We start from the raw sequence: 98,528 nt of genomic DNA on the forward strand, positions 1-98,528 counted from the left end.
GAACCGGGCCGGAGTGCGGGCATGCCGAGCCTAAGCGAGGCACCGAGTGGTGGGGCAAAGACCTTTTGGTTACTTTTGGGGCGTTTGCCAAAAGTGACCCGCTGTAAGAGCGGAACCATAAGCGGCCGTTACCCAAATAACGGATATGTACTCAATCACCCCCCAAACGCATCCCTGAGAAACCCCGGCGCGATATACCGCTGATAATGCGCCTCGGACAAAATAAAAAACTCCCGATCAATCGCATCCCGCAACTCAGGCAACCCCCAATCCCGAAACTCCGGCATCAATACCATCCCGTAAGCCTCAAGATTGCTGATCACCCGCGCCCCCCGAGCAATCAACTGATACGCCCAGCAGTACTCCGACTGATGCGGCACAAACCGAATCTTGCGCTGCTCCAGCTGCCCCCGCAGCATTTTAGGGTCAAACACCTCAAGCTTCCCGGCCATCACCTGCACCAACAACTGCTCCAGCCGCAGCCAAACCGCACGTTTTTCTTCCTCGTTATACCCGTTCCACTGAATCACCTCATGGTGAAACCGCTTGCACCCCCGGCACACAAGATCGCCGTAAACCGTGGAGCACAGGCCTACGCAGGGGGTCTTGATGGTTTGGTTAGACATGGTCGACAACGCACAAATCAGCGAAACAGTTGCACATGTTAGCCCTTTGTCTAAGGTTGATCACCCTGCAAACTTGGCGCGGCAACTTACGTTTAGAATTTTTTTGCCGTAGAATCATCCGGCCTTGTAAGGCGCCAATAATCCGTTGGAAGCTGTTTTCAAAGCGTCACGAGCACAGTCGTTCCTAAAGAACGGTGTTGGCGATGGTTATTTACCCGGTAAATAGCCAGCGCCAACCCTCATCAGCTCCGTTCTGCAGGCGTAAAACTTTGAAAGCAGCTTCTGTGAGGATTGCCGGCAGCGCTGGCTCTACGGCCCAAAAAGCCCCTGAGCGCATGCGTGCCGTGCATTTCTGGATGAGCGTCCCGTGGGACCACTGATGAGGGTAATAACTGTGCTTGAAGCCTACCGCAAACATATCGAAGAGCGTGCAGCCCTGGGTATCGTTCCCCAGCCGCTTAACGCCGAACAAACCGCAGGCCTGGTCGAGCTGCTGAAAAATCCCCCGGCTGGCGAAGAAGAATTCCTCGTTGACCTGATCACCAACCGCATTCCACCAGGCGTTGACGAAGCTGCCTACGTCAAGGCCGGTTTCCTGTCTGCCCTGGCCAAGGGCGAAGCCACTTCTCCCCTGATCGACAAGAAACGCGCTGTTGAACTGCTCGGCACCATGCAAGGCGGCTACAACATCGTGACCCTGGTCGAGCTGCTGGACGACGCCACCCTGGCCCCCGTCGCTGCCGCCCAACTCAAGCACACCCTGCTGATGTTCGATGCTTTCCACGACGTCGCGGAAAAAGCCAGGAACGGCAACGAACACGCCAAAGCCGTGATCCAGTCCTGGGCCGACGGCGAGTGGTTCAAGAACCGCCCGACCCTGGCCGACAAGATCAGCCTGCGCGTGTTCAAGGTCACCGGCGAAACCAACACCGACGACCTGTCCCCTGCCCCGGACGCCTGGTCCCGTCCTGACATCCCGCTGCACGCCCTGGCCATGCTGAAAATGGCCCGTGAAGGCATCGTGCCGGATGAGCAAGGCAAGACCGGCCCGATGAAGCAGATCGAAGAAATGCGCGGCCAGGGCTTCCCGATCGCCTACGTCGGTGACGTGGTCGGTACCGGTTCGTCGCGTAAATCGGCCACCAACTCGGTACTGTGGTTCTTCGGCGACGACGTGCCTTACGTGCCGAACAAGCGCGCTGGCGGCTTCTGCTTCGGCAGCAAGATCGCTCCAATCTTCTACAACACCATGGAAGATGCCGGCGCACTGCCAATCGAGTTCGACGTTACCAACATGAACATGGGCGACGTGATCGACCTGTACCCGCATGCTGGCAAAGTCACCAAGCACAACAGCGATGAAGTCCTGACCACCTTCGAAATGAAGACTCCGGTCCTGTTGGATGAAGTCCGTGCCGGCGGTCGTATCCCGCTGATCATCGGCCGTGGCCTGACCGAAAAGGCTCGCGCCGAGCTGGGTCTGCCACCTTCGACCCTGTTCAAGCTGCCGGAAGCCCCGGCTGAAAGCGACAAGGGCTACACCCTGGCGCAGAAAATGGTCGGCAAGGCCTGCGGCGTGGCTGGCGTTCGTCCAGGCACCTACTGCGAACCGAAGATGACCACCGTCGGCTCCCAGGACACCACCGGTCCCATGACCCGTGACGAACTGAAAGACCTGGCGTGCCTGGGCTTCTCCACCGATCTGGTAATGCAGTCGTTCTGCCATACCGCGGCCTATCCAAAGCCGATCGACGTGACCACCCACCACACCCTGCCTGACTTCATCATGACCCGTGGCGGCGTATCGCTGCGTCCGGGCGACGGCATCATCCACAGCTGGCTGAACCGCATGCTACTGCCGGACACCGTCGGTACCGGTGGTGACTCCCACACCCGTTTCCCGATGGGCATTTCGTTCCCGGCCGGTTCCGGCCTGGTAGCGTTCGCCGCCGCCACCGGCGTCATGCCGCTGGACATGCCGGAATCGATCCTGGTGCGCTTCAAAGGTGAAATGCAACCTGGTATCACCCTGCGTGACCTGGTTCACGCCATTCCTTACTACGCGATCCAGGCTGGCCTGCTGACCGTAGAGAAGAAAGGCAAGAAGAACGCTTTCTCCGGCCGTATCCTGGAAATCGAAGGCCTGGACAACCTGAGCATCGAACAAGCCTTCGAGCTGTCCGACGCCTCGGCTGAACGTTCGGCTGCCGGTTGCACCATCAAGCTGTCGAAAGAATCCATCACCGAGTACCTGAACTCCAACATCACCCTGCTGCGCTGGATGATCGGTGAAGGCTACGGCGATGCGCGTACCCTGGAACGTCGTGCCCAAGCGATGGAAGCCTGGGTTGCCAACCCTGAGCTGATGGTTGCCGATGCTGACGCCGAATACGCTGAAATCATCGAGATCGACCTGGCCGACATCAAGGAGCCTGTGCTCTGCGCGCCAAACGATCCGGACGACGCCCGTCTGCTGTCCAGCGTTGCTGGCGAGAAGATCGACGAAGTGTTCATCGGTTCGTGCATGACCAACATCGGTCACTTCCGCGCTGCCGGTAAACTGCTGGATCAGGTCAAGGGTCAGCTGCCAACCCGTCTGTGGCTGTCGCCGCCGACCAAGATGGACGCTCACCAACTGACCGAAGAAGGCTACTACGGCATCTACGGCAAGGCTGGCGCGCGCATGGAAATGCCGGGCTGCTCGCTGTGCATGGGTAACCAGGCACGTGTAGAGCCGAACTCGACAGTTGTATCGACGTCGACCCGTAACTTCCCGAACCGTCTGGGTGACGGCGCAAACGTCTACCTGGCTTCGGCCGAGCTGGCGTCGGTGGCTTCCATCCTGGGTCGCCTGCCGACCGTCGAGGAGTACATGGAATACGCCGCGAAGATCAACACCATGGCCAGCGACGTGTATCGCTACCTGAGTTTTGACCAGATCGCCGAGTTCCGTGAAATTGCTGCAAGCGCCAACATCCCTGTGGTTCAAGCCTAAGGTTTTGTTGCTGTAAACGAACGCCGCGTATCGTCAGATGCGCGGCGTTTTTTTATGCGCCTCGATTGAGGCCCAGACCTTGTCCTGCGCCTGGGTGCACGGCGTGCCTTCCGGGTGCGCCTGGATCGTGGCGATCACCGCGCGTAACTCGGCCTTGCTCTGGTCCATTCGGGCTTGAAGCTCTTCTATCTGCGCAATCCTGCGCTCAAGCCTCAAGATGATATCGGCGCGTTTCGCCTCGCTCGGCGAATCGTCGGGCATCAGCGCCTTCAACTCCTGCAAGCTGAAACCGGCGCGCTGAGCGCCCTGGATCAATTGCAGCGTCTGCAACGTCTGCATGGGATAACGGCGATAGCCATTACCTTGTCGCTCGACCTGGATCAGCCCCTGGGCTTCGTAAAAACGAATCTTCGAGGCTGCCAAGCCGCTGCGTTCCGCCAGTTCACCAATATTCATCGCCAACCCCATTGACCTTAAAGTGACCTTTAAGCTTAGCCTGAGCGCTCCCAATGTGAGGAGTCAAGCATGTCGCCCTTTGAAGCGTTGCAATTGCCCAACGGCCAGCTCATCAGTAACCGCATCGCCAAGGCGGCGATGGAAGAGAACATGGCGGATGCGAACCAGGCGCCTTCCGAGGCCCTGATGCGCTTGTATCAAGCCTGGTCCGACGGCGAGCCCGGCCTGATCCTGACCGGCAACGTGATGATTGATCGCCGTGCCATGACCGGCCCCGGCGGCGTGGTGCTGGAAGACGAACGTCACCTGGACAAGTTTCGCCAATGGGCCGCGATTGGCCGGGCCAAGGGCGCGCAGTTCTGGGTACAGCTCAACCACCCGGGTCGTCAGACCATGGCCAACCTCGGCCAGCAGGCCCTGGCACCTTCGGCGGTGGCCCTCGATCTCGGCGGCTTTTCGAAGATGTTCGCCCAACCCAAGGCCATGACCGAGGACGATATCCAGGACGTCATCTCGCGCTTCGCCACCAGCGCGCGTCTCGCCGAAAAAGCCGGTTTCAGCGGTGCGCAGATCCATGCGGCCCACGGCTACCTACTCAGCCAGTTTCTCTCGCCCTTGAGCAACCAGCGCACAGACCGCTGGGGCGGCAGCGTTGAAAACCGCGCTCGGCTGTTGCTGGAGGTGATCAAAGCCGTGCGCGCCGCCGTGAGCGCGGATTTCTGCGTGGCGGTGAAACTCAATTCCGCCGACTTCCAGCGCGGTGGCTTCGACGCCGCCGACGCCCATGCCGTGGTCGAGCAGCTCAACCCGCTGGCCATCGACCTGCTGGAACTGTCCGGCGGCAGCTACGAAGCCCCGGCCATGCAAGGCGAGGCTCGCGACGGACGCACCCTGGCCCGCGAAGCCTATTTCATCGAGATGGCCAGCGACTTGGCGAAAGTCGCCAACATGCCGGTGATGGTCACCGGCGGCATCCGGCGCTTGCCGATCGTGCAGCAAGTCCTGGACAGCGGCATCGCCATGGCCGGGATCGCCACTGCCCTGACCCTGGAGCCGCACCTGATCAAGCAATGGCGCGCCGGCCGTGATCTCAACCCGCAATTGCCGCCGATCCGCTGGAAGCGCAAACCCCTGGCCAGCCTGGCGAACATGGCAGTGGTGCGTTATCAGCTTCGCCGCCTGAGCCGTGGCCGCCAGCCGAAACCCGGGGTGACGCCGCTGCTGGCGTTGATAAAAGACCAACTGTTTATCGCCCGCCGCACTCGGCAATATCGCGCTGCGATGACCAATTCTTCACATTGAGCGGGGAGCATTCAGCGCCATGGAACTGTCCTTAACTGATCAGCAGCTTTTTACCCTCACTGACGATTGGAGTTCTTCATGGCGAAAATCACCCTGGCCCAGCAATTGGCGACCACCCTTGAACAGGCGGGCATCAAGCGCATCTGGGGCCTGACCGGCGACAGCCTCAACGGCCTGACCGACTCCCTGCGCACCATGGACAGCATCGAGTGGATGCATGTGCGCCACGAAGAAGTGGCCGCGTTTGCCGCCGGTGCCGAAGCCGCCGCCACCGGCGAACTGACCGTATGCGCCGGCAGCTGCGGCCCCGGCAACCTGCACTTGATCAATGGCCTGTTCGATTGCCATCGCAACCACGTGCCGGTGCTGGCCATTGCCGCACAGATCCCCTCCTCCGAGATCGGCCTGAACTACTTCCAGGAAACCCATCCCCAGGAACTGTTCAAGGAGTGCAGCCACTTTATCGAGCTGGTGACCAATCCCGAGCAGATGCCTCACGTGCTGCACCGTGCCATGCGCTCGGCGATCCTCAATCGCGGCGTTGCGGTGGTGGTGATTCCCGGGGATGTGTCACTGTTGGAAGTAGAAGATAAATTCAAACCGTGGCCGGCCCTGCTGGCACCGCGCACGTTGCCGGCGGAACAGGACCTGCAACGCCTCACCGACATCCTCGAACACAGCGGCAAAGTCACCCTGCTGTGTGGCAGCGGCTGTGCCGGCGCCCACGATGAGGTGGTGGCCCTGGCCGACGCCCTCGGCGCGCCCGTGGTGCATGCCCTGCGCGGCAAGGAACATGTGGAGTGGGACAACCCGTTCGACGTCGGCATGACCGGCCTGATCGGCTTCAGCTCCGGCTACCACGCCATGCTCAACTGCGACACGCTGATCATGCTCGGCACCGATTTCCCGTATCGCCAGTTCTACCCGACCGACGCGAAGATCATCCAGGTCGACCGCAACCCGCAGGCACTGGGCCGGCGTGCCACGCTGGACCTGGGCATTGCAGCTGACGTCAGCGAGACCATCCAGGCGCTGCTGCCGCGCCTGACCCGCAAGACGGACCGCAGCTTCCTCGAAACCTCGCTCAAGCATTATGACAAAGCCCGCCAAGGGCTGGATGACCTGGCGGAACCGTCAAAGGCCGGCAGGCCAATTCACCCGCAATACGTTGCGCGCCTGCTCAGCGAACTGGCGGACGACGACGCAATCTTCACCGCCGACGTTGGCTCGCCGACAGTCTGGGCGGCGCGTTACTTGAAAATGAACGGCAAGCGCCGGTTGATCGGCTCGTTCAACCATGGCTCGATGGCCAACGCCATGCCCCAGGCCATCGGTGCGCAAGCCGCGTTTCCCGGGCGCCAAGTGATTTCGATGTCTGGCGACGGTGGCTTTACCATGCTGATGGGGGACTTCATCAGCCTGGCGCAGTTGAACCTGCCGGTGAAACTGGTGGTGTTCAACAACTCTTCTTTGGGCTTCGTCGCCATGGAGATGAAAGCGGCGGGCTACCTGGATACCGGCACCGAGCTGAAAAACCCGGACTTTGCCGCCATGTCCAACGCCATGGGCATCCTCGGTATTCGCGTAGAGCAGTCCGAAGACCTGGAACCGGCCCTGCGCCGCGCCCTGGCCCACGACGGCCCGGTGCTGGTGGACGTGGTCACCGCCACCCAGGAACTGGTGATGCCGCCGAGCATCAAGCTGGAGCAGGCCAAGGGCTTCAGCCTGTACATGCTCAAGGCGGTGATGAGCGGACGCGGTGATGAGGTGATCGAGTTGGCGAAAACCAACTGGCTGCGTTAATAGCGCCGTAGTGGCCGACCACGCGGCCTGACCGCAGACAAAAAAGACCCCGCTTAAATAGCGGGGTCTTTTTTCGCACGGCTGATCAGCCGTGCTGTTTTTCCACCCACTTGCCATAGGCGTCGATAAACGCCTGCAAAAACGGCTTGGTCTTTTCCGAGACCTTGCCCGACTCATCGAACACGCTGCCCGCACCGCCCAGGTAGGCTTCCGGCTGCTGCATGCACGGCACATCGAGAAACACCAGCGACTGGCGCAAATGGTGATTGGCCCCAAAACCGCCGATGGCGCCGGGAGACACACTGATCACCGCACCCGGCTTGCCGCTGAAGACACTCTGGCCATAAGGACGTGAACCGACGTCAATCGCATTCTTCAATACACCCGGCACGGAGCGGTTGTATTCGGGGGTCACAAACAACACCGCGTCGGATGAACGCACGTGTTGACGGAAAGTACTGTAGGCTGCCGGCGGTGCAGCACCGTCGATGTCCTCGTTGTAGAGCGGCAAATCGCCAATTTCGACAATGTTCAACTTGAGGTTGGCGGGCGCCAACTCGGCCAGTGCCAGGGCGACCTTGCGGTTGATCGACTCTTTTCTCAAGCTGCCGACCAGTACGGCAATCGTGTAGACCTTGCTCATTGGGGTTTCCCGATTTCTGACTTAAGGAGTTTGTAGTTATAGAGCCTGCGCGACGCTATCACCAGCGCGTTTTTGCAATCCCCAGGGACGTTTACACCGCAGATGGATTTGTAAGTAATGTCTGAAAAAGTCAACGAATAGTATTTTTTTTCAATAGGTAAACTACCCCGCTCTCCTACGGTCTACAGAACCGCAAATCGAGTGTTTATCTCCAGAGGTTCTAAACAGATGGCAGCAGTACTTGTCGGACAGTTCCATGCCAGAGACGCGGAAGGTCGCGTTTATTCGGTGCATGAGTTCCAGGAATCCAACCCGCCCCTCGACGGCCTGGCTGGCTCGGCGCCCACCACCACCTACAAGCTGGCCATTGGCGACCGCGTAGAAAAACTGGATGGCGATGAGTTCAGGCTGATTCAGTCGGGCACTATCATCACCCGCGAATCCGCCACGATCCACGCTTCATAAGACGTTATTCCCCATAGGCGATATCAACATTATCGCCGACGCCTCCCAGTGTCCGGTCCTTGCCGAACGAGAACAGATCAAAGTTGGTTTTGGCCTGGCTGGGAGGATAGTGGTACTGATAGGCCACGCCCCAAGGGTCCGTCAGCATGTCCTGATCCTTGAGATAGGGGCCCCGCCACTTCCCTTCTCCCGCTGGCTGAACCGTCAACACCGCCAGCCCCTCGTCGTCGGTAGGATAACGCCCTACATCTTGATGAAAACGCTCGACTGCCTTGCCCAGCTCTTTCAACTGGACCTTGGCCGTGGCGATTTCCGACTGAGTCACGTCGCCGAAGATCCGCGGCCCCACCGCAACCGCCAACACACCGACCACCAGCACCACCACCAGCAGGTCCCACAACGAAAACCCGCGCGTGTCTGTTTTACCGAGCATCGATAAGGCTCCCCCGTGGATCCTCTGGTTGATACGCCCTTTGTATGACCTGCTGGTTGCAGGCGCCAAGGGACTTGATCGTGCAAGTCTAGTTGGGGCGCTGCCGTGGCGGGTCTTTTTTCCACGCCCGGGCCTGAGCCATTGAATCCACGTCGCGCTGAACATAGACTCCGGCCATGCGTTTACGTCATATCGAAGTCATTCAAGCGATTTTACAGACCGGACACCTCGGCACCGCCGCCGAATGGTTGCAACTGCCCGTGGCCGATGTGGACGCAACCCTCAAGGATGCCGAGCTGCAATTGGGCTTCATGCTGTTCGCCAGTGTGCGCGGACGCTTGCAGGCCACCCGGGAAACCCTTGAGCTGCAGGCCGAAATCGCCCACCTCTATGCAGCCCTTGAGCCGGTGCAACGCCTGGCCAGCAGCCTGAAGCACCACCATGCCCCGCCCTTGCGCGCACTGTGCACCCCGCCGCTGGCCAATCAACTGCTGCCCCAGGCGATCGCCGTGCTGCGCCGACGTTTCCAAGACACGCCGTGCAACCTCTCCAGCCATTCCACCCGGGACATCGTCAAAAGCCTGCTGCTGCACGAAGCCGACCTCGGCCTGAGCCTGCACGACCCGGAACACCCGCAAATCCACAGCCAACCGCTGGCCCATGGCAAGCTGCAATTGCTCGCGCCCCATGGCTGGCTGAAGCCGCGGCAGAAATACATTGCGCTACAGGAGTTGGCCGGGCAGTCGATGATCGGCCTTGAAGGCCAGGACCCGCTGAGCCGCCTGCTGGACAGCAAGCTGCAAGCCCTGCGCCCGCTGCCGGTGGTGCAAACGCGGGTGCAGACGTATCAGATGATGCGCAGCATGGTAGAAGCCGGGGAAGGCCTGGCGATTGTCGACCCGTTCACCGCCAGCGGAGCACGGGAAGCCGGGCTGGATGCGTGCCCGTTGTCACCGCCGATTGTGGTGACCTTGTATGCGTTGACCCTGAAGGGCAGCGAGCCATCGCCCGCCTTGAATGCGCTGCTGGAGATTGTCACCGAGAAGGCTGAAAACCTGCTGACAAGCACATTGCCGTGAATGTGGGAGTTGCCGGGCCTTGGCGAGGCTGCGAAGGCGGCGGCACTGTCGATAAAGAGGTTGCCTGACCTACCGCTATCGCGGCCTCGCTGGGGCTCGACGGCTCCCACAGGGGATCGGGGGAAGTCTGGGAGCTGTGTGTTCGGTCGCAAGTACTTGGGTTGCTCAAATCGAATGTGGGAGCTGTCGAGCTTCAGCGAGGCTGCGAAGGCGGCGGCACTGTCGATAAAGAGGTTGCCTGATACACCGCTATCGCGGCCTCGCTGGGGCTCGACGGCTCCCACAGGGGGTCGGGGGGAAGTCTGGGAGTTGTGTGTTCGGTCGCAAGTACTCGGCTTGCGCAAATCGAATGTGGGAGCTGTCGAGCTTTAGCGAGGCTGCGAAGGCGGCGGCACAGTCGATAAAGAGGTTGCCTGACACACCGCCATCGCGGCCTCGCTGGGGCTCGACGGCTCCTACAGTTGATCGGTGCAGCTCAGACTGCTTCCAATTCTGTCTTGAACAACCGATACCAGAAAATCGCCACTTCGCGCGTCTGCGGATCAATCCCACGATAGCGCAGGTGGTCGATCCCGCCCATCACATACCCGCAGCGCTCATACAGCCGGCAGGCACCGAGGTTGTTGTTCTGGGTCTCCAGCATCATCCCCGGCAGGTTCTTCTTGCGGCTCCAGAACTGCGCCACGTCCAGCAACGCCTTGGCCACCCCGTGGCGCCGCGCGGGCAAGACCACCGCCAGCTCATCCACATGGGCAAAGCCGTTCCAGTTGGTGCTGACCACGATATGCCCCACGGGCCGGTCATCGAGGTAGGCCATGAACACCGCACTGTCGGCCGCGTCACGGAAGCTGGCGAATTCCTCGGGATCGATGCCGTAGCATTTGCGGTACGGCACGATACGCTCCACCGCCCACTGGTCGACGCGCTTGCCCATTTCCGGCTTGCCGTAGGCGTTGACTTCAAAGCTGAAGTCGTTCCCCCACACGTAGGCGTCAAATCCTTCGTCAGCCACCCGGACACTGAGGCCCGGGTACTTCGGGTTCATTACAGCTTGCATAAACATCCTTAACCCTTGATGCAGTCGACGGTGTAACAACGACCACTGCCGTCATCTTCGTGTTGCAGTCCATGAACATCGGCAACAAAGCCGGGGAAACTGCTATCGAACGTCCTGGCAAACGCCAGGTAATCAATGATCGAGCGAGTCGATTCGGTAAAGCGCTCACCCGGCATGATCAACGGAATGCCCGGCGGGTAAGGCACCAGCATGACCGCTGCGACCCGACCTGGCAAAGCGTCGATGGACACCGCCTCGACTTCGCCCTTGACCAACAGGTCGTAGGCGTCGGCCGGTTTCATCGCGATTTCCGGCAGTACCGTGTACATCCGCTTCAGGTGCTTGGCCGTGGCATTGCTGCGGTAACAGCTGTGCAACTGGTCGCACAGATCCTTCAAACCCAATCCCTGATACCGCACCGGGCCCTGCTGAAACACCGATGGCAAACAGACAGCAAGGCTCACGTTGGCGTCATAACTGCGCTTGAATTCCAGCAGTTCGGTGAGCAGGGTACTCCACTTGCCTTTGGTGATGCCCATGGAAAACAGCACGAGGAACGAATACAGCCCGGTCTTTTCCACCACCAGCCCACGTTCCCAGAGGAATTTACTGACCACCGCAGCGGGAATTCCGCACTCGCTCAAAGCCCCGCCGGCATTCAGGCCAGGCATCACCAGGGTGACTTTTATCGGGTCCAGCAGCACGTAGTCTTCGGCGATATCGCCAAAGCCATGCCAGTCGGCCTGGGGTTGCAGCAGCCAGTCCGCCGTCACCACCCGGTCAATGCCCGCCACCAGCGGCGGCTGCCAGATGGAAAACCACCAGTCTTCAGCGGCGATGTGCTGGCGCAGGTTGGCCAGGGCACGTCGGAAGCTCAGGGCTTCGTCAAACATCTCTTGCAGCAACGACCGCCCCGCCGGCCCTTCCATCATTGCGGACGCCACATCCAGGGAGGCGATGATGCTGTACTGCGGCGAGGTGGAAATATGCATCATGAACGCTTCGTTGAAGCGGTCGCGGTCCAGCTTGCGCACGCCGCCATCCTGCACATGGATCATCGACGCTTGGCTGAACGCCGCCAGCAACTTGTGCGTGGAGTGCGTGGTGAACACCAGCGGGCTGTCGGCCGTGCGCGAAGTGCCCATGCCATAGCGCCCGGCGAAAAACTCATGAAACGCCGCGTAGGCGTACCACGCCTCGTCAAAGTGCAGCACCTCGACACTGTTGCCCAGTTGCTGCTTGATCAGCTCGGCGTTGTAGCACAGGCCGTCGTAGGTGGAATTGGTGACCACCGCCAGCTTGACCCTGGCCGGTCGGCCTCGGGTCAGCGGGCTGGCCTCGATCTTGGCGCGGATCGACTCGGGGCTGAACTCGCTCAGGGGAATCGGCCCGATGATCCCCAGTTCATTGCGCTCCGGGCACAGGTACAGCGGGATGGCGCCGGTCATGATGATCGAATGCAACACCGACTTGTGACAGTTGCGGTCCACCAGCACCAGGTCATCCCGGCCCACCATCGAGTGCCAGACGATCTTGTTGGCGGTGGAGGTGCCATTGATCACGAAGTAGGTGTGATCGGCGCCGAAGTTGCGCGCTGCCCGCGCCTCGGCTTCGGCCAACGGGCCGGTGTGGTCCAGCAGCGAGCCGAGCTCCGGCACCGACACCGACAAGTCCGAACGCAGGGTATTTTCCCCGAAGAACTGATGAAACGCCTGCCCCACCGGGCTCTTGCGATAGGCCACGCCGCCGCCGTGACCGGGGGTGTGCCAGGAATAATTGGAATCCGCCGTGTGCTGCACCAGGGCCTTGAAGAATGGCGGCAACAGGCCATCAAGGTAGGCGCGAGCCGCACGGGCCACTTGCCGGGCAAGAAACGGCACGGTGTCTTCAAACAGATAAAGAATGCCCCGCAACTGGTTCAGCTCGCTCATGGCATCGGCCGGGGCGTTTTCCAGGGTGACCTGCTCACCGAGGGCGAAGATCGGCAGGTTTGGCGCCCGCACCCGCGCCAGGCGGATCAGCTCCACCATGTTTTGCATCAGATGGGTATTTTCCCCGGCGCCCTCGGCGGCAATCAGCATGCAGGCCAGGCCGTGATGGGTCGAAGCCACCAGGCGACCCTCGGCGTAGTCCACCGCCGAAAAGATACTGAAGCCCTCCTGCTCAAGCTCCCGGGCGATGCCCCGGACGCGGTCGCCGGCAACGGTGTCGGCCTTGATGTCGCGGTGTACGATCAGAACCGGGAACTTCAGGTCTTTGTACATGAGCGCTTGGCGTCCTGAGGGCTATGCCTTCAGGGTAGAAGCTCGGGGCCGATGTGGCGAATGAAGATGTTCAACCGGTGTTCATAAAGCGCCGTCGATGACCTCGCGCAACACCAGCGCCGCTTGCACCGCTTGCTGGCGAGTCGCCAGGTTGGTGAAGCCCATCAACAGACCTTGCTGACCACCGGGCTCGATACTCCAGCCCGACACGGCCTGTATCCCCAGCCCGGCACGTGCGGCGGCCGCAGCGACGGCCTGATCGCAGACGTCCACCCGCAGCCGCGCCAGCAGGTTGATCCCGCCGGACTGCTCATCCACCTGCAAAAGCGCCCCGCAATGACTGGCCAGTGCCTCCACCAGAAAGCCGCGCCGTGCGGTGTAGAGCTGGCGCATTTTTTTCAGGTGGCGGGTGAAATGGCCCTGGTCGAGAAAGTCCGCCGTGGTGGCTTGCAACAATTCGGCGCTGCGGTTTTGCAGCACGCCGGCGCTGGCCTCAAAGGCCGGGAGCAGCGCCCGAGGCACCACCAGATAACCCAGGCGCAGCCCCGGGAAGAGCATCTTGCTGAAACTGCCGGAGTAGATCACCCGGTCGGCCGTGTCCTGGCTCTTGAGCGCGGCCAGGGGCTGGCCCTTGTAGCGAAACTCGCTGTCGTAGTCGTCTTCCACCACCCAGCCGCCGTGGGCCTGTGCCCAATCGAGCAAGCGATGGCGCCGCGCAGCACTGAGGGCCACCCCCAGAGGGCTCTGGTGGGCCGGGGTGACAATCGCCAGCCGGGCGCCGGGCGCACGCCGTATGCCCTCCTCCACATCAAGCCCGTCGTGGTCCACCGGCACCGGGACCAACTGCGCCCCCAGGTGCAGCAGCAGTTGCCGCGCATGCAGGTAGCCCGGGTCTTCGAACCAGCATGGCTGGCCGGCCATCTGCAGCGCATCACACACCAGCGCGAGGCACGCCGAGTAACCGGCACACACGAACACCTGCTCCGGCGAACACTCCACGCCCCGGTACAGCGCCAGGTATTGCGCGATCGCCACACGCAGCGAGCGGGCGCCACGCACATCGCCCATGGCCAGGCTGTTCACATCGACTCGGCGCACTTGCCGGGTGACCAGCCGCGCCCACAGCTTGCGCGGAAAGCTGTCGAGCGCCGGCAAGCCCAACTGCAACAGGCGCGGGGCCGACGCCGGCGCCACGGGTTCGGGTTCAACCGGCAACGACTTGATCGAGCGCTGCGGCAGCGCCTCGGCCACCACTGTTCCCGCCTGGCCCCGCGCCAGGAAGAACCCTTCGCTCACCAGCAACTGGTAGGCCGTCTCCACCGTGCCCCGGGCCACCTTCAGTTCCTGGGCCAGGCTGCGCACCGACGGCACCCGCTCACCGGGGCGCAGTTGGCCCTGGTCGATGGCCTGGCGAAAGCGCCGGTAGATCTCCTGGTATTTGGGCAGTGACGACATCGTTATCCGGCTCACAGTGAATCAGCCCTGAAGTCTGATCTTGTCCCAACCCGCTTGTCCATTCTTGGCCCTATTGAGCCGGCGACCCGGCCGCCACACTGACGGCATCACTTCACGAAACAAGGAGCACCCCATGCAACACCGTCTCGACTACGCCCTGGCGGCGCCCGTCGGCTACAAGGCCCTTGGCTCGGTGCACAGCTACATCCACGGCTGCGGCCTGGAGAAGGAATTGATTGACCTGGTGTACCTGCGGGTCTCGCAACTCAACGGCTGCGCCTACTGCCTGGACTCACATTCGCGCGACCTGCTCAAACAGGGCGTGAGCCTGGAAAAGCTGATGCTGCTGGCCGCCTGGCGCGAAGCGTTGCCGTTGTTCAGCCCGCGTGAACGCGCCGCGTTAGCTTGGGCCGAGTCGGTCACCCAGGTCGCACAAACCGAGGTGCCGGACGAACACTATGCCGAGGCCAAGGCCCTCTTCGATGACAAGGAAATTGCCGACCTGACCCTGGCTATCGCCCTGATGAACGCCCTGAACCGCGTCGCCATCAGCTTTCGCAAAGTCCCTGCCGCCGTAAAAGCGCACATGGAGCACGGCAACCATGAATGACTCTGTTGAGTTTGTGCACATCGAAAGCGACGCCGACTGCCTGGCCTGCTTTGCCGTTATGCAGCAACTGCGGCCAAAGCTCGAAGACCCGCACGCCTTCGTCCAGCAGATTCAGCGCCAGCGCGAAACCGGCTACCGCCTGCTGGCCGCCCGGGAAAACGGCCAGGTGCTGGGCCTGGCCGGTTATCGCCTGACGGAAAACCTGCTGTATGGGCGCTTTATCTACGTCGATGACCTGGTGGTGGACGCCTCCCTGCAACGCCGACGCCTGGGTGCGCGCCTGCTGGACGAGGTACGCCAGCACACCCGCCGCCTGGGTTATCGCTACCTGGTGCTGGACACCGGCATGCACATGGCCCTGGCCCAACGCTTCTATTTTCGCCAGGGCCTGCTGCCACTGGGGATGCACTTTTCACAGGACCTCGACCAATGACCCGCGCCCTGCTACTGAGCTTCAGCCCCCACGGCAAGGCCGCCCAGACCTTCCGCCTGGCCCGCGCCCTGCTCCGCGAACAGGCACCCGAGGCCGAAGTGGTCGAACGCGACTACGGCGGCCAGGGCTTGCCGGCGCTGACTCGGGAATACGCCAACGCCCTGACCACGCCCGGCGGCTTGAGCGGCCCGGCAACCGAGCGCTCCGAGCAACTGATTGTCGAGCTGGAAGCCTGTGACCTGTTGATCATCTGCACCCCCGTGCACAATTTCACGGTGCCGGCGGCCCTCAAGTGCTGGATCGACCATGTGGTGCGCATCCACCGCAGTTTCACGGTGAATCCGCAGTTTGAGAAAGTCGGCTTGCTCAAGGACCGGCGCACCTTTGTACTGGTCAGCTCCGGCAGTTCGCGAAAAAACCGCGAGCCCGACTTCCTCACGCCCTACCTGCAGGCGATCCTTGGAACCGTGGGCATTCACGCGGTGGATTTCGTCTATCTGGGGGCCATGGTGCGTGGCGCAGCCGCCGTGCAGCGCAGCCTGGAACAGGCCCACACGCAGTTGGCCGAGGCATTTGACCGGCAAGCGGGCGCCCGGGCGGCAATCAGCGCTGGCGCGTAAAATTAATGGCGCTAGAATCAGCGCCATTTCTACGCCCGCCTCCCTGATACGAGCCACCCATGAGCTTTGATTTCGACACGATCCACTCCCGCCTCGGCACCGGCAGCACCAAGTGGAGTCGTTACCCGCAAGACGTTCTGCCGATGTGGATTGCCGACATGGACATCGCCGCACCACCGGCTGTGCTTCAGGCGCTGCACCAGCGCCTCGGTCAACAGATCCTCGGCTACAGCGTGGCCTGCGATGGCGTGCGCGAGGCGATCGTCGCCGACCTGTGGGCCAAGTACGCCTGGCGTGTACAGCCGGATGAGTTGCTGTTCCTGCCGGGGGTCGAGCCTGGTTTCAACATGGCGCTGCACGCATTTGTGCAGCCCGGCCAACCGGTGGTGTTGCAAACCCCCAACTATCGCCCGATCCGCCTGGCGCCCGGCCACTGGAACCTGCCGAAGATCGAAGTGCCATTTGAGCTGAGCGCCGAAGGCGAGTACCTCACGCCGTTGCCGGCAATGCGTGAAGCCCTCACCGGCGCCGGGGCGCTGCTGTTGAGCAACCCGCACAACCCGATGGGCAAGGTCTTCCCCCGTGAGGAACTGCTGGCCGTGGCCAGCGCCTGCCTGGACCAGGGTGCGCTGATCGTCTCCGATGAAATCCACGCCGAGCTGTGCTTTGACGGCCGCCGGCATATTCCCACCGCCAGCCTCAGCCCCGAGATTGCCCAGCGCACCATCACCCTGATGTCGGCGAGCAAGGCGTATAACGTCGCCGGGTTGAAGACCTGCTTCGCGGTGATCCAGAATCCCGAGATCCGCGAGCGCTTCAACCAAGCCCGCTGCGGCATGGTCGACAGCGTCAGCCCCCTGGGCCTGGAAGCCACGCGTGCGGCCTACAGCGACTGCGGCGACTGGCTGCAGGCGCTGGTGGCCTACCTGCAAGCCAACCGCGATTACCTGCTGAACGCCGTGCAAACCCGCCTGCCCGGCGTGGTCATGCATGCGCCTCAAGGCACCTACCTGGCCTGGCTGGATTGCAGCGCCCTGGGCCTGGACGACCCGCAACGGTTCTTCCTCGAACAGGCCAGGGTCGGCTTGAGCGCCGGGATTGAATTCGGCGATGACAGCCAGCAATTCGTGCGCCTGAACTTCGGCTGCCCACGGGCCATGCTGGAAGAAGGCATCGCCCGCCTGGAACGTAGCCTGCGTCACCGTTAAGGCGCAATTCACAACTTTTCGCAACGACCGCCGAACCCCTGCTGTTACTGTTTTTGCCGATTCGTCCCACCGGTAACAGCAGGAGTTCCATGGCATGACGACCCAGCCGCTCAACCGCTCGACCGACCCCAAAGCCCTTCCTCTCACACCGCCCAAGTCCGGCGCGGCGTTCCACGTGCTGCTCAAGAACAGCGCCAACAACAAGAAGGTGGAGGCCGGCGACAAAACCGCGCAAGGGCTCGCTGCCAGCAAGGAACAAGGCTATGAACTGGCCGCCAAGGACGCCGCACCGCCCACCACCCTGGGGGACTACAAGGCCATCGGCCCGGCGGACGAAGTCGGCCCCGGCCTGATCCGCTATGAAACCCAGGACGGCAAGAAAGTCATCGTCAGCGAAAAAGACAGCCCCGAGCTGTTCAAGCAAGTCAGCGCCGACTTCAAGGCACTCTCCGGCGTCAACGCCAGCGAAGCCGCCGGCTACCAGCGCCTGGGCGGCGACGCCACGGCCCCGGAAAAGCTCGGTGATTACAAATCCCTCGGCCCGCCCGACGAAACCGGCCCCGGCGTGATCCGCTACGAGACCCAGGACGGCAACAAGTTCGTCATCAGCCAGCGCGACAACCCCGAGGCCTTCCAGAAAGCCAAGGAAGCCTATGAAAGCTTCACCGGCCTGGGCAGCAGCGAAGACGCCGGCTATAAGCGCGCCAGCGACAACGAAGTGTGGCCGCCCTACGCCGGCACCACCGTCGGCCCCAAGGATGAAGTGGGCCCCGGCCTGATCCGCTTTGAAAGCAACGGTCAGAAAATGGTCGTGGCCCGCGACGACAATCCCAAGCTGTTCGACTACCTGGCAGGCCTGCACGAGGTCTACACCAACCCCGACAAAAAGGCCGCCGTAGAGTCCGCGCTCAACGACGGCTCGACCCTGGCAGACGCCAATACCAAGGCGCCGGAGCTGAACGACTACAAGGGCTTCGGCTGGATCGAAGGCCAGCAAGGCAATGTGCTGACCTATGAAACCCACGACGGCACCAAGGTCGTCGTATCGGCCGACGTCAGCCCGGAACTGTTCAAGAGCGTGGCCACCGCCCAGGACACCTGGAGCAAGATCCACTCCAGTGAAGACGCCGGCTACAAGCTGGCCGGGCCGAATGACTTCCTGAAGAACACCGAGATCACCTTCGGTTCTCCCGACGAGCTGGGGGACGGCCTGATCCGCTATGAAACCAGCGAAGGCAAGGTCATCGTCTCCAAGGAACTCAGCCCGCAGCTCTACGACGAAGTGGTTGCCAAGTGGGAAGCCTGGAGCGCCGGCACCGTCGACGAGACCCGCGCCAAGTACAACCTGCCGAGCAACGATGAGCTGGACGTGCTCAACCTCGACACCGGCGTGCATGCCGACAAGGACGACGACAAGTCGCCGACCCAGAGCGTCAGCGAACTGGCCACCACCGAACTGATCGACACCTACCGCGCCGGCGTCAAGGACGGCTCGATTCCCAAAGACGACCCACGGGCCAAACTGGTCCGTGCCCTGGAAGCCCAGGCCGCCTACCAGAACGGCCATGGCATCACCGGCTACGAAGAATCCAAGCGCCCGTTCAACACCACCTGGCGCGAGTTCGATGACAAGCAGACCGAGCTCACTTCCGCCGACATGCACGACATCATCGACGGCAAGGCGGTGCAGGAGCAGATCGGCGAGTTGTTCAAGGACCCGACGGTGCAGGCCGACTACAAGACCAAGATGGACGACGCCATCAGTCACCTGCCCAACAAGGACGAGATCAAGCAGAAGCTTCTCGACCTGACCAGCAACCCTGACTATGTGCTGTACCTCAAGGACCTGCAAAAACAGGGCAAGAGCCACGAAGCCCAGCAGGACCTGAGCAACACCCTGACCTCGCTGTCGCTGTTCGATCCGGAAGCCGCCACCAAGGCCGCGCAGAATATCCAGGCCGACGGCCTCACCACCGACCTCAACGAGATTCTCTCGGACCCGAGCAAGATCTCCGACGACAACAAGGAGCTGGCCACCAAGGACCTGTTCGGCCTGCTCAAGGGCGTGCTCAAGGGCAACCTGCTGGACCTGCCGCGCCGCAGCCAGGAAGTGCTGGAGAAATTCCTCAACGAGGGCCTGGAGGGCAAGGAGAAATCCTCGGCCGTGACCAAGGCCCTGGAAGAACTCGGCGACGTCTACAAGAACAGCGGCACCATCAGCGAAGCCGACGTGAAAACCGCCCTGAGCAAACCGTATATCCCGGTGGCGGATCGCGGCATGCTCGGCGAAGTGTTCAACACCCTCAACAGCAAAGGCATCCTCGGTTCGATGGGCGCCGGCGTCAGCCTGTTCTCGGGGATTTACCAACTGGTGGGCAAAGGCGGCAAGCTCGGCGAAACCCCGGCCCAACGCATGACCATCGCCAAGGACTTCCTGAGTTTTGCCGGCGGCGCCAGCCACTTCGTCAAGCTCGGTGACAAGATCGGCGAAGCCCTGGGCAAGGGCGGCCTGGTGGACTTCCTCGGCCTGGACAAGACCCTGCCGGAAATCTGGGGCAAGGAAGGTGCGGCCGGCAAAGTCATCGACTTCAGCAAGCCCACCGAAATCGACTCAAAGGTCAGCAAGGAAATCGCTGCGGCCCTGGACGCGGTTCCCGACAGCCAGTACGACGGCGTGGCCAAGCTGTTTGGCGAGGGCGACAAGGCGGTAACCGAAGCTACCGAAGGCCTCGCCACTCACCTGGATGACGGCCTCAAGGCAGCCGGTGCGGCCAAGCTTGGCGCCTCCCAATCGGCGAAGATCGCCGGTTCCGTGATCAAGGTGTTGGGCCCGGCGACGGACATTGCCGGTGGTTTTGCCGACATTGTGCTCGGCGCCCTGGCGATCAAAAGCGGCGTGGACAGCAAAGACCCGTTGGCTCAGGCCGCAGGTGGCTTGCAAGTGGCGGGCGGTGCGTTCGGCGCGTCGGCCGGGGTATTGGGTGCGGCGGCGCTGTTTGGCGCAGGCACGGCGGCGGCGCTGACCGGGCCGCTGTTCCTGGTGGGCGTGGTGTTAGCGGTGGTAGGCGGGATCATCGGTTACTTCGTCGACCACAATAAAAAACAGAAGGCTACCGAGAAGGAAAACGACTGGTACCGCGACCTGGCCGGCGACGGTTTGCTGCAGGACAACTGGGCGGATAAGGTCGAATACGCCCACTACGAGATACACCACTACCACGGCCGCGACACGCCGACCGATGACAGCCTGTTCCGCTTCCAGCAATCGGAGTGGGAGCATTTCGACTCCACACCACAAAGCGGCGGCTCGTCGAGCAACCGGCTGGATGGGGATTTGCACAAGGACTACAAGGACCCGAGCGAAACGCCCAAGGCACTGCCGGATGCTTCGGATGAGAAGCCTGGGTCCCGGCCATCGGGCGGCGGGCCTCGGCTCAACTAACCCTCCAACGGCTGTATGCAAAACAAAATGTGGGAGCGGGCTTGCTCGCGAAAGCGGTGGATCAGTCATTGTAGATGTCGACTGTCACACCGCATTCGCGAGCAAGCCCGCTCCCACATTTGGATTGGGTTCACAACTGGACTCGGGTTTACAGCTTGGCGATCGACACTTCAGTCGACTTCACAAAGGCAATCACTTCGCTGCCCACCTTCAACTCCAGGTCACGCACCGAGCGTGTGGTAATCACCGACGTCACGATCCCCGACGCGGTTTGCACGTCGATCTCGGACACCACTTCGCCGATCAGGATTTCCTTGATCACGCCTTTGAACTGGTTGCGCACGTTGATCGCTTTAATGGTCATGTCGGCTTTCCTTTGGTCTGTTGGGTCAATCCGCACGAATGCGCAGGCACTCAAAGTGCCCTATTCGTGAAACCAACAAAAGGAATATATAACTCTTTATTTATTCCATAAAAACATATGAAAGCTGTTGCACAGCCAACAGTGATTCAACAAAGTGCCCGCCTCCCCACTCCCAACCACTCCCCACGTAGCAGCTGTCGAGCCCAAGCGAGGATGCGTCAGCGGTCTGTCTGAAGCACCGCGAACGCAGCCTCGCTTGGGCTCGACAGCTGCTACGCCAGGGTGTTGCCCTGCCCTGCAAAGACGCTGGCACAGAGACTGCATATTCCTATAACGCATGATGGAACATGCCATATGAATTTTCTGAATATAAGAAAAGCCTTCTCTTTTCCCGCCTTGTCCGGAGCTGTTCCATGAAACCCTTCTTCAATACCCTGTTGGGCGCCTGCGCCCTCGCCTTCAGCCTGCAACCCCTGGCCCATGCAGCGGAAACCGACCCTGCGCAAGTCAACCTGGACTACGCCTACTACTCCCCGGTGAGCCTGGTGCTCAAACACTTCGGCTGGCTTGAAGAAGCGCTGCCGCAAACCAAGGTCGGCTGGGTGTTGAGCCAGGGCAGCAACCGTTCCCTGGAATACCTCAACAGCGGCGGCGTCGACTTCGCCTCGTCCGCCAGCCTGTCGGCGGTGCTCAGCCGGGCCAATGGCAGCCCGATCAAGTCGGTGTACGTGTACAGCCGCGCCGAGTGGACCGCACTGGTGGTGCGCAAGGACTCGACGTTCAAGAGCGTCACCGACCTCAAGGGCAAGAAAATCGCCGCCACCAAAGGCACCGACCCGTACCTGTTCACCCTGCGCAGCCTGCAGAAAGCCGGCCTGAGCAAGGACGACGTGGAGTTGGTGCACCTGCAACACCCGGATGGCCGTACCGCCCTGGAGAAAGGTGATGTGGATGCCTGGGCCGGTCTCGACCCGCACATGGCCGCCAGCGAAATCCAGGCGGGCTCGCGCCTGCTGTACCGCAACAAGGACTTCAACAGCTACGGCGTGGTCAGCGTGACCGACAAATACGCAAAGGAGCATCCACAGACCATCGCCAAGGTGCTCGGCGCCTATGAAAAAGCTCGCAACTGGGCGGTCAAGCACCCAGATGAATTCGCCAAGCTGCTGGCCGACGAGTCCGGCCTGCCCCTCGACGTGGCCAAGCTGCAACTATCCCGTACCGACCTGAGCAGCCCATTGCTCACGTCCCAGGACGTGGTGTCGTCCAAGGCCGCCGCGCCGATTTTGGTGTCGGAAGAACTGGTGCGCCGTGGGGTGAATGTGGATCAGGTGATCGACCAGTTGATCGACCCAAGCTTCGGCCAGGCCTTGCCTCGTCCATAAGGGGAGCGTCATGAGCAGCAAAAGCGAAACCCTGCCCGTCGCGCTTGCGCCCTCCGTCACCGCGCAGCGCAGCGCCTGGCCAAGGCGAATCAAGGGCCTGGCGTTGCCGGTACTGATCCTGGTGATCCTTGAAGTGGTGGTGCGCATCGGTTGGCTGCCCTCCTACCAGATGCCAGCCCCCAGCGAGATCGCCGTGACCCTCACCGACCTCGCCGAAGGCGCGCTGTGGAAACACATCAGCGCCAGCCTGTTGCGGGTGCTGCTGGGGTTCGCCATTGGTGCCAGCCTGGCGTTGGTGTTTGCCGCCTGGGTCGGCTTGAGCCGCGAGGCCGAGGCGTATCTGGAGCCGACCTTCGCCGGCCTGCGCTCGATCCCGAGCCTGGCCTGGGTGCCGCTGTTGCTGCTGTGGCTGGGCATTGATGAGACCTCGAAGATCGTGCTGATTGCCATCGGCGCGTTCTTCCCGGTGTACCTCAATGGCGTTGCGGCGATACGCGATATCGACCGCAAGCTGGTGGAAGTCGGGCAGATGTATGGCTTCAGCCGTACGCGCCTGGTGCGTCGCATCCTCTTGCCCGCCGCCCTGCCCGGTTTGTTCACCGGCCTGCGCAGCGGCTTGAGCCTGGCGTGGATGTTCCTTGTGGCGGCCGAGTTGATCGCCGCCACCAAGGGCCTGGGTTACCTGCTCAGCGATGGCCGGGAAACCTCACGGCCTGACATTGTGCTGGCGGCGATCATCGTGCTGGCGCTGCTGGGCAAGATCAGCGACGGCCTGTTGGCTGCCCTGGAAAAACGCTGCCTGGCCTGGCGCGATACCTTCAACGGCCAAGGTCCGGAGCATTGAACATGAGTGAAGCGCTATTGGATATTCGCGTCGAGCGTAAGAGCTTCGGCGCGACCACCGTACTGACCAACGTCCACTTGGCCCTGCAACCCCGGGAAGCGGTGAGCTTGCTGGGGCCCAGCGGCTGTGGCAAAAGCACCTTGCTGCGGATCGTCGCCGGGCTGGAAAAGGACTATCAGGGGGAACTGCTGCAAGGCGGTGGTGAGGTCGCTTTTGTCTTTCAGGAGCCGCGCCTGATGCCCTGGCTGACGGTGGAGCAAAACATCGGCTTCAGCGATGACGACGGCTATGACAGGGCCTGGGTTGCGCAGTTGATCGATGAAGTGGGGCTTACAGGCTTTGGCCAGGCGCTGCCCAAGGCGTTGTCTGGCGGGATGGCGCAACGGGTGGCGATTGCTCGCGGGCTGTATTCACGACCGCAGGTGCTGTTGCTGGACGAACCGTTCAGCGCGGTGGATGCGTTTACCCGCATGAAGCTGCAGGACCTGCTGCTGCAATTGGCCGAGCACCACGGGATCGCCCTGCTGCTGGTGACTCACGATGTGGACGAGGCGCTGTACCTGAGTGACCGGGTGTTGGTGATGGATAACCGGCCGAGCAGTATTCGCCAGGAGCTGGCGGTGGAGCTGGTGCATCCGCGGGATCGGCGGGATCCGCTGTTGGCGCGGCTCAAGGCACTGGCGTTGACTGAGCTGCAGCGGGCGCATGTGATCTGAAAGGCACGTGTTGAGTCCGCCCAAAATCAAAAGCTAAAGCGGGCACGGTTCAAATGTGGGAGCAGGCTTGCTCGCGAAGGTCGTTAACGATGACGCGGGCATCCTGATTCAACGCGGCGCTCTCAGGTTCTTCGCGAGCAAGCCCGCTCCCACAAGGATCGCATCAAGCAGCCGATTTACGCGGCGTCAACGTCACCCAATACTGCGTACGGGACTGCACTTGCAGCGGCATCGTCGACGCCAGCAACGCAAGAATTCGATCGGTATCAGCCAACTGAAAACTCCCAGTGACCCGCAGCGCTTCAAGGCTCGGGTCCCAGCGCAGCACACCCGGCCGATACCGCTCCAGCTCCCGCAAAAAATCACCCAACAGCTGGTTCTGCGCAGTCAGCACACCGTCGCGCCAACCCAATTGCAACGCATCAAACCCCACCGCAGCGCCCATCCCCGACGCCTGCAACCGTGCCTGCTGCCCCCCCTGCAATGTCGCCACTTGCCCACGCAGGTCCTGCACCTGCACCGCGCCCTTCAACACCGACACCAAACACCCGGAAGACAACTGCCGCACACACACTTCAGCCTGGCTGACGATCACCTGGCCATAACGCGTCTGCACCGTCAGCGCACCAGCCCCCGGCACCGTCAACGCCATCTCCCCTTCCACCAGCGTCACACGGCGCCGGGCCGTATCCACGTCCACCGCGCTCGCGGTATTCAGTTGCAGGCTGCTGCCATCCAACAGCGGCACTCGCTTGCGTTCGCCAGTAGCGGTGTGCAGGTCGGCGCGCCACACGTCGATAGGCAATTGCCGGCTGAGCAACCACGCGGTTGGCAACAACGCGGCGACGCCCAAGGCACGCTTGAGTACTGCACGCCGTCCCGGTTGCGGACGATCAAGGCTGGCCATGGCCAACGCTGGCGGCAAGTCGGTAAACCGTTGGCGCAGCGATTGGGCTTTTTGCCAGATCTGCTCATGCTGGGGATGGCTGTCACGCCACTGCTGCAGGCGGGCGTGATCTCGTTCGGTGGCGCTGCCGGACTCCAGCAACGCCAGCCATTGCGCCGCCGCCCGGGCGAGATCCGGCGCAGTACGGCTCACAGTTCCACCAGCAGGCAATGCTCGTAAGCCTGGGCCATGTAGCGCTTGACCGTACGCTCGGACACCTTGAGCCGCTCGGCAATCTCCCGATAGGCGAGTCCTTCCAGCTGGCTCCAAAGAAACGCGCGGCGCACTACCGCCGGCAAACCGTCGAGCAATTCATCCAGGGCTTGCAGGGTTTCCAGCAGCAACCAGCGTTGCTCCGGCGACGGCACGCAAGCCTCCGGCAACTGCATCAACGCATTGAGATACGCCTGTTCCAGACTGCGCCGCTGGTGAAAATTCACCAGCAAGCGCTTGCCCACCGTTACCAGATAGGCCCGGGGCTCCTGCAATTGCGCAATCGGCTGCGCGCTGGCCAGCACCCGCAGGAACGTGTCCTGACTCAGGTCGGCCGCATCCCAGGCGTTGCCCAAGCGGCGCCGCAGCCAGCTTTCGAGCCAACTGCGGTGGTCGCGATAGAACGTGTGAAGGCTGGGTTCAGCGAGGTGCGTCGGCACTACAGCATCATTCATGGCAAGTAACCTGCGCGGCGCGAGTCAGTCTCAAATGAGATTCATTCTATTTAATAACCTGCCGGCGTACCACGTTCTTTTGCACACGATGTTTAAAGCATTGCGGCCTTTTGCCTGAGCATGTCGATAAACAACCCCAACTCGCGGCTCACCGGGTCGCCCTTGCGCAGCAGCATCCCGAACGGTGCCAGTTGCACCTCCAGCACCACCGGCAAGGCGACCACGAGGCCCATTTTCAAGTAATCCCGCAGGGCGCTTTCCGAGAGCACCATGATCGCGTCGGTGAGTTGAATCAGTTGCTGCATGGAATACACCGAACTGCACTCGATAATGTCCGCCGGCTGCGGCAAGGCCAGGTGTTGCAATGCTTCATCAAAACCAATGCGCGCCGGGCTGGTTTGCGGTTGCAGGATCCACGGCCAGTCACTGACCAGTTCCGCCAGCGGCAGATGCTCGCGCTGGGCCAGGGGGTGGCCGGCGTGCACCACCACCAGCATGCGTTCGTTGCCCAGGGGCTCAAAGGTGTAATGCTCACTGTCGGTGGCGGCGTTGCGCCGGGCGATGGCCAGGTCGATGCGGCCTTGCTCCAGCAACTGGATCACCTGGTCGCTGGTATCGCCCATGATGCGAATGCGCATCTGCGGGTTGAGGGTTTTGATCTGCGCAATGGAGTCCATCACAAGGTCCGGCGCCGCGCCCATGATGGTGCCGATCGACAAATACCCGTAGCCGCCCTGCTGGCGCATCATCAGTTCCTCGGCGCAGCGGTCGAGGCCACTCAGCGCCGACTCGGCAAAGCGGATCAATTCCTTGCCCAGTGCCGTCGGGCGCATGCCCCGGGGCAGGCGCTCGAACAGGTCACAGGCAAACATATCCTCGATCTCGCGCAACATGCGCGTCGCCGCCGGCTGCGACATGTTCAGGCTTTGGGACGCACGGTGCAGGTTCTGGCTGGAACTCAAGGCCACCAGCATATGCAGATGCTTGTAGCGCAGGCGGTTGAACAGGCTGCGGGAGATTGCGGGACTACTCATTTTTTTCCTTGTTATCGATACCCTGAGGTTATCAGTTGTAAGCGAGATTCGATTTGTAGCGTATAGATGGAGCGCCGTACAGTCCTTCCCATAAGAACAAAACAACTGGACTGAACAATGAAGACCCTGCCTGCGTCCTTGCTCGCCAAGATTTCCTGGCGGCTGCTGCCCTTTCTGCTGTTGATGTACATCATGGCCTTCCTCGACCGCGCCAACGTCGGGTTCGCCAAGCAAGCCTTCCAGGCCGACACCGGCCTCAGTGATGCCGCCTTCGCCTTTGGCGCCGGGGTGTTTTTTGTCGGCTATGCGCTGCTGGAAGTGCCGAGCAACCTGATCATGCATCGCGTCGGTGCCCGCCTGTGGATGTGCCGGATCATGGTCAGTTGGGGCCTGGTGTCCGCCGCCATGATGTTTGCCCATAACGAAACCAGCTTCTACCTGTTGCGCTTCCTGCTGGGCGTGGCCGAAGCCGGATTTTTCCCCGGGGTGATTCTCTACCTCACCTACTGGTTCCCCTCTGCCGTGCGCGGCAAGGCCATGGGTTTCTTTTACTTTGGCGCGCCCCTGGCCTTCATCTTCGGCAGCCCGCTCTCGGGCCTGTTGTTGGAGCTGGACGGGTTCTCTGGGCTGCACGGCTGGCAATGGCTGTTCGCGGTGGAAGGCCTGATGGCCACCGCGGTTGGCATCTGGGCCTACTGGTACCTGGACAACCGCCCCGCCGATGCCAAATGGCTGAGCGTTGCAGAGCGCCGCCAGATCCAGGACCTGCTCGACCGCGAAGACCAGCACAAAACCTCTCACGGCCGTAGCCTGCTCACTGTGCTGTGCCAGCCCAGCGTGCTGTACCTGTGCCTGGTGTACATGCTGATCCAGGCCAGCGTTTACGGCGTGGTGTTCTACTTGCCAACCCAGGTCGGTGGGCTGCTGGGGACCAGGGTCGGCTTGATGGTGGGCCTGGTCTCGGCGATTCCCTGGGTCTGCGCGCTGTTCGCCGCGTGGTGGATTCCCGGCTATTCCGACCGCACCGGCGAGCGCCGCAAAACCGCGTCCCTGACCCTGTTGATGGCCGCCGCCGGGATTGCCTGCTCGGTGACCTTTGCCAACCCGCTGCTGGGCATGCTCGCCCTGTGCTTTGCCGCCTCGGGCTTTATCGCCGTGCAACCGGTGTTCTGGACCTTCCCGTCCAGCTACCTGGCCGGCAGCGCAGCGGCCGCCAGCATCGCCCTGATCAACTCCTTCGGCGCCCTCGGCGGTTTTATCGCCCCGGTGCTGAAGAACTGGGCAGAAACCGCCTTTCACTCCCCTGCGGCCGGCCTTTACCTGCTGTCCGCCACCACTGTAGTCGCAGCCTTGCTGGTACTCGGTATCCATTCCCCAGGCCATAAAGCGACGAACACGCCGGCCACTGTTTAATCAAGGAGTCACACCATGGGCAATCTCACAATCAAGCACGTGCGCGCCTTTGTGCTGCGCGGCGGCGGCGCGGACTACCACGACCAGGCAGACGGCCACTGGATCGACGATCACATCAGCACCCCCATGAGCAAATACCCCGAGTACCGCCAGAGTCGCCGCAGTTTCGGGATCAACGTACTCGGCACGCTCGTGGTCGAAATCGAGGCCAGCAACGGCACCGTCGGGTTCGCCGTGACCACCGGTGGCGAGCCCGCCGCCTATATCGTCGAGAAGCACCTGGCGCGCTTCCTGGAAGGCGCCCGCGTCACCGATATCGAAAAAATCTGGGACCAGATGTACCAGTCCACCCTGTACTACGGCCGCAAGGGCCTGGTGATCAACACGATCTCCGGTGTCGACCTGGCGCTGTGGGACCTGCTCGGCAAAATCCGCCAGGAGCCGGTGCACCAGTTGCTCGGCGGCGCGGTGCGTGACGAATTGCAGTTCTACGCCACCGGCGCCCGCCCGGACCTCGCACAGAAGATGGGCTTTATCGGCGGCAAGATGCCCTTGCACTACAGCCCATCGGAAGGCGAAGAAGGCCTGCGCAAAAACCTCGAGGAACTGGCAACCATGCGCGAACGGGTCGGCCCGGACTTCTGGCTGATGCTCGACTGCTGGATGAGCCTGGACCTGAACTACGCCACCAAACTGGCAACCGGCGCCCATGAATACGGCCTGAAATGGATCGAAGAAGCGCTGTCGCCCGACGACTACTGGGGCTATGCCGCGCTGCGCAACAACGTGCCCAAAGGCATGTTGGTTACCACCGGCGAACACGAAGCCACCCGCTGGGGCTTTCGCATGCTGTTGGAGATGGGGTGCTGCGACATTATCCAGCCAGATGTGGGCTGGTGCGGCGGCCTCACCGAGCTGGTGAAAATCTCCGCCTTGGCCGATGCCCACAATGCGTTGGTGGTGCCCCACGGCTCGTCGGTCTACAGCTACCACTTTGTTGCGACCCGCCATAACAGCCCGTTCGCCGAGTTCCTGATGATGGCGCCCAAGGCAGACGAAGTGGTGCCGATGTTCCACCCGCAACTGCTCGGTGAACCCGTGCCGGTGAATGGCCGCATGCGCCTTTCGGTGCTCGACAAACCCGGGTTTGGCGTGGACCTCAACCCCGATTGCCAATTGCATCGCCCGTACAACCGCTGAGGACTCCTGCCATGAACATGCCCCACAACGCTTTCAAGGCCGCGCTGCGTAAAGACGCCGCGCAATACGGGATCTGGGCCGGCTTCGCCACCGCCTATGCCGCCGAGATCGTCGCCAGCACCGGTTATGACTGGATGCTGATTGACGGCGAACACGCCCCCAACACCGTGCCCAGCGTGCTCAACCAGCTCCAGGCCGTGGCGCCCTACACCACCGCCCCGGTGGTACGCGCGGTAAGCAGCGACGCCAACCTGATCAAGCAACTGCTGGACGTCGGCGCCCAGACGCTGATGATCCCGATGGTCGAAACCGCCGAGCAAGCCAAGGCCCTGGTGCGTGCGATGCGTTACCCGCCCCACGGTATTCGTGGCGTTGGTGGCGGCTTGACCCGCGCCACCCGCTGGGACGGCGTGTCGGATTACCTCAACACCGCCCATGAACAGCTGTGCCTGATCGTGCAGGTGGAGTCGCGTCTCGGCGTTGAAAACGTCGCGGCGATTGCGGCGGTGGAAGGCGTGGACGCGGTGTTTATCGGCCCCGCCGACCTGTCCATCGGCCTCGGTCACGCCGGCAATCCCGGGCACCCCGAGGTACAGGAGCGCATCCAGTACGCAGTCAATGCCACGCTGGCGGCCGGCAAGGCCTGCGGCATTCTCGCGCCCAACGAAGACGACGCCCGCCGCTATCAAGCCTGGGGCTGCCAGTTCATTGCGGTGGCCATCGACATCAGCCTGCTGCGCCAGGGTGCCATGTCGACCCTGGCCCGCTATCGCCCAGCCGCCGACGCCAAGGCGCCGTCACGTACCTACTGAGGAGCCAAGCATGTCATCCGTACCGGTCTACCAGAACTTCATCAACGGCCGCTTTACCCCGAGCGATGCCCACCTGGATGTGTTGAACCCGGCTACCGGCGTCCTGCTGTCGAAGGTCCCGGCGTCCACCTCCGAAGACATCGACCAAGCCTTGGCTGCCGCACGTCATGCGCAAAAAGACTGGGCGCGCAAACCGGCGATCGAACGTGCCGGGCACTTGCGCCGCATCGCCGCCAAGCTGCGGGAAAACGTCGCCCACCTGGCGCGCACCATTACCCTGGAGCAAGGCAAGGTCAGCGGCCTGGCGGAAGTGGAAGTCAACTTCACCGCCGACTACCTCGACTACATGGCCGAGTGGGCGCGCCGCATTGAAGGCGAGATCATCACCAGCGACCGCCCCAATGAAAATATCTTCCTGTTCCGCAAACCCCTGGGTGTGGTGGCCGGCATCCTGCCGTGGAACTTCCCGTTCTTTTTGATCGCCCGCAAGATGGCCCCGGCGTTGCTCACCGGCAACACCATCGTGATCAAACCCAGCGAAGAAACGCCGAACAACTGCTTCGAGTTCGCCAAGCTGGTAGCCGAGACCGACCTGCCGGCCGGGGTATTCAATGTGGTCTGCGGCGATGGCCGCGTCGGTGGCGCCCTCACCGCCCATAAGGGCGTGGACATGATCAGCTTCACCGGCAGCGTCGCCACCGGCTCGCGGATCATGGCTGCCGCCGCCCCCCATATCACCAAGCTCAACCTCGAGCTGGGTGGCAAGGCACCTGCCATCGTCCTCGCCGATGCCGACCTGGACCTCGCGGTAAACGCCATTCGCGACTCGCGGATCATCAACAGCGGCCAGGTGTGCAACTGCGCCGAACGGGTGTACGTGGAGCGCAAGGTGGCCGACCAGTTTATCGAGCGCATCAGCGCCGCGATGGCCGCCACCCGCTACGGCGACCCCATCGCCCAGGCCGATGTGGAGATGGGCCCGCTGATCAACCGCCAGGGCCTGGACAGCGTCAATCGCAAGGTACGCACCGCCTTGAGCCAGGGTGCATCGCTGGTCACCGGTGGACAGATCGCCGACCTGGGCCAGGGCTTTCACTTCCAGCCGACGGTATTGGCCGGTTGCCACGCCGACATGGAAATCATGCGCGAAGAAATTTTTGGCCCGGTGCTGCCGATCCAGATTGTCGACGACCTGGATGAAGCCATCGCCATGGCCAACGACTGCGACTACGGCCTGACCTCCTCGATCTACACCCGCGACCTGGGCAAGGCGATGCAGGCGGTGCGCGAATTGTCGTTCGGCGAAACCTACGTCAACCGCGAGAACTTCGAGGCGATGCAAGGCTTTCATGCCGGCGTGCGTAAATCCGGGATCGGCGGCGCCGATGGCAAGCACGGCCTGTACGAGTACACCCACACCCATGCGGTGTACTTGCAGAGCTGAAGTGGTGCAACGGGCCCTGGCGCGGTAGCGTGCGGGCCCTTCCCCATCCATTGTTCCGAAGGATTGCGCTATGCCCCTTACCCCTTACAGCGGGCCGATCATCGACAGCCATTTGCACCTGTTCGACCCGCGCCGCCCCCAGGGTATTCCCTGGCCCGAGCCCGGCAACGCGCTGTATGCCGCGCATTTGCCGGCGGACTATTGGGCGCTGGCAGGCGAACATAACGTGATCGGCGCCATTGCCGTTGAAGCCAGCCCATGGCGCGACGACAACCGCTGGTTGCTGGAGACCTTGCGCAGCGACCCGCGCATGCTCGGTTTCGTTGGCAACCTGGACCCGCTGCACGGCGACTTTCCGGCTGATCTGGATGCCTTGGCCGATGAGCCGCTATTCCTCGGCTTGCGTTACGGCAACCTGTGGGACCGCGACTTGCTCGAAGACCAGGCGCGCCCCGGCTTCATTGATGGCCTGCGCCGGCTTGCCGAATGCGGCCGTGGCCTCGACAGCGCCAACCCCAATCCGCGCCTGATCAAAGGGCTGCTGCACCTGAGCGACGCCTTGCCCGAGCTGCGCATTATCGTCGATCACCTGCCCAATGCCAGCGTGCCCGCCGGTGAAGAATCGGCGTATCACGCTGACCTGATGCGCCTGGCAGAGCGGCCCAATGTGTTCGCCAAACTCGCAGAAATCCCTCAGGTCGGTCCACGTGGACTGATCACCGACCCGGCGTTCTACAACGACCGCTTGGCTGTGCTGTGGGAAGCCTTTGGTGAAGACCGCTGCTTCTTCGGCAGCGACTGGCCCAACAGTGATCACCTGGCCAATTTCGCCACCACCCTGGGCCTGGTGAAGGCCTGCATGGCGAGTAAATCCGAGGACGTACAGGGCAAGTTCTTCCTGCACAACGCGGTGCGCATCTACAGCCCCACGCCACCGCATGGAGGCCAGTGATGCAGACCCGAGCCTTTCGCATGAACCTCAACCCCGGCCAGCACGCGGAGTACCGTCGACGCCATGACGGGATCTGGCCCGAACTGGCCCAGGCCCTGCGCGATGCCGGGGTGGTGGACTACCGGATCTTCCTCGACGAGGCCAGCAACGCCTTGTTCGCCGTGATGACCCACGAAGACCAGCATGGCCTCGACGCGTTGCCGAGCACCGCGCTGATGCAACGGTGGTGGCAGTACATGCAAGACATCATGCCCAGCCATCCGGACGCCTCGCCCGTCAGCGTGGATTTGATCCCGATGTTCAGCCTCACCCCAGGCTGAAACAGCGTGCTACCACAACAATAAAAAAGGATTCGACTACGTGGAAATCATTCTCTTCGGTGTGATTCTGCACTTCATCGGCGGCTTCGCCTCCGGCAGTTTCTACATCCCTTACAAGAAGGTCCGTGGCTGGGCCTGGGAAAGCTATTGGATCACCGGTGGCCTGGTGTCATGGCTGATCGTGCCGCTGATTGCCGCGCAGCTGACCGTGCCCGGTTGGGTCGACATCCTGCGCCAGGCCGAGAGCAGCACCCTGCTCTGGACCTACCTGTTCGGCGTACTCTGGGGCATCGGCGGGCTGACCTTCGGCCTGACCATGCGCTACCTCGGGCTGTCCCTGGGCATGTCACTGGTACTGGGCCTGACGTCGGCCCTCGGCGCGTTGATGCCGGCGCTGTACCGCGACCTGTTCACCGACGCCACCGAAGGCACCTTGACCTCGATGCTCGCGTCTCAAGGCGGGCATTGGGTGCTGTGGGGTGTAGCGGTTTCACTGGTGGGCATCGCCGTGTGCGGCAAGGCCGGGCTGATCAAGGAACGAGAGGTGCCGGAAGCGGTGAAATTCGCCAGCATCAGCGAGTTCTCGGTGGCCAAGGGCATGCTGGTGGCGGTGATCTCCGGGGTGCTGAGCGCGTGCTTCAGCTACGGTATTTCAGCCGGGCGCCCACTGGCTGCCGCGGCTGTCGAGCATGGCGCCAACAGCCTGTTCCAGAACAACGTGACCTTCATGGTGATCATGTGGGGTGGCCTGACCACCAACGGCCTCTGGTGCCTGTGGCTGAACTGGCGCAACCGCACGTTCCACAACTACACCGACCGCAGCACTCCGCTGCTTGGCAACTACCTGTTGGTGGCGTGTGCCGGCACCCTGTGGTTCCTGCAGTTTTTCTTCTACGGCATGGGCGAAAGCCGCCTGCAGAACGACGCCAGTTCGTGGGTGTTGCACATGTCTTTTATCATCATCGTATCCAACTGCTGGGGCCTGTATTTCCGCGAATGGCAGGGCACCAGCGCCACCAACAAAGGCGTATTGGCCGCGGGTATCGCGGTGATTCTCGGTGCCATTGCCATGGTCGGTTACGGCAACTATCTCGGCTGAGGCCGCTTTTTTTCAGGAGTTCACTTATGTTACTTGCAGACAAAACCGTGATTATTACTGGCGCCTCCCGTGGAATCGGCCGCGCCGCCGCCAGGGAATGTGCACGCCAGGGTGCCCGTGTGGTCATCGGCCACAGTGGTAGCGGCCAAGGCACTGAAGCGGCGTTTTCGTTGATCGAGGAAATCAAGGCGTTCGGCGGCCAAGCGGTGGAGGTGGGCGGCGATGCGGCTGATCCGGACACCGGCGACAAACTGGTGGCCGGCGCGCTCAAGGCATTTGGCGGTGTGGATGTGTTCGTCAACAACGCCGGGATCTGTCCGTTCCACTCGTTCCTCGACATGCCGCGTGAGGTGTACCTGAAGACGGTCAACACCAACCTCAACGGCGCCTACTTCGCCGTGCAAGCGGCGGCAAACCAGATGAAAAACCAGGGCAAGGGCGGCGCGATCATCGCCGTCAGTTCCATCAGTGCGCTGGTGGGTGGCGGGATGCAGACGCACTACACGCCGACCAAGGCCGGGCTGCACTCGTTGATGCAGTCCTGTGCGATTGCGTTGGGGCCGTATGGTATTCGCTGCAACTCGGTGCTGCCGGGAACGATTGCCACCGATATCAACAAGGAAGACTTGGCCGATGAGGAGAAGCTGGCGTACATGACTTCGCGCACGCCGTTGGGGCGCCTGGGTGAACCCGACGACGTCGCGGGGCCGATCGTGTTCCTCGCCTCGGACATGGCGCGGTATGTGACCGGAGCTTCGCTGTTGGTAGACGGGGGATTGTTTGTCAACTTGCAGTAGCGTTGGGAAGCGGGCCGCCGCGACGGGGCGTCCCTGCCCCGTGCTACCTGCGTTCGGCCAGCGTGGTTTAACGGGGTGCCTAAGATCAAGATCAAAAACAGATCAAGAGCACAGCGGCCTGAAAGCCGACTTGAGTGTTGAAGAGCAAAATCAAAATCTAAAGCGAGCACGGTCAAAAAATGTGGGAGCGGGTGCGCCCTTGATCTTGCTCTGGCTTCTACCACTCAAGCCGGCCTGTAGGCCGCTGTGCTCTTGCTTTTGATTTTGATCTGGCTCTGACTGCCCCAATAAGCCCGAGCCACAGCGAGGTGCCGACAGGCGGGGCAGAGCCCTGTGCTTACTTTGGGCTGGGCCGGCATTCCGGCTTTTCCAAAGCGAGTCGCTGTAAGAGCGAAACCATAAGCAGCCGTTACTCAACTAACGGATATGTACACCAAACCCCCCCTACCCCTCACAATCGAAAACCTCCCCACGCCTAACCACACTACCCGCCGCAAGCACCGCTCCCGGTGCCAACACACCATTGGCTCCAACCCGCGACTGATCCCCAAGCAGCGCGCCAAACTTGTCACAGCCGGTGCGCTGCAACTGCCCGTCAATGCGCACCTGCACTTCCTTGTCGTCACGCTCGTTCCGGTAGTTGGCCACGATACTGCCGGCTTCCAGGTTAACCCCGCGGCCCAATACCGAATCACCGACAAAGTTGAAATGCGCCAACTTGCTGCCGCTGAAGACAAAGGATGTCTTGAGCTCTGCACCCGGTCCGAAGATGCAATATTCATCCACCCAGCAACCGCCGCGAAGGTAGGCACCGGCAGCGATAAAACAGTGGGCGCCGATGATCAGCGGCGATTTCAAAACAGCGCCCGCCTCCACGACCGCAGTACGGTGCACGGCAATCTCGTCATGAATCTCATAGTCATCATCAGAAAGCCCCGCCAGCAATTTGCGAACGATTTCCGGCGCCTGGGTCACCAACTCCCACGGCGCAAGATCCACCCAGGGTGCCAGCGGCGAACGGGAAAAATCAGCGATGTAATCGGTCAGTCGAATCAACGTCGAGCCCTCTACAGATCAGAGAAGCCCGAAACGCTAGCATGAAATGCAACTTTACAGTTTGTATAGATATGGATATTTTATCCATCTAACGACATTCGAGAGGTCCCTCCCATGCCACCGTCTTCCTACCATGACGTAATCAAAGCCGCCGAGCGCCTGGAAGGCTTCGCCCACCGCACGCCGGTGTTCACCTCGCGTACCCTCGATGCCGAGACCGGCGCCCAGGTGTTTATCAAGTGCGAAAACCTGCAACGCACCGGCTCGTTCAAGTTTCGCGGCGCCTTCAATGCGCTGTCGCGTTTTGATGAGCAGCAGCGCAAGGCTGGCGTCGTGGCGTTTTCCTCGGGTAATCATGCGCAAGGCATCGCGCTGGCCGCGCGGTTGTTGCAGATGCCGGCAACCATCGTGATGCCCACCGACGCCCCCGCCGCGAAGGTCGCCGCTACCCGGGAATACGGTGCAAGCGTGGTGTTCTATGACCGCATCACCGAAGACCGCGAGCAGATCGGTCGCACACTCGCCGAGCAACACGGCATGACCCTGATCCCCTCCTTCGACCACCCGGACGTGCTGGCCGGCCAAGGCACTGCCGCGAAGGAGCTGCTGGAGTTAACCGGCCCGCTGGACGCGCTGTTTGTCGGCCTGGGTGGTGGCGGCATGCTCTCCGGCACCGCGCTGGCCACCCGTGCGCTGGCGCCCGATTGCCTCGTATACGGGGTCGAGCCCGAAGCCGGGAACGACGGCCAGCGCTCCTTCCAGAGCGGCAGCATCGTGCACATCGACACGCCCGTCACCATCGCCGACGGCGCCCAGACCCAGCATTTGGGTCAGCACACCTTCCCGATCATTCGCGAGCAGGTCACTGACATTTTCACTGTCTCGGACGCCGAATTGGTGGCCTCGATGAAGTTCTTCATGCAGCGCATGAAGATGGTCGTGGAGCCCACCGGCTGCCTTGGCCTCGCGGCCCTGCGAAACCTCAAGCATCAGTTCCGGGGCCAGCGCGTGGGCGTCATCGTGACCGGCGGCAACGTCGACCTCCAAACGTATGCGCAGTTGCTGAGCGCTCCAAAATGAACTTCATCCACACCCCCGCGGCCTCGGCGCCTGCCGGGCACTACTCCCAGGCCGTAAGCCATCAGCGCACGCTGTACATCTCCGGTCAATTGCCGGTGAGCCCTGACGGGCGTCATAACCTCGAGGCTTCGTTTGCCGAACAGGCTCAAGTGGCCCTGGACAATCTGTTGGCGATTTTGAAGGCCGCAGGCGGCTCACCCGCAGACCTGGTGAAAGTCACGGTGTACGTGGTGGGGGTAAAACACTGGCCTGAATTTGATGGCTTGTACGCCGCTGCGCTGGGGGATCACCGCCCCGCCCGCGCGGTGGTGCCGGTGCCGGAACTGCACCACGGCTATCTGATTGAAATCGAAGCCGTGGCGCGCTCGGCATAGGTCATTTGGCGTAGGTGTAGACCGCCGCCCGCGAGACCCCAAGGTGTGAGGCAACCGTTTCCATGGCACGCCGGATGTCCATCACGCCGGCTTCTTTCAGCTCTTGCATCAGCAGGCGCCGGTCGGCGGCCTTGAGGGCACGTGGGGTGGTCGCCAGGCGTGCAGCGAACTGGTCGATGCGCGCACGAATGGCGTCGGCACCGGACGGGTCGAGAGACTCGGCGGGCCGGTCGCCGCTGACCGAGCCGAACTGTTCCAGCATGCCCTGCAAGCCACGGAACAACGAGAGGTCGACGTTCATGCACAAGGCCGCCACGTACTTGCCGGTGGAGTCCTTGATGCCGATGGAAGTGCTCTTGACCTGACGCCCGTCGGCGAACTGGTTCTGGTAGTTGGCGATCACCTGCGGGTACTCGGGATCGGCAATCCGTGCCAGGCCCAGCTCGGTGGCCGGGTCACCCGGCTGGCGCCCGGAGAGGTTGTTGTGGATGGCCATGATTGCGTGCTGCGGGTCGCGCAGGTCGTGCAGCACGACCTCGCAAAACGGGCTGAAGGTCTTGCTCAGGCCTTCGGCAATCTGTTCGAGTTGGCTGATCAAGGCCGCTTGTTCGGGAGTGTGTTTTTTCATTCAGACAACATATCCAGTACTGGATAGACCGTCAATTTACCTTTTGGAGTGTGCGCGATGGAAACCCCGACAGCTTTGCTGGATGTGACCCGGATGCAGCGCAATATCCTGCGTATGCAGCAGCGTGCCGATGACTTGGGTGTGAGCTTGCGGCCCCATGTGAAGACCCATAAATGTGCCGAGGTGGTGGCGGCGCAAATCGCCGCCGGGGCCACGGGGATTACGGTTTCGACGTTGAAGGAGGCCGAGTATTTTTTCGACCTCGGCATTCGGGACGTTCTGTATGCGGTGGCGATGGCGCCGCATAAATTGCCTCAGGCGTTGGCGTTGCGTCGTCAGGGGTGTGCGCTGACGCTGATCACCGACAGCCTTGCCGGGGCCCGGGCGATTGTCGAGTTTGGTGCGCTGCAGGGTGAGGTTTTTGCGGTGCTGATTGAGATTGACTGTGATGGGCACCGGTCCGGGGTGAAGCCTCAGGATCCGCTGTTGCTGGAGATCGCCAGGCTGCTGTATGGCGGCGGGATGCTTGCCGGGGTGTTGACTCATGCCGGGGAAAGTTACGGGCTGGATACGCCTGAGGCGTTGCGGGCGATTGCCGAGCAGGAACGGGCGCGCTGTGTTGCAGCGGCCGAGGTGATTCGGGGGGCGGGGTTGCCTTGCTTGCAGGTGAGTGTGGGTTCGACGCCCACGGCGCTGTCGGCGGTGAGCCTGGAGGGTGTGACTGAGCTGCGGGCTGGGGTTTATGCGTTTTTTGATTTGGTGATGCATAACGTTGGGGTGTGCCGCATTGATGAGCTGGCGTTGAGTGTGCTGACTACGGTGATCGGGCATCAGGTGGAAAAGGGCTGGATCATTACCGACGCGGGGTGGATGGCGATGAGTCGGGATCGTGGGACGCAGTCGCAGAAGCGGGATTTTGGTTATGGGCAGGTGTGTACCGAGGGTGGCGAGGTGATTGAGGGGTTGCTGGTGGGCAGCGCGAATCAGGAGCATGGGGTGGCTTGGTTCGACGGGGTGGCGGTGGATGTGGTTGAGCGGTTTCCGCTGGGGACGCGGCTGAGGGTTTTGCCTAACCATGCGTGTGCTACGGGGACGCAGTTCGGCAGCTATGGCGCGCTGCTGGAGAATGGTGAGGTGCAGGTTTGGGAGCGGTTGCGGGGGTGGTAGATCGGGGGCATATCCGTTATTTGGGTGATGGCCGATATTGGTTCCGCTCTTACAGCGGCCTGAAAGCCGGCTTGAGTGTTAAAAGCAAAATCAAAAGCTAAAGCGGGCACGGTCCACTGTAGGAGCTGGCTTGCCGGCGATGGCATCAACTGGGTGTACCTGATGCACCGAGGTGTCTGCATCGCCGGCAAGCCGGCTCCTACAGAAAAGCGCTTGGTTTTTAACACTCAGGTCGGCTTTCAGGCCGCCGTGCTCTTGCTTTTGATCTTGATCTGACTGCCCCAATAAGCTCGAGGCCGAACGCAGGTATTGCGCAGCGGCCCTCGCTGTAAGAGCGAAACCATAGGTAGCCGTTACCCAGATAACGGATATACACCCATACCAAAAGAGTATCAAACCATACCAACCCGATATTAGACGAAAGCAAAACCAGCAGAGGAAACTACCCACAATTACAAAAATACCTAAAGAGTATAAAAAATGCCCACCCACTCCTCATGGATCGTACTGTCCATCACCGGCCTGTACATGCTCAGCCTGGCACTGATCAGCTACGGCGTCCGCCGCCACTCCCGCAGCGCCAACAACTACACCACCGGCGGCGGCCACTTCCCGGCGTTCCTGATCGGCTTCCTGATGCTCTCGGAATTTATCGGCACCGCAGTCAGCATCGGCACCGCCCAAACCGGCTTCAAGGTCGGCATCTCCGCCGCATGGAACCTGTTCGCCCTGGCCCTGGGCTTCGTACTCTTCGCCTGGCTACTGGCGCGCAAATACAAGGACCTGGGCGACAACACCATCTCCGGCGTACTCGCGCGCAACTACGGCCAACGCACCCGCTTCGCCACGTCGATCATCACCATCTTTGCCCTGGAGATCGTCGCCGTCTCGATCTACGCCAGCGGCGGCGCCGTATTGGCCAGCGTGATGCAAGTAGACCGAACCCTGGCGATCGTGATCGTCGGCGTAGTCTCGGTGGCATACGTCAGCATCGGCGGCATGCGCTCAGTGATCTACACCAACTTCGTCCACGCCGCCCTGAAATACCTGGGCGTCGGCCTGGCCTTGTGGTTCGGCTTGAAGCAGGTGGGCGGCATCGGCCAGCTGCAAGCGCAATTGCCCGCCAGCATGTTTGACTGGACCGCCGTGGGTTGGGGCCAGATCATCGCCTGGATGATCGCCGGGATCGGTTCGATCTTCTCCACCCAATACGTAATCCAGGCGGTGAACACCGTCAGCCACGCAGGCAAGGCCCAGCGCGCCTGCTTCTACGTGGCGGTGCTGATGGTGCCGTTCGGCATCGGCGCAGCACTGATCGGTATGTGCAGCGCGGTGCTGTTCCCCCATGTCGACTCCCTGCAAGCCTTCCCCACCCTGATCGCCAGCATGGACCAACTGACGGCCGGGCTGGTGGTGGCAGGCCTTGCCGGCTCGCTGTTCGGCACCATTTCGGCGGTGAGCATGGGCTCGGCGACGTTGTTGCTGCGGGACTTCTACGAGCCATGGTTCAACCCGGAAAAAAGCGACGCCAAGTCCCTGCGCTTCGTGCGCCTGGCGACCATCGCTGTCGGCCTGTTGCCGATTGCCCTGGCACTGACCTCGGACAAGGTGCTGATGATCGCCTTCCTCGGCAAGGCGTTGCGCGCCTCCCTGGCCGTGCTGGTGTTGATGGTGTTCTACGCGCCGAAATTCGGCACGGCGGCCGGGGCATTCCTGAGCATCATTGCCTCGTTGCTCGCGACCGTGGGCTGGTTCCTCGCCGGTAATCCGTGGGGCATCGACAACGCCTACATCGCCCTGTTCACGCCGTTGATCATCATGGGCATCAGCCATGTGACGCGCCGCAGGACACCGGCCGAACCCCTGGTGGCAGCCACGAGCTGAGGTAGGATGGCAGCCTCACCCAAAAGGAACTTGTGAAATGCTGCCGATTCGCACCCCGTTGATCCTGCACCCCGGCTTGTCTACCGCTACCCGGCGGGTCTGGCTGAAGCTCGAGAACCTGCAACCCTGTGGCTCGTTCAAGTTGCGCGGCATGACCACGCTGTGCGCCTACGCGGCGAGCCAGGGCAAGACCACGGTGGTATGCCCCTCCGGCGGCAATGCCGGGCTGGCCACGGCCTTCGCGGCGCGCGGCCTGGGGATACAGGCGCGGATCGTGGTGCCGACCACCACCCCCGAAGCCACCTGCGCACGCATCCGCCAGGCCGGGGCCGAGGTGGTGGTGCACGGTGATCTGTGGGATCAATCCAATGAGCTGGCGCTGCAACTCTCCGAATCACCTGAGGCACTGTATGTGCCGGCCTTTGATCACCCGCTGTTGTGGGAAGGCCACAGCAGCATGATCGATGAGATTCTTGAGGACTGCCCTCAGGTGGGCGCCATCGTGACCTCGGTGGGCGGCGGTGGACTGCTCGCGGGCGTTCTGACGGGCCTGGAGCGTCATGGGCGGTTCGGCTGCAAGGTGATTGCGTGTGAAACGGCGGGCGCGGCTTCGTTTGCTGCTGCCGTAGAGGCTGGAAAGCCCGTGCGGCTGGCGAAGATCGATACCGTGGCCAAGTCGTTGGCCGCGACCCAGGTGGCGGCGTGGCCGGTGCAGCATATCGGCAGGTTTGCCCATCAATGCGTGGTGTTGAGTGATGCCGACGCGATGATGGGCGTGGCGCGGTACGCCGATGATTTACGCCAGTTGGTGGAACCCGCATGTGGGGTTTCGTTGGCCGTGGCGTATCTGAAGCATGGGGCGATTGCCGGGATTGAGGATGTGGTGGTGATTGTGTGTGGTGGGGTAAGCATCAGTGCGGAAACGGTTGCCCAGTGGCAGAACACGGTCTCTCTATGATCGTTCCCACGCTCCGCGTGGGAACGCCGCCCTGGACGCTCCGCGTCTGCTCTTGAAGTCGTGACGCGGAGCGTCACAGGATGCATTCCCACGCAGAGCGTGGGAACGATCAATTCAGGCATCCTGCAGGATCAGATCCGCGCCCTTCTCCGCCACCATCAACACCGCCGCATGGGTATTGCCCGAGGTCACGTTGGGGAAAATCGACGCATCGACAATCCGCAGCCCTTGCATCCCGTGCACCTTCAGGCGCTTGTCCACCACCGACACCAGCGGGTCCGAGCCCATGGCGCATGAGCCACACAGGTGATAGATCGAGCCGCTGTTCTCGCGGAAGTACTGCAGCATCTGCTCATCGGTTTGCACCGCCGGCCCCGGCAATACCTCGGCCACCGTCACGCCCTTGAGCGCCGGCGCCTGCATGATCTTGCGCATCAGCCGGCTGCCCTGGATCACCTCGTCGATGTCCTTCCGGGTACTCAGGTAGTTGGGGTCGATCAAGGCCGCGTCCCGTGGGTTTTTCGAGGCGATGCGGATCGTCCCGCGGCTGGTAGGCCGGCACGGGTTGAAGCACAGCAGGAAGCCTGAATACGGCTCGGGCTTGAGGCTGGCCTTGTTGTTTTTCGGGATCTGGTACGACAGCGGGTTGAAGTACAGCTGCAGATTGGGGTGCGCCTGCCCTTCGTTGCCGCGAAAGAACCCGCCGGCCTGGTTGACGCTCATGGCCAGCGCGCCCTTGCGGGTCAGCAGGTATTTGAGGCCGAGTTTGACCTGGCCAAACAGCGAACTGAGCTGGTCGTTCAGGGTCGGGATATTGGCCTTGTAGTAATAGCTGGCGCAGAGGTGGTCCTGCAGGTTCTGCCCCACTGCAGGCAGGTCCTTGACCAGCGGGATGTTGTGTTCGGCGAGCAATTGCTTGTCCGCCACACCCGACAGTTGCAGGATCTTCGGCGTATCCACCGCCCCGGCGCACAGGATCACCTCCTTGCGCGCGGTAAAGGTGCGAACCACGCCGTGCTGGGTCACGCTGATGCCGGTGGCGCGCTGCTGATCGTCGAACAGCACGCGGTCTACCAGCGCATGCAACTCCACGGTCAGGTTCGGCCTACCCAACGCCGGGTGCAGGTGCGCAAAGCTGCTGGAGCAGCGCTCACCGTTGCGGGTGTTGACGTCGTAGAGGCCCGCACCTTCGAAGTTCGGCCCGTTGAAGTCATCGCTCAGGCCATAGCCCAATTGCTCGCAGCCCTTGAGAAATACATCGCAGATGGCATGGGTCTGGCCCTTCATCGGGGTGATGCTGATGGGGCCGCTGCTGCCGTGGTATTCGGTGTCGCCCAGGGGGTGATTTTCCAGCTTGCGGAAGTACGGCAGCACGTCCTTGAAGCCCCAGCCGTCGTTGCCATTGGCCGCCCAGTCATCGAAATCATGGGCCTGGCCGCGCACGTAGATCATGGCGTTGATCGAGCCGGAACCGCCCTGCACCTTCCCCCGCGGGGCATAGATGGCACGGTCGGCCAGCTGTTTTTGCGGCTGGCTGTAGTACATCCAGTTGAAGGTCGGGTTGTAGTACATCTTGGCGAAACCGACCGGGATCTTGAACCACCAGGAGCTGTCCTTGCCGCCGGCTTCCAGCAGCAGTACCGAATGCTCGCCCGAGGCGGAGAGTCGGTTGGCCAGGACGCAACCTGCGGCGCCGGCGCCGGCGATGATGTAGTCGTATGTCATTCACGGTTACCGCATAAGTCGTTTTTTTTAGCCCTTGGCGGGCGAAGTGTCTTTCACGTCAGCAGGCGTGGGCGCCATTTGCAGGTGCAGCCGCTCGCCGGTGTACGGCGTGTGCTTGCGCACCACGTCCATGTTCAGCTCCACCCCAAGGCCCGGCTCGGTGGACGGGATGATGTAGCCGTCCTCCCATTGCAGCGGCTTGGTCAGCACTTCGGCATGGAAACCGCCCCAGGTCATGATGCTTTCCTGGATCAGGAAATTCGGCGTGCACGTGGCCAACTGGAAACTCGCCGCTGCGCCGATCGGTCCGTTGTACAGGTGCGGGGCGATCTGCGCGTAGTAGGCCTCGGCCATGCTCGCGATTTTCTTGGCTTCCAGCAGGCCGCCGCAGCGGGCCACGTTCATTTGCAGGATCGATGCACCACCGGCCTGCAAGAGCTTGAAGAACTCGTACTTGGTGGTCAGGCGCTCGCCGGTGGCGATGGGAATGCTGGTCTTCGCCGCGACCTGGGCCATGGCCTCTTCCTGGCCTGGTGGCACCGGTTCTTCGAACCACAGCGGGTCGTATTTCTCCAGGCGCTTGGCCAGGCGAATCGCCGACGACGGCACCATCTGCCCGTGGGTGCCGAACAGCAGGTCGCACTTGTCGCCCACCGCCTCGCGAATCTTGCGGCAGAAGGTTTCGCAGCGTTCCAGCACTTCCAGGGAGATCTGGTGGCCGGAGTACGCAGTGTACGGGCCTGCCGGGTCGAACTTCACGGCGGTGAAGCCCTTGTTCATGTTCTCGATCGCGCATTCGGCGGCCAGGTCCGGGTCGTCGTAGTCGTACTCGCCCTTGCTGTTGACCGGGTACAGGTAGGTGTAGGAACGCAGGCGTTCGTTGACCTTGCCCCCCAGCAACTCATAGACCGGTTTGTTGGCGGCCTTGCCGATGATGTCCCAGCAGGCCATTTCCAAGCCGCTGACCACCCCCATCATGGTCAGATCGGGGCGCTGGGTGAAGCCGCTGGAGTACGCCTGGCGGAAGAAGCGCTCGATGTGGTGCGGGTCGTGGTTGAGCAGGTAGCGCTCGAACACGTCCTCGATGATCGGCAGCATGGCCTTGGGGCCGAAGGTGGCGGCGTAGATCTCGCCCACGCCTTCGATGCCGCAGTCGGTTTTCAGTTTGACGAACAGCCAATACATGCCGCCGATGTGCGGTGGCGGTACGGCGACAATATGGGTTTCAAGGGCGACGATTTTCATCTCAGGCACCTGTCTGGTTGAATTTTTTACGATTGATCCGGGCGCGCAAGGTCAGGGCCGCGAGGGTCCCGAGCACGCCGATGAAGGCGATGTAGCCGAAGTACAGGTTGTAGCCGACCTGCCCCGGGTATGTGTCGGTGAGGTAACCATTGATCAGCGGGATAAAGGTGTCCGGCAGGTAACCCACCACCGAGACGATGCCGATGGCCAGGCCGGTGATGCGCAGCGGGATGTCGCAGCTGTCGAGGATCGCCCAATACAGGCCGCGAATCGCGTAGGTCATCAGGCCGATAAAGATCACCGTGCCGATCAGTAAGCCGAGGCTGCCAATGGCCGGGAACACGATCAGGCCGACCATCGCCAGGGTCACCAGCATCAGCGCGACGATCAGCACCGAGATGTTCGAAAACTTGTCCCCCAGCCAGCCGCCGCCGATCCCGCCGATGGGTCGCATCCACAACTTGATGGTGGTGATGGTGCCGGCCATCACGGCGGTCATGCCGCTGCCTTGCAGGTAATCGGAGAAGCTGTAGGTGGCCCAGAACATGTGGTAACCGCAGAACACGATGGCGGTCACCAGCCACAGCTCGGGGATTTTCACCAGGGTGGTGAGGTCGGCGATCAGGTTGAACTTGCCCTTCTCGACCGCCGCAGTTTCGGCCATGGACTTGGGGTCCTTGAGCAGCACCAGCACACAACCAATGGCGATACACACGAACGAATACAGGTAGACCACGTGCTTGAAGCCTTCGGCCGCAGTTTGGCTGCGGGTCTCGGTGGCGTAGGCGAACAGCCCCAGGGCCACGGTCGCCAGCAAGGCTTCCACCAGGCCACGGCCGCCGTCGAGGATGCCGAAGAAACGGCCCTGCTCACTGTGATGGGCGATCATCTTCACCCGCTTGAGCACCGAAGCCCAGAAGGTCAGGCCGGTGGTCAGGCCCCAGCAGCCGAAGATGATCATCAGGCCGGTCATCGACGGCACAGTGGAGTACCAGATACCCAGGGCCCCGGTGGCCACCAACGAAAAGAAGATCAGGAAGCGTGGCGGCAGGCGATCGGCCAACCAGCCGCTCGGCAGGTAGCTGAGCAGGAAGATCGTACCGAGCATCGAGTACAGATAACCCAGCTGGCTGTGGTTGATCTGGAACACCTCGAGCATGGTGGTCTGGTAGACCTGGCGCAGGTAGAGGATCGGGTAGATCGCCCCGGCAGCCAATACCAGCAACATCAATTGGAAGTAGCGACTGGCTTTGTCGCTTTTAGCCGCGGACACGGCATCGAAACCCTGGGCAACGGGTGCAGGCTTGGACATCTTGTAGACCTCGAGCACCCACTGTGCAGGTGCCCCGATAATTGTTTTTATTGAGGTGAAGCCGGTGGTCGGTGAATCAGTACTTCATGACCACCAAACGGGTCTGGGTGAATTCAAGCATCCCGTGCTTGCCGTCATCGCCGCCCAGCCCTGAGCGTTTCCAGCCGGCGTGGAAACCCTGGTAAGGGTCGGCCGGGGTGCGATTGACGTACAACTCGCCGGCCTCGATGGCGTTGGCGACTTTCATGGCCGTGCGGTAGTTCTCGGTATAGAGCACCGACGACAGGCCGAACTGGTGATCGTTGGCCATGGCCAGCGCTTCGTCGATATCGCGGTACTTGAGCACCGGCAGCACCGGGCCGAAGATTTCTTCCTGGATGATTTCCATGTCCTGGCGGCAGGCGCTGAGCAGCGTCGGCGGGTAGAAATGGCCCGGGCCGTCGGGGAGTACGCCGCCTGTTTCCAGTACAGCACCGTCGGCGATGGCGCGCTCGACCATGGCGTGAATATTCTGCCGGGAGCTGGCGTTGACCAGTGGGCCCATCAGGCCCGCATCCGTGGCACGGTCACCGAATTTGACGGCGCCGATCTTGGCCTTGAGCAGGGCCAGGAATCGGTCATAGACGCTTTCCTGCACATACACCCGCTCGACGGCCGTGCACAGTTGGCCGCAGTGGGTGGTCTTGGAAGCGATGATGTCGCTGGCGGCTTTTTCCAGGTCGGCGTCGGCCTCGATGATCGCCGGGGTCTTGCCGCCCAGCTCCAGGGACGGCTTGGCGATGTTGGCCTTGCAGTAGTCGAGCACGATGCGCCCGGCGTTGACGCTGCCGGTCAGGGTGATCAGGCCCACGGCCTTGTGGGTGCACAGGGCGGCGGCGGTGGCGTGGTCCATGGTCAGGATGTTGATCACGCCGGCCGGCATGCCCGACTGCTCGACGGCGCGGGCGATTTCAAAGGCGGACAACGGCGTGTTGTTGCTCGGGCGCACCACCACGGTGTTGCCGGCAATCAGCGCCGGGGCGATTTTGCGCAGCAGGGTATAGACCGGGTAGTTGAACGGAATCAGGCAAGCCACGACGCCAATAGGCTCGCGTTGCAGGAACAGGTTTTCGTCCGGGGTGTCGCTGGGGATGATTTCGCCTTCGATGCGGCGTGCCCATTCGGCGTGGTAGCGGGTGATCTGGGCGGCGTAGCGCGCTTCGTTGCTGGCGTCGTCGAGGCTTTTGCCGGATTCGCTGGCCAGCGCCCGGCCTATGCTTTCAGCGCAGGTTTCGAGGGCGGCGGCGAAAGCCCGCAGGTGTTCGGCGCGCTGGATGCTGGTGAGCTTGCCCCAGGTTTTCTGTGCGCTGGCGGCGGCATCGACGGCCGCAATGGCTTCATCAGGGGTGGCGGCGGACACCCGGCCTACCTGGGCCTCGGTCGCGGGGTTGTAGACCGCGATTTGGGCGGTGCTGGCAGGTTCGGCGAAGTGGCCGTTGTAAAAGTTGCGCTCGATTTGCATATGGTTTTTTGCCCAATCGTTGTTGTTTTGCGAGTGACTTGCAGTTTTGTCATTGGGCGGGGGTTGGACAAACGATTTATTGACGGGGGTAACGTGCGGAAAATGCAGGTTAGTGGCTGATCCGTATTAATGACCCGGGTCTGAGTCTGTATTGTTCTACCCATACTTCCTACAGTGCCGCCCACTTGGAACCGTGGGAGGACTAAGCATGCAACCACCATCAACCGCACAGGCCTACAACTACAAGGTCGTGCGTCAATTCGTCATTGCAACCATCGTCTGGGGCGTGGTCGGCATGGCCATGGGCGTGTGGATCGCCTCGCAACTGGTGTGGCCCGAGATGAACCTCGACCTGCCGTGGACCACCTTCGGGCGCCTGCGCCCGCTGCACACCAGCCTGGTGATTTTCGGCTTTGCCGGCAGCGCGCAATTCGCCGCCAGCTACTACGCAGTACAGCGCACCTGCCAGGTACGGCTGTACTCGGACAAGCTCGCTGCCTTTACCTTTTGGGGCTGGCAGTCGGTGATCGTGATCATGCTGGTCAGCCTGCCACTGGGCTACACCACCACCAAGGAATACGCCGAGATCGAGTTCAGCGGCGCGGTGTGGATGACCGTGGTGTGGGTGGCCTATGCGATCGTGTTTTTCACCACTGTGGTGCAGCGCAAGACCCAGCACATCTACGTCGGCAACTGGTTCTTCGGTGCATTTATCGTGGTGATCGCCATGCTGCACGTGATCAATCACCTGTCGATCCCGGTGGACTGGTTCAAGTCCTACCCGGTGTATTCCGGGGCCACCGACGCGATGGTGCAGTGGTGGTACGGGCACAACGCCGTGGGGTTCTTCCTGACCACCGGTTTCCTGGGGATGATGTACTACTTCGTGCCGAAGCAGGTCGGGCGGCCGGTGTATTCCTATCGCCTGTCCATCGTGCACTTCTGGGCGCTGATCACCCTGTACATCTGGGCCGGTCCGCACCACCTGCACTACACCGCGCTGCCGGACTGGGCGCAGTCGCTGGGGATGGCGATGTCGCTGATCCTGCTGGCGCCGAGCTGGGGCGGGATGATCAACGGCATGATGACGCTTTCCGGGGCCTGGCATAAATTGCGCACCGACCCGATCCTGCGCTTCCTGGTGCTGTCGCTGGCGTTCTACGGGATGTCGACCTTTGAAGGGCCGATGATGGCGATCAAGACCGTCAACGCCCTCTCCCATTACACCGACTGGACCATCGGCCACGTCCACGCCGGCGCCCTGGGCTGGGTGGCGATGATCACGTTTGGCTCGCTGTACCACATGATCCCGAAAATCTTCGGGCGCGCGCAGATGCACAGTGTGGGGCTGATCAATATGCACTTCTGGCTGGCGACCATCGGCACGGTGCTGTACATCGCGTCGATGTGGGTCAACGGCATCACCCAGGGCCTGATGTGGCGGGCGGTGAACGATGACGGCACCCTCACCTACTCGTTTGTGGAAGCGTTACAGGCCAGCCATCCGGGATTTGTGGTGCGATTCGTCGGCGGGGTGTTCTTCCTCAGCGGCATGTTGCTGATGGCGTACAACACCTGGCGCACCGTGCGTGTGGCGGATTTGAAGGTGGCGCAGCTTGACGCGCAGATCGCCTGATGTGGGAGATAGCGCTGAGCCTGGCGGCGGTGATCGGCCTGTATGGCGCGGTGGAGTATTGCCTGCGGGGCCAGTCGAAGGAGAGCCTGGATGAGGCCAGCCTGACGCCGTTCGCCGATGACCCGGAAGTGGCGCGGCGGGTGGAGCTGGCCACGGGCAAGCGGGTCAACGCGGTGGCGCCTGAGGAAACAAAGCAGGACTGGGGCAATATAGAGATCTAATTGTGGGAGCGGGCTTGCTCGCGAATGCGGTGGTTCAGTCAACATATACAGCGACTGACACACCGCTTTCGCGAGCAAGCCCGCTCCCACACAAGCACCACATTGAGCGACTAGCCGCGTTCGCGGGGAATCAGGCTCTGCAACTGCAACGCCAGGAAGTTGGCATCGAAGCCGAACGTATCCGGGTCTTTCAAACCGTTGGTTTTCTTCCACAGCCAGTCGTTTTTCCCCGGCAGCAATACCAGGGAAATGCTGCCGTAGCGGGCAGCGGTCAAGCCCATCACCGACAGCGAAATCAAACCGCCGGCGCCCATCACATCCGGCACGAACTCCACCGGTTTGCCGGCGATATGGATGGTCAGTTTCTCGGTCTTGAAGGTGGAGGTCTCCACCGGCACGCTGGGGCCGGAAGCCACGTACGCCTCGCGCTGCACTTCCAGCAAACCGACGGTCTTCACAGGCGCAAGCCACTGCTCGATCTGGCCGAACAACTCGCCGATCTTCTGCGCCCAATGGGCCGACTGCACTTCGAACTGCTGTTTCTTGTGGGCTTCGCTGTCGGCGTAATGACGCAGCATCTCGCCCAGTTGTTGTACATCGTCCATTGCCGTGTTCCTTGGGTGACCCATGTTGCGAGCCTTGATCATGGCAGATGCCGCACACCGGCGTATGACTAAAGCGCAGCGCGCGGGTAATGTGGTGCCCTCGCCCGTCCAATTCAGGAGCATCGCATGCGCACCATCGGCCTTATCGGCGGTATGAGCTGGGAGTCCAGCGCCGAGTATTACCGCATCATCAACCAGAACGTGCGCGACCAGCTCGGGCCGCTGCGCTCGGCACAACTGTTGATGTACAGCGTCGACTTCGGCCCGGTGGAGCAGGCCCAGCACGCCGGGCGCTGGGACGATGCGGCGCTGATCCTCGAAGACGCCGCCCGCCGCCTGCAAGCCGGTGGCGCCGAATGCATCGTGCTGTGTACCAACACCATGCACCTGGTAGCGCCGCAGATTGAAGCGGCGGTGTCGATACCGTTTCTGCATATTGCAGACGCTGCCGGCGCGGCGGCCGTGGAAGCTGGCACCCTGAGCGTTGGCCTGCTGGGTACCGCGTTTACCATGGAGCAGGAGTTTCTCAAGTCACGCCTGGCGGCGCAGGGGCTGACCGTGCTGGTGCCCGACGCTGAAGAGCGCCAGGCCGTGCACCGGATCATTTACGAAGAGTTGTGCGTCGGGGTGATCAGCGACGCATCGCGCGAGGTGTACCAGCGGGTGATCGAGTCTTTGGCCGCCCGTGGCGCCCAGGCCATCATCCTCGGCTGTACGGAAATCAGCCTGTTGATCAAGCCGCAGCACAGCGACCTGCCCTTGCTGGACACCACCGAGCTGCATGCGCAGGCTGCGGTGGCGTTTGCGTTGCAGGACGACTAGGCCGGCTTGCGGATGCGCGCCATGGTCAGGGTGTCGACGAATGCGCCGTCACGCACGGCGTAGTCGCGCAGCAGGCCTTCGGTCTCGAAGCCGAACTTGTGGTACAGCCGGTGGGCGGCTTCGTTGTCGGCGTACACCGTGAGTTCCACCCGGTGCAGGTTCATCCAGTTATCCGCCACCTCCAGCGCCGCGCCCAGCAGCCGGGAGCCCACGCCCTTGCCCTGCCAGGCGGTGGCGACGCCCATGCCGAATGAACCGACGTGGCTTTGGCGCACGCGCAAATACTGTTCCAAACCCAGCTGGCCGATCACTTCACCGGCATGCAGCGCCACCAGCTGTAGCCGCCGCTCGTTGTCCTGCACCAGGCGTTTGCGCCAGCCCTCGACCGACTGGAAAGGCATTTGCAGCACCTGACGGCATACAGCCGGGTCGTTGTAGAGCGCAGCGACGCCTTCAAGATGGGCCTCGGTGAAGCGCGTGATAACGATCTTGGGTTCAGGTGTGTGCATGGTGTTTCGTCCTTTGAAAAACACGTGGCCGACCAGTGTAGGCGGCAAGGCCCCAGAATGGCGAGCCCTGCACTGCACTCATCGGGAACGCGCAGCCACCAATTTCCAGACCCGGGCAATGTCCGAGGCGCGCTCGCGCAACAGGCGCGGTGCCTCGCTGCAGGCCTGTTCCAGGGTAGTCGGGCCGGACGGCAAGGCGAACGCGGCATCCACGCCGTGGGCGTACATTTGCTCGTAGCCATCCCCCAGGGTGCCGGCGATCACGATCACCGGCACGTTGTGCTGCCTGGCGATCCGCGCCACGCCAAACGGGGTCTTGCCGCGCAGGGTCTGGGCGTCGAACCTGCCTTCGCCGGTGATCACCAGGTCGGCGCCACGCACGGCTTGCTCAAGCCCAACAAGCTCTGCGACCACTTCAACACCCGCGCGAAACTGCGCGCCAAGGAACGCCTTGGCGGCGAAACCCAAGCCACCGGCGGCGCCGCTGCCGGGTTCGTCGCGTACGTCTTTGGGCAATACCCTGGCGCAGTGATCGGCAAAATGGCCGAGGGCCGCATCCAGTTGTTCGACTTGCTGGGGATTGGCGCCCTTTTGCGGGCCAAAAATCGCCGAGGCCCCGTGAGGACCGCATAAAGGGTTGTTCACGTCGGCGGCGATTTCGAAGCGCACTTCGTTCAGGCGGGGGTCCAGTTGCTCAAGGCTGATGCGCGACAGCTTGCCCAGCGCCAGGCCGCCAAGGGGCAGCGCTGCTCCCTCGGCATCAAACAACTGCACACCCAGGGCTAGCATCGCCCCGGCGCCGCCGTCGTTGGTGGCGCTGCCGCCAATGGCCAGGATGATGCGCTGGGCGCCGGCATCCAGGGCGGCGCGGATCAGTTCGCCAGTGCCGAAGGTGCTGCTGGAACACGCATTCCGCTGACCCGGTGGCACGAGTTGCAGGCCGCTGGCTTCGGCCATTTCGATGATTGCGGTGTGGCTCTCGGCCAACCAGCCCCAATGCGCGTCGACACTGCCGCCCAATGGCCCTTGCACACGGCTGGTGCGCAGCTCGCCCTGGCAGGCGGCGAGTACCGATTCCACCGTGCCCTCACCACCGTCCGCCATCGGGCACTTGATCAGCTCGGCGTCGGGCCACACGCTGGCCAACCCCTCGGCAATGGCATTCGCCACGCCTTCAGCACTCAGGCTGTCCTTGAACGAGTCGGGGGCGATGATGATTTTCATGGGCTTTCTCCGGTTTTTATAACGCCCATGCTGCCAGTTGGCACCGGCAATAACGCCGGTCCATTGCACAAGAGTGGCTGGGGTTTGTTGTTCATTTGGACAAAGCTTGCGGCAATAGCTGCACGCCGAGGTACAACGCGAGCATGCCGTCGAGGGTCAGCGGGTCGACGCCGCTCAGCTCGGCGATGCGTTCCATGCGGTAGCGCAGGCTGTTGCGGTGGATCCCCAGGGCATCGGCGCAGGCTTGGCTTTGGCCGTCGTGGTCGCACCAGCTGCGCAGGGTCGCCAGCAACTGGCCGTTGCTGTCCTTGGCCAGTACCTTGCGCAGCGGGTTGAGCAGTTCGTCGAGGGCGTCGTCGTTGCGGTGGCGCCAGAGCATGACCGGCAGGCGGTAGCGATTGAGGGTCAGCAACCGCGATTCGGGCAGCACATCACGGCCATAGGCGAGCAGGTCGCCGACTCGCCGGTAACAACGGCGCAGGCCGGCCAGCCCGTCCGCTTGCCCGCCGACGGCGACCCGCAGGATGTTCCAGCCCAGGCCGTCGAGCTTTTCCAGCAGGCGTGGGTTATCGACTTGCACCGACGCCGGCCGGCACCACAGCAGGGAAAACTGCGCGGAGCTGACGCACCAGCTGTCGGGGTAGCGCGAGGTCAGCCAGGCGCTCAAGGCCTCGGCCGACTGGCCGCTGCCCAGCTCGAACAGGTACGGCGTGCGCGCCAGCTGCGGCTTGAGGCCCAGTTGCTGGGCTTCATCCACCAGGCGCGGCGAATCGCCGGTCTCGGCCAGCAGCAGTGCCAGCAGATCATCGCAGCGCTGGCGCCGCCATTGTTGCTCGGCTTGCTGGTGACGCTGGCTGACCAGCATTTCGGCGGTCATGCGCACCAGTTCGGCATAGGTGCGCAGCAATTCCGGCTCACCGGTAATGCCCAGCACGCCGATCAGGCGCTGGTCGTGCAGCAGCGGCAGGTTGATCCCGGGTTGCACGCCCTTGAGGTGCTTGGCGGTCTGGCCGTCGATTTCCACCACCCGCCCGTTGGCCAGCACCAACTGCGCGCCTTCGTGGCGGGTGTTGATCCGCTCGGGTTCGCCGCTGCCCAGGATCAGGCCCTGGCTGTCCATGACGTTGACGTTATAGGGCAGGATCGCCATGGTGCGATTGACGATATCCTGCGCCAGGTCATGATCCAGCTCGAACATGGGGCTAAATTCCTGAAAAAAACCGGTTGTTCATAGGCACAGCGCAAACCATGCTTCACTGTGCGCGAGCACAAAGACAGCACCCCTTGAGGTGGCCGAGACTCGTTGGGCGATCAACGTTACCCTCGCATCGCGAAAAATCATAATAAAGAGAGACTGCCATGTCACAGAGCGCCGCTGTTACCCAGGCCACCGATGACGATAAAAACGCCGTATACAAGCGCATCACCCTGCGCCTGATCCCCTTCATTTTCATCTGCTACCTGTTCAACTACCTCGACCGCGTCAACGTCGGCTTTGCCAAGTTGCAGATGCTCGACGACCTGAAATTCAGCGAGACCGTGTACGGCCTCGGTGCCGGGATCTTCTTTATCGGCTACGTGCTGTGCGGCGTGCCGAGCAACCTGGCGCTGACCAAATTCGGTCCACGGCGCTGGATTGCGCTGATGATGATCGTCTGGGGCGCCCTGTCCACCTGCCTGTTGTTCGTTACCACACCGACGCACTTCTACGGCTTGCGCCTGCTGACCGGCGCCGCTGAAGCCGGGTTCTTCCCGGGCGTGGTGCTGTACCTCTCGCAGTGGTTCCCGACCTTCCGCCGTGGGCGGATCATGGCGCTGTTCATGTCGGCGATTCCGGTATCCGGCCTGCTCGGCAGCCCGTTCTCCGGCTGGATCCTCAACCACTTCGCCGCCGGCCAGGGCGGGCTTGCGGGCTGGCAGTGGATGTTCCTGCTGCAAGGCGTGCCGACGGTGATCCTCGGCGCCCTCGCCTACTTCCTGCTCAGCGACAGCTTTGCCAACGCCAAGTGGCTCAAGCCCCATGAGCGCGCGGTGCTGGAAGCCGACCAGGCGACCGACCTGGCCAACAAGCCGAAGACCACCAGCGACTCGCTGCTGGAAGTGTTCAAGAACCCGGCGATCTGGGCGTTCGGCCTGATCTACTTCTGCATCCAGAGCGGTGTGTACGCCATCAACTTCTGGCTGCCATCGATCATCAAGAACATGGGCTTCAGCGATAACCTGGTGATTGGATGGTTGAGTGCGATCCCGTACCTGCTGGCGGCGGTGTTCATGCTGCTGGTGGGCCGCTCTGCCGACTTGCGCAAGGAGCGTCGCTGGCACCTGGTGGTGCCGATGCTGATGGGCGCGATCGGGCTGGTGATTGCGGTGAACTTTGCAACCACGCCGGCCATTGCGATCCTCGGCCTGACCATCGCCACCATGGGTGCCCTCACCGGCCTGCCGATGTTCTGGCCGGTGCCAACCGCGATGCTCAGCGCAGGTGCGGCAGCAGGTGGCTTGGCGTTGATCAACTCCATGGGCCAGATGGCGGGGTTCCTCAGCCCGTATATCGTCGGGTTTGTGAAAGATGCCACCGGGTCTACGGACCTGGCGCTGTACCTGCTGGCGGCGGTGATCGTCGCGGGCAGTGTGTTGGCGTTGCGCATGACGCGCACACTCAAGGCTTGAATCAGCGCTGACCGGTGCCGCGATATCGAGGGCGGCGCCGGTCATCTATCTGCTCATATAAAGGCGTGTTTTTATAGGCAAACAACTGCCTGACAGCCGTATTAACCTCTACGCCCATTCCAGGTAACAAATAGGCTACAACCTTTACCCAGCCTTTACTTTCGTACTCCATCATCCCGTCCGAAACCGCTGTCTGAAGCCTATGCCCGGGGATATTATCAAGACCGGTTCGGTGCATACGTAGAGGACTTATCATGATCAGTCGACTCTCAAAAATGAAAGTAGCCATGTTGCTCATTGCCACCCTCGCCATCGCAGGGCAAGCAGAAGCCCGTGGAGGATATGGCTATGGCTGGGGTCACGGTTATGGGTACGGGCATGGCGGTGGTTGGGGCTGGGGTGGCCCGGCTTTGCTGGGTGCGGTTGTCGGCGGTCTCGTAGTGGGTTCGGTGGTCGCCAACTCTCAGCCTCCGGTCTATGTGCAGCAGCAACCGGTTTACGTGCAACCGCAGCCGGTGTACATCCAACAGCCGCCGCCGGTCTATTACCAGACGCCGCCTCCAGGCTATTACTACCCGCCACAACCGGTTCCGGTGCCACGTTATTAAGCACGGCCCTATTACTGATAATGCAGGTCCCGCCTGAAAGCGGGACCTTTTTTATTCAGCTGCCTTTAGAGTAATCCGCCGCCGTCGACATCAATCACGCTACCGGTGATAAACCCGTTCTCCATCGCCAACACATACCCGGCAGCCACTTCTTCGGCCTGCCCCACGCGCCCCACCGGCAACGCCCCGCCCGCCTTGGCAAACATTGCCAGTCGCTGCTCATCGGACAACCCGGCATACGCCTCGGTGTCGATCACGCCCGGGCTGACCACATTGACCCGGCGTGGCGCCAGTTCCTTGGCCAGTTGCTTGCCCAGCGCTTCGGTCGCCGCATTGATGCCGGTCTTGATGAATTGCCCCGCAACCGTTTTGCGCCCCAACTGCCCCGACGTCAGGGTGATGCTGCCGCGCTCGGCGAGAAATGGCAGCGCCGACTGGATCGCCCGCAGCGAACCCCAGAGCTTCACGTTGAAGTTGTCTTGCGCCAGGTTCAGGTCGGTCTCGATCAACGCCTTGGCCTGCACCGCAGGCCCTGCGGTGTAGACCAGATGGTCAAACTGCCCCACGGTTTCGAACAAGCGCTGTAATGAGGCTGCGTCGGTCACGTCCACCTGCTCGCTGCGCACCCCGTTCTCCACGGTTGAAGACAAGCGCCGCCCGGCCAGCACCACATGGGCACCGCGTGCCACGGCCTGCTTGGCCACCGCGGCACCAATGCCGCTGCTGCCGCCAATGACGATGATGGTTTTGCCGTTGAGGGGAGATGTCATGGGGAAATACCTGGCTGAGAAAATGAGCTTTCATCTTCCCAGCTTGGCAATCGTTGAAAAATCCCGGTAAAACGACAAGATCTTTAAAGGATTTTTACAAATGAGCTCAATCCTCGACCTTGAAGTGTTCGTACGTACCGCCGACACCGGCAGCCTGTCGGCAGCCGCCCGCAGCCTCAGCCTGACCCCGGCCGCAGCGAGCATTGCCCTCAAGCGCCTGGAAACCCGCCTGGGCATCCGGCTGCTGGCGCGTTCCACCCGCAGCATGCGCCTGACCGAAGAAGGCCGGCGCTACCTCGACAGTGTGCGCGTGGCCCTGGAGGCGCTGTCGGAAGGCGAACAGGCGGTCAAGCAGCAAGGCCAGAGCCTCAGCGGATTACTGCAATTGGCCGCGCCCTCGGATTTCGGGCGCAATGTGCTGCTGGGCTGGCTGGATGAGTTCAAGCTCGAACACCCGAACGTGCGCCTTCAGTTGCTGCTCAACGACAGCAATGCCGACCTGTTCCGCGAAACCGTCGACATCGCCCTGCGCTTCGGCGTACCACGGGACTCCAGCCTGGTCGCGTTGCCGGTGGTGCCCGACCACACGCGGGTGGCGTGCGCCAGCCCCGACTACCTCGCGCGCCACGGTACGCCACGCCTCCCCCAGGACCTGGCACAACACAACACGCTGCGCTATATGCGCCAGGGTCGGGCGAACAACACCTGGTACTTTCGCCAGGGCGAGGTGCTGCAGGAAGTCGAGGTCGGCGGCGACTACCTCAGTGATGACGGCGAGATCGTGCGGCGCTGGGCATTGGCCGGGCACGGCATCGCCTATAAAGCGCGGCTGGATGTAGCGCGCGATATCAAGGCCGGGCGCCTGGTGCCGTTGCTCACCGATTGGCAAGGCGAACCGACCCCGTTCAATCTGATGTGTCCCCATCGGTTGCAGGTGTCGGAGCGGGTCAAGGTACTGCACCGCTTCCTGCAACTGCGCTGCGCCGAACTATTACCGCAATAACCGTCGCGGGGCTTGTTCCAGAGCCTTGCTCTCTGGTATTGGATAGGGCCTGTCTCCCCCTTTTGAGGTGTTCACGATGATTTACCGCACACTGGGCCAGTCCGGGTTGAAGGTCAGCGCACTGACCCTGGGCAGCATGATGTTTGGCGAGCAGACCAACACCGAGGACTCGCTGCGCATCATCGACAAGGCCTGGGATCAAGGCATCAACTTTATCGACACCGCCGACGTCTACACCGGCGGGCGCTCCGAGGAAATCGTCGGCGAAGCCATCGCCCGCCAGCGCCAGGATTGGGTGCTGGCCTCGAAGGTCGGCATCGGCCCGGCGGATGGCCTGCCGAACCGCAGCGGCCTGAGTCGCAAGCGGATTTTCAATGCGCTGGAAGCCAGCCTGACGCGCCTCGACACCGATTACCTGGACATCTATTACCTGCACCGCGAAGACCACAACACGCCACTGGAAGTCACGATTTCAGCGATTGGCGACTTGATCCGCGAGGGCAAGATCCGCCACTGGGGCTTGTCCAACTACCGCGGCTGGCGGATCGCCGAAGTGATCCGCGTGGCCGAGCGCCTCGGGGTGGACAAACCGATCATCAGCCAGCCGCTGTACAACATCGTCAACCGTCAGGCCGAGGTGGAGCAGATCACCGCCGCCGCCGCATATGGCCTGGGCGTGGTGCCTTACAGCCCGCTGGCCCGTGGCGTGCTCAGCGGCAAATATGCGCCGGACGTAACGCCTGAAGCCGGCAGCCGTGCCGGGCGCCAGGACAAGCGCATCCTGGAAACCGAATGGCGCGTTGAATCCCTGCGCATCGCCCAGCAGATCCAGCAATACACCCAGGGCCGTGGCGTGGGGATTGTCGAGTTCGCGATTGCCTGGGTCCTGAACAACTCGGCGGTCAGTTCGGCGATTGTCGGGCCGCGCACCGAGGCGCAGTGGGATGCCTACACCGGCGCGCTGGAGGTGAAGATCACGGCGGAGGACGAAGCATTCATCGACTCGCTGGTCACGCCAGGGCATGCGTCGACGCCAGGGTTCAATGATGTGAGCCACTTTGTGTCGGGGCGAGTTGCCCGGCCATAAGTCCCTTTTATGGGGGGACCTGAGAAATCCTCCCATAAACCGCTCCAAAACAGAGCAAACATCTCACCTCAAAAGCACTATATTCCCTCCCTGAAATCCCCCCTTCTTTTGTATCAATCGGCTTTCGTGAGGACAGTGTGTCTAAAGGTGTTGTGTTATCGGTCTTGGCCTCGGTGTTGTTTGCCGTGATGTATTACTTCACGTCGCTGCTTACGCCCTTGAGCGGCCTGGAGATCTTCGGCTGGCGCATGTTGTTGACGGTGCCCTGCATGACCGTGTTCATGATTGTCAGCGGCGAGTGGCGACGGGTGTGGGAACTGGTTCGGCTGGTTGCGGCCAAACCCGCGCTGATCGGCGGGGTCGTGGTGTCTTCGGCGCTGCTGGGGGTGCAGTTGTGGCTGTTCATGTGGGCGCCGCTCAACGGTCGCAGCCTGGATGTATCGCTGGGCTATTTCCTGCTGCCATTGACGATGGTGCTGACCGGTCGGCTGGTGTATGGCGAACAATTGTCACGCCTGCAAAAGATTGCGGTGTTCTTCGCCGGTGCTGGTGTGCTGAACGAGTTGTATCAGGTGGGCGGATTCTCCTGGGCAACCCTGGTAGTGATTATCGGCTACCCGGTTTACTTCGTACTGCGCAAACGCCTGAAGACCGACCACCTCGGCGGGCTGTGGCTCGATATGGCGCTGATGTTGCCGGTGGCACTGTGGTTCGTGCAAAGCGGCGAACAGGGTTTTGCCGTGCTCGACGCCCACAAGGGCTTGTACGCCTTGATCCCGATGTTGGGCTTGATCAGTGCGTCGGCGCTGGTGTGCTACGTCGTCGCCAGCCGCTTGTTGGCCTTCAGCCTGTTCGGGCTGCTCAGCTATGTAGAACCGGTGCTGCTGCTCGGCGTGGCCTTGTTGTTGGGCGAAAGCATCAAGGCGGGGGAATGGCTGACGTATCTTCCGATCTGGCTCGCGGTGATGGTGCTGGTGTTTGAAGGCTTCAAGCATTTGGTGCGTCAGCAGAAGGCCTGACAGCGCTTTTTTTTGCTGCCATTTCGAGCATTACAGCCGTTTGCGACAACCCCCCTCGGATGGCCCCGTAATACGGAATCCTGCCTTGGATTTCGTCGCCTATTTGCGTCAGTGCGGCGTCCATTTGCGCCTTTTCAACGCCAAACAGCTTACCGAGCCGGTTGCCATGGTTGAGTTCAAGCAAGGTGCCGGTGACGGGGTTTTTGACGATTTTTTCGATGGACTGCGCCACATCCTCAGGCACGCCCAGTGCGATCAAGGCCGTCCCAATGCCTGAACCCGGATTCTTCAGTTGGCGGATGAACTCGTCGAACAGCCCCCATAAATCGTTGGCACCTACATTATCCAGGCTGACACTGACGACCGTTTTCAAGTATTGCTCTCGCGAGACAGGCGACAGCGGCTGGTCATTGTTCAGGCCGTTTTTCACAAAGTAGAAGTTGCCCTTGTTACCTCCTCCATGGAAGTTGCCGTAGGCATCGTACTGATAGAGTACGGTTTCTCCGTCCGGACGTGTGCCTGCGAAAGTCACCCGGCCATCACGGGTCTCAACTTTCAGGTAGGTCCCCGTCAGCCCGTTGACCGGTACCGGCGGCACGCTTGTGTGCTTGTCCAGGCGATTGAAGATATCGCCCTTTTCGTAGCCAAAAGGCCCGACCACGGCATTGATATCGCCTGCTGCGAAGCGCGTCATCGTGTCTTTTACCCGCTTTGTCTGATCGGCAGGTGCATTGCGGGAAAAATGCCCGGCAAATACATCCAACTTGTCAGGGTCGGTGGCGACCTCTTTGAGCCAGGCGTTCATTTCTCCAAGGTTATTGAATTCGAAGAACGAATTGCCCTCAACGTCAGGAATATACAACAGGACATTCGTTCCGGTTTCAGAGGCGGGTACGCGTTTGACCACCAGAATGTCGCTCGACTGGATCCCGTCCACCGCGAACGTGCAGACCTGCGCACCGACGGTTGATGAGGTACCCGGGGCCAATACGGCATTGGCCAGTTCGACGCCTGCGGCGGTCAGCTCGCCCTGCGCACTGCTCCATTCCACGTTCGAGGAAAACGTCACGCGGGCGACAGTGGCAGGACTTAATGGGGAGGGAACAGTTGGGGCCAAGGGACTGATGGCCGGTTCGTCGTTGACGGCTGCTGCCTGATTCAAACCTGGAGGTGGACTACCGGTGTGCGCAATGACTGTCATACATGAACCTCAACTGGGCATATGACACTGAGTAACGCTGGCAGTGAATTCCGTTCCTGGCCGCTAGCAACCGCCTATATCCCGATGTTTCTGCCGGGCAACAAAAAGCCCGGCCAGGTGGAATCCCGGTCGGGCTTTTTTGTGTATCGCCCAGGCGATCAGTCAGCGGTCAACACACCACGACGCACTTGGTCGCGCTCGATGGATTCGAACAGCGCCTTGAAGTTGCCTTCACCAAAGCCGTCGTCACCCTTACGCTGGATGAACTCGAAGAACACCGGGCCCATCAGGGTTTCCGAGAAGATCTGCAGCAGCAGGCGCTTGTCCCCCGCCACTGACGAGCCGTCCAGCAGGATGCCCCGTGCCTGCAGTTGATCCACCGGCTCGCCGTGGTTCGGCAGGCGGCCTTCGAGCATCTCATAATAGGTGTCTGGCGGCGCGGTCATGAAGCGCATGCCGATCTTCTTCAACGCATCCCAGGTCTTGACCAGGTCATCGGTGAGGAAGGCAACGTGCTGGATGCCCTCGCCGTTGAACTGCATCAGGAACTCTTCGATCTGCCCGGCACCCTTGGACGATTCTTCGTTCAGCGGGATGCGGATCATGCCGTCCGGGGCGCTCATGGCCTTGGAGGTCAGGCCGGTGTATTCGCCCTTGATGTCGAAATAGCGCGCCTCACGGAAATTGAACAGCTTCTCGTAGAAGTTCGCCCAGTAGGCCATGCGGCCGCGGTACACGTTGTGGGTCAAGTGGTCGATGACCTTGAGGCCCGCGCCCACCGGGTTGCGCTCGACACCTTCGAGGTACACGAAGTCGATGTCATAGATCGAGCTGCCTTCACCAAAGCGGTCGATCAGGTACAGCGGCGCGCCGCCAATGCCCTTGATCGCCGGCAGGTTCAGCTCCATCGGGCCGGTTTCGATATGGATAGGCTGGGCGCCCAGTTCCAGGGCCCGGTTGTAGGCCTGTTGCGAGTCCTTGACGCGAAACGCCATGCCGCACACCGACGGGCCATGCTCGGCCGCAAAGTAGGAGGCGATGCTGTTGGGTTCGTTGTTGAGGATCAGGTTGATCTCGCCCTGCCGGTACAGGTGTACGTTCTTGGAACGGTGGGTCGCGACCTTGGTGAAGCCCATGATCTCGAAGATCGGCTCCAGGGTGCCCGGGGTTGGCGATGCGAATTCGATGAACTCAAAGCCCATCAGGCCCATTGGGTTTTCGTACAGGTCTGCCATTTTCGGTGCCTCATCATCATTCTTGTAATTAACAAATGTTTATTTGCGAGCAAGGATGAGGTCAGCGGGTGGCGCACAGGAGATACCCCGCACGCTGCGGGCGAGGAAGTCACCAAAGATGAGGGGGGACCCGAGTAGCTTCATGGTTACATCAGTCTCTGACGGGCGAGGCTTGCGTTAGCGCAAGTCCTTATTCTTGTATGCGTAAATCGATTCTACACAGCGTAAACAGATTTGTCCGTACTCTTATCAAATCCCCATTGCCCTGGCCCGCGCAAGGGGTTTGTTGCACAGATAGATGCCCAGCAGAATGACCGCCCCACCCAGCAGCATCGGCACGGTCAGTTGCTCGCCAAGCAGCAATGCGCCGCAGATCACTGCCGTGAGCGGATTGAGGGCGATAAATACACCCGCACGGGTGGCGCCGATGCGGCGCAGGCCATCGTAGTAGCCGATGTAGGCCAGTGCCGAGCCCAGCACGCCCAGGTACAGCAAACTCATCAGTTGGGGCAGATCAATCCGGCCCAATGCGGCCACCGTTAGTCGACCCGTCACCAGCGTGGTGATCGTCAGCATCAACGTGCCCAGCAGGATCGACCAGGTCACGGTTTGCAATGGCCCCAGGCGCTGGTTGAGACCCCGGGAAAACAGCGAGTACACGCCCCACCCCACCACGCAGCCGAAAATCAGCAAGTCGCCGACCCACGCATCTGCCGTGCCCTGCAGCAACTGCGGGTTGCGACTGACGATCACCAGCCCTGCGCCACCCAGGCACAGCGCGATCCCCACCAGCTTGAAGCAGCCCAGGCGTTCCTTGAACAGCAGCAAAGAGGCCAGGCCAATCACTGCCGGGTTCAGCGCCACGATCAACGACGCCCGGGACGCATTGATGTAATGCAGGCCGTAGAAAAAACACAGGTTGTAGAAAAAGATCCCGAAAAAGCCCAGCACCATCAATTGCATCCATTGCGCGGTGGTCGGACGCACCAGGCGAATACGCGCGACGACCAGGAAGGCCAGCAGCGCCAGGCTGGCCAGTGCAAAGCGCACGGTCGCCGCCAACAGTGGGTCCAGGCCTGCCGCCAGATAGCGCCCGGCAACGAAGGTGCCGCCCCAGATCATGGTCACGGCCGCCAGCTTCAGATATGTCAGACGGTCAGGGCTCGGGTTCATCAGATTTCTACTCACAAGACACGGGATTGGCTTATTGTTTGGCTAATCCCCGATCATCGTAAAATGAGTAAATACTCATGACCCTTACCCAACTGGAAATCTTTTCCCTGGTGGCCGAACTGCAAGGTTTCACCAGCGCCGCCAATCGCCTGGGCATCAGCCAATCGGCGGTGTCCCATGCGATCAAATCCCTGGAGCAGGAACTGGGTGTGGAGTTGATCCGACGTCATCAGTCCCAGGTCGAACTCAGCGATATCGGCCAACAACTGCTGTTGCGCGCCCGGGCCATGCTCGGGTTGGCCAACACGCTGCAACAGGAAGCCGCCGATGCCCGCGGGATGAAGCGCGGCACGCTGCGCATCGGCTCGTTCGGGCCGACCTCATCGATTCGCTTGTTGCCCGCGATCCTGCAGCATTTTCGCGAGCAGCATCCGGGCATCGAGGTGCATGTCGACGAAGGCCCCGATCGCCAGGTGACGCAGTGGCTGGAAGAGCGGCGCGTCGACGTTGGGTTTGTGGTGCTGCCTGAAGAGCGCTTCGATACGCTCCCGTTGATTGAGGACCAACTGGTCGCGCTGCTGCCCTTGGGGCATCACTTGGGCGCGCAGCCAAGTGTCAGCCTGAAAGCGCTGTGTGGTGAACCTTTTATCCTGACCCAGGCCGGTTCGGCCGAACTGGTCTCAAGGCTGTTCGTCGGTGCAGGGTTGCAGCCGGATGTGCGTTACCGCTGCTCACAGCTGCTCAGCACCCTGGACACCGTGCGCCGGGGCGACGGCGTGACCATTGTCGCCGAGTTGTCGCTGCCTGAATCCACGCAGGCGGATTACCTGATCAAACCGCTCAAGCCTGCCGTCAAACGCCAGGTGGGGCTGGCGGTACTGGACCGTCGGCAGTCCTCACCGGCAACCCTGGCATTTATTCAACTGGCCACACGGTTGAAGCTTTATTGAACATGCACAGACGCCTGCCGCCATCTATCATGGCCAATACCGATACGCTTTGTTGGAAGGCCACCGAGGTTGTCCCGACCGCATTTGAGCGTCCTATTGCCCTCTCCCGCTACAGGCTGCGCAAATGCCACTGACCGTCAAAGGCCCCCGAAAGGCCTCCACTCGCCACCTGATCACCCTGCTCAGTGGCGCGCTGCCCATTTTGCTGGGTGTGCTTATCCTGTATTGGCAAGCCGGGCGCACCCTCGAGCACAGCACCGCGCAAACCGCCCAGGAGGCCGTGCGCCAGTTTGACCTGATGCTCGACAACACCGCCCTCGCCGCCCAGGACCTGCTGCCACTGGCCGGCCATGAATGTGATAACCCGACTCAACTGAAGCTGCGGGAACAGGTCACCCGCCGGCCGTTCGTGCGCGCCACCACCTTGTCCTGGCAGCGCAACATCTATTGCAGCTCGTTGTTTGGTGGCAACTACCAGTCCCCGGTCAACCCTGAGGACTACGTCGGCGGCCGTCTCTGGCTGATGAAAGGCAACCCGGTGACACCCGACACCGCATTGCTGGTGTATCGCCTCACCGAGGGAGACCGGGGGGCCTTCGCCTCCATTGATGGCTACCACTTGACCAACGCGTTGCGCCTGATCAGCCGATATACCGACCTGGTGTTGCAGGTGGGGCCTAACTGGCTGGCGGCGGATGGCAAGGTGCACAGCACAGCGCTGCCGACATTTTCCGTCGCGCATCATCATCTCGACTCCACGCGGTATACCTACAGCGTGGAAGCCGGGATGCCGGAGGGTGAAACCTGGCGCTACATGCGGGCGCGGTATCCCGCGCTGTTCGTTCTGGTGGTGTTTTTCGGCGTGCTGGCAGGCATCCTCGCCCACTGGCTGCAAAAGCGCTCATCGGCACCGACCCTGGAACTGCAACGGGCCCTGGGCGCCAATGAATTTGTGCCCTATTACCAGCCAGTGGTGCGTGGCGACAACATCCGGCAGTGGGCCGGCTGTGAAGTGCTGATGCGCTGGAATCATCCCAGGGAAGGCCTGGTGCGCCCGGACCTGTTCATTCCCCTGGCCGAACATTCGGGCCTGATCGTACCGATGACCCGCGCCCTGATGCGCCAGACCGCCGCACAGTTGGCGCCCCACACCGCGCAGTTTGCCGACAATTTTCACGTGGGCATCAACATTACCGCTCGCCATTGCCACGACCTGGAGCTGGTGGAGGACTGCCGGGAGTTCCTCGCTGCCTTCCCGCCGGGCAAGGTGATCCTGGTCCTGGAGTTGACCGAGCGCGAGTTGATCGAGCCCACGGATATCACCCGCCAGCTGTTCCAGGCGCTGCATGAAATGGGGGTAATGATAGCGATCGACGACTTTGGCACCGGCCACTCCAGCCTGGGTTATTTGCGCAACTTCAATGTCGATTACTTGAAGATAGATCAAAGCTTCGTGGCAATGATCGGTGTTGATGCACTCTCGCGGCATATACTCGACAGCATCATTGAACTGTCTGCCAAGCTGGACCTGGGCATCGTTGCCGAAGGCGTCGAAACACAAGAACAATGCGACTATCTGGCGGCCCAAGGCGTTGATTTCTTGCAAGGCTACCTGTTTGGCAAGCCTGTACCTTGCGACGAGTTCATTAGATTCCTGAACAGCCATTGAATAGCCAGCCACTTCAACGGAAATATTGTTATTTATACAAAAGACATGATTTACTCATGACTGATTAACTACTACAATTTTTCCTGCCTGTGCTGAATTGGCAGGAAGGCCACTTTCATTGAGTCGCCTTAAGGCTCTTGGCTTATCGCTTTGTTTGCAGTAGATATCAGCCAAATACACTATTGGAGTATAGATTTTGTCCAGACTCGCCGAATTTCGCGCAGCAGAAAAAGCCCTTCAAGAGCAGCTTGCCCAGCTGGAATCCCTGAAGAACGATGCTGGTTTGAAGAAAGAAATCGAATTCGAAGAAAAGCTGCAAGGGCTGATGAAGACCTACGGCAAAAGCCTGCGCGACATCATCTCCATCCTGGATCCTAACCCGGGCAAGTCCGGCGCTTCCGTCGCTGCCGCACCCAAACAGCGCCGTGCCCGCGTCGTCAAGGTTTACCACAACCCGCACACGGGTGAACTGATCGAAACCAAGGGCGGCAACCATCGCGGCCTGAAGGCGTGGAAAGAACAGTACGGCGCAGCCACTGTAGACTCCTGGCTTCGCGGCTAATGCTTTGCGGCTAGTACAAACGCACTAAGAAAAGCCCTGCACATGCAGGGCTTTTTTGTTTACAGGCATCGATAGTGAAACAAATCAGGACGCTGGCACTTTCAAAAGCGAACTTTAAAAAACATTTCACTTTGTTCAAATCGACTTATTTGTCGCGATGCCTACAACGCTCAAAGTTTAAGGCTGTCACGCACCGAACTGACTTCATCCTTGCTTGATTCGTAAGCGTCGGCCTGGCCTGCGTATGAAAAAACATAGGCCTTATCGGTATCGACAGCCCCCACCAACGTTTGCGACAGCACATGCCGACCGTTCTCGGTGATTACACAGGTAGTTTCCAATGCCTCAAGCCGGCTCAATGTTGTGGGGTGCATCTTGGTGCACACACTTTGATAACCACCCTGGGCAAAGTCCTTCTGGATGGATTTGCGCATTTCCAGCAGCACACCTTGCAGGTTGACCGTATGCCCCGCTTCGATTGGCGTGCCTGTCAACTCCATGACCATCAAGGTCGCGCCATTCTCATCATTCTTTATGGCCCGCTGGCGGGACACCGCCGACGGTTGCGCCGGGGCCTGGTCGTCGGGCACCACTTCCTCTACCTGCCAGCCGCTGGGCCAATGAATTTCCGGGTCAGCCGCCCATGCAGCGGTGCTGCCCAGCAACAGGCCCAGGGTACTCAACAACGGTGCGCGAAATCCGGTCATTACGAAAAACACTCAAGGTTCAAGCGACAAAGTTTGGGCCCCTGCACCCGCTGGCCGCAAGGGTTGCGTGACCTTTTTCATTTGGCGCAACCGGCAGGGCTGCGTATCATGGACCGGCTGCACGGATGCCAGCCGCAAGCCAAGGGATGCTCCAACCGGAGCCACGTTTGCCCCATTTTTCTCTGGAGGGCCCATGAGCCTGCACGAACTGAACACTTTCCCGGGCGTCACCGCCCAGCCTGACGCCGCCACCACGAACTTCGTGTTCAACCACACCATGCTGCGGGTCAAGGACATCACCAAGTCGCTGGATTTCTACACCCGCGTACTGGGTTTTTCCCTGGTTGAAAAACGTGACTTCCCGGAAGCCGAATTCAGCCTGTACTTCCTGGCCCTGGTCGACAAGGCCCAGATCCCGGCCGACGCTGCCGCCCGCACCCAGTGGATGAAGTCGATCCCGGGCATCCTCGAACTGACCCACAACCACGGCACCGAAAACGACGCGGACTTTGCCTACCACAACGGCAACACCGACCCGCGTGGCTTTGGCCATATCTGCATCTCGGTGCCGGACATCGTTGCTGCCTGCGCGCGCTTTGAAGAACTGGGCTGCGACTTCCAGAAGCGCCTGAGCGACGGCCGCATGAAAAGCCTGGCATTCGTGAAAGACCCGGATGCGTACTGGGTTGAAATCATTCAGCCAACGCCGCTGTAAGGTTCCGCCGGCAATAAAAAACCCCATGATCACTCATGGGGTTTTTCATTTCCGGGCCGGAATTTACGCCGGGGCGGAAGTGCGGATCAGGTGATCGAAAGCACTCAGGGAAGCCTTGGCGCCCTCGCCTACTGCAATCACGATCTGCTTGTACGGCACAGTCGTTACGTCACCGGCGGCAAAAACACCTGGCAGCGAAGTCTCACCACGTGCATCGACGATGATCTCGCCACGTGGAGTCAATTCCACAGTGCCTTTGAGCCAGTCGGTGTTGGGCAGCAAACCGATCTGTACAAAGATGCCTTCCAGGTCGATAGTCTTGAATTCGCCACTGTCGCGATCCTTGTAGGCCAGGCCGGTAACTTTCTGGCCATCCCCCTTGACCTCACTGGTCAGCGCGCTCGTAATCACGTCAACGTTCGGCAGGCTGTACAGCTTGCGCTGCAACACGGCGTCGGCGCGCAACTTGCTGTCAAACTCAAGCAAGGTCACGTGGCTGACGATACCGGCCAGGTCGATGGCTGCTTCAACGCCGGAGTTACCGCCGCCGATCACCGCCACGCGCTTGCCCTTGAACAGCGGGCCGTCGCAGTGCGGGCAGAAGCACACGCCTTTGGCCTTGTATTCCTGCTCGCCCGGTACACCCATTTCACGCCAGCGGGCACCGGTGGCCAGGATCACGGTCTTGGACTTGAGGGTCGCACCGCTTTCGAAACGGATTTCGTGCAGCTCACCGTTGTTTTTCGCCGGGATCAGCGCAGTAGCACGCTGCAGGTTCATGATGTCCACGTCGTACTGACGCACGTGGGCCTCCAGGGCGCTGGCGAGTTTCGGCCCTTCGGTTTCCTGTACCGAGATAAAGTTCTCGATCGACATGGTGTCCAGCACCTGCCCGCCGAAGCGCTCGGCTGCAACACCGGTACGGATGCCTTTACGTGCAGCGTAGATAGCCGCTGCCGAACCCGCTGGGCCACCGCCGACGACAAGTACGTCGAACGCATCTTTGGCGCTGATTTTCTCGGCGGCTTTTTCGATACCGCTGGTGTCGAGCTTGGCGAGGATTTCTTCCAGGCCCATGCGGCCCTGGCCGAAGTTCACACCATTCAAGTAAACGCTGGGCACGGCCATGATCTGACGATCATCGACTTCTGCCTGGAACAGCGCACCGTCGATGGCGACGTGGCGGATGTTCGGGTTCAGTACTGCCATCAGGTTCAGCGCCTGGACCACGTCCGGGCAGTTCTGGCACGACAGCGAGAAGTAAGTCTCGAAGCTGAACTCGCCTTTAAGGGCGCGAATCTGTTCAATCACTTCGACACTGGCCTTCGAGGGGTGGCCGCCGACTTGCAGCAGCGCCAACACCAGCGAAGTGAATTCATGGCCCATTGGGATGCCGGCAAAACGCAGGCTGATATCGGCACCCGGGCGGTTGATGGAGAACGATGGCTTGCGCGCATCATTGCCATCGCTTTTCAGGGTAATCAGCGTCGAAAGGCTGGCTACATCTTGCAAGAGGGCAAGCATTTCCTGGGATTTCGCACCGTCATCGAGGGAGGCGACGATCTCGATCGGCTGGGTGACCCGTTCCAGGTATGACTTCAACTGAGCTTTAAGATTGGCGTCCAACATACGGGCGATTTCCTATTAATTCGGTTTATTGCAGACAAAAAAACGCCCGAGCGAATCTCGCCCGGGCGTTTCGAGGGCGGATGCAGCTTACTTAGGTGCGGTAACCCGCCCTTGGCATTTCACAGACTTAGATCTTGCCGACCAGGTCGAGGGACGGAGCCAGGGTGGCCTCGCCTTCTTTCCACTTGGCTGGGCAGACTTCGCCCGGGTGAGCAGCAACGTACTGGGCCGCCTTGATTTTGCGCAGCAGCTCGGAAGCGTCACGGCCAACGCCGCCATCGTTCAGTTCAACGATTTTGATCTGGCCTTCAGGGTTGATCACGAAGGTGCCACGGTCTGCCAGGCCAGCTTCTTCGATCAGCACGTCGAAGTTGCGGGAGATGGTCAGGGTCGGGTCGCCAATCATGGTGTACTGGATTTTGCCAATGGCTGGCGAGGTGTTGTGCCAGGCAGCGTGGGCAAAGTGGGTGTCGGTGGAAACGCTGTAGATTTCGACGCCCAGTTTCTGGAATTCGGCGTAGTTGTCAGCCAGGTCTTCCAGTTCGGTTGGGCAGACGAAGGTGAAGTCGGCTGGGTAGAAGAAGACGACAGACCATTTGCCTTTCAGGTCAGCATCAGTCACGTCTACGAAGTTGCCGTTTTTGTAGGCGGTAGCTTTGAACGGTTTTACTTGGCTGTTGATGATAGGCATCGTTGACTCTCCGTCAGGTTTGTAGAAGGGCTTAGTAAGTTGATGAGGTGAATCCTACCCACTCTCCCGGCCGATGGCTCATTGGCAAACCTGATGCTGACGATTGGTTTTCACTATCAAGAGACTGTATTAATAGAAGAAACCTTGAATCACTCGAGGGATGCTCGGGTCATGCCGAGAAAGGGCGTCGCTTCAACATAGCGCATGGCCGATTTCATGTCTTTCCAGCCGACGTAAGTCATCAACGACTTCAAGTCCCAGCCACTGCGATGAGCCCAGGTAGCGAAGCCCCGGCGCAGGGAGTGGCTGGTGTACTGATCGGCCGCAATCCCGGCGCGCTCCAGCGCCTGGCGCAACAGCGGGATCACGCTGTTGGCGTGCAAGCCCTCCTCGCCCAGGTTGCCCCAGCGATCAATGCCGCGAAACACCGGGCCGCGCACCAGCGCTGAAGCGCTGAGCCATTCGCTGTAGGCCTGCACCGGGCACAGCCGCAACAGCGCCGGCGTCTGGTAGGTGCGGCCGATATTTTCCCGATCACTTTTGCTGCGCGGTAGATACAGGGTGATGCCCGAACCGGGCACCGCCTGCACGTGCTCGATATTCAACCGGCATAACTCATCGCTGCGAAAGCCACGCCAGAAACCCAGCAGGATCAACGCCGCGTCACGCTTGGCCCGCAGCCATCGAGGATGGTCTTCTGCGCGCCGGGCGTCGTGGCCTTCCTGTTCGAGGAACTGGATGACCTGCTCCAGGTGCTGCAGTTGTAATGGCTCCGCCTGCTTTTCCTGAGCCGGGTGCAGGGCACGAATGCCTTTCAGGACTTTGCGCACCACTGGCGCCTTGGTCGGATCAGGAAACCCCTGGCTGGTGTGCCACTGGGCCAGCGCCGATAACCGCAGCTTCAACGTGTTGACCGACAGCACGCCCGCATGCGCCACCAGATAGCGCGCCACGCTGTCGCTGGTCGCCGGCAGGAATCCACCCCAATTCACCTCGAAATGCTCGATTGCCGCTCGATAGCTGCGGCGGGTGTTATCGCGGGTGGCCGCATTCAGATAACGGTCCAGCTCACTCATGCCTGTACTGCCATTGGCTGTTGTCCATTTCAAAACCTGTATCACACGGGATAATACGCCAATATCCCATCTGATAAATCATCAATTTCGGCTTTAAAACAATCGTGATATAGTACGTATATACATACTACGTACCACAGTACTAAATCGACGGAGACTCCATGGCTCGCGGCGGCATCAATAAAGCAGTAGTTCAAACGGCACGCCTGGCAATCCTTGCCCGTGGCGAAAACCCGAGCATCGATGCAGTACGCATCGAGATGGGCAATACCGGCTCGAAAACCACGATTCACCGCTATCTGAAGGAGCTGGACGAAAGCGAAACCCGCCAGACCATCACCGAAGCGCCCATTGACGACGAATTGGGTGAACTGGTGGCGCGACTGGCCCAGCGCCTGAAGGAGAAGGCCCAGGAGCCTATCGACCTGGCCCTGGCGCAGTTCCAGCAGCAGAAAACCGCCCTGCTCGCCCAGGTTGAGGAGCTGGAAGCGGCCCACTCCCAGCTCAAGCAGCAGTTCGATATCCAGTCCGCCGCCCTGGCCGATGAAAGCGCGGCCTTGCAAAGCACTCGCTCCAGCCTGCAAACCGAGCAAACCCGCAACGCCGGGCTGAGCCAGGCGTGCAGCGATTACGAGTTGCGGATCAACGACAAGGACGAGCAGATTCGCTCACTGGAAGAGAAGCACCTGCATGCCCGGGACGCCCTGGAGCATTACCGCAATGCGATCAAGGACCAGCGTGAACAGGAACAGCGTCGCCATGAAGGCCAGTTGCAGCAGGTCCAGGCAGAGCTGCGCCAGGCCCAGCAGAGCGCGATGGTGCGCCAGGATGAAATCACTCAGTTGCACCGCGATAACGAGCGCCTGCTGATCGAGCATCGGGTGACCGTGAAGGAATTGAGCGCACTGCAGGAACAGGCCCGCCAGGACCGTGAACAGCAGCGTCAATTGAGCGAGCAAGTGAGTGTGATCGACAGCGAGCGTACCCTGTTGCAGGAACGCTTGCGGGTTGCCCAACTGGAGAATCAGGCGCGCCAGGAAGCGCTGGCCGAGCATCAGAAGGCCAACAAAACCCTGGAACTGGACCTGGTCAAGGCCCAGGCCAGTATTGATGCGCTGCGCCTGGCAGCCGTCGTTGCGACGGCGCCGGAAGCAACTACCGAGGGCTGATTACTGCGCCACTGGCGTGCGCATGGTGACGAATTCTTCCGCCGCCGTTGGGTGCACGCCGATGGTTTCATCGAAATGCTGCTTGGTCGCGCCCGCCTTGAGCGCGATCGCCAGGCCCTGCACGATCTCGCCAGCGTCGGGGCCGACCATGTGGCAACCCAGGACCTTGTCGGTCTCGGCGTCGACCACCAGCTTCATCAAGGTCTTTTCCTGGCAGTCGGTCAGGGTCAGTTTCATCGGCCGGAAGCGGCTTTCGAACACCTGCACCTTGTGCCCGTCTTCACGGGCCTGCTCTTCGCTGAGGCCCACGGTGCCGATATTCGGCAGGCTGAACACCGCCGTCGGGATCATCGCGTAGTCCACCGGACGATATTGCTCAGGCTTGAACAAGCGACGTGCCACGGCCATGCCTTCAGCCAGGGCCACTGGCGTCAGTTGCACGCGGCCGATCACATCACCAATCGCCAGGATCGATGGTTCGGCGGTCTGGTACAGCTCATCCACTTCGACAAAGCCGCGCTTGTCCAACTTGACGCCAGTGTTTTCCAGCCCCAGGTTATCGAGCATCGGGCGTCGGCCAGTGGCGTAGAACACGCAATCGGCTTCCAGCACGCGGCCATCTTTCAAGGTGGCCTTGAGGCTGCCATCGGCCTGCTTGTCGATACGCTCGATGTCGGCGTTGAACTGCAGGTCCAGGCCACGCTTGGTCAGCTCCTCCTTCAAGTGCGTACGCACCGAGCCGTCAAAACCGCGCAGGAACAGGTCGCCGCGATACAGCAGCGAAGTCTGTGCGCCCAGGCCATGGAAAATCCCGGCGAACTCGACGGCGATATAGCCACCGCCGACTACCAGCACACGCTTGGGCAGCTCCTTGAGGAAGAACGCCTCATTGGAGCCAATGGCGTGCTCGCGCCCCGGGATGTCCGGGATCTGCGGCCAGCCACCGGTGGCCACCAAAATGTGCTTGGCGGTAAAACGCTCGCCGTTGATTTCTACCTGGTGCGGGTCCACCAGCCGCGCATGCCCTTCGTGCAGGGTTACGCCGCTGTTGACCAGCAGGTTGCGGTAGATTCCATTGAGGCGGTTGATTTCACGATCCTTGTTGGCGATCAGGGTCGCCCAATCGAAATTCGCTTCACCCAGGGACCAGCCAAAACCGCTGGCCTGCTCGAAGTCTTCGGCGAAATGCGCGCCGTATACCAACAGTTTCTTCGGCACGCAGCCCACATTCACGCAGGTACCGCCCAGGTAGCGGCTTTCAGCCACCGCCACTTTGGCGCCAAAACCCGCAGCGAATCGTGCAGCGCGCACACCGCCGGAACCGGCACCAATTACATAAAGGTCAAAATCGTAGGCCATTTCACTCTCCTCGGCAGGACAACAGCATACCTGCTGCCGCGCCAGAGGTCAGCGCCTTACCAGCGATACGTCGCGCTGGCCTGCAACGAACGGGTTGCGCCCCAGTAGCAAAGGAAACCGTTGCTGCAGTAGGCCAGGTATTCCTTGTTGAACAGGTTGCTGGCATTGAGGGCCAGGCGCCAGTTCTGCACGTCATAGTGCGCCGCGGCATCAAACAGCGTGCGCGATGACACCTCCAGCGTGTTGTCGGCGCTGCCGTAGCTCGGCCCGAAGTAGCGCGCACCCGCCGCGAAACCGACGCCCTGCAGCGGGCCGTCGTGGAAGGTGTAGTCCGCCCACAGCGAGGCACTCTTGCCCGGGATGCCGGTCGGGTGTTCGCCCTGGTCGCCGTCATTGGATTTGAGGATGCGCTGGTCCATCCAGGTGTAAAAACCGATCAGGCTGAGGTTCGAGGTGACCTCGGCATGGGCTTCCAGCTCGATGCCGCGGGAGCGGATTTCGCCTTTCTGGGTGGCAAAATTGGGGTCGACATCGTCGGTGGTCAGGACGTTTTGCTGACGCAGGTCGAACACTGCCGCGCTGTACAGGCTGCGGGAGCCCACAGGCTGGTATTTAACGCCGGCTTCGTACTGCTTGCCGGTGGTCGGCACAAATGTCGCGCCCAGCCGGTCAGTGCCCAGTTGCGGCTGGAACGATTCGCTGTAGCTGACATACGGCGCAACGCCGTTATCAAACACGTAGCTCAGGCCCGAACGCCAGGTGAGTTTCTCGTCGTGCTGGCGCGTGTTGCTCAGGTTGGCGCCAGTCAACGCGCTGTCCTGATTGTCGTAGGTACGCGCCCAGTCTTGCCGCACACCGATCAGCCAGCGCCAATGGTCGAAGCTGAGCTGGTCCTGCAGGTACACGCCAAACTGGCTCTGGGTGGTGTATTGGTTGATGGACACCGGCACCCTCGGCAAGGCGCTGAAGTCGGGGTTGTAGATATTGATCGCACTCGGGAAATACTGACCGCCCCGGTTGATGGTCTGCAACAGCCGCTGGAAGTCCGCCCCCATCAGCACAGTGTGCTTGACCGGGCCGGTGCTGAAGTCGGACTGCAACTGGTTATCAAGGGCGAACTGGCCAAGGTGCTCATGATTGACGTTGGCCCACAGCGGCGCGGTGGCAAGGTTGGCGTCCAGCGGCCCGGTGAGGGAAGTCTGGTAGTAGTCGACGTCATCATGCATATAGCGCAGGTGCTGGCGAAAGCTCCAGGTGTCGTTGAACCGGTGGCTGAACGCGTAGCCCAGGGAAAACTGATTGCGCTTGAAGCGATCGCGGTCCGGGTCGCCCAGGTAATCATCGGGGCGCAAGCGCCCATTCGGGTTGTGCAGCGCGGTGCCATACGCGGGTACCGGGTTGAACAGCCCACCTTCCGGGTCGTATTGATAGTTGGCCAGCAGGGTCAGGCTGGTGTCGTCGTCGATGTTCCAGGTGATGGCCGGCGCGATGGCGATGCGCTGGTCCTTGATGTGATCGGTCTGGGTATCGGCCATGCGGCCCAGCCCGGTCAGCCGATAGGTCACATCGCCCTGCTCGTCCAGGCGCCCGCCAAAATCGAAGCCGGCCTGATAGCGGTTGTCATTGCCCACGCTCATTTGCAACACGTGCAGTGGCTCATCCGTCGGCCGCTTGCTCTGCATGTCCACCAGGCCGCCCGGCCCGCTCTGGCCGTACAGCACGGAAGCTGGCCCGCGCAGCACGTCGATGCGCTCCAGAAACCAAGGGTCGACCCGAGGCGTAGCGAACCAGGTCGTGCGATTGAGCTTGAGCCCGTCGAGGTAGGAGTCGGCATCGAAGCCGCGAATGCTCAACTGGTCAAACCGCAGGTCGTTATCCTGGGAGTAAACCCCTGGTGTGTAGCGCAATGCCTGGTCGACGGTTTGCGCCGCCTGGTCATCCATCTGCTGGCGGCTGACCACCGAGATCGATTGCGGCGTCTCCACGATCGGCGCGCCGGTTTTGGTGCCCACGGTGGTGTTGCGCGCCACATAGCCTGGCACCACGCCGTCTGCCGGCTCGGCCTCGGCGGCTGTCACCGCGGTGTCCTTCAACACGATGGGCGCGTCATCGGCCCACACAACAGGAGCAAGCGCCAACACCACCAGCGCCAGCCTGGAAAGGTAAAACGGAGGAGAAGACAACGCACCGGACATGACGATTCCTTGAAAAGTCTTTTTGTTAATCGTTCTTATTTAATATTGAATCGCGTTAAAGATCCGGTCATTCTTCTACGCGCACGGGTCAATTAATGACCGTTCCAACCTACATCTCAGGAATCATTCTTGATTGGACAACATCTGGCGTAAACGCTTTGGGGCGCCCGCTCGCAGCACCAGCGAGGAATTACGGGTTCGGGCCCATGACTATGTCGATGGCGCACGAGAGATTTGGCACAGCCATGAATATGGCCAACTGGTGCACGCCACCCAAGGCGTGATCCGGGTGTTGACCCGCATGGGCGCCTGGACCGTCCCGCCGGCATACGGCTTTTGGATTGCGCCGGGTGTCGACCATGAATTGCACATGGTCGGTGAGGTTGCGATGCGCGCACTGTACGTGGAAAGCGATCAATTACCCACGGCGTGGCAATCCTGCCGATTGATCAGGGTAGAGCCGCTGCTGCGGGAGCTGATTCTGGGCATGCTCGCACCCGACGCCCACACTGCCCTGCTCACGCCATTGCTGCTGCACCAGTTGATATCCGCGACTCAAACCGAAGGCTGCAGCCTGCCATTGCCCCGGGACAAACGCGTGCTCAGTGTGTGTGAAATGCTTCTGGAAGACCCGGCGAACCCGGCCACCCTGGAAGACTGGAGTGAATCCATCGGCGCCAGCGTGCGCACCCTGCGCCGGCGGTTTCGGGATGAAACCGGGCTGAGCTTCAACCAATGGCGCCAGCAGCTACGGATTGCCGAAGCCGTTTGCCAGTTAGCCCAGGGCCGACCATTGGGGGCTATTGCACGGGACATGGGCTATGCCAACGGCAATGCGTTTGGTGCAATGTTCAAGCGGGTACTGGGCGAAGCCCCCAGCCGCTATTTGGGCAAGGCATAAAAAAACCTGCGGTCTTTCGACTCGCAGGCTTTTTCAACGGGCTGGCAACGATGAATCAGTAAGCCTTGCCAGTCTTGTAGAAGTGCTCGTAGCAGAAGTTGGTCGCTTCGATGTAGCCTTCAGCGCCACCGCAGTCAAAACGACGACCTTTGAACTTGTAGGCAATCACGCAACCGTCTTTTGCCTGCTTCAGCAGGGCGTCGGTGATCTGGATCTCGCCACCCTTGCCTGGCTCGGTTTCTTCGATCAGCTTGAAGATGTCAGGAGTCAGGATGTAGCGGCCGATGATCGCCAGGTTCGACGGAGCATCTTCCGGCGCTGGCTTTTCAACCATGTCGCGTACGCGGATCAGGCCATCACCGATATCGTCGCCGGCAATCACGCCGTACTTGTTGGTTTCCTGAGGATCGACCTCTTGAACCGCGACGATGGTGCAACGGTACTTCTGGTACAGCTTGACCATCTGGGTCAGGACGCCGTCGCCTTCCAGGTTTACACACAGGTCATCGGCCAGTACCACGGCGAACGGTTCGTCACCGATCAGCGGACGACCGGTCAGGATCGCGTGCCCCAGGCCTTTCATTTGGGTCTGGCGGGTGTAGGAGAACGAGCACTCGTCGAGCAGCTTACGGATGCCGACCAGGTATTTTTCCTTGTCGGTGCCCTTGATCTGGTTTTCCAGCTCGTAGCTGATGTCGAAGTGGTCTTCCAGGGCGCGTTTGCCACGGCCGGTCACGATCGAGATTTCGTTCAGGCCGGCATCCAGTGCTTCTTCCACGCCATACTGGATCAGTGGCTTGTTCACCACCGGCAGCATTTCTTTGGGCATGGCCTTGGTCGCTGGCAGGAAGCGAGTGCCGTAACCGGCTGCTGGGAACAAGCATTTCTTGATCATATGAGTCCTTACAAAGGGCTGTGCGTACGAAATTCGGCGCAGTCTAATCAGGCCGCAGTCACCTTACAATGGGTCCTGCTGGCGTTGCGATGTCAACATAGAGAAAAAATGTCGGCGTAAGTTCCGCCGGCATTCAATCAAGTACCTTCGCCGCTGTTAGAAATCGTCGGCTTGTGCCCGTCATTCAAAGGGCTCCAACCTTTTTAGCACGCTTTATGACGATCGGCACTGACCTGCAACAACTTGCGCCGCCCCACGCCGTTTGGCGCTATCATTACGCCCTTGAACCAGACAACGAGATTGATAGATGTCAGAACCAAAAGGCGTGAACGGCTACCTGATCACCAAGCGAGCGGACGGCTGGCACTTGATCAACTTCCATGGCGACAGCGTTGCCGGCGCATTCGCGACCGAAGCTCAAGCCTGTGCCGTGGCCGAAGTGTTTGTGGATGAAGCCGGCCACGCGTCGAGCAAGCGTCCGAAAACCAAGTAACACCGCGGTAACGCCAATCAAGCCTCGTTTGACGGGGCTTTTTTGTGTTTGTCTGTACGTTGATGGCGGTTCGCTATAATCTCGCCTGTAACGCCCCACGACAGTGTCAGCGCTCCCCTCCAACACCCTGATGACGACTCCTACATGAACAAGATCCTGGCACTGATTGCGGTACTGGCGCTTACCGGTGGCTGCACCACCACTTCCGACACGGTCCTGAAGAACGGCGAACAAGGACTGGCCATCGACTGCTCCGGCGAAGCCAACTCCTGGGCCAGCTGTTATGAAAAGGCTGATGCGTCCTGCGCGGGCACCGGCTACCGGATTGTCGGCACCGAAGGCACACCGGCTCTGAAAGAAAGCGACAAGACCCTGGGCAAGGATGTCGGCAACTACAAGACCCGCAGCGTGACGGTGGTCTGCAAATAACTACATGTGAATTTCGGCGAACTTGATGCCCAGGCCGCGAATGGTCTCGATCAAGTCGTCCAGGCGGGAGAAGGATTCGACTTCATCCTGGTCATCCACCAGGAAGTAGCTGCGACCGCCGCTCTTCTTGAAGAACACGATCCACTCGCCCGTATCCGCGGGATTTTGAATCACATGGGTCGCAGAAATATGCCCCCCTGCATGCTGTTCCCTGACTTGCTCACGTTTCATGACTGAGTTTCCGAAAAGACAATGCCGCTGATTCAGCGGCATTTTTTATGGGTTATCGACAGTTTAACGGATGCCTTGCCCGATCAGTACGCCATCGACCGTCTGCCCGTAAAGATTGACGCCGTCATTGGCGTGGAACTTCACCCGGGTTTTCTCCACGGAGCCGTCCACGAGGCGCGGGTCCTGAGGACGCTCGTGACCGTTGACGTAGGCCGCCACGTCCCAGGCTTGCTGGTCGGTCAGGCTGCCGCCCTGGCCCAGGGGCATGTTGTGCTTGATGAAGGACGCTGCCGTATTGATTCGATGCATCCCGGCGCCCCAGTTGTAGGAGTCTTTACCCCAGAGCGGCGGCATCACGTAGTTGTCGCCCACTTTCTGGCCCTGGCCTTCGGCGCCATGGCACACCGCGCACTGGCCCTTGTAGACATCTGCGCCCTGGGCCAGGTCGTAACCCTTGGCGGGTGCCGGCACGTCCGGGTAGCCACGGCCCGGCAGTTCGACGCCCAAGGGAGCCTTGCTCGCCAGCCAGTAGGCATATACCGACAGCGCGGTAATCTCCGGGCTGTCTGCAGCCGGTGGCGTGCCGCCATTCATGCTGAACTGGAAACAGCCCTGCAAACGCTCGGCGAAGGTGTTGACCTTGTCGTTCTTTTTCCGATACGCCGGGTACATCGGGTAGGCACCCCACAGCGGCGCCGAATTGGCCAGGCGACCCTGGTCCAGGTGGCAATTGCTGCAATTGAGGCCATTACCGACAAATTGCGGCGCCAGGCGCTTGGTGTCGACAAACAGCGCGTAGCCCTGTTTCACCAGCTTGCCGTAGGCGTTGTCCGGCAGCTCGCTTTCTTTGGGCGGCTGGAACTGCACGGCAGCCCCATGAGCGCCGGCTGGCTGCAACTGTGACTGGTCTTCCATGGCAATAGGGGCGGCATGGACGGGTACGCCGATCAGGCTTCCCAGCAGCGGAGCAAACAAGAAGCGCTTCATGGCTTGGCCTCCTGGCCGCTCAACGAGGCAAAATAGGTGGCCACGGCCTGCACTTCTTCAGCGCTGAGGGATTTGGCGATATGGCCCATCAGATCATTCGGATCGTTATGGCGCGTGCCGCTGCGCCAGGCGTTCAACTGCGCCGCGAGGTAGGCCGCAGATTGTCCGGCCAGGGGTGGAAACCCGTCGCCGACGCCCACGCCGGCCGGGCCATGACAGCTGACACAGGCCGGAATCTGGCGCTCCCACGCACCTTGCAGGGCAATCTTTTGCGCAGCGTCAGTAGGCATCTCGCTGCGGTGCACCGGCACAGGTGCGGGCGCAGGCATTGCCGCCAGCTGCCGGGTTACAGCGCTGACTTCCTCTTCCGTGAGGGCGTTGGCCAGTGGCTGCATCACCGGGCTGTTCCGGGCGCCAGTTTTAAAATCGTGCAGTTGCTTACGCAAATACCCCGCCGATAAACCGGCCAAACGCGGAAAACCCGCGGCTGCCAGCCCCAGGCCATCAGCCCCGTGGCAGGCCACGCACGGCGCAGCTCCCGGCTGCGAGCCGCCCTGCATATAAACGTTTTTCCCCTCCAGCGCGTGGGCATTGCCCAACATCAGCAACAACGCGCTACCCATCAGAACTCGTTCCAGAGACATCATCACGACTCCATTTTTATAGTTATATGCTTAGGCGAATTAGGCATAAGCCTACAAATGGTAGGGCAATGGCCCGGTCGCGACAACACTCATCCGCGAGCAAAAGGACGGTGTACTGAACCTCGCGCACAAAAAAGCCCGACGCTGCGGCAGCAGGGTCGGGCTTCTTGATCGGATTCGAGGTGGGCGGCTACAGACTCAGCCGGAAATGCACGCTTCCCCCGCAGCCTTCACGTCACCTGGACGAATAGGCACATTGGACATGCTCTCGTAGAGCTTGATACTGCTCCCGCTGGAGCGCTCTTCAATTTCAAAAATGGCCGACGGGTCGGCAGAAAACTTCTGCGGTACGATAACTTGAACACCATCCTTGTGAGGCTCGATCTGCGAAGGCCTGCGGGTTTTAGACAATTTCTGGACAACGCACGCCGCGTATTCCTGTGGTTTTTTCCCGGAGATCACTGCCAGCGTTGGTGGGGTCTGCTTGATATCCGCCACCGAAGCACATCCACCCAACGCCAGGGCCAGAACCAACACACTCCACTTCATATAAAAACCTCCGATAAAGACCCTACGACAGCGAAGAAGGTATTTTTCTCCCGCCCACGTAGGATTTATCCCTGATAACTCGGTAAATAACTGTTTTAAATTGTCGAAGTCGTCGACGACGGTCCGATAATAAACGTGCTGGGGCTGATAAACTCCATCTTAACCTACGTATCGTTCTGATTTTTCAGAAAAAGCCCTTCTGGAGACACCTTATGAAATTCATCCACCAGCGTGAGCACCTCAATGAAGGAGATATTGTCGTCATTGAATGCTCGCAAACCTGCAACATCCGCCTGATGAGCGATGCTAACTTTCGCAGCTTCAAGAACGGCGGCCGCCATACTTACCACGGCGGCGCGTTCGACAAGTTCCCGGCAAAAATCACTGCGCCCAGCACCGGGTTCTGGAACATCACCCTGGACGTCGTGACCCGCCGCGCCATCAGCGTGACCAAAAAGCCGACCTTGTCCCACAAGATCCGCATTGTGCGCCGCACCAATTCGAAACTGAGCTGACAGGAATGCCCGTGACTACCACCAAATATGTGATCAAGTACAAACTCAACGGTGAGCGCCGCTTCGAGTTCGCCCAACTGCAAGCAGGCAGCGTGGAGGAAGCCAAGGAAGCCCTGGCGAAAATCCACGATGCCAGCGATGAGATTACCGACATCAATGTGAGCAAGGCGCTGTAATTCGAGCGCAAGCATCGGAGTGTTCTGACCCTGACGACTTTCTAGACTGGCAGCCCTAATGCGCTGCCACAGGAACTTGTCGATGCCTTCCACTCCACTGCATGAACGCCTGGCCAAGCTGGACTGGGCCGCCATCGAGCAAGCCCTTGATGAACAGGGTAACGCACTGATTCCGGCCCTGCTGGATCAGCAGGAATGCGCTGAACTGAGCGGCCACTACCCCCGACCCGAACTGTTTCGCTCCCATGTGATGATGGCCAGGCACGGCTTTGGCCGGGGCGAATACAAATATTTCCGCTACCCGCTGCCAGCGCCGATCTGCGCGCTGCGTGAACAGCTGTATGGGTTCCTGGCGCCCCAGGCCAATCGCTGGAACGAACAGATGAACCTGCCGATCACCTATCCGGCGCACCATGCCGACTTCATTGCCCGCTGCCACGCAGCCGGGCAGCAACGCCCTACCCCGTTATTGCTGCAATACGGTCCAGGCGACTACAACTGCCTGCATCAGGATCTGTACGGGGAACATGTGTTTCCCCTACAAGTTGCCATCCTGTTGTCGCAGCCGGGAGAGGACTTTCGTGGCGGGGAGTTGGTGCTGACGGAGCAGCGGCCAAAAATGCAATCCCGGGCCCAGGTCGTCCCTCTTAACCAGGGTGACGCGGTAATCTTCGCGGTCAATCAGCGACCCATGCCGAGTGTGAGGGGGTTTCATCGGGTGACCTTGCGCCATGGGGTCAGTGTTCTGCACAGTGGTACCCGGCATACCTTGGGAGTGATTTTTCACGATGCGCAGTAAGACCCTTCCCGGATCAACCGCCGATTTGTTCGCCGATGACGCGCTGCAACAGCCCCCGGGGCGCGAGCAAATCGGTGAACAATCCTACGTCCTCAGGGGCTATGCCCTGCCCTGGGTCGAGCGTTTGCTACCGGAACTGCGACGGGTATTGGCTCAATCGCCCTTCCGGCAAATGGTCACGCCCGGTGGTTTTACCATGTCGGCGGCGTTAAGCAGTTGCGGTGAATTGGGCTGGACGACCGACTCCACCGGTTATCGCTACTCCCCGATTGACCCGAATAACCAACAACCCTGGCCAGCCCTGCCGGCCGCATTGCGCGAACTGGCCGTGATGGCGGCAGCAGATGCAGGTTTCGACGATTTCGAGCCGGATGCCTGCCTGATCAACCGCTATGTGCCAGGCGCGAAAATGTCCCTGCACCAGGACAAAAACGAGCGTCGCTATGCCGCCCCGGTGGTCTCCGTGTCATTGGGTTTACCGGCGATCTTCCTGTTCGGCGGCCATGAGCGCAGCGACAAGACGCAAAAAGTCTCGCTGTTCCATGGCGACGTAGTGGTATGGGGCGGCGTGGACCGCCTGCGCTTTCACGGCGTGATGCCGATCAAGCCCGGCACGCATCCGGTCATGGGGCCGCAGCGCATCAACCTGACGTTTCGCACGGCCGGATGAATTTGACCGCAAGCATCGGAGTGATGGGAATGCCCCACGGGACTAACCTGGCATTCTTCAACCAGGAGCCACCACCATGACCGCGCGCCACGCCACCGAACAAGACCCCCGCTGGGCCGCGATTGTCGCCCGTGACGCCAAGGCCGACTTGACCTTCGTCTATGGTGTGAAAACCACCGGTGTGTACTGCCGCCCCAGCAGTTCCGCGCGGCGGCCGCGCCCGGAGAACGTCGAGTTCTTCGACACCCCGCAACAGGCTGAAGCGGCGGGCTACCGGCCCAACAAGCGCGCGTCGGGGGACCAGACCCAGGTGGCCGCACGCCATGCGCAACTGGTGGCAGCGGCCTGTCGGCACATCGAACAGGCCGAAACCCTGCCGCCCCTTGAAGATCTGGCCGCCCTCGCCGGCTTGAGCCCGTTCCATTTTCATCGGGTGTTCAAGGCGGTGACCGGCCTGACGCCCAAGCGCTACGGCAGTGCTCATCGCTCGCGCAAGGTACGGGACGGCCTCAAGGACCAGCACTCGGTGACCGATGCGCTGTACGACGCCGGCTTCAATTCCAACAGCCGCTTTTATGAGGCTGCCGACCAATTGCTCGGCATGAAGCCCCGCGACTACAAAGCCGGCGGCACCAACACGGATATTCGCTTTGCCGTTGGCCAATGCTCATTGGGCGCCATTCTGGTGGCCCAGAGCAATCGCGGTGTGTGCGCGATCCTGCTGGGGGATGACCCGGACAAACTGGTGCGCGACCTGCAGGACCAGTTTCCCCACGCCAATCTGCTGGGTGCCGATCACGACTTCGAACAATTGATCGCCCAGGTGGTGGGCTTTATCGAAGCGCCGGCCCTGGGCCTGGACTTGCCCCTGGACTTGCGCGGCACTGCGTTTCAGGAACGCGTGTGGCAAGCCTTGCGGGAAATCCCGGTGGGGTGCACCGCCAGCTACGCCGAGATCGCCCAGCGCATCGGCGCGCCGACCGCCTATCGCGCCGTGGCCCAGGCATGTGGTGCCAACAGCCTGGCGGTGGCGATTCCCTGCCATCGCGTGGTGCGCGCCGACGGCAATCTGTCGGGCTACCGCTGGGGGGTCGAGCGCAAGCGGCAGTTGCTGGAGCGCGAAAGCCCGGCAGAATCCTGAGGACGTCTACACCAGTTTGCGCTTGCGAAACTCGGCCACCTTATGCCGATTGCCACACAGCGCCATGCTGCACCAGCGGCGCCTGTGGCCCTTGGTGCGGTCGTAGAACCACAGCACGCACTCGGGATGTTCGCAGGTGCGGATCAGGCCGAAATCCCCTTCCACCAGTAACGTCGCGGCGGCTTCGGCAATCGGCGCCAGGAACTGCTCGGCAGTCTGCACCTTGCGCTGGCGCTCCAGCCGCAACTCGCCAGGCGCCGGCCAAGCCAGTTGCGGGTGACTGACCGCCTTGCGCAGGAACGCATTCAGCGCGCCGGGATCGCCCTGCTGGCCGGCCTTGCGCTGTTCCAGTAACACGCGGATCACTTCCCGCAATCCCCGCGCCGCGCCCAGCAGTGCCCCCTCCTCAAATACCGGTACTGCGCCCTCCTCGGCCCAGCCAAGCCGCACCAGCCAGCGCTCGACATCGGCATCGCCTTGCCAGAATTCAAAGGGCACACCGTCGACATTCGCCCGGGTATTGAGCATGTCCAGCACGGGATGATCAGCCAGGACGTAGGGTTCCAATGGGGATGGGGTGATGGCGGGCATGGCGAATCCTCTTCAAGTCCGCGCCATCGTAACCGCTGATTTCGCTTTTGAATAGTTACTAAATTCGCCGACCAGTAACCCATTAAATTAATTTGACAGGTTACATTTTCAAGCGCAGCCTGCAAAACCAGTAACCCAACAAATCAATTTAACCAGTTACACAGAGGACTACGATCATGTCGATTTCAGCCCCGGTTGTTCGCTATCAGCACGTTGATGCCGATGGTGTGCGCATTTTCTACCGTGAAGCCGGCGACCCGTCCGCGCCGGTGTTGTTGCTGCTGCATGGCTTTCCCAGTTCGTCCCATATGTACCGTGACCTGATCCCGCTGCTTGCCACCCGTTACCGGATCATCGCCCCGGACTTGCCAGGCTTCGGCTTCACTGAAGTCCCCGCCGAACGCAATTACCACTACAGCTTCGATAACCTGGCGATCACCGTTGGCCACTTCGTCGAGGCCCTGAACCTCAGTCGCTATGCCCTCTATGTGTTCGACTACGGCGCACCGGTGGGCCTGCGCCTCGCCGTGGCCCACCCGGAACGGGTCAGCGCGCTGATATCGCAAAACGGCAATGCCTACCTGGAAGGTTTGGGTGACGCCTGGGCTCCGATCCGGGCCTACTGGGCCGAGCCGAGCCAGGCCAATCGCGAGGTGATCCGCAACGCGGTCATCAGCCTGGAAGGCACGCGTTATCAGTACCTTCATGGCGTGTCGCAACCGGAGCTGGTGGCGCCGGAGTCCTACATGCTCGACGTGCTCCTGATGCAGCGTCCCGGCAATGACGAGATCCAGTTGGACCTGTTCCTCGACTACCGCAACAACCTGACGCTGTACCCGGCGTTCCAGGCGTTTTTCAAGGCCACGCAAGTGCCGGCGCTGGTGATCTGGGGCCAGAACGATCCCTTCTTCATCCCGCCGGGCGCCCATGCCTACAAAGGCGACAACGCCAACGCCGTGGTGGAATTACTCGACACCGGCCACTTCGCCCTGGAAACCCACGCCGCGCATATTGCCCAACGGATTCATGAAGTACTGGGCGACGCCATCAACTGATAACCGCCCATGAAACACTGGATTCGTCCAGTGAATAATACAGACTGGCCTGGTGCTGCCTGGCCCTGCTAAAACGACGGAACAGCATTCCACCGTTGGAGAAGCGTCCCATGAGCACCTGGCCAGACACCCGAATTCTTGACCTGCTGGGCATCGAGTTACCGATCATTCAGGCGCCCATGGCCAATGCCACGAGCACGGCCATGGTGATTGCGGCCAATCAGGCCGGCGCCCTCGGTTCAATGCCGGCGGCGGCGCTCAGCATCGAGCAACTGCGCGAAGCACTCACCACGATTCGCCAAGCCAGTTCGCGGCCGCTGAACGTAAATTTCTTCTGCCATCAGCCACCGACGCCGGATGCTCACCGCGACCTTCAGTGGAAGAACCTGCTGGAAACCTACTACCGCGAGCTGGGCGCCGATTTTGACGCGCCGACGCCCGTCTCCAACCGCGCACCGTTCAACAACGCCGCCTGTGAAGTGGTGGAAGAATTCCGCCCGGAAGTGGTGAGCTTTCACTTCGGCCTGCCGGAAAAATCCCTGCTGGACCGGGTCAAGGCCACCGGGGCGAAAGTGCTGTCGTCGGCTACCACCGTCGAAGAAGCCATCTGGCTGGAACAGCACGGCTGCGATGCAATCATCGCCATGGGCAACGAAGCCGGTGGCCATCGCGGGATGTTCCTCAGCGACGACCTGAATAGCCAGATCGGCACCATGGCGCTGGTGCCACAGGTTGTCGATGCCGTGCGCGTGCCGGTGATTGCGGCCGGCGGCATCGGGGATGCCAGGGGCATTGTCGCGGCCTTCGCCCTTGGCGCGTCAGCGGTGCAGATTGGCACCGCGTACCTGTTTACCCCCGAGGCCACCGTCTCGAAGTCACACCACCACGCCTTGCGCACTGCCCAGGCCAGTGAAACCGCGCTGACCAACCTGTTCACCGGGCGCCCGGCGCGGGGCATCATCAACCGCGTAATGCGTGAGTTGGGCGCGATCAACCCCACGGCGCCGGCGTTCCCGCTGTCCGGCGGTGCGTTGATGCCGCTCAAGGCCAAGGACGAAGCCGGCTTCAGCAACTTGTGGTCGGGCCAGGCGCTGCGCCTCGGCAAAGACATCTCCAGCTATGACCTGACGCTCGAACTGGCCGCGCAAACCCTGGAAAAACTCGGCCGACGCTGAACCTGAACTCCCGGGACAACTTTGCGCTGTACCGGCAGTGGCCAACCGCTATATATTCCCATACATAGCGGTAGTCCCCTTCTGCCTATAACAAGCCGCAAACCCCAAGGAGCTTCTTGATGATGATTCGCGCCTCACGCCTGGCCCCCACGGCCCTCGCTACCCTGATCGCCGCGTTTGGCTTCTCCTCGGCGAGTGCCGATGAAGTACAGGTGGCCGTGGCTGCCAACTTCACCGCACCGATCCAGGCGATTGCCGCCGACTTTGAAAAAGATACGGGCCATAAACTGGTCGCTGCCTACGGCGCTACCGGCCAGTTCTACACCCAGATCAAGAACGGCGCGCCGTTTGAAGTGTTCCTCAGCGCCGACGACACCACCCCGCAGAAGCTCGAAGCCGAAGGTGACACCGTCAAGGGCTCGCGCTTCACCTACGCGGTCGGCACCCTGGCGCTATGGTCGGCCAAGGAAGGCTACGTCGATGCCAAGGGCGAAGTGCTGAAGAAAAACCAGTTCCAGCACCTGTCCATCGCCAACCCGAAAGCCGCGCCTTATGGCCTGGCCGCCACCCAGGTGCTGGCGAAGGAAGGCCTGACCGAGAAGGTCAAGGACAAGCTCGTTGAGGGCCAGAACATTACCCAGGCCTATCAGTTCGTCTCCACCGGCAACGCCGAACTGGGTTTTGTAGCGCTGTCGCAGATCTACAAGGACGGCAAAGTCACCAGCGGTTCGGCCTGGATCGTGCCGTCGTCGATGCATGACCCGATCAAGCAGGACGCGGTAATCCTCAACAAGGGCAAGGACAGCGCCGCCGCCAAGGCCCTGGTTGAATACCTGAAAGGTCCGAAAGCCGCCGCGGTGATCAAGTCCTACGGTTACGAGCTGTAAATGCCGCTGTCGAGTGCCGATTTTTCCGCGATCTGGTTGACCCTGAAACTGGCGTCGCTGACCACGGTCATCCTGCTGATCATCGGCACTCCGATAGCCCTCTGGCTGTCGCGCACCCGCTCGTGGTGGCGCGGCCCCATTGGCGCGGTGGTGGCCTTGCCGTTGGTGTTGCCACCCACGGTGATCGGCTTCTACCTGCTGCTGACCATGGGCCCCAACGGCTACTTCGGCCAGTTCACCCAATGGCTGGGCCTGGGCACCCTGACCTTCAGCTTCGCCGGGCTGGTGATTGGCTCGGTGATCTATTCCATGCCGTTTGTGGTGCAGCCGTTGCAAAACGCCTTCTCCGCTATTGGCACTCGCCCGCTGGAAGTGGCCGCGACCTTGCGGGCCAATCCCTGGGACACCTTTTTCACGGTGATCCTGCCCCTGGCGCGCCCGGGGTTTATCACCGCGTCGATTCTCGGTTTTGCCCACACCGTCGGCGAGTTCGGCGTGGTACTGATGATCGGCGGCAATATTCCCAACAAGACCCGGGTCGTCTCGGTGCAGATCTACGACCACGTCGAAGCCATGGAATATGCCCAGGCCCACTGGCTGGCCGGGTCCATGGTGGTGTTTTCTTTCCTGGTGTTGCTGGCGCTCTACTCCAGCCGTAAAACCAAGGCGGGCTGGAGCTGATGTCGATGATCGAGGTACGCCTGCAACTGAAGTATTCCGGGTTTGCCCTGGATGTCGACCTGCAACTGCCCGGTCGCGGGGTGACGGCGCTGTACGGCCACTCCGGCTCCGGCAAGACCACCTGCCTGCGTTGCATCGCCGGGCTGGAGCGGGCTGAAGAGGGTTTCGTGCAGATCAACGACGAGGTCTGGCAAGACAGCCGCAAAGGATTGTTCGTGCCACCCCACAAACGCGCCCTGGGCTACGTGTTTCAAGAAGCCAGCCTGTTCCCGCATTTGTCGGTGCTGGCCAACCTGGAGTTCGGCCTCAAGCGCATCCCGCGCCAGCAACGCCGGGTGGAGATGAGCCACGCCACCGAACTATTGGGCATCGGCCACCTGCTGGAGCGCCATCCGCAGCACCTTTCCGGCGGTGAGCGCCAGCGCATAGGCATCGCCCGCGCCCTGCTCACCAGCCCGAGCCTGTTGCTGATGGATGAACCGTTGGCCGCGCTGGACAGCAAACGCAAAAGCGAGATCCTGCCGTATCTCGAACGCCTGCATGACGAACTGGAGATTCCGGTGCTGTACGTCAGCCATGCCCAGGACGAAGTGGCGCGCCTGGCTGATCACATCGTGTTGCTCAGCGACGGCAAGGCCCTGGCCAGCGGTCCTATCGGCGAAACCCTGGCCCGGCTGGACCTGCCCATGGCCCTGGGCGACGACGCCGGTGTGGTGATCAACGGCACCGTCAGCGCCTACGACGCGCACTACCAGTTGCTCACCCTGCAATTGCCCGCGAGCCAATTGCAGATGCGCGTGGCCCATGCACCATTGGCGCTGGGCAAACCGTTGCGTTTCAAGATCCAGGCGCGGGACGTCAGCTTGAGCCTGCAGGCCGAGGAACACAGCAGCATCCTCAATCGCCTGCCGGTGACGGTGACCCAGGAAATCCCGGCGGACAACGCAGCCCACGTGCTGGTAAGCCTGGACGCCGCCGGCACGCCGCTGCTGGCGCGCATCACCCGTTACTCGCGGGACCAGTTGCAGCTGCATCCCGGCCAGACGCTGTGGGCGCAAATCAAGGCGGTGGCGGTACTGGCCTGACTGCCCGACAGCTGCTACGGGGGAGCAAACTTGTTGGCACGACCGCAAAACCCTGCGGTCAATCAGAAATACCTGCCAAGGAATTTGCGCCATGCCCGATCCTGCGTTGCTTGCCGACCTGCCCCGCGACCTGCATTACGTCGACGATACCCAGCCCGGGATCTCCCGCAAAAAGCTGCGGGGCAAATTCCAATACTTCAAGGCCGACGGCACACGCATAACCGATGCCGACGAAATCAAACGCATCAACGCACTGGCAGTGCCGCCGGCCTATACCGATGTGTGGATCTGCGCCGACCCGCGCGGCCATCTGCAAGCCACCGGGCGGGATGCCCGGGGGCGCAAGCAGTACCGCTACCACCCGCGCTGGCGCGAGGTGCGCGACACCGACAAATACTCCCGGCTGCAACAGTTCGGCAGCGCGCTGCCCAAGTTGCGCAAACAGTTGGAAGCACAGATCGAGGCGCCCGGGTTCAATCGGGAGAAGGTCCTGGCCACGGTGGTGCTGCTGCTCGACGCCACCCTGATCCGCGTCGGCAATACCCAATATGCCCGCGACAACCGCTCCTACGGCCTGACCACCCTGCGCACCCGCCATGTGGATATCAAGGGCAGCGAGATCCTGTTCCAGTTTCGCGGCAAGAGCGGCATCGAGCACCAGATCAGCGTCAAGGACCGGCGCCTGGCCACGGTGATCAAGCGTTGCCTGGAGTTGCCGGGGCAGAACCTGTTCCAGTACCTGGACGAGAACGGCGAGCGCCATACCGTCAGTTCCACCGATGTGAATGCCTACCTGCACACCCTGACCGGCGCGGATTTTACCGCCAAGGACTACCGCACCTGGGCCGGCAGCGCCCTGGCGCTGGCAGTGCTGCGCGAGCTTGAGTGGCAGCCGGAATCCGACGCCAAGAAACATGTGGTGGAGATGGTCAAGAACGTTGCCAAGCAACTGGGCAACACGCCGGCAGTGTGCCGCAAGTGCTACATCCACCCGGCGGTGCTGGAGCATTTCAGCCTGGGCGAACTGGCGAAACTGCCCAAGCCCCGAGTGCGCAAAGGCTTGAAAGCCGAGGAAGTCGGGCTGGCGATGTTTCTGGAGCAACTGGCCGAACGCCTGTAAGTGCGCCAAGTCATTGCAGCGGAGCACGAAGCGCCCTACGGTAGTGGCCGGATAATCTCACCGAGGAACCCGGCCCCATGCTGCCTTCATCCCTGAAGCCCTACACCAACGCCGCCTTGCTGCATCGCCACAAATGGCGCGGGCGTGTCGGGTTGCTGCTGGTGGCCAGCCTTTCCGTGCTGGCGGGCATGACCGATGCGATTGGTTTCATGGCCAGCGGGGATTTTGTGTCGTTCATGAGCGGCAACACCACGCGCCTCGCCGTGGCGATCAGCGAAGGCGACCTGGGCCTTACCGCGCGCCTGACACTGCTGGTGGCGACGTTTATCGCCGGGAATGCGCTGGGCGTGATGGTCAGCCGCGTCAGCCGGCGCCACGCCCTGCCCCTGTTGCTGTGCATCGCCACCCTGCTGTGCGGGGCTGCGGCCTGGCCGTTCGCCGATCAATTGCCGGCGTTGCTGGCAGCGATCATCGCCATGGGCATGCTGAATGCCGCCGTCGAAGAAGTGAACGGGTTGCCCGTGGGGCTTACCTATGTCACCGGGGCGCTGTCACGCTTTGGTCGCGGACTGGGCCGCTGGATGCTCGGTGAACGCCGCAACGGCTGGCGCGTGCAACTGATCCCGTGGGCCGGGATGTTTGTGGGTGCGGTGATCGGTGCGTTGCTGGAGCACCACATGGGGATTCGTGCGCTGCTGGTCAGCGGGGTGCTGTCGGCGCTGTTGGGGCTGGTGTCGCTGAAGATTCCGCGGCGCTGGCACCTGGGGTACATGCCCCGCTAGAAAACAGTTGCCCTCCCGACGCTCCGGCCTCGACATCCCTGTACCGGTAAAGAGCCGTCACGCCGGGTGAGCGGGAAAATACTAAAACAATGCCTGCGGGACTGTCCGCAGGGCATTTCTGAACTTTTCTAACGGAATGGATTACAGGCAGGTCGCCAGTGCCGCCAGGCGGCGTTTGGCCGGATAGTCATCCTGGGCCGCGTAATAGTTGACGGAGGCGCCGGCGCCGGCACTGCGCACGTCGACAAAATAGTCACCTGCCGTGGTGTAGATGGTGAAGCCACCAGCCTGTGCAGGCTCCATGAAACCACCGGCATCCACCCCGAACACCGCTTCATCCTGCCAGCCGAACTGGATGCACTGGGCAACCACCAGCGGAGCCTTGTCCGAGGCCAGGGTTTTGTAGGGCGCGCCGGTACGCGCCTCTTTCATCTTCGAGCCCGCGCAACCGGCCAGCGATGCCAGGACCAAAGCGCCAATTACCACCATCCGCATACCGAAGCTTCCTTGGAAAAAACGCGACTGTACCATTAGCAGGCGACACCGAAGGATTATTGCGTCACCCTGCCGCCTACTTACGAACCCGCTTTTACCCGGAAACCCCATGACACCCAATGCCGAGCGCTACAACCCCTCCACCGACTACGCCGACAAGCTGATCAGCCGCATCGGCCAGACGCCTTCGTGGATCGCCAAACGCATCGGCGTGACCGACAAGCGCATCCGCTACATCCTTGACGGCGAGCGCACCGTGAAGGGCGAAAGCACCCCGATCCAGATGACCTACACCGAGCAATTTGCCCTGGAATGCCTGGCGGCCGAGGCGAAAGCCAACAAGAAAGCCGCCGCCCCGGTTATCGAATAGCTGACAGATTCATGAACTTTGTTTCACTGTGAAGGAAGACCTCGCCGCCTATAGTCGGCAGGCTCATTTTTAAGAAGTCTCCCTTCCAGCCTGCCCTCCCGCAGGCTTTTTTTTGCCTTGGTTTTGCTCCCCCCGTAGCAGGAGTTTGTTGGTCAGAGCAGCCAGCGGAACAGATAGAACAGCGCCATGCTCAGCAACACGGTGATCAGCACGCTACGGGTCCAGAACATCAACGCCACGGCGCTGATTCCGGCCAGCAGGTAGGGGTTGCCTACACTCAGGTTGAGCTTGTGATCAGCCAGGAAAATGATCGGGCCGCAGATGGCGGTGAGCATCCCCGGTACGGCAAACCCGAGAAACTCCCGCGCCCCGCGATTGAGGCGCACCGGCAGGCGCGGCTCGAGAAACAGGTAGCGGTTGAGAAACACGATCAGGCCCATGCCAAAAATCATCACGAAGATCATTGCTGCCCTACTCCCAGCCGCTTGCAGGCAAACCCTGCGCTCATCCCCAACACACCGGACACCACCACCGCCGATTCCCAGTGCAAGTAGCTCAGCCAAACCGAGCACAGCAACGACACGGCTACGCAGACGATGGTCGGCACGTCGCGCACTACCGGGGTGATCAGGGCGATAAAGGTCGCTGCGATCGAGAATTCCAGGCCCAGTTGATCCAGCCCGGGAATGCTTTTACCGAGCACGATGCCGGCGAAGGTAAAGACGTTCCAGATGATATAGAACGTCAGGCCGACGCCCAGGGCGTACCAGCGATTGAAGGTCTGGCGGTCGTACTGGCTGACCAGGGCGAAGAATTCGTCAGTCAGCAAAAAGCCCAGGCTCATGCGCCACCTTGGCTTGAGCGGCGACAGCGTGGGACGCATGTGCATGCCGTAGAGCAAATGCTGGGAGGTCAGCAGCAAGGTGGTCAGCAGGATCGAAATCAGGCTGGCGCCGCTCTTGACCATACCGATGGCCACCAATTGTGCGGCACCGGCAAACACGATGGTCGACAGCCCCTGGGCTTCCAGCGGCGTGAATTGGGCATCAATTGCAGTCGAACCGGCCAGCAATCCCCACGGCGCACACGCCAGGGACAATGGAATGATCGCAATCGCGCCACGGGAAAAGGCATTCAGAGGCAGAGCGTTAGGCATACACAACAAGCTCATCGACAGTCAGTCGACAAGCATGCCAGCGGTATCAGGGATTGTCTTGAACGATCGTGCTCAAGCCAGTTTGACCGACACCCGCTCCACCGCGTCCCGGGCTTCGCGCAGTTCGTGGGCGTCCTGGTTGAGCCGGTGGATGGTATTGAGCAGGCGCTGGCGCAGCACTTCATCGCTGAGCTTTTCGACGGCGCGCATCAGGTCAAACGCCGCGGTTTCGTTATTGTCCGCGACGGAATCCAGGGTCTTGCGCAGGTTGCGAGTGGCACGGGTCACACGTTTTCTTCCTTCATCACCAATGGGCAGGCACTTTAGGACATTTGTGTTTCAGTTTAATTTCAGCCACTTGTCATCGATTGTCGGGCACTTGACGCAGGTCAATCGAAACAAGGTTTGACCAATACATATGGAAATCCGTATATTCGTATTTCCATATGTATCAAGGCACTGACCATGTCAGATCTTTTCTCCCCGCCCAACGTCTTCAAATGCCTGGCCGACGCCACCCGCGCCAGGCTGACGTTGTTGATCCTGCGTGAAGGCGAACTTTGCGTGTGCGAATTGATCCATGCTCTGGACGACAGCCAGCCGAAAATCTCCCGCCATCTGGCGCAACTGCGCAGTTGCGGGTTGCTGCTGGACCGTCGCCAGGGCCAGTGGATTTATTACCGCCTCAACCCGGCCTTGCCGGAGTGGGTGACGGCAGTGCTCGACACCACCCTGCAAGCCAACCAAGCCTGGTTAAAAACAGACGCCCAGCGTCTGGAAACCATGGGTGACCGACCACAACGGGCCAGCGCCTGCTGCTGATCCTGCGGAGAGCTTTTCATGCTTGTTGCCGTTGCTATCTTTCTGTTCACCATCATTTTGGTCATCTGGCAGCCCAAGGGCCTGGGCGTGGGCTGGAGCGCCACGATGGGCGCGATCCTGGCCCTGGCGTGCGGGGTTATCAGCCTGGCCGACATCCCGGTGGTGTGGCACATCATCTGGAACGCCACCGGGACCTTTGTCGCGCTGATCGTCATCAGCCTGCTGCTGGATGAGGCGGGCTTCTTTGCCTGGGCTGCCTTGCATGTGGCGCGCTGGGGCCGTGGGCGCGGTCGGCGACTGTTCGCGTACATGGTGCTGCTGGGCGCGCTGGTATCGGCTTTGTTCGCCAACGACGGCGCGGCGCTGATCCTCACGCCCATCGTGATGTCGATGCTGTTGGCGTTGCGCTTTTCCCCGGCGGCCACCCTGGCGTTCGTCATGGGCGCCGGGTTTATCGCCGACACCGCGAGCCTGCCGCTGGTAGTCTCCAACCTGGTGAACATCGTCTCGGCCGACTACTTCAAGATCGGCTTCAACGAATACGCCGCAGTGATGGTGCCGGTGAACCTGGTGAGCGTCGCCGCGACCCTCGCCGTATTGCTGTGGTTTTTCCGCCGGGACATTCCGCAAACCTACGACCCGGCAGACCTCGACGACCCTGCCAGTGCGATCCACGACCGCGCCACTTTCCGCGCCGGCTGGTGGGTGCTGGGCATCCTGCTGGTGGGCTGCTTTGCCCTGGAACCGCTGGGCATTCCCATCAGCGCAATTTCTGCCGCCTGCGCCATATTACTGCTGGTGATCGCCGCCAAGGGCCACAAAATCTCCACCCGCAAGGTGCTGAAGGAAGCGCCCTGGCAGATCGTGATTTTCTCCCTGGGCATGTACCTGGTGGTCTACGGCCTGCGTAACGCCGGGCTGACCGACTACCTCGCGACCTGGCTCGACACCTTCGCAAGCTATGGCGTATGGGGCGCGGCCTTGGGCACCGGTGTACTCACCGCGCTGCTGTCTTCGGCGATGAACAACCTGCCAACCGTGCTGATCGGCGCGCTCTCCATCGAGGCCAGCCACGCCGTGGGCGTGGTCAAGGACGCGATGATCTACGCCAACGTGATCGGCAGCGACCTCGGCCCCAAAATCACCCCTATCGGCAGCCTGGCGACCTTGCTCTGGCTGCACATCCTGGCACGCAAAGGCATCACCATCACCTGGGGTTACTACTTCAAGGTCGGGATCGTGCTGACCCTGCCGGTACTGTTGATCACCCTCGCCGCCCTGGCCTTGCGCCTCAGTTTCTAACGGAGTTCGCTTGATGAAAGTCCTGTTCATGTGCACCGCCAACAGCTGCCGCAGCATTCTTTCGGAAGCCTTGTTCAACCATCTGGCGCCGGACGGTTTCCAGGCCATCAGCTCCGGGAGTTTCCCCAAGGGCCAGGTGCTGCCACGCAGCCTGACCACGCTGAAGGCCGCCGGCATCAGCACCGAAGGCTTGTACAGCAAGGGCAACGACGCCTTTGAAGGCAGCCCGCCAGACATCGTCGTCACCGTGTGCGACAAGGCTGCTGGAGAAGCTTGCCCGGTGTATTTCGGCCCGGCCATGAAGGCACATTGGGGGTTGGAGGACCCGTCGGATGTTCAAGGCGATGAAGCCCAGGTCGACGCCGCGTTCCGCGCCACCCTGGAAATCATTGAACGGCGCTGCCGGGCTTTTTTCGAGATTCCGTTCGCCAGCCTCAGCGCCATCGAAATCAAGGCCGAGCTTGATCGCATCGCCACGCCGTAACCGAAGAGCCGGGCGAGTAGTCGATCTGAAGCCCTTTTCCGGCGTATGCTCGCGGGCAACGGTCACAGCGAGCCCCCTCAATGAGTTCCATGCAGCACGCCTGGCTGGGCAACTACGAAGTCAGCAGCACCACCTGCACCGGCCTGACATTTGCCCGCCACAGCCATGATGAATGCGTGATCGGCGTCAACCTGCTCGGCGAGGAACAGGTGTGGCTGGATCGTCGCACCTTCGAGGCCGGCCCCGGCAGCATCACCCTGTACAACCCGGGGCAGATTCAAGGCGGCGGCGCGGCCGAAGGGCAGCCGTGGCGGTTTGTCAGCTTGTATGCGACTGCCGAGCAATTGGCGGCTGATCTGGGTCTGGCGCACCTGGAGTTCGACCGTTCGCTGTGCTTCCAGCCGGCGTTGGCGATGAAACTCGCCGGGGCGATTGAAGGCGCGTTGAGTGTCGATCCGCTGGCCCGGGAGCTGAGTGAGGAAGCCCTGGTGGTGCTGCTCGGCGAAGTCGTCGGTTGCAGCGGCGTCCGCTTGCCTGGCAGCACTGCGGTGGGACGCGGTTTGGTGATCAAGGCTCAGGAATTGCTGGCTGAAAACCTGCACCAGGCGGTGGCACTCGAGACCCTTGGTGACGAGTTGGGCCTGTCGAAATTCCATCTGCTGCGGGCTTTTCAGAAAGAAACCGGGCTGAGTCCACGCCAGTGGGCGATGCAACTGCGTACCCGGCGCGCCAAGGGGCTGTTGCGCTCAGGCGTTGCGGCGTCGCAGGTTGCCCATGTCTTGGGGTTTGCTGACCAGAGCCACCTGAATCGGCATTTCCGGGCGGCCTACGGGATCACACCGGGGCGCTATCAACGCGTGCTCAAGGGCTGAAAAGCGCAATCTGGTTCAAGACGACTTACACACCCTTCCCTAAAATGCCGGCCATCACTTGAAGGAAGGCAGGCATGTTGACGATCTTTTTTTCGGCGCTGGTGTTTGGGTTTGTGTTTTGCCTGTCGCCGGGGGCGGTGCTGGCGGAGACGCTGCGCCGTGGGCTGCTGCATGGGTTTATCCCTGCGCTGTTGGTGCAGATCGGTTCGCTGGTGGGCGATGCCGTGTGGGCGGTGATCGGGCTTACGGGCATGGCGTTGTTGATCCAGCATGAGTCGGTGCGGGTGCCGCTGACGGCCGTTTGTGGGCTGTATCTGGCCTGGCTCGGGATTCGCAGCCTGATGGATGCCTGGCGCTTGCCAGAGGCCGGGAGTGCGCCGGCCAGGTCCGGGCAGAATGCGCTGGTGGTGGGGGCGGCGATTTCCCTGGCGAATCCGAAGAACATTGTCTATTGGGGGGCGCTGGGGAGTGCGTTGTCGGGGATAGTCGGAGCGGCGCCTAGCCATGGGCAGACGTTGATGTTTTTTGCGGGGTTTATGCTGGCTTCGGTGTTGTCGTGTTTTTTGATTGCGGGGTTGGTCAATTTGCTGCGGCGGAATGCTTCGCCCATGTGGCAGAGGGTTAGCTATGGGGCTTGTGGGGTGGTGCTGCTGTATCTGGCGATTTTGGCGTTGCGGGGGATTTGAGGGGGCATATCCGTTATTTGGGTGACGGCGGCCTATGGTTCCGCTCTTACAGCGGCTCACTTTGGAAAAGCCGGAATGCCGGCCCAGCCCAAAGTAGGCAAAGGGCTCCGCAATACCTGCGTTCGGCCTCGGGCTTATTGGGGCAGTCAGATCAAGATCAAAAGCAAGAGCACGGCGGCCTGAAAGCCGACCTGAGTGTTAAAAGCAAAAGCAAA

101 protein-coding genes are annotated in these 98,528 nt (G+C 61.3%); 60 read left to right on the plus strand and 41 right to left on the minus strand.

Translation table 11 applies throughout. The features are described 5' to 3' along the window. Positions 1 to 155 precede the first annotated feature (155 nt). Positions 156 to 626, minus strand: coding sequence for a DUF1289 domain-containing protein (locus HX814_RS11295; RefSeq protein WP_093197112.1), 471 nt, complete (start codon positions 624 to 626; stop codon positions 156 to 158). A gap of 394 nt (positions 627 to 1,020) precedes the next feature. On the opposite strand from HX814_RS11295, the gene acnB reads away from it, so the two are divergent. Next, a complete protein-coding gene (gene acnB / locus HX814_RS11300; RefSeq protein ID WP_003209239.1) occupies positions 1,021 to 3,621 on the plus strand; it encodes a bifunctional aconitate hydratase 2/2-methylisocitrate dehydratase in 2,601 nt (866 codons plus the stop codon). A gap of 33 nt (positions 3,622 to 3,654) precedes the next feature. Here acnB and HX814_RS11305 read toward each other — a convergent pair whose 3' ends face one another. After that, positions 3,655 to 4,077 (minus strand): MerR family transcriptional regulator, encoded by a 423-nt coding sequence (locus tag HX814_RS11305; RefSeq protein WP_087693749.1) that lies wholly within the window; start codon positions 4,075 to 4,077, stop codon positions 3,655 to 3,657. Positions 4,078 to 4,146: 69 nt separating this feature from the next. Here HX814_RS11305 and HX814_RS11310 point away from each other — a divergent pair, with 69 nt between their 5' ends. Together HX814_RS11310 and poxB are read left to right on the plus strand one after the other, a co-directional pair. Then, positions 4,147 to 5,379, plus strand: coding sequence for an NADH:flavin oxidoreductase/NADH oxidase family protein (locus tag HX814_RS11310; RefSeq protein ID WP_177008497.1), 1,233 nt, complete (start codon positions 4,147 to 4,149; stop codon positions 5,377 to 5,379). A gap of 78 nt (positions 5,380 to 5,457) precedes the next feature. Then, positions 5,458 to 7,182 (plus strand): ubiquinone-dependent pyruvate dehydrogenase, encoded by a 1,725-nt coding sequence (poxB, locus tag HX814_RS11315; protein WP_177008498.1) that lies wholly within the window; start codon positions 5,458 to 5,460, stop codon positions 7,180 to 7,182. An 85-nt stretch (positions 7,183 to 7,267) separates the two neighbouring features. Here the strand turns inward: poxB and HX814_RS11320 are convergent, their stop codons facing one another. Continuing rightward, positions 7,268 to 7,825 carry an NADPH-dependent FMN reductase gene (locus tag HX814_RS11320; RefSeq protein ID WP_008431334.1) on the minus strand — a complete coding sequence of 186 codons (558 nt, stop codon included), beginning with the start codon at positions 7,823 to 7,825 and terminating at the stop codon, positions 7,268 to 7,270. A 228-nt stretch (positions 7,826 to 8,053) separates the two neighbouring features. On the opposite strand from HX814_RS11320, the gene HX814_RS11325 reads away from it, so the two are divergent. Continuing rightward, entirely contained in the window at positions 8,054 to 8,290 is a 237-nt protein-coding gene (locus tag HX814_RS11325) for a hypothetical protein (protein WP_003209248.1), read from the plus strand. Positions 8,291 to 8,294: 4 nt separating this feature from the next. On the opposite strand, the gene gspG is transcribed toward HX814_RS11325, so the two are convergent. Then, entirely contained in the window at positions 8,295 to 8,723 is a 429-nt protein-coding gene (gspG, locus tag HX814_RS11330) for a type II secretion system major pseudopilin GspG (protein WP_008431333.1), read from the minus strand. 176 nt (positions 8,724 to 8,899) lie between these two features. On the opposite strand from gspG, the gene HX814_RS11335 reads away from it, so the two are divergent. After that, a complete protein-coding gene (locus HX814_RS11335; RefSeq protein ID WP_008431332.1) occupies positions 8,900 to 9,802 on the plus strand; it encodes a LysR substrate-binding domain-containing protein in 903 nt (300 codons plus the stop codon). Between the two features lie 475 nt (positions 9,803 to 10,277). On the opposite strand, the gene HX814_RS11340 is transcribed toward HX814_RS11335, so the two are convergent. The 3 genes from HX814_RS11340 to HX814_RS11350 form a co-directional block, all read right to left on the minus strand. Beyond that, the gene (locus tag HX814_RS11340; RefSeq protein ID WP_003217028.1) at positions 10,278 to 10,847 is read right to left on the minus strand and encodes a GNAT family N-acetyltransferase; all 570 of its coding nucleotides are present in this window, start codon (positions 10,845 to 10,847) and stop codon (positions 10,278 to 10,280) included. A 20-nt stretch (positions 10,848 to 10,867) separates the two neighbouring features. Beyond that, positions 10,868 to 13,123: an arginine/lysine/ornithine decarboxylase gene (locus tag HX814_RS11345; RefSeq protein WP_177008499.1), complete on the minus strand. Its 2,256-nt coding sequence runs from the start codon at positions 13,121 to 13,123 to the stop codon at positions 10,868 to 10,870. Positions 13,124 to 13,204: 81 nt separating this feature from the next. Beyond that, positions 13,205 to 14,578: a PLP-dependent aminotransferase family protein gene (locus tag HX814_RS11350; RefSeq protein WP_177008500.1), complete on the minus strand. Its 1,374-nt coding sequence runs from the start codon at positions 14,576 to 14,578 to the stop codon at positions 13,205 to 13,207. A gap of 133 nt (positions 14,579 to 14,711) precedes the next feature. On the opposite strand from HX814_RS11350, the gene HX814_RS11355 reads away from it, so the two are divergent. From HX814_RS11355 to HX814_RS11375, 5 genes are all read left to right on the plus strand, one after another. After that, complete coding sequence (locus HX814_RS11355; protein WP_003217021.1) at positions 14,712 to 15,188, plus strand: carboxymuconolactone decarboxylase family protein; 477 nt, start codon at positions 14,712 to 14,714, stop codon at positions 15,186 to 15,188. Continuing rightward, entirely contained in the window at positions 15,181 to 15,621 is a 441-nt protein-coding gene (locus HX814_RS11360) for a GNAT family N-acetyltransferase (RefSeq protein WP_087693842.1), read from the plus strand. Before HX814_RS11355 ends, HX814_RS11360 begins: the two co-directional genes overlap by 8 nt. Beyond that, positions 15,618 to 16,241: an FMN-dependent NADH-azoreductase gene (locus HX814_RS11365; RefSeq protein ID WP_102605240.1), complete on the plus strand. Its 624-nt coding sequence runs from the start codon at positions 15,618 to 15,620 to the stop codon at positions 16,239 to 16,241. The genes HX814_RS11360 and HX814_RS11365 overlap by 4 nt, the downstream gene beginning before the upstream one ends. Positions 16,242 to 16,300: 59 nt before the next feature. After that, entirely contained in the window at positions 16,301 to 17,449 is a 1,149-nt protein-coding gene (locus HX814_RS11370; protein ID WP_102605241.1) for a MalY/PatB family protein, read from the plus strand. A 94-nt stretch (positions 17,450 to 17,543) separates the two neighbouring features. Further along, complete coding sequence (locus tag HX814_RS11375; RefSeq protein ID WP_134326606.1) at positions 17,544 to 20,891, plus strand: hypothetical protein; 3,348 nt, start codon at positions 17,544 to 17,546, stop codon at positions 20,889 to 20,891. 148 nt (positions 20,892 to 21,039) lie between these two features. On the opposite strand, the gene HX814_RS11380 is transcribed toward HX814_RS11375, so the two are convergent. Next, positions 21,040 to 21,255: a molybdopterin-binding protein gene (locus tag HX814_RS11380; RefSeq protein ID WP_003217010.1), complete on the minus strand. Its 216-nt coding sequence runs from the start codon at positions 21,253 to 21,255 to the stop codon at positions 21,040 to 21,042. Positions 21,256 to 21,668: 413 nt separating this feature from the next. Here HX814_RS11380 and HX814_RS11385 point away from each other — a divergent pair, with 413 nt between their 5' ends. Genes HX814_RS11385 through HX814_RS11395 form a run of 3 tightly spaced genes read left to right on the plus strand, consistent with a single transcriptional unit; the run spans position 21,669 to position 24,200 of the window. Further along, entirely contained in the window at positions 21,669 to 22,640 is a 972-nt protein-coding gene (locus HX814_RS11385) for an aliphatic sulfonate ABC transporter substrate-binding protein (protein WP_134326605.1), read from the plus strand. Positions 22,641 to 22,650: 10 nt separating this feature from the next. Beyond that, positions 22,651 to 23,484, plus strand: a complete 834-nt coding sequence (locus tag HX814_RS11390; RefSeq protein WP_134326604.1) for an ABC transporter permease — start codon at positions 22,651 to 22,653, stop codon at positions 23,482 to 23,484. A 2-nt stretch (positions 23,485 to 23,486) separates the two neighbouring features. Beyond that, positions 23,487 to 24,200 carry an ABC transporter ATP-binding protein gene (locus HX814_RS11395; RefSeq protein ID WP_134326603.1) on the plus strand — a complete coding sequence of 238 codons (714 nt, stop codon included), beginning with the start codon at positions 23,487 to 23,489 and terminating at the stop codon, positions 24,198 to 24,200. Positions 24,201 to 24,363: 163 nt separating this feature from the next. On the opposite strand, the gene HX814_RS11400 is transcribed toward HX814_RS11395, so the two are convergent. From HX814_RS11400 to HX814_RS11410, 3 genes are all read right to left on the minus strand, one after another. Continuing rightward, complete coding sequence (locus HX814_RS11400; RefSeq protein ID WP_177008502.1) at positions 24,364 to 25,299, minus strand: FecR domain-containing protein; 936 nt, start codon at positions 25,297 to 25,299, stop codon at positions 24,364 to 24,366. Then, positions 25,296 to 25,814: a sigma-70 family RNA polymerase sigma factor gene (locus HX814_RS11405; protein WP_177008503.1), complete on the minus strand. Its 519-nt coding sequence runs from the start codon at positions 25,812 to 25,814 to the stop codon at positions 25,296 to 25,298. Before HX814_RS11405 ends, HX814_RS11400 begins: the two co-directional genes overlap by 4 nt. A gap of 92 nt (positions 25,815 to 25,906) precedes the next feature. Continuing rightward, positions 25,907 to 26,848: a LysR family transcriptional regulator gene (locus HX814_RS11410; RefSeq protein WP_087693849.1), complete on the minus strand. Its 942-nt coding sequence runs from the start codon at positions 26,846 to 26,848 to the stop codon at positions 25,907 to 25,909. A gap of 117 nt (positions 26,849 to 26,965) precedes the next feature. Between HX814_RS11410 and HX814_RS11415 the strand changes: the two genes are divergently transcribed. From HX814_RS11415 to HX814_RS11450, 8 genes are all read left to right on the plus strand, one after another. Continuing rightward, positions 26,966 to 28,261 (plus strand): MFS transporter, encoded by a 1,296-nt coding sequence (locus HX814_RS11415; protein WP_087693850.1) that lies wholly within the window; start codon positions 26,966 to 26,968, stop codon positions 28,259 to 28,261. A 15-nt stretch (positions 28,262 to 28,276) separates the two neighbouring features. Further along, the gene (gene rhmD, locus HX814_RS11420) at positions 28,277 to 29,461 is read left to right on the plus strand and encodes an L-rhamnonate dehydratase (protein WP_087693851.1); all 1,185 of its coding nucleotides are present in this window, start codon (positions 28,277 to 28,279) and stop codon (positions 29,459 to 29,461) included. A gap of 11 nt (positions 29,462 to 29,472) precedes the next feature. Then, positions 29,473 to 30,273 (plus strand): aldolase/citrate lyase family protein, encoded by an 801-nt coding sequence (locus tag HX814_RS11425; RefSeq protein ID WP_134326601.1) that lies wholly within the window; start codon positions 29,473 to 29,475, stop codon positions 30,271 to 30,273. A 10-nt stretch (positions 30,274 to 30,283) separates the two neighbouring features. Further along, a complete protein-coding gene (gene aldA / locus HX814_RS11430; RefSeq protein WP_134326600.1) occupies positions 30,284 to 31,717 on the plus strand; it encodes an aldehyde dehydrogenase in 1,434 nt (477 codons plus the stop codon). Between the two features lie 70 nt (positions 31,718 to 31,787). Beyond that, positions 31,788 to 32,669: an amidohydrolase gene (locus tag HX814_RS11435; RefSeq protein ID WP_177008504.1), complete on the plus strand. Its 882-nt coding sequence runs from the start codon at positions 31,788 to 31,790 to the stop codon at positions 32,667 to 32,669. Further along, positions 32,669 to 32,989, plus strand: a complete 321-nt coding sequence (rhaM, locus tag HX814_RS11440; protein ID WP_177008505.1) for an L-rhamnose mutarotase — start codon at positions 32,669 to 32,671, stop codon at positions 32,987 to 32,989. Before HX814_RS11435 ends, rhaM begins: the two co-directional genes overlap by 1 nt. Before the next feature lie 40 nt (positions 32,990 to 33,029). Next, positions 33,030 to 34,088 (plus strand): L-rhamnose/proton symporter RhaT, encoded by a 1,059-nt coding sequence (gene rhaT, locus HX814_RS11445; protein WP_177008506.1) that lies wholly within the window; start codon positions 33,030 to 33,032, stop codon positions 34,086 to 34,088. 26 nt (positions 34,089 to 34,114) lie between these two features. Next, positions 34,115 to 34,885 (plus strand): SDR family NAD(P)-dependent oxidoreductase, encoded by a 771-nt coding sequence (locus HX814_RS11450; RefSeq protein WP_177008507.1) that lies wholly within the window; start codon positions 34,115 to 34,117, stop codon positions 34,883 to 34,885. 444 nt (positions 34,886 to 35,329) lie between these two features. Here the strand turns inward: HX814_RS11450 and HX814_RS11455 are convergent, their stop codons facing one another. Continuing rightward, positions 35,330 to 35,941 (minus strand): LpxA family transferase, encoded by a 612-nt coding sequence (locus HX814_RS11455; protein WP_177008508.1) that lies wholly within the window; start codon positions 35,939 to 35,941, stop codon positions 35,330 to 35,332. Between the two features lie 114 nt (positions 35,942 to 36,055). Here HX814_RS11455 and HX814_RS11460 point away from each other — a divergent pair, with 114 nt between their 5' ends. Beyond that, positions 36,056 to 37,021 carry a threo-3-hydroxy-L-aspartate ammonia-lyase gene (locus tag HX814_RS11460; protein ID WP_177008509.1) on the plus strand — a complete coding sequence of 322 codons (966 nt, stop codon included), beginning with the start codon at positions 36,056 to 36,058 and terminating at the stop codon, positions 37,019 to 37,021. After that, the gene (locus HX814_RS11465; protein ID WP_177008510.1) at positions 37,018 to 37,395 is read left to right on the plus strand and encodes a RidA family protein; all 378 of its coding nucleotides are present in this window, start codon (positions 37,018 to 37,020) and stop codon (positions 37,393 to 37,395) included. The genes HX814_RS11460 and HX814_RS11465 overlap by 4 nt, the downstream gene beginning before the upstream one ends. 1 nt (position 37,396) lies before the next feature. On the opposite strand, the gene HX814_RS11470 is transcribed toward HX814_RS11465, so the two are convergent. Further along, positions 37,397 to 38,023 carry a transcriptional regulator gene (locus tag HX814_RS11470; RefSeq protein ID WP_003212543.1) on the minus strand — a complete coding sequence of 209 codons (627 nt, stop codon included), beginning with the start codon at positions 38,021 to 38,023 and terminating at the stop codon, positions 37,397 to 37,399. Between the two features lie 57 nt (positions 38,024 to 38,080). Here HX814_RS11470 and HX814_RS11475 point away from each other — a divergent pair, with 57 nt between their 5' ends. From HX814_RS11475 to HX814_RS11485, 3 genes are all read left to right on the plus strand, one after another. Then, the gene (locus tag HX814_RS11475; protein ID WP_177008511.1) at positions 38,081 to 39,190 is read left to right on the plus strand and encodes a DSD1 family PLP-dependent enzyme; all 1,110 of its coding nucleotides are present in this window, start codon (positions 38,081 to 38,083) and stop codon (positions 39,188 to 39,190) included. Positions 39,191 to 39,670: 480 nt separating this feature from the next. Continuing rightward, a complete protein-coding gene (locus HX814_RS11480; protein WP_008432557.1) occupies positions 39,671 to 41,074 on the plus strand; it encodes a sodium:solute symporter family protein in 1,404 nt (467 codons plus the stop codon). A 37-nt stretch (positions 41,075 to 41,111) separates the two neighbouring features. Then, a complete protein-coding gene (locus HX814_RS11485; protein ID WP_177008512.1) occupies positions 41,112 to 42,032 on the plus strand; it encodes a pyridoxal-phosphate dependent enzyme in 921 nt (306 codons plus the stop codon). A gap of 114 nt (positions 42,033 to 42,146) precedes the next feature. Here the strand turns inward: HX814_RS11485 and HX814_RS11490 are convergent, their stop codons facing one another. The 4 genes from HX814_RS11490 to aldA (HX814_RS11505) form a co-directional block, all read right to left on the minus strand. After that, entirely contained in the window at positions 42,147 to 43,757 is a 1,611-nt protein-coding gene (locus HX814_RS11490; RefSeq protein WP_177008513.1) for a GMC family oxidoreductase, read from the minus strand. 27 nt (positions 43,758 to 43,784) lie between these two features. Next, the gene (locus tag HX814_RS11495; protein ID WP_008432553.1) at positions 43,785 to 45,002 is read right to left on the minus strand and encodes a mandelate racemase/muconate lactonizing enzyme family protein; all 1,218 of its coding nucleotides are present in this window, start codon (positions 45,000 to 45,002) and stop codon (positions 43,785 to 43,787) included. Position 45,003: 1 nt separating this feature from the next. Continuing rightward, positions 45,004 to 46,314, minus strand: a complete 1,311-nt coding sequence (locus tag HX814_RS11500) for a nitrate/nitrite transporter (RefSeq protein WP_008432552.1) — start codon at positions 46,312 to 46,314, stop codon at positions 45,004 to 45,006. A 76-nt stretch (positions 46,315 to 46,390) separates the two neighbouring features. Then, complete coding sequence (gene aldA, locus HX814_RS11505; protein ID WP_177008514.1) at positions 46,391 to 47,815, minus strand: aldehyde dehydrogenase; 1,425 nt, start codon at positions 47,813 to 47,815, stop codon at positions 46,391 to 46,393. Positions 47,816 to 48,023: 208 nt separating this feature from the next. On the opposite strand from aldA (HX814_RS11505), the gene ccoN reads away from it, so the two are divergent. Beyond that, positions 48,024 to 49,451 carry a cytochrome-c oxidase, cbb3-type subunit I gene (ccoN, locus tag HX814_RS11510; protein ID WP_177008515.1) on the plus strand — a complete coding sequence of 476 codons (1,428 nt, stop codon included), beginning with the start codon at positions 48,024 to 48,026 and terminating at the stop codon, positions 49,449 to 49,451. After that, complete coding sequence (locus HX814_RS11515; protein WP_177008516.1) at positions 49,451 to 49,672, plus strand: cbb3-type cytochrome c oxidase subunit 3; 222 nt, start codon at positions 49,451 to 49,453, stop codon at positions 49,670 to 49,672. Before ccoN ends, HX814_RS11515 begins: the two co-directional genes overlap by 1 nt. Positions 49,673 to 49,782: 110 nt before the next feature. Here HX814_RS11515 and HX814_RS11520 read toward each other — a convergent pair whose 3' ends face one another. Further along, positions 49,783 to 50,277, minus strand: a complete 495-nt coding sequence (locus HX814_RS11520) for a hypothetical protein (RefSeq protein ID WP_003212554.1) — start codon at positions 50,275 to 50,277, stop codon at positions 49,783 to 49,785. Positions 50,278 to 50,403: 126 nt separating this feature from the next. On the opposite strand from HX814_RS11520, the gene HX814_RS11525 reads away from it, so the two are divergent. Then, positions 50,404 to 51,099, plus strand: coding sequence for an aspartate/glutamate racemase family protein (locus tag HX814_RS11525; RefSeq protein ID WP_008432548.1), 696 nt, complete (start codon positions 50,404 to 50,406; stop codon positions 51,097 to 51,099). Here the strand turns inward: HX814_RS11525 and HX814_RS11530 are convergent. The 3 genes from HX814_RS11530 to HX814_RS11540 form a co-directional block, all read right to left on the minus strand. Further along, positions 51,096 to 51,608, minus strand: a complete 513-nt coding sequence (locus HX814_RS11530; RefSeq protein ID WP_177008517.1) for a GNAT family N-acetyltransferase — start codon at positions 51,606 to 51,608, stop codon at positions 51,096 to 51,098. The two genes, HX814_RS11525 and HX814_RS11530, sit on opposite strands and share 4 nt — an antisense overlap. Before the next feature lie 78 nt (positions 51,609 to 51,686). Beyond that, positions 51,687 to 52,832 carry a glycerate kinase gene (locus tag HX814_RS11535; RefSeq protein WP_177008518.1) on the minus strand — a complete coding sequence of 382 codons (1,146 nt, stop codon included), beginning with the start codon at positions 52,830 to 52,832 and terminating at the stop codon, positions 51,687 to 51,689. 91 nt (positions 52,833 to 52,923) lie between these two features. Next, positions 52,924 to 54,030 (minus strand): sugar diacid recognition domain-containing protein, encoded by a 1,107-nt coding sequence (locus tag HX814_RS11540; protein WP_003212558.1) that lies wholly within the window; start codon positions 54,028 to 54,030, stop codon positions 52,924 to 52,926. 161 nt (positions 54,031 to 54,191) lie between these two features. Here HX814_RS11540 and HX814_RS11545 point away from each other — a divergent pair, with 161 nt between their 5' ends. Both HX814_RS11545 and HX814_RS11550 read left to right on the plus strand, forming a co-directional pair. Next, positions 54,192 to 55,502: an MFS transporter gene (locus HX814_RS11545; protein WP_177008519.1), complete on the plus strand. Its 1,311-nt coding sequence runs from the start codon at positions 54,192 to 54,194 to the stop codon at positions 55,500 to 55,502. A gap of 254 nt (positions 55,503 to 55,756) precedes the next feature. Then, positions 55,757 to 56,110 (plus strand): hypothetical protein, encoded by a 354-nt coding sequence (locus HX814_RS11550; RefSeq protein ID WP_256343948.1) that lies wholly within the window; start codon positions 55,757 to 55,759, stop codon positions 56,108 to 56,110. Positions 56,111 to 56,175: 65 nt separating this feature from the next. On the opposite strand, the gene HX814_RS11555 is transcribed toward HX814_RS11550, so the two are convergent. Next, complete coding sequence (locus tag HX814_RS11555) at positions 56,176 to 56,880, minus strand: SDR family oxidoreductase (protein WP_087693891.1); 705 nt, start codon at positions 56,878 to 56,880, stop codon at positions 56,176 to 56,178. A gap of 100 nt (positions 56,881 to 56,980) precedes the next feature. Between HX814_RS11555 and HX814_RS11560 the strand changes: the two genes are divergently transcribed. The 3 genes from HX814_RS11560 to rarD all read left to right on the plus strand — a co-directional run bounded on the left by HX814_RS11560 (position 56,981) and on the right by rarD (position 59,989). Continuing rightward, entirely contained in the window at positions 56,981 to 57,883 is a 903-nt protein-coding gene (locus tag HX814_RS11560; protein WP_177008521.1) for a LysR family transcriptional regulator, read from the plus strand. A gap of 76 nt (positions 57,884 to 57,959) precedes the next feature. Next, positions 57,960 to 58,970, plus strand: coding sequence for an aldo/keto reductase (locus HX814_RS11565; protein WP_008432538.1), 1,011 nt, complete (start codon positions 57,960 to 57,962; stop codon positions 58,968 to 58,970). A gap of 137 nt (positions 58,971 to 59,107) precedes the next feature. Beyond that, positions 59,108 to 59,989, plus strand: coding sequence for an EamA family transporter RarD (gene rarD / locus HX814_RS11570; protein WP_023658818.1), 882 nt, complete (start codon positions 59,108 to 59,110; stop codon positions 59,987 to 59,989). On the opposite strand, the gene HX814_RS11575 is transcribed toward rarD, so the two are convergent. The 3 genes from HX814_RS11575 to HX814_RS11585 all read right to left on the minus strand — a co-directional run bounded on the left by HX814_RS11575 (position 59,958) and on the right by HX814_RS11585 (position 63,598). Further along, entirely contained in the window at positions 59,958 to 61,190 is a 1,233-nt protein-coding gene (locus tag HX814_RS11575; protein WP_256343949.1) for a dermonecrotic toxin domain-containing protein, read from the minus strand. The two genes, rarD and HX814_RS11575, sit on opposite strands and share 32 nt — an antisense overlap. Positions 61,191 to 61,348: 158 nt before the next feature. Next, positions 61,349 to 62,425: a 4-hydroxyphenylpyruvate dioxygenase gene (gene hppD / locus HX814_RS11580; RefSeq protein WP_003212566.1), complete on the minus strand. Its 1,077-nt coding sequence runs from the start codon at positions 62,423 to 62,425 to the stop codon at positions 61,349 to 61,351. A gap of 249 nt (positions 62,426 to 62,674) precedes the next feature. Further along, positions 62,675 to 63,598 (minus strand): DMT family transporter, encoded by a 924-nt coding sequence (locus HX814_RS11585; protein WP_177008522.1) that lies wholly within the window; start codon positions 63,596 to 63,598, stop codon positions 62,675 to 62,677. 77 nt (positions 63,599 to 63,675) lie between these two features. Between HX814_RS11585 and HX814_RS11590 the strand changes: the two genes are divergently transcribed. The 3 genes from HX814_RS11590 to HX814_RS11600 all read left to right on the plus strand — a co-directional run bounded on the left by HX814_RS11590 (position 63,676) and on the right by HX814_RS11600 (position 66,779). Then, on the plus strand, positions 63,676 to 64,548 hold the full coding sequence (locus HX814_RS11590; protein WP_177008523.1) for a LysR family transcriptional regulator: 873 nt from the start codon (positions 63,676 to 63,678) through the stop codon (positions 64,546 to 64,548). A 124-nt stretch (positions 64,549 to 64,672) separates the two neighbouring features. Next, on the plus strand, positions 64,673 to 66,217 hold the full coding sequence (locus HX814_RS11595; protein ID WP_102369018.1) for an EAL domain-containing protein: 1,545 nt from the start codon (positions 64,673 to 64,675) through the stop codon (positions 66,215 to 66,217). 196 nt (positions 66,218 to 66,413) lie between these two features. Then, positions 66,414 to 66,779 carry a histone-like nucleoid-structuring protein, MvaT/MvaU family gene (locus HX814_RS11600; protein WP_003212570.1) on the plus strand — a complete coding sequence of 122 codons (366 nt, stop codon included), beginning with the start codon at positions 66,414 to 66,416 and terminating at the stop codon, positions 66,777 to 66,779. A gap of 170 nt (positions 66,780 to 66,949) precedes the next feature. Here HX814_RS11600 and HX814_RS11605 read toward each other — a convergent pair whose 3' ends face one another. Beyond that, the gene (locus HX814_RS11605) at positions 66,950 to 67,486 is read right to left on the minus strand and encodes a DUF4946 domain-containing protein (RefSeq protein WP_177008524.1); all 537 of its coding nucleotides are present in this window, start codon (positions 67,484 to 67,486) and stop codon (positions 66,950 to 66,952) included. Positions 67,487 to 67,679: 193 nt separating this feature from the next. On the opposite strand from HX814_RS11605, the gene gloA reads away from it, so the two are divergent. After that, positions 67,680 to 68,201: a lactoylglutathione lyase gene (gene gloA, locus HX814_RS11610; protein WP_008432524.1), complete on the plus strand. Its 522-nt coding sequence runs from the start codon at positions 67,680 to 67,682 to the stop codon at positions 68,199 to 68,201. A gap of 63 nt (positions 68,202 to 68,264) precedes the next feature. Here the strand turns inward: gloA and ahpF are convergent, their stop codons facing one another. The 3 genes from ahpF to HX814_RS11625 form a co-directional block, all read right to left on the minus strand. Next, positions 68,265 to 69,830: an alkyl hydroperoxide reductase subunit F gene (ahpF, locus tag HX814_RS11615; RefSeq protein ID WP_003212573.1), complete on the minus strand. Its 1,566-nt coding sequence runs from the start codon at positions 69,828 to 69,830 to the stop codon at positions 68,265 to 68,267. Between the two features lie 127 nt (positions 69,831 to 69,957). Next, a complete protein-coding gene (ahpC, locus tag HX814_RS11620; protein WP_003173835.1) occupies positions 69,958 to 70,521 on the minus strand; it encodes an alkyl hydroperoxide reductase subunit C in 564 nt (187 codons plus the stop codon). Between the two features lie 149 nt (positions 70,522 to 70,670). Beyond that, complete coding sequence (locus HX814_RS11625) at positions 70,671 to 71,597, minus strand: site-specific integrase (RefSeq protein WP_008432517.1); 927 nt, start codon at positions 71,595 to 71,597, stop codon at positions 70,671 to 70,673. 161 nt (positions 71,598 to 71,758) lie between these two features. Here HX814_RS11625 and HX814_RS11630 point away from each other — a divergent pair, with 161 nt between their 5' ends. Continuing rightward, a complete protein-coding gene (locus HX814_RS11630) occupies positions 71,759 to 72,766 on the plus strand; it encodes a DNA-binding protein (protein ID WP_177008525.1) in 1,008 nt (335 codons plus the stop codon). Here the strand turns inward: HX814_RS11630 and gorA are convergent, their stop codons facing one another. Continuing rightward, the gene (gene gorA / locus HX814_RS11635; RefSeq protein ID WP_102369015.1) at positions 72,767 to 74,125 is read right to left on the minus strand and encodes a glutathione-disulfide reductase; all 1,359 of its coding nucleotides are present in this window, start codon (positions 74,123 to 74,125) and stop codon (positions 72,767 to 72,769) included. It lies immediately after the preceding gene. A 56-nt stretch (positions 74,126 to 74,181) separates the two neighbouring features. Further along, the gene (locus tag HX814_RS11640; RefSeq protein ID WP_134326572.1) at positions 74,182 to 76,320 is read right to left on the minus strand and encodes a TonB-dependent siderophore receptor; all 2,139 of its coding nucleotides are present in this window, start codon (positions 76,318 to 76,320) and stop codon (positions 74,182 to 74,184) included. Between the two features lie 133 nt (positions 76,321 to 76,453). Between HX814_RS11640 and HX814_RS11645 the strand changes: the two genes are divergently transcribed. Beyond that, the gene (locus HX814_RS11645; protein ID WP_102369013.1) at positions 76,454 to 77,221 is read left to right on the plus strand and encodes a helix-turn-helix domain-containing protein; all 768 of its coding nucleotides are present in this window, start codon (positions 76,454 to 76,456) and stop codon (positions 77,219 to 77,221) included. 55 nt (positions 77,222 to 77,276) lie between these two features. On the opposite strand, the gene galU is transcribed toward HX814_RS11645, so the two are convergent. Continuing rightward, complete coding sequence (gene galU, locus HX814_RS11650) at positions 77,277 to 78,116, minus strand: UTP--glucose-1-phosphate uridylyltransferase GalU (RefSeq protein WP_003212579.1); 840 nt, start codon at positions 78,114 to 78,116, stop codon at positions 77,277 to 77,279. Between the two features lie 307 nt (positions 78,117 to 78,423). Here galU and HX814_RS11655 point away from each other — a divergent pair, with 307 nt between their 5' ends. Next, positions 78,424 to 78,609, plus strand: a complete 186-nt coding sequence (locus tag HX814_RS11655; RefSeq protein ID WP_003212580.1) for a hypothetical protein — start codon at positions 78,424 to 78,426, stop codon at positions 78,607 to 78,609. 144 nt (positions 78,610 to 78,753) lie between these two features. Continuing rightward, positions 78,754 to 79,038 (plus strand): hypothetical protein, encoded by a 285-nt coding sequence (locus HX814_RS11660; RefSeq protein ID WP_003212581.1) that lies wholly within the window; start codon positions 78,754 to 78,756, stop codon positions 79,036 to 79,038. Here HX814_RS11660 and HX814_RS11665 read toward each other — a convergent pair whose 3' ends face one another. From HX814_RS11665 to HX814_RS11680, 4 genes are all read right to left on the minus strand, one after another. Then, positions 79,039 to 79,269, minus strand: a complete 231-nt coding sequence (locus HX814_RS11665) for a hypothetical protein (RefSeq protein WP_003212582.1) — start codon at positions 79,267 to 79,269, stop codon at positions 79,039 to 79,041. A 63-nt stretch (positions 79,270 to 79,332) separates the two neighbouring features. Next, positions 79,333 to 80,256 carry a c-type cytochrome gene (locus HX814_RS11670; RefSeq protein ID WP_177008526.1) on the minus strand — a complete coding sequence of 308 codons (924 nt, stop codon included), beginning with the start codon at positions 80,254 to 80,256 and terminating at the stop codon, positions 79,333 to 79,335. Continuing rightward, positions 80,253 to 80,903, minus strand: coding sequence for a c-type cytochrome (locus HX814_RS11675; protein WP_256343950.1), 651 nt, complete (start codon positions 80,901 to 80,903; stop codon positions 80,253 to 80,255). Before HX814_RS11675 ends, HX814_RS11670 begins: the two co-directional genes overlap by 4 nt. 195 nt (positions 80,904 to 81,098) lie before the next feature. After that, positions 81,099 to 81,449 (minus strand): hypothetical protein, encoded by a 351-nt coding sequence (locus tag HX814_RS11680; RefSeq protein WP_003212585.1) that lies wholly within the window; start codon positions 81,447 to 81,449, stop codon positions 81,099 to 81,101. Between the two features lie 212 nt (positions 81,450 to 81,661). Here HX814_RS11680 and HX814_RS11685 point away from each other — a divergent pair, with 212 nt between their 5' ends. The 5 genes from HX814_RS11685 to ada all read left to right on the plus strand — a co-directional run bounded on the left by HX814_RS11685 (position 81,662) and on the right by ada (position 84,750). Further along, positions 81,662 to 81,964, plus strand: a complete 303-nt coding sequence (locus HX814_RS11685) for a DUF1883 domain-containing protein (protein WP_003212586.1) — start codon at positions 81,662 to 81,664, stop codon at positions 81,962 to 81,964. 11 nt (positions 81,965 to 81,975) lie between these two features. Next, entirely contained in the window at positions 81,976 to 82,140 is a 165-nt protein-coding gene (locus tag HX814_RS11690; protein WP_166742130.1) for a hypothetical protein, read from the plus strand. A gap of 82 nt (positions 82,141 to 82,222) precedes the next feature. Continuing rightward, the gene (locus tag HX814_RS11695; protein ID WP_177008527.1) at positions 82,223 to 82,939 is read left to right on the plus strand and encodes a 2OG-Fe(II) oxygenase; all 717 of its coding nucleotides are present in this window, start codon (positions 82,223 to 82,225) and stop codon (positions 82,937 to 82,939) included. Further along, positions 82,929 to 83,609: a DNA oxidative demethylase AlkB gene (gene alkB / locus HX814_RS11700; RefSeq protein WP_177008528.1), complete on the plus strand. Its 681-nt coding sequence runs from the start codon at positions 82,929 to 82,931 to the stop codon at positions 83,607 to 83,609. Before HX814_RS11695 ends, alkB begins: the two co-directional genes overlap by 11 nt. Before the next feature lie 76 nt (positions 83,610 to 83,685). Next, entirely contained in the window at positions 83,686 to 84,750 is a 1,065-nt protein-coding gene (ada, locus tag HX814_RS11705) for a bifunctional DNA-binding transcriptional regulator/O6-methylguanine-DNA methyltransferase Ada (protein ID WP_177008529.1), read from the plus strand. Between the two features lie 6 nt (positions 84,751 to 84,756). Here the strand turns inward: ada and HX814_RS11710 are convergent, their stop codons facing one another. Next, positions 84,757 to 85,341: an ABATE domain-containing protein gene (locus HX814_RS11710; protein ID WP_177008530.1), complete on the minus strand. Its 585-nt coding sequence runs from the start codon at positions 85,339 to 85,341 to the stop codon at positions 84,757 to 84,759. Positions 85,342 to 85,517: 176 nt separating this feature from the next. Here HX814_RS11710 and HX814_RS11715 point away from each other — a divergent pair, with 176 nt between their 5' ends. The 7 genes from HX814_RS11715 to HX814_RS11745 all read left to right on the plus strand — a co-directional run bounded on the left by HX814_RS11715 (position 85,518) and on the right by HX814_RS11745 (position 92,126). After that, positions 85,518 to 86,396, plus strand: a complete 879-nt coding sequence (locus tag HX814_RS11715; protein ID WP_177008531.1) for an alpha/beta fold hydrolase — start codon at positions 85,518 to 85,520, stop codon at positions 86,394 to 86,396. Positions 86,397 to 86,506: 110 nt separating this feature from the next. Further along, the gene (locus HX814_RS11720) at positions 86,507 to 87,571 is read left to right on the plus strand and encodes a nitronate monooxygenase family protein (protein WP_008432497.1); all 1,065 of its coding nucleotides are present in this window, start codon (positions 86,507 to 86,509) and stop codon (positions 87,569 to 87,571) included. Between the two features lie 119 nt (positions 87,572 to 87,690). Next, a complete protein-coding gene (gene modA / locus HX814_RS11725) occupies positions 87,691 to 88,458 on the plus strand; it encodes a molybdate ABC transporter substrate-binding protein (RefSeq protein ID WP_256343951.1) in 768 nt (255 codons plus the stop codon). Further along, the gene (gene modB / locus HX814_RS11730; RefSeq protein WP_003212595.1) at positions 88,459 to 89,139 is read left to right on the plus strand and encodes a molybdate ABC transporter permease subunit; all 681 of its coding nucleotides are present in this window, start codon (positions 88,459 to 88,461) and stop codon (positions 89,137 to 89,139) included. 5 nt (positions 89,140 to 89,144) lie between these two features. Then, complete coding sequence (gene modC, locus HX814_RS11735; protein WP_134326564.1) at positions 89,145 to 90,224, plus strand: molybdenum ABC transporter ATP-binding protein; 1,080 nt, start codon at positions 89,145 to 89,147, stop codon at positions 90,222 to 90,224. 91 nt (positions 90,225 to 90,315) lie between these two features. Then, positions 90,316 to 91,344 (plus strand): DNA topoisomerase IB, encoded by a 1,029-nt coding sequence (locus HX814_RS11740; RefSeq protein WP_008432490.1) that lies wholly within the window; start codon positions 90,316 to 90,318, stop codon positions 91,342 to 91,344. Positions 91,345 to 91,421: 77 nt separating this feature from the next. Further along, on the plus strand, positions 91,422 to 92,126 hold the full coding sequence (locus HX814_RS11745; protein ID WP_087693906.1) for a YoaK family protein: 705 nt from the start codon (positions 91,422 to 91,424) through the stop codon (positions 92,124 to 92,126). Between the two features lie 141 nt (positions 92,127 to 92,267). Here HX814_RS11745 and HX814_RS11750 read toward each other — a convergent pair whose 3' ends face one another. Then, positions 92,268 to 92,621, minus strand: coding sequence for a hypothetical protein (locus HX814_RS11750; protein WP_087693907.1), 354 nt, complete (start codon positions 92,619 to 92,621; stop codon positions 92,268 to 92,270). Positions 92,622 to 92,730: 109 nt separating this feature from the next. Between HX814_RS11750 and HX814_RS11755 the strand changes: the two genes are divergently transcribed. Beyond that, positions 92,731 to 92,991 carry a hypothetical protein gene (locus HX814_RS11755; protein WP_003212600.1) on the plus strand — a complete coding sequence of 87 codons (261 nt, stop codon included), beginning with the start codon at positions 92,731 to 92,733 and terminating at the stop codon, positions 92,989 to 92,991. A gap of 152 nt (positions 92,992 to 93,143) precedes the next feature. Here HX814_RS11755 and HX814_RS11760 read toward each other — a convergent pair whose 3' ends face one another. The 3 genes from HX814_RS11760 to HX814_RS11770 all read right to left on the minus strand — a co-directional run bounded on the left by HX814_RS11760 (position 93,144) and on the right by HX814_RS11770 (position 94,435). Next, on the minus strand, positions 93,144 to 93,455 hold the full coding sequence (locus HX814_RS11760; protein ID WP_008432487.1) for an AzlD domain-containing protein: 312 nt from the start codon (positions 93,453 to 93,455) through the stop codon (positions 93,144 to 93,146). Then, positions 93,452 to 94,147: an AzlC family ABC transporter permease gene (locus HX814_RS11765; RefSeq protein WP_003212602.1), complete on the minus strand. Its 696-nt coding sequence runs from the start codon at positions 94,145 to 94,147 to the stop codon at positions 93,452 to 93,454. The genes HX814_RS11760 and HX814_RS11765 overlap by 4 nt, the downstream gene beginning before the upstream one ends. Positions 94,148 to 94,219: 72 nt before the next feature. Then, on the minus strand, positions 94,220 to 94,435 hold the full coding sequence (locus HX814_RS11770) for a hypothetical protein (RefSeq protein WP_003212603.1): 216 nt from the start codon (positions 94,433 to 94,435) through the stop codon (positions 94,220 to 94,222). A gap of 177 nt (positions 94,436 to 94,612) precedes the next feature. Between HX814_RS11770 and HX814_RS11775 the strand changes: the two genes are divergently transcribed. From HX814_RS11775 to HX814_RS11795, 5 genes are all read left to right on the plus strand, one after another. Beyond that, positions 94,613 to 94,969, plus strand: coding sequence for a metalloregulator ArsR/SmtB family transcription factor (locus HX814_RS11775; protein WP_003212604.1), 357 nt, complete (start codon positions 94,613 to 94,615; stop codon positions 94,967 to 94,969). An 18-nt stretch (positions 94,970 to 94,987) separates the two neighbouring features. After that, entirely contained in the window at positions 94,988 to 96,271 is a 1,284-nt protein-coding gene (locus HX814_RS11780) for an arsenic transporter (protein WP_003212605.1), read from the plus strand. 13 nt (positions 96,272 to 96,284) lie between these two features. Then, entirely contained in the window at positions 96,285 to 96,755 is a 471-nt protein-coding gene (locus tag HX814_RS11785; protein WP_177008532.1) for an arsenate reductase ArsC, read from the plus strand. 80 nt (positions 96,756 to 96,835) lie between these two features. After that, positions 96,836 to 97,627 (plus strand): AraC family transcriptional regulator, encoded by a 792-nt coding sequence (locus HX814_RS11790; RefSeq protein WP_177008533.1) that lies wholly within the window; start codon positions 96,836 to 96,838, stop codon positions 97,625 to 97,627. A 74-nt stretch (positions 97,628 to 97,701) separates the two neighbouring features. Then, complete coding sequence (locus HX814_RS11795) at positions 97,702 to 98,313, plus strand: LysE family transporter (RefSeq protein WP_177008534.1); 612 nt, start codon at positions 97,702 to 97,704, stop codon at positions 98,311 to 98,313. Positions 98,314 to 98,528: the final 215 nt, after the last annotated feature.

The organism is Pseudomonas sp. C8002, from assembly GCF_013385765.1.
Lineage (GTDB): Bacteria > Pseudomonadota > Gammaproteobacteria > Pseudomonadales > Pseudomonadaceae > Aquipseudomonas.

Bases quoted from the DNA above. Each gene is read 5' to 3' on its own strand.
- modC (WP_134326564.1), top strand. From the start codon at position 89,145: ATGATCGAGGTACGCCTGCAACTGAAGTATTCCGGGTTTGCCCTGGAT.
- HX814_RS11525 (WP_008432548.1), top strand. From the start codon at position 50,404: ATGCGCACCATCGGCCTTATCGGCGGTATGAGCTGGGAGTCCAGCGCC.
- gorA (WP_102369015.1), bottom strand. From the start codon at position 74,125: ATGGCCTACGATTTTGACCTTTATGTAATTGGTGCCGGTTCCGGCGGT.
- HX814_RS11605 (WP_177008524.1), bottom strand. From the start codon at position 67,486: ATGACCGGATTTCGCGCACCGTTGTTGAGTACCCTGGGCCTGTTGCTG.
- HX814_RS11500 (WP_008432552.1), bottom strand. From the start codon at position 46,314: ATGTCCAAGCCTGCACCCGTTGCCCAGGGTTTCGATGCCGTGTCCGCG.
- HX814_RS11675 (WP_256343950.1), bottom strand. From the start codon at position 80,903: ATGATGTCTCTGGAACGAGTTCTGATGGGTAGCGCGTTGTTGCTGATG.
- HX814_RS11680 (WP_003212585.1), bottom strand. From the start codon at position 81,449: ATGAAGTGGAGTGTGTTGGTTCTGGCCCTGGCGTTGGGTGGATGTGCT.
- HX814_RS11375 (WP_134326606.1), top strand. From the start codon at position 17,544: ATGACGACCCAGCCGCTCAACCGCTCGACCGACCCCAAAGCCCTTCCT.
- HX814_RS11640 (WP_134326572.1), bottom strand. From the start codon at position 76,320: ATGTCCGGTGCGTTGTCTTCTCCTCCGTTTTACCTTTCCAGGCTGGCG.
- HX814_RS11550 (WP_256343948.1), top strand. From the start codon at position 55,757: ATGATCAGTCGACTCTCAAAAATGAAAGTAGCCATGTTGCTCATTGCC.
- HX814_RS11495 (WP_008432553.1), bottom strand. From the start codon at position 45,002: ATGAAAATCGTCGCCCTTGAAACCCATATTGTCGCCGTACCGCCACCG.
- alkB (WP_177008528.1), top strand. From the start codon at position 82,929: ATGCGCAGTAAGACCCTTCCCGGATCAACCGCCGATTTGTTCGCCGAT.
- HX814_RS11470 (WP_003212543.1), bottom strand. From the start codon at position 38,023: ATGAAAAAACACACTCCCGAACAAGCGGCCTTGATCAGCCAACTCGAA.
- ada (WP_177008529.1), top strand. From the start codon at position 83,686: ATGACCGCGCGCCACGCCACCGAACAAGACCCCCGCTGGGCCGCGATT.
- HX814_RS11540 (WP_003212558.1), bottom strand. From the start codon at position 54,030: ATGTTCGAGCTGGATCATGACCTGGCGCAGGATATCGTCAATCGCACC.
- HX814_RS11355 (WP_003217021.1), top strand. From the start codon at position 14,712: ATGCAACACCGTCTCGACTACGCCCTGGCGGCGCCCGTCGGCTACAAG.
- HX814_RS11795 (WP_177008534.1), top strand. From the start codon at position 97,702: ATGTTGACGATCTTTTTTTCGGCGCTGGTGTTTGGGTTTGTGTTTTGC.
- HX814_RS11685 (WP_003212586.1), top strand. From the start codon at position 81,662: ATGAAATTCATCCACCAGCGTGAGCACCTCAATGAAGGAGATATTGTC.
- HX814_RS11390 (WP_134326604.1), top strand. From the start codon at position 22,651: ATGAGCAGCAAAAGCGAAACCCTGCCCGTCGCGCTTGCGCCCTCCGTC.
- HX814_RS11745 (WP_087693906.1), top strand. From the start codon at position 91,422: ATGCTGCCTTCATCCCTGAAGCCCTACACCAACGCCGCCTTGCTGCAT.
- HX814_RS11360 (WP_087693842.1), top strand. From the start codon at position 15,181: ATGAATGACTCTGTTGAGTTTGTGCACATCGAAAGCGACGCCGACTGC.
- HX814_RS11345 (WP_177008499.1), bottom strand. From the start codon at position 13,123: ATGTACAAAGACCTGAAGTTCCCGGTTCTGATCGTACACCGCGACATC.
- HX814_RS11520 (WP_003212554.1), bottom strand. From the start codon at position 50,277: ATGGACGATGTACAACAACTGGGCGAGATGCTGCGTCATTACGCCGAC.
- HX814_RS11415 (WP_087693850.1), top strand. From the start codon at position 26,966: ATGAAGACCCTGCCTGCGTCCTTGCTCGCCAAGATTTCCTGGCGGCTG.
- HX814_RS11435 (WP_177008504.1), top strand. From the start codon at position 31,788: ATGCCCCTTACCCCTTACAGCGGGCCGATCATCGACAGCCATTTGCAC.
- HX814_RS11530 (WP_177008517.1), bottom strand. From the start codon at position 51,608: ATGCACACACCTGAACCCAAGATCGTTATCACGCGCTTCACCGAGGCC.
- ahpC (WP_003173835.1), bottom strand. From the start codon at position 70,521: ATGCCTATCATCAACAGCCAAGTAAAACCGTTCAAAGCTACCGCCTAC.
- HX814_RS11350 (WP_177008500.1), bottom strand. From the start codon at position 14,578: ATGTCGTCACTGCCCAAATACCAGGAGATCTACCGGCGCTTTCGCCAG.
- HX814_RS11515 (WP_177008516.1), top strand. From the start codon at position 49,451: ATGTGGGAGATAGCGCTGAGCCTGGCGGCGGTGATCGGCCTGTATGGC.
- HX814_RS11450 (WP_177008507.1), top strand. From the start codon at position 34,115: ATGTTACTTGCAGACAAAACCGTGATTATTACTGGCGCCTCCCGTGGA.
- HX814_RS11625 (WP_008432517.1), bottom strand. From the start codon at position 71,597: ATGAGTGAGCTGGACCGTTATCTGAATGCGGCCACCCGCGATAACACC.
- gloA (WP_008432524.1), top strand. From the start codon at position 67,680: ATGAGCCTGCACGAACTGAACACTTTCCCGGGCGTCACCGCCCAGCCT.
- HX814_RS11380 (WP_003217010.1), bottom strand. From the start codon at position 21,255: ATGACCATTAAAGCGATCAACGTGCGCAACCAGTTCAAAGGCGTGATC.
- HX814_RS11630 (WP_177008525.1), top strand. From the start codon at position 71,759: ATGGCTCGCGGCGGCATCAATAAAGCAGTAGTTCAAACGGCACGCCTG.
- HX814_RS11325 (WP_003209248.1), top strand. From the start codon at position 8,054: ATGGCAGCAGTACTTGTCGGACAGTTCCATGCCAGAGACGCGGAAGGT.
- HX814_RS11310 (WP_177008497.1), top strand. From the start codon at position 4,147: ATGTCGCCCTTTGAAGCGTTGCAATTGCCCAACGGCCAGCTCATCAGT.
- HX814_RS11785 (WP_177008532.1), top strand. From the start codon at position 96,285: ATGAAAGTCCTGTTCATGTGCACCGCCAACAGCTGCCGCAGCATTCTT.
- HX814_RS11480 (WP_008432557.1), top strand. From the start codon at position 39,671: ATGCCCACCCACTCCTCATGGATCGTACTGTCCATCACCGGCCTGTAC.
- HX814_RS11665 (WP_003212582.1), bottom strand. From the start codon at position 79,269: ATGAAACGTGAGCAAGTCAGGGAACAGCATGCAGGGGGGCATATTTCT.
- HX814_RS11740 (WP_008432490.1), top strand. From the start codon at position 90,316: ATGCCCGATCCTGCGTTGCTTGCCGACCTGCCCCGCGACCTGCATTAC.
- hppD (WP_003212566.1), bottom strand. From the start codon at position 62,425: ATGGCAGACCTGTACGAAAACCCAATGGGCCTGATGGGCTTTGAGTTC.
- HX814_RS11365 (WP_102605240.1), top strand. From the start codon at position 15,618: ATGACCCGCGCCCTGCTACTGAGCTTCAGCCCCCACGGCAAGGCCGCC.
- HX814_RS11535 (WP_177008518.1), bottom strand. From the start codon at position 52,832: ATGAAAATCATCATCGCCCCCGACTCGTTCAAGGACAGCCTGAGTGCT.
- HX814_RS11720 (WP_008432497.1), top strand. From the start codon at position 86,507: ATGAGCACCTGGCCAGACACCCGAATTCTTGACCTGCTGGGCATCGAG.
- HX814_RS11460 (WP_177008509.1), top strand. From the start codon at position 36,056: ATGCCACCGTCTTCCTACCATGACGTAATCAAAGCCGCCGAGCGCCTG.
- HX814_RS11760 (WP_008432487.1), bottom strand. From the start codon at position 93,455: ATGATCTTCGTGATGATTTTTGGCATGGGCCTGATCGTGTTTCTCAAC.
- rhmD (WP_087693851.1), top strand. From the start codon at position 28,277: ATGGGCAATCTCACAATCAAGCACGTGCGCGCCTTTGTGCTGCGCGGC.
- HX814_RS11655 (WP_003212580.1), top strand. From the start codon at position 78,424: ATGTCAGAACCAAAAGGCGTGAACGGCTACCTGATCACCAAGCGAGCG.
- HX814_RS11340 (WP_003217028.1), bottom strand. From the start codon at position 10,847: ATGAACCCGAAGTACCCGGGCCTCAGTGTCCGGGTGGCTGACGAAGGA.
- HX814_RS11475 (WP_177008511.1), top strand. From the start codon at position 38,081: ATGGAAACCCCGACAGCTTTGCTGGATGTGACCCGGATGCAGCGCAAT.
- HX814_RS11335 (WP_008431332.1), top strand. From the start codon at position 8,900: ATGCGTTTACGTCATATCGAAGTCATTCAAGCGATTTTACAGACCGGA.
- HX814_RS11575 (WP_256343949.1), bottom strand. From the start codon at position 61,190: ATGACAGTCATTGCGCACACCGGTAGTCCACCTCCAGGTTTGAATCAG.
- HX814_RS11405 (WP_177008503.1), bottom strand. From the start codon at position 25,814: ATGAATGATGCTGTAGTGCCGACGCACCTCGCTGAACCCAGCCTTCAC.
- modB (WP_003212595.1), top strand. From the start codon at position 88,459: ATGCCGCTGTCGAGTGCCGATTTTTCCGCGATCTGGTTGACCCTGAAA.
- HX814_RS11490 (WP_177008513.1), bottom strand. From the start codon at position 43,757: ATGACATACGACTACATCATCGCCGGCGCCGGCGCCGCAGGTTGCGTC.
- HX814_RS11320 (WP_008431334.1), bottom strand. From the start codon at position 7,825: ATGAGCAAGGTCTACACGATTGCCGTACTGGTCGGCAGCTTGAGAAAA.
- gspG (WP_008431333.1), bottom strand. From the start codon at position 8,723: ATGCTCGGTAAAACAGACACGCGCGGGTTTTCGTTGTGGGACCTGCTG.
- rhaM (WP_177008505.1), top strand. From the start codon at position 32,669: ATGCAGACCCGAGCCTTTCGCATGAACCTCAACCCCGGCCAGCACGCG.
- galU (WP_003212579.1), bottom strand. From the start codon at position 78,116: ATGATCAAGAAATGCTTGTTCCCAGCAGCCGGTTACGGCACTCGCTTC.
- HX814_RS11750 (WP_087693907.1), bottom strand. From the start codon at position 92,621: ATGCGGATGGTGGTAATTGGCGCTTTGGTCCTGGCATCGCTGGCCGGT.
- HX814_RS11765 (WP_003212602.1), bottom strand. From the start codon at position 94,147: ATGCCTAACGCTCTGCCTCTGAATGCCTTTTCCCGTGGCGCGATTGCG.
- aldA (WP_177008514.1), bottom strand. From the start codon at position 47,815: ATGCAAATCGAGCGCAACTTTTACAACGGCCACTTCGCCGAACCTGCC.
- HX814_RS11590 (WP_177008523.1), top strand. From the start codon at position 63,676: ATGACCCTTACCCAACTGGAAATCTTTTCCCTGGTGGCCGAACTGCAA.
- HX814_RS11790 (WP_177008533.1), top strand. From the start codon at position 96,836: ATGAGTTCCATGCAGCACGCCTGGCTGGGCAACTACGAAGTCAGCAGC.
- HX814_RS11780 (WP_003212605.1), top strand. From the start codon at position 94,988: ATGCTTGTTGCCGTTGCTATCTTTCTGTTCACCATCATTTTGGTCATC.
- HX814_RS11385 (WP_134326605.1), top strand. From the start codon at position 21,669: ATGAAACCCTTCTTCAATACCCTGTTGGGCGCCTGCGCCCTCGCCTTC.
- aldA (WP_134326600.1), top strand. From the start codon at position 30,284: ATGTCATCCGTACCGGTCTACCAGAACTTCATCAACGGCCGCTTTACC.
- HX814_RS11465 (WP_177008510.1), top strand. From the start codon at position 37,018: ATGAACTTCATCCACACCCCCGCGGCCTCGGCGCCTGCCGGGCACTAC.
- HX814_RS11395 (WP_134326603.1), top strand. From the start codon at position 23,487: ATGAGTGAAGCGCTATTGGATATTCGCGTCGAGCGTAAGAGCTTCGGC.
- ahpF (WP_003212573.1), bottom strand. From the start codon at position 69,830: ATGTTGGACGCCAATCTTAAAGCTCAGTTGAAGTCATACCTGGAACGG.
- ccoN (WP_177008515.1), top strand. From the start codon at position 48,024: ATGCAACCACCATCAACCGCACAGGCCTACAACTACAAGGTCGTGCGT.
- modA (WP_256343951.1), top strand. From the start codon at position 87,691: ATGATGATTCGCGCCTCACGCCTGGCCCCCACGGCCCTCGCTACCCTG.
- HX814_RS11710 (WP_177008530.1), bottom strand. From the start codon at position 85,341: ATGCCCGCCATCACCCCATCCCCATTGGAACCCTACGTCCTGGCTGAT.
- poxB (WP_177008498.1), top strand. From the start codon at position 5,458: ATGGCGAAAATCACCCTGGCCCAGCAATTGGCGACCACCCTTGAACAG.
- HX814_RS11370 (WP_102605241.1), top strand. From the start codon at position 16,301: ATGAGCTTTGATTTCGACACGATCCACTCCCGCCTCGGCACCGGCAGC.
- HX814_RS11585 (WP_177008522.1), bottom strand. From the start codon at position 63,598: ATGAACCCGAGCCCTGACCGTCTGACATATCTGAAGCTGGCGGCCGTG.
- HX814_RS11670 (WP_177008526.1), bottom strand. From the start codon at position 80,256: ATGAAGCGCTTCTTGTTTGCTCCGCTGCTGGGAAGCCTGATCGGCGTA.
- HX814_RS11555 (WP_087693891.1), bottom strand. From the start codon at position 56,880: ATGACATCTCCCCTCAACGGCAAAACCATCATCGTCATTGGCGGCAGC.
- HX814_RS11595 (WP_102369018.1), top strand. From the start codon at position 64,673: ATGCCACTGACCGTCAAAGGCCCCCGAAAGGCCTCCACTCGCCACCTG.
- HX814_RS11715 (WP_177008531.1), top strand. From the start codon at position 85,518: ATGTCGATTTCAGCCCCGGTTGTTCGCTATCAGCACGTTGATGCCGAT.
- HX814_RS11775 (WP_003212604.1), top strand. From the start codon at position 94,613: ATGTCAGATCTTTTCTCCCCGCCCAACGTCTTCAAATGCCTGGCCGAC.
- HX814_RS11295 (WP_093197112.1), bottom strand. From the start codon at position 626: ATGTCTAACCAAACCATCAAGACCCCCTGCGTAGGCCTGTGCTCCACG.
- HX814_RS11560 (WP_177008521.1), top strand. From the start codon at position 56,981: ATGAGCTCAATCCTCGACCTTGAAGTGTTCGTACGTACCGCCGACACC.
- HX814_RS11755 (WP_003212600.1), top strand. From the start codon at position 92,731: ATGACACCCAATGCCGAGCGCTACAACCCCTCCACCGACTACGCCGAC.
- HX814_RS11305 (WP_087693749.1), bottom strand. From the start codon at position 4,077: ATGAATATTGGTGAACTGGCGGAACGCAGCGGCTTGGCAGCCTCGAAG.
- HX814_RS11695 (WP_177008527.1), top strand. From the start codon at position 82,223: ATGCCTTCCACTCCACTGCATGAACGCCTGGCCAAGCTGGACTGGGCC.
- HX814_RS11660 (WP_003212581.1), top strand. From the start codon at position 78,754: ATGAACAAGATCCTGGCACTGATTGCGGTACTGGCGCTTACCGGTGGC.
- HX814_RS11545 (WP_177008519.1), top strand. From the start codon at position 54,192: ATGTCACAGAGCGCCGCTGTTACCCAGGCCACCGATGACGATAAAAAC.
- HX814_RS11485 (WP_177008512.1), top strand. From the start codon at position 41,112: ATGCTGCCGATTCGCACCCCGTTGATCCTGCACCCCGGCTTGTCTACC.
- HX814_RS11425 (WP_134326601.1), top strand. From the start codon at position 29,473: ATGAACATGCCCCACAACGCTTTCAAGGCCGCGCTGCGTAAAGACGCC.
- HX814_RS11565 (WP_008432538.1), top strand. From the start codon at position 57,960: ATGATTTACCGCACACTGGGCCAGTCCGGGTTGAAGGTCAGCGCACTG.
- HX814_RS11410 (WP_087693849.1), bottom strand. From the start codon at position 26,848: ATGAGTAGTCCCGCAATCTCCCGCAGCCTGTTCAACCGCCTGCGCTAC.